The following is a 110393-nucleotide window of genomic DNA, read 5'->3' as shown; positions in this document are numbered from 1 at the left end:
ATCCCGACGACCTTGTCGTCGCGCAGCACCGGGAGCGAGCCGATCTTGTTCTCGGCGAGCAGCCTGATCGCGTCCCGGACCGGGGTGTCGCAGGTGACGCTCAGCACCTGGTGCTGCCTCCCCGCGATGATTGCGGCGATCGTCATGCTCGGCCTCCTCGTTCTTTTCTACGCCGACTCAAGCCTTGATGATCACATGCGCCAACGCCAAATGGAAGCATGCCCAAACATGATCCCACTCCGGCAGGGCTGGAGCGAAGCGCCCAGGCCTGGGCGCGCTACAAGGCGCTGATGAGCTGGATGATCGCGGCCGCCGTGATCGCGGTCGTGCTCGCGCTGCTTTATCTGCAGCTCACCGGCGCCTTCCTCAGCGTCCATATGGTCGTCGCGACGATCGCCGGCGTCTTCTTCACCGTGCTGCTCGGCACGGCCTTGATGGGCCTTGCCTATTTCAGCAGCCATAGCGGCCATGACGAAGCCGCCCAGAGCCACGAGGACGAGCATGACCTTCGGTAAGGACGAACCGATCCTGCGGGTCGTCCCGCGTCCCGGCGACATCAACGCCAACGGCCATATCTTCGGCGGCTGGGTGCTGAGCCAAATGGACATCGCCGCCGGCATCGTCGCCTCGCACCGCGCCCAGGGGCCCGTCGCGACGGTGGCGATCGACGCGATGGAGTTCATCGAGCCGATCCTGCTCCACGACATCATCTCGGTCTTCGCCAGGATCGAGCGGACCGGTCGCACTTCGATCAGCATCCGCATCGAGGTGATCGCGACCCGCGACCGCGGCAGCAAGGAGGTGAAGGTGACGGAGGCGTTGTTCACCTTCGTCGCGCTCGACGAGGAGCATCGGCCGCGAGCGCTGCCGACAGTCTAACATCTCTCGGCTATTGCGGCGTGAGCGCGTAGCGCAGCGTCGTGCTTCCATTCGCCGGCACCGTCACCGCCCAAAGCGGGCGACCGTCGCGCCGGGCGAAGCTTCCCTCAGGCGTCACGCGGCCCCCTCCGGTCTCGAATTCGGCCTCGTAGCGAACCGGATAATTGTGCGGGTTGCGGACGGTGAGCTGCCAATCGGTCGCCCCGCGGCTCTCCGGCGTCAGGTTGACCAGCTCGGCGGTGACGGCGGAGGCGGTGCCGATCTCGATCTCGACATCCTCACCGACGCTGTTGTCGCGCATAGAGCCCTGGCCGATCAGCACCGGCCGCTCGCGTCCCTTGCCGAACAGGACGACCCGCCCGGCCGGGAGCGGCAGGCCGAGACCCTCCTCCTTGCGATTACGCGTGGTCAGCACCCGCATCAACGGCTGTGCCGAGCCGCCGGCATAGACGCGCTGTCGGTAGAGGCTCTGGACCTTGACTCCTTCGCGCTCCAGCAAGGCGACCTGCTTCTGGCTCTTGGCGGCGACCGTGACTGGCTCCGGGATCCGGTAGAGCTTCAGATCTCCGAGCTCCTCCTGCTGTGCCATCATCGCGGGAGCCGGAGGCGGCGGCGGGGGTGGCGGCGCAGGCGCGAAATTCTCGACATTGTAGGCGACAACCCGCGAGCCGGTGACGATGATGTCCTCGGCATTCACGACCTCCAGCGGGATGTCGCTGGTCGTGCCGGTTGGCCAGCATTCGAGCCGCAGCGGCTCGGCGCGTGGGCGCATCGCCGGGCCCGAGCTGCGGTTGAGGCGCCCGGCGACGGCATTGGTGCTGGCGTCGCGGAAGCCGGTCTCGTCCGCATTGGCGAGAGTGAGCCAGGCGAACAGGTCGAGCCGCTTGCCGTCGGCGGAGAGCTCGCCGACATAATTGGCCTGCCAGTCGAAACCGCTCGCGAGATAGGAAAGGGTGACGGTCGCCTCGGTCGCCCGCTCGCTTCGCACCCGCACCGACAAAGTCGGCCTGGCGGAGAGGCCAGGCGGAACGCGGTCGTAGGTCACGGTCTCGGCCAAACCGGTGCAGCGCAGCGCCTCGACGCCCGCCTCCGTCTCCAGCACCACGCCGCCCTGCGCGCTGGAGCGCACCACCGCCTCCACCTCGCGCACCTCGCCGGTGGCCCGCGACGTGCGGCGGAGGTGCACGCGCTTGCCGAGGGACGCGTCGATCAGGCTCCCGGGCGAGAGCAGGTAGGCATCCTGGTTCTTCTCGACCACGCCCCCGGGCAGGCCGGTGACGATCGCGCTCTCCGGGAGGATGCCGCCGGCGACGCCTTCGAAGCGTATGTCCGCCTCGCCGGCAGGAATGGATACGCGGCGCGTCTCGGTGATCAAGGCGAACCCGTTCAGCCAATTGAGGTTCATCGGCTCGCTCGCCGGGCGCTGCGGCGCTCGGTAGACGGTGACGCCGACCTGCTGGGGGGCTGGCGAGGTGGCGATGGTCTGGGCTGCGGCGGGCGCGCTAAATGCGAGTGCCAGCGCCCCCAACCCCGTTCGGGCTGAGCTTGTCGAAGCCCTGCCCTTCTTCCTACGCCGGAAGAATGTAGGACAGCCCTTCGACAGGCTCAGGGCGAACGGATGGAGGGGCATGGGGCCTTACCTCAGCCGCTTAGAACCGCGTGTCGAAGGTGGCGGTGACGGTGGCCTCGCCGTTGGCCGGGACGGTGACGCGCCACAAAGCCTCGTCCGCCGAGCGGCGCGTGCTCGTCTGGCTTTCCTGGGTGATCCGGGTGTCGCCCCACAAGCCGCTCTGGATGAGGTCGACCGTGACGGCGCGCGGGCTGGCGTTGGTGAGCGTGTAGCGCATCGTCGTGCGCCAGCGGCTGGAGTTCACGCGCTCCCGCTGCTCCATCACCGGCTGGACCTTCACGTCGAACGCCTCGCCCGTGGCGATGGCGATGTCCGAGCCCATCGGCGTGTGCCCGATCTGGTTCTCGCCGACGAACTGGGCGTTGCCGCGCGCGTCCTTCATGTAGACGCGGACCGTGCCTGCGGGCAGCGCGTCGCCCAGTCCCGCATTCCGCGAACTCGAGAATTGCAGCACGCTGGACGCGCTCGTCGCCTGGTCCTGGGTCTGCAGCCAGCCATTGCGGAACACGAAGGCGCGGCGCGCGGTCGCGCCGGTGACGTCGAGGAAGCTGACCTGCTTGGTCTGATGGTTGGCGATCGTGGTCCGCTCCTTGAGCGGATAGAGGTAGAAGTCGCCGAGGCTCTCGCGTCCCGGCGTCTCGGTGCCCGGACGATTTCCGGGAGGCGGCGGCGGAGGCGGGGGAGGCGGATAGCCCATGCGCGCCCGGCGCGGATCGTAATAATTCTGCGGCTGCTGGGCGACATTGCCAGCGACGAGCAAGGTGTCGGCATTGTCAAAGGTCGTGCCGGTCTGGTTGGTGAGCGTCACCCAGCCCTGGACGTCGATCACGCCCTTCTGCTCGTCGAACAAGGCGACGTAATCGGCTTTCCATCCCATGCCGCCGGTCAGGTAGCTCAAGGTCACCGGCCGCGTGCCGCCGCGGCTGCTCTCCAGCGTCACCGACAGCGTCGGCCGGGCACGCAGATTCTCCGGCACCTTGTCGAAGATCACCCGCACCGGCAGCCCGTCATCGCGCAGCACCTCGATCCGGTTGCCGATCTGGAGGACGACCCCGCCATTCACCGCCAGCACGCGCGCCCGCTCGCGCTCCTCGGCGCCGGTGGCGGGGTTGGTGCGCACCAGGGTGATCTCCTCGCCGACAGCTTTCTCCATCAGCTTCTGCGGCGAGAGCAGGTCGAAGTCGAAATTCTGCTCGACGATCGACACGTCCGACGCGCCGAGCGTCACCGTCTCCGGTTGGATCTGGCCGGACACGTTCGGAAACTCCTGCCGCGACCTGCCGGAGGGTAGGTTCAGCTGCCGCGTGTCCTGCACCAGCGCGAGATTCTCGTTGTAGATGGTGACGGCGAGATTGCCCGGCCCGGCTTGGGCAAGGGCGGCGGCAGGCAGGGCGAAGGCGCTAAGCAGCAGGACGTGACGCATGACGGCTCCTCACAGATGAGCGGGAGCATGTTACATTGTCACAACATGAGTCAACGGTCGGCGGAAAACGCGCCGCCACTGTGGCTTAGCAGGCACAGTCCAACCTCCCCTCCCGCATTTGCGGGAGGGGATCGAGGGGTGGGGCTCGCGCGCATGCGCGAGCTTCTGGGCCGGAAAGAGCCCACCCCCGGCCCCTCCCCAAACTCCGGGAGGGGAGAAGGCTTCGCGCAAAGAAAAAGGCGGCGATCCCTTCGAACCGCCGCCTCCTTGAACTCGATGCTTTGCCTCAGGCCGCGGGTGCGATCTCGGCATCGCCTTCCGGGCGCGGACGGCGGGCGCGGCGGCGCGGGGCCTTGGCAGCCTCGACCACGTCTGGAGCGATCGCCGGCGGCAGCACGTCGAGCGAAATACGCTCCTCCGCCTGCTCTTCCCGCGGCTCGTCATTCCGATCGCGGCGGGGACGCCGGCGGCTCTGGGTCTGCTCGGCGCCGTTGCGCTCGAACCGGTCGCCTTCCGGACGTTCGGCACGTTCCACGCGCTCGGCCCGTTCGGGGCGCTGCTCGCGATATTCGCGCTGCGGGCGATCCTCCCGCTGCGGTCGCTCGTTCCGGTCCTCGTCGCCATCGGCGGCCAAATTGTCGTCCTGGTCCTCGTCCTCATCCGACATATAGTCGTCGCGGCGCGGGCGCTGCTCTTCGAAGCGGGAGCGGTTCTCGTTCAAGACGCGGAAATAATGGTCCGCGAACTGGAGATAATATTCGGTCTGCACGCGATCGCCGGAAAGCTGGGAATCCCGCGCCAGCGCCTTGTATTTCTCATGCAGCTGGGCGGCATTGCCGCGCGAGCGGTTGTCCTGCCTGTTGCCCGGGTTCGGCGCATTGTTCGGCGAGCGGGGGCCGCCGCCACGACCGCGCCGGCGGCCGTTCTGTCGGTTGTTGATCAAACGTAGGTCCTCACAGGTGGTCTATTATCAAGCCACTCCATCGACCGGGCCCGTCCCGGCCTTATGTAGCACGACCTCCGGCAGGCGGCCGCATTGCGGCTCCCGCCTCCTCACGCCAGGACCGTCAAAGACGTCTAAGCAATCGGGGGTCGGCGACGGTTGGCCTCACGCTTCCATGGCTGTGCTAGGCCCCGTCCCTGACGACTATGTAACTATTCCGGGGGAGAAATCCAAGCGGAAAACGCGCTGAACTGGATCAAGCGGAGACGATCAGGCAGCGGGGGTGTCCGGCGAGGTCCCGGCGGGTGCGGACGGCGAGATTCCGGCCCAGGAACAGCGCCGTCACTGCCGCCTCCTGCATCGCTCCGATCTCGATGCAGGCGATGCCGCCCGGGGCGAGCAGGCGCGGAATCTCGGGCGCGAGGCGGCGATAATCGTCGAGCCCGTCCGCGCCGGCGAACAGGGCCTCGTGCGGCTCCCACTCCGACACGTCGCGCGGCAGCTCGGCACCTGTCTCGACGTAAGGCGGGTTGCAAAGGATCAGATCGAAGCGCCGGTCCAGCCCTTCAGCCCAGTCGCCCAGCCGAAACTCGGCTCGCCCGCCGACGCCAAGCCGCTCCGCATTGCGCCGAGCCATCGCCAGCGCCTCTTCGGACCGATCAACCCCTAGCCCCCTCGCCCGGGGCCACTGGTCGAGCGCCGCGAGCAGGAGCGATCCCGGCCCGGTGCCGAGATCGAGGATCGTCGCAGGCCCCGCCTCGCCGAACCGCTCCACTGCCGCCTCCAGCAGCGTCTCGCTGTCCGGCCGCGGGATGAGCGCGCCCGGGCCGACCTCCACCTCGATCGTCCAGAAGGCGCGGCGGCCGGTGATGTAGGCGACGGGCTCGCCGGCCTTACGGCGCTCTACCAGCACGTCGAAGGCGGCAGGCGCCGCATCGTCGAGCCGGGACAGCAGCATCGCCTCACGCTCGGTGCCCAGCGCATGTGACATGAGCAATTCGGCATCGAGCCGCGGCGTGTCGCTGTGCGGCGCAATACGGTGTGTGGCGCCGGCAAGAGCCTCTCGAACCCTCATCTCCCCTCCCGGCTTTCGTGGAGGGGCCGGGGGTGGGACGAGCCGAAGGCGAGTTTCTTTCTGACACCGCCAAAGAACCGAGCAGCTGAGCTGCTCGGCCCACCTCCTTCCCCCTCCCGGAAAACCGGGAGGGGGTTAGGCTTCATCCAGGCTCGCCAGGCGGTCGGCTTCATCCTCGGCGATGAGGGCGCCGATCAGCTCGTCGAGCTGGCCCTGCAGGATTTCCGGCAGCCGGTGCAGCGTCAGGTTGATCCGGTGATCGGTCACCCGCCCCTGCGGGAAATTGTAGGTGCGGATACGCTCGGAGCGGTCGCCGGAGCCGACCATCGATTTGCGCGCGCCGGCGCGCTCGCTCGCCAGCCGCTCCCGCTCAGCCTCGTAAAGGCGCGTGCGGAGCACCCGGAGCGCCTTGGCCTTGTTCTTGTGCTGCGACTTCTCGTCCTGCTGGATGACGACGAGGCCGGTCGGCAGGTGGGTGATCCGCACCGCGCTGTCGGTGGTGTTGACCGATTGCCCGCCCGGTCCCGACGAGCGATAGACGTCGATCCGCAGATCCTTGGCTTCGTCGATCTGCACGTCGACATCCTCGGCCTCCGGCAGCACCGCGACGGTCGCCGCCGAGGTGTGGATGCGCCCGCCGCTCTCCGTCGCCGGCACGCGCTGAACGCGGTGGACGCCGCTCTCGAACTTGAGCCGCGCAAACACGCCCTGGCCGGTTACGGAGGCGACCACCTCCTTGTAGCCGCCGACGTCGGACGCGCTCGCCGAGATGAGCTCGACCCGCCAGCCCTGCGTCTCGGCGTACCGCTGATACATTCGAAACAGGTCGCCGGCGAACAGAGCCGCCTCGTCGCCACCGGTGCCGGCGCGGATCTCGAGCATCGCCGCGCGCTCGTCGGCGGCATCCTTCGGCAGCAGCTTCAAAGCCAGCGCCCGCTCCGCCTCGGGCAGGCGCCCGCGGATATCCTCGGCCTCCTCGGCAGCAAGCTCGCGAATATCGGTTTCCGCCTCGCGATCCTCGATCATGCCATTCAGCACCTCGAGCTCCGCGCGCAACCGCCGCACTTCCCGCGCCGCCGCCGCGACCGGCTCGATCTCCGCATAATCGCGTGACAGCTTCACGAACGCGTCGGGCGCGAGGTTCGGCGCCGACATGGCGTTCTGAATCTCGTCCTTCCGCGCCTCGATGGCGGCTATGCGTTCGGCCGAGATCGAGGTCATGCCTCGATCTCTCTGCCAGCAAAACCCCGAGGCGAACTATTATGATTGGGCGCGCCATCCCGCTGGAAGAGCGCATGAGCAACAGCTAGCGAAACAGTCTCATAGAGCCTCTCGACTGTCATTCGCTGCTGCTCGCCAGTGACAAGGTTCTTAAGAGACACTTCGCCACTCGCGAGCTCGTCTTCCCCAAAAATGATTCCCAATACCGCGCCAGCGGCGTTCGCACGCTGCATGCGTTTCTTGAGGTTGCCCTTATAGGCAACTTCTACTGAGTTGCCGGACCTGCGAAGCTGGGCGACGATCCCAGGTGCGACAGCCTCAGCCTTTTCGCCCAGCGGGATTACAGCCAGTTCCTGACCCAGGCGGTGGGACGCGCTTACTAGCATCGCCAGCCGCTCGATGCCGGCCGCCCAGCCCACGGCGGGCGTGTGGGCACCGCCGAGGGCCTCGATGAGGCCGTCATAGCGGCCGCCGGCGAGGACGGTGCCTTGGGCGCCAAGGCGATCGGTGACGAACTCGAAGGCGGTGTGGCGGTAATAATCTAGGCCTCGCACCAAGCGCGCGTTGCGGGTCCATTGAACGCCGGCGGCGTCCAGCCCGGCGGTGACGGCGGCGAAGAAGTCTGCGGCGGCGGGGCTCAAGAAGGCGTCAATCGAAGGCGCGGTGTCGGCGGCGGGGCGGTCGCGCGGGTCCTTGCTGTCGAGGATACGCAGCGGGTTCTTTTCGAGGCGGGCGAGGCTGTCCTCGGACAGGTCGGCGCGGTGGGCTTCGAAATGCTCGATCAAGGCGGTTCGCCAAGCGTCGCGCGTCTCGGCATCACCCAGCGTGTTGAGCTGGAGCGTCACGCCCTCGGCGATGCCGAGTTCGTGGAGGAGCTGATCGGCGAGAGTCAGCAACTCGACGTCGGCGAGCGGCGAGTCCGAGCCGATGATCTCGGCGTCGAGCTGGTGGAACTGGCGGAAGCGGCCCTTTTGCGGGCGCTCGTAGCGGAAGACGGGGCCGTGGGTCGCGACCTTGATCGGCGCGTGCTGCTGCCAGCCTTCGCTCAGGTACGCGCGGCAGATGCCGGCGGTGAATTCGGGACGCAGCGTCAGACTGTCGCCGCCGCGGTCGGGGAAGGTGTACATCTCCTTGGAGACGATGTCGGTGGTCTCGCCGATCGAGCGGGCGAACACTTGCGTGTCCTCGAACACCGGCACCTCGATCCGCTGGAAGGCATAGAGGCGGCGCACGCGGTCGAACGTCTCGACGACGCGCTGGAAGCGGTCGGCCTCCTCGCCCCAGATGTCCTGGGTGCCCCTGATCCTCTGCGGTCCCTTCGCCATAGGGCGCGGGCCTTAGCATTTTTGGCTCGCCTGGGAAGCGCGTCGCCTCTAAGGGCCGCGCCCATCATGAACATCGATCTTATTCCCGTCGGCGACGATCCGCCGAACAGCGTCAACGTGATCATCGAAGTGCCGGTCGGCGGCGAGCCCGTGAAATACGAGTTCGACAAGAAATCGGGCGCGATCTGGGTCGACCGCATCCTCCACACGCCGATGCGCTACCCGACCAATTACGGCTTCATCCCGCACACCTTGTCGCCGGACGGCGACCCGCTCGACGTGATGGTGGTTGCGCGCTCCCCCTTCATCCCCGGCTGCGTGGTGCGGGTGCGGCCGATCGCGGTGCTGCTGCTGGAGGATGAAGCGGGCGGCGACGAGAAGGTGCTGGCGGTGCCGGTCGACACCACCTTCCCTTATTACCAGAATGTCGAGGAGGCCGACGACCTGCCGCAGATCGTCAAGCAGCAGATCGAGCATTTCTTCACCCACTATAAGGATCTGGAGCCGGAAAAGTGGGTGCGGGTCGGCACCTGGCTCGGCCGCGAGGAAGCCTGCCGGGTGATTGCCGAAAGCATCGAACGGGCCAAAGCGGCAAAGGCCGCCTGAGCGCGGGCGTCACGGCGGCGCAACGCACTGGACGATCAAGAAACATTCCTCCATCCGGCTGTCGCAGAACAGTTTCGGAGAGTCGCCTTGCGTCACGCCCTCCTGACCGCGCTCGCGGTCGCGCTTTCGTTCCCCGCACTCGCCCAAGTCCAGGACAGCCGGCCGCAGCCGCTTCCCAGGCCCGAACCTATCCCGGCGCCGCGGGACATCGCCTATCCGGGCACAGTGACGATCGACGTCGACGCGCGCGACACCGCCCGCGCCATCTTTCGCGTTCGCCAGACCGTCCCTGTCGCAGGACCGGGACCGCTGACCCTGCTCTATCCCGAATGGCTGCCCGGCAATCACGCGCCGCGCGGGCCGATCTCCTCGATCGCGGGGCTCAAGGTCACCGGCAACGGCCGCCCGATTGCCTGGATGCGCGATCCAGCCGACGTCTACGCCTTCCATATCGATGTGCCGGCAGGGGTGCGCGAAGTGCAGGTCGAGTTCCAGCACCTATCGCCGACCGAACCGAACCAAGGCCGCATCGTCATGACGCCCGACATGCTGAACGTGCAGTGGGAGAAGATGTCGCTCTATCCCGCCGGCTATTTCACGCGGAACATCCCGATCCAGGCGAGCATCACCCTGCCCGCCGGCTGGCAGGCGGCCACGTCGCTGGACGTGGCGAGCCGCCGCGGCGACCGCATCGCCTACAAGCCGGTCTCGTACGAGACGCTGGTGGACTCGCCGATGTTTGCCGGCCGCTATTATCGGAAGGAGAAGCTGGCGGAGGACGTGAACCTCAACATCTTCGCCGATCGGCCCGCGGATCTCGCCGCCACGCCCGAGCAGCTCGCCGCCCACCGCCGCCTGGTCGAGCAGATCAAGAAGCTCTACGGCGCCACCCATTACGACGAGTACGAGTTCCTGCTCGCGCTCACCGACACACTCGGCGGCATCGGGCTGGAGCATCTCCGCTCCTCGGAAAACAGCCACCCGCGCACTTACTTTACCGAGTGGGATAAAGGCTCGGCCGGGCGCGACCTACTGGCCCACGAGTTCAACCATAGCTGGGACGGCAAATATCGCCGCGGCGCCGACAGCTGGCAACCGACTTACCAGACGCCGATCGGCAACAGCCTGCTCTGGGTGTACGAGGGCCAGACGCAATTCTGGGGCAACATCCTCTCCGCCCGTTCCGGGATGATGCCAAAGGAGGACGTGCTCGGCGAACTCGCCCGCAACGCGGCTTATTACGACACCCAGCCAGGGCGGAGCTGGCGCCCGCTGATCGACACCACGCTGGACCCGATCGTCGGCGCCCGCCGGCCCAAGGCGTTCCCGAGCTACCATCGCGGCGAGGATTATTATGGCGAGGGGATGCTGATCTGGCTCGACGTCGACAGCATCATCCGCGAGCGCACTCGGGGCGAGCGCTCGATCGACGACTTCGCCCGCGCCTTCTTCGGCGTCAATCCGGGCGACCAGGGCATCAATCCCTATACGTTCGAGGATGTGGTGCGGACGCTGAACGCGATCACGCCCTTCGACTGGGCCAGCTATCTCGGCACGCGCGTCAACCAGACCGGCAAGCCGCCGCTCGACTGGATCCAGCGGGGCGGCTACCGGCTGGTCTACCGCGAGACGCCGACCGCTTATTTCACCTCGCGCGAAAAGGACCGAGAGGTCTTCGACCTCACCTACACGCTCGGCATCACGATCGGGAAAGACGGTGACATCACCGGCGTCGCCTGGGATTCGCCGCTTTTCAACGAAGGCGTCACCTCGGGCACCCGCATCGTCGCCATCAACGGCCGCGCTTATTCCAACGACGATCTGAAGGGCGCCATCACCGCGGCCAAGGGCGGCAAGACTCCGATCCAGCTGCTGGTGAAGAAGGGTGACCTCTACCGCACGATCGCGGTGCCTTATTATCAGGGCCTGCGCTATCCCGTCCTGGAGAAGGTCGGCACCGGCCCCTCCACTCTCGACGCCTTGCTCGCCCCGCTGTGAGGATGACACAGATGCTCCGCACTACCCTGCTCGCCACCACCATCCTCCTCGCCGGTTGCCAGACGGCGGCGCCCCAGGTCGCGCCGGTCGCCATCGGTCCGGCAGCGCCGCCGCCGGTCACCGCGAGTGCGGAGGAACGGACGCGTTACGCGCTCGAGCGGATCGACGCGATCAACCCGCTGACCCGCGCCGTGATCGCAGTCGAGCCGACGGCGCTCGATGAAGCGCGGGCGATGGACCGTAACCGAATGGCGCGGGGGCCGCTGTTCGGCATGCCGATCCTGGTCAAGGACAATATCGAGACGCGAGGCCCCCTCCCCACCACCGCCGGCAGCCTTGCGCTCAAGGAGAACGTCACCGGCCGCGACGCGCCGTTGGTGGCGCGGCTGCGGCAGGCGGGCGCGGTGATCGTCGGCAAGACCAACCTCAGCGAGTGGGCGAATATCCGCTCGAGCGACTCCATCTCCGGCTGGAGCGCGGTCGGCGGGCAGACGCGCAACGCCCATGCGCTCGATCGCAACGCCTGCGGCTCCTCGACCGGCAGCGGCGTCGCCGTGGCGGCCGGCATGGCCCCGGCGGCGATCGGTACCGAGACGGACGGCTCGGTCACCTGCCCGGCGGCGGTGAGCGGCATCGTCGGCTTCAAGCCGACCGTCGGCCTCGTCAGCCGCACCCACATCGTGCCGATCAGCCACAGCCAGGACACGCCGGGACCGATGACCCGCAACGTTCGGGACGCTGCGATGGTGCTGACCGCAATGGCCGGCACCGACCCGGCCGATCCCGCGACGCGCGACGCGGACGCCCGCAAGAGCGACTATGCGGCGACGCTTTCCGACAATTCCCTGCGCGGCAAGCGGATCGGGGTGATGCGCTTCGCAACCGGCTTCGGCACCGACCCAGCCTTCGAGGAGGCGCTGCGGACGCTGATGAACGAGGGTGCGATCCTGGTCGAGATCAAGGAGTTCAAGGAGCGCGGCGAGATCGGCCGCAATGAATTCCAGGTGCTGCTGACCGAGCTGAAGGCCGACCTCAACGCCTATCTCGCGACCACGCCGCCGACCGTCCGCACCCGCACGCTGACCGACCTCATCGCCTTCAACAAGGAGAATGCCGCGGTCGAGATGCCGCTCTTCGGCCAGGACATTTTCGAGCAGGCCGAGGCCACCAAGGGTCTGCAGGACACCGACTATATCGCGGCGCGGGCGCTGTCGCGGCAGCTCGCGGGGCCGAGCGGCATCGACAAGATGCTGAAGGACAACAATGTCGTCGCGCTGGTCGGTCCCACCACCTCGGCGGGATGGAAGATCGATTCGGTGCTCGGCGATCAATATCCCGGCGGGGGCGCCGGCGGGCTCGCGGCGGTGGCCGGCTATCCGCACCTCACGGTGCCGATGGGCGCCGTGCGCGGCATGCCGGTGGGCCTCAGCTTCATCGGTCCGAAATGGGCGGACGCACTGATCCTCTCGCTCGGCTTCGATTATGAGCAGGCGTCCCAGAAGCGGCTCGAGCCGCGCTTCCTGCCGTCGATCGAAGGCACGGAGGAAGTGCGCCGCGCCTTCCGGCCCCAGCCCAGATGAGCACCCGCGCGGCCTGGATCCTCTGCCTTGCGGCCGGGCTGATCGTGGTCGCGCTCACCGTCATCATCGGCGGTGTCGAAGGGGTCCGCGCGTGCGACGGCGTGAAGAGCCCCGCGCCGATGATCCGCTTCGAGTGGGTGCGCAACGTCGACGAAGTTGAAGCGCTGTTCGGCGCGGAGCCCTGCCGTTCGACACTCGCGTCGGCGTTCGACGAGGTCAACCGCCTCGACATGTGGGGCTACATTCCGGCCTTCACACTGTTCCAGCTGCTCGCGGCCTGGGCGCTGAGCGGGTCGGGCCGGCGGCTGGCCGCAGCCGCCGCGCTCGCCGCGATCGTGGCGGCCATATGCGACCAGGCGGAAGACCAGATCCTGTTCGCAATCACCGCGTCCCTCCCCGGCGAGCAGGGGCAGATCGACATGCTCTTCTGGCTCGTGCGCGCAAAGTTCGCGCTGCTCGCCGCAGCCGCCGCTTGCCTCGGCATCCTGCTCGCGCGCAGACGGGATGCGACGCGCTGGCACGGCATGGCGATGATCGCCGCCGCGGCCGTCGCATTGGCCGGCCTCATCGATCCGCGCCTGCTGGCGCCCGGCATCGGCATCGCCTGGGCAGCCCTGATCTTCGCGGCGGCGCTCCAGGTGGTCCTTGTCAGGCCTTCTTCCGCGGCCTCTTCTTCGCCGCGGACCTGAGCCCAGCCTCGAGCGCGAGGCCGGCCCAGCGCTGCATCGCCTCGGCATCGTCATAGACGTCGAGTGGGCCGCGCCGATAGTTCATCGTTTCGGTGCGGCCGTCCTTGCCGGTGAAGGTGAAGCGCTCGCAGCGCTCCGCGTCCCAGATGGGATCGCTCTCGGCGTCCGACTTGAACCAGATATGCTCCTCGTCGACGACCGCGAAGATGGTGCCGTCGATGTAGAGCGTCGCCGCGCCCATCATCTTGCGCATCGTCACCTGGCCGAGCGGCTCCAGCGCTTCCCTCGCCCAGGCGACAAGTCCCTCGTCGAACGCCATCAGTGCAGCAGCTTCAGGCCGGCGATACAGGCGACGATGCCGAAGATGAGCGCGATGCGCAGCGCCCCCGCCGATTCCTGGAAAAAGAAGATCCCGACCAGCACCGTGCCGACCGCGCCGATGCCGCCCCAGACTGCATAGGCCGTGCCCATCGGGATCGTCCTCGCGGCCACTTCGAGCAGCCCCATGCTGAACGTCACCGAGGCCAGGAAGGCCAGCGTCCACGGTACGTTTCGGAAGCCCTCGACGAAGCGGAGGCAGGTGGTGAAGCCGACTTCGAAAAAGCCGCCGAGGATGAGCAGGAACCAGGCCATCTAAAGCCCCGTCTCCGCATCCACGACCGGCACCGGCCTGCGGCTCGCGGCGATCAGGCAGGCGGCGACGATCATCGCCGCGCCGACCAGCGTCAGCGGCAGCACGCGCTCGCCGAAGAAGAGGAAGCCGAGGATCGCGGCCCAGATGAAGCTCGTATACTCGACCGGCGCCAGATGCTGCGCCTCGGCCCGCGCATAGGCCCAGGCCAGCAGCATCAGCGAGACGAAGGCGAGCAGGGCGGCGGCGAGGATTCCCGGGATGTGCTCCGCGGCCGGGATCTCGCCCCAGACCGGCGCCACCGCCATGAAGCAGAGCGTCATGATCAGGCTCATGAAGAAGGCGACCTCCATCGGCCCGGCGAGCTGCGCCTGCCGCCGCATCAGGATGATGTTGTAGGCGTAGATCGCCGCCGAACAAAGGATCGCGATCGAGCCCCGAAAGGCGTCGGGTCCCAGATCCGCCCGCGCCTGCCCGGAGAAGATCACGACCACGCCGGCAAAGCCGAGCAGGGAGGCGAGGATCGCCCGCCGCTCGATCTTCTCCTTGAGGATGATTGCGGCGAGGTAGAGCGCGATCAAAGGCGCGACGAAGGCCAATGCGATCGCCTGCGCCATCGGCACGCGTGCGAGGCCCCAGAAGAACAGGATCGCCATGAAGGCGGAGAGGATGCCGCGGGTGAGGTGCACCTTCATCACCTCGCGCGCCGGCCAGCGGCTCCGCCGCCCGAAGAAGAAGGCCGCCCCGAGCAGCGCCCCCGCCATCGTCCGCCAAAGCAAGGCATTGTACGCGCCGATGCCGAGCGAAAGCCCCTTCATCACCGCGTCCATGACCGAAAAGGCAGCAATGCCGAGGGTAGCGACGCCGAACGCGACCGCGGTGCTTGTCAGGGGCTCCTTCGAAAGCATTACGCGGCCGATAGACGGCCCCACCGCCAGCGTCACCCTCAGCGAAGGATCATCGTGTCGCCGCTCATGCTCACCGACTCGAGCTTGGAGAGGTAGCTCTGCCCGAGCAGCGATATCTCCAGGCCCTCGACGACCGCGCCGTCGACGGCAGCGACTTCCTTGCCGTCGATCTCGACGCTGCTGAGGATGATCCGAGCGCCGCGAACTGCACCCGACGCGCCGGTGCCGATCGGCTCAAACTCGTCCCGCGAAAATTCGACGCCGATCCGCTCGGCATCCTCAGTCGTCAGCGCGACCGTGCTTGCGCCGGTATCGACCAGCATCAGCACCGGCTCGCCGGAGACGATTACTTCGGTGTAGAAATGGCCATTGCCCTCTCGTTCAAGGCGCGTCTCTTCAGGTTCCTCGGCAGGCGTGGCGACAGGCTCTGGCCCGCTGTTCGCCGGCTCCTTGTCGGGCAAGCTGACGACGACGGCGCCGAGCACAAGAAGAGGGATGAGCCACTTCAGCATGGCGGCGCATCATAATGGTCCGCGCCTTCGAGATGGTTAAGTCATTCGCGGCGATCAGACGGCTGAGGGCGCTCAACCTCGTCAATGATAACCAGACGCCGCACTTCCAGCTCGTCGATGCGCAGCTTGCGAATATGCGCCTTGCCGACGCGGAGCCGGGCGATCGCGACGGCACCGATCGCAATCGCTCCGACCGCCATAGCTCCCAACGTGAAAGCCCCCAGCGCGAGCGCACCGGTTGCAGAGGCGCCGGTCGCCGCGGCTCCCGTCGCGACCGCCTTCTGCTTCAGTAGCTGCGGCTTCGCGGAGACATTCGAGTGGAGCAGCATGGCATGCTCATGCTGCCCGGTGCTCCGCACGTCACTCTGCCGCATCGAAGATGGGCGAATCGATCTGCGCGGCCTCGATCTCGGCAGCCTTGGCCTCGACGAGCTTGACGATGTGGTCGACCATCTCCTCGTCGCGGACATGATGGTCGGTGACGCCGCTCAGATAGACCATGTGCTTGCCCTGGCCGCCGCCGGTGATGCCGATGTCGGTCTCGCGGGCCTCGCCGGGACCATTGACGACACAGCCCAGCACCGACAGCGACAGCGGGGTGCGGATGTGGCTGAGCCTTTCCTCCAGCGTCTGGACGGTGCGGATCACGTCGAAGCCCTGCCGGGCGCAACTCGGGCAGGAGACGACGCGGACGCCGCGGTTGCGGATGCCGAGGCTCTTCAGGATCTCGAAGCCGACCCGCACCTCCTCCTCGGGCTCCGCCGAGAGCGACACGCGGATGGTGTCGCCGATGCCGAACCAGAGCAGGGAGCCGATGCCGATCGCCGACTTGACGGTGCCGCCGCGCAGGCCTCCCGCCTCGGTGATGCCGAGATGGAGCGGGCAATCGACCGCCTCGGCGAGCTGCTGGTAGGCGGCGACGGCCAGGAACACGTCCGACGCCTTCACCGCGACCTTATATTCGCGGAAATCATGCTCCTCGAGCAGACGGATATGATCGAGCGCGCTCTCGACCAGCGCCTCCGGGCACGGCTCGCCATATTTCTCGAGCAGGTCCTTCTCAAGGCTGCCGGCATTGACGCCGATCCGGATCGCGCAGCCGTTCGCCTTGGCGGCGTTCACGACCTCGCGCACCCGCTCGGCCGAGCCGATATTGCCCGGATTGATGCGCAGGCACGCCGCGCCAGCGTCCGCAGCCTCCAGCGCACGCTTATAGTGGAAGTGGATGTCCGCGACGATCGGCACCCGCGCCGCCCGCACGATTTGCCTCAGCGCGGCGGTGCTCTCCACGTCCGGACAGGAGACCCGGATGATGTCCGCGCCCGCTTCCTCGCAGCGGCGGATCTGGTCGATCGTCGCCCTTGCGTCCGCGGTGACGGTATTGGTCATCGTCTGCACGGTGACGGGCGCGTCGCCGCCGACCGGCACGTTGCCGACCATGATCTGGCGGGAAGGACGGCGCGCGATGTCGCGCCACGGGCGGATGGACATGGCCGCGATATAGACGCTTGAGGTTACAAGTGAAAGGAGCCGGCTAGCAGCAGCCGCCCGAAGCCGGCGCCGCGGCACCGCTCCCCTGCGCGTACGGAATGGTCGTGCCGCAGCCGGGAAACACGCCGTAGTGGCGGCTGAAGTCTCCGAAGAATTCGAAATGAGGAGCGAAGCGCGTTTCGGCCAGCATCTTCCAGCTGTTGCCGCACACCGCGAACATCCGCCCCGCCTCGATGGCGTGATGCCCGTCCAGGTCGAAGACCCGCTCCGATGCCCGGACCGTGCCGCGGTAGCGGACCGCCTGCCCATAATCCTCGCATTGCGGCTCCAGCCCGTCGAGCTTGAACAGCCGGTAGGTCGCCGAGAAAAAGGCGATCCCGTCCAGCTTCGCCGCCACTTCCGGATCGCCGATCGCGATCGGCCGGTCGGAGACGAGCCGCGGATCGGCGAAGCCCGCCTGCCTGGCGATGCGATCGAAGTCGCCCCAGTAGAGCGCTCCGGCGAGGCATTCGCCGTGAAGCACCGGATCCGCCAGCAGCGCCTGCGGCACGCGCCGATCGGCATAGATGTCGGAGAAATAGAGCTCGCCGCCGGGCTTCAGCAGCCGGTGCGCGGCCTGGAACACGGCCGGCTTGTCCGCCACGAGGTTGATCACGCAGTTGGACACGATCACGTCGAACGAACCCTCGGGAAGCCCGAGATCGTCGAGCCGCTCGATATCGCCTTCGACGAACCGGACATTTGACTGCGCATAGCCGAAGCGATCGCGGTGCCAGTCGAGGTGACGGTTCGCGACCGCCAGCTGCTCCGGCGTCGCATCGACCCCGGTGACGCTGCCCTTCTCGCCGACCAGCTGGGCGAGCAGATAGACATCCTGCCCTGCCCCCGATCCGAGGTCGAGAATGTCGGCGCCTTCGATCGCCTGCGGCACCACGAGACCGCAGCCATAATAGCGGGCCTTCACCTCCTCATGCACGTTGGCGAGTGCCGCGCTTATGCCCGGCGAAGGCGCTTCGACCGTGCAGCAGGCATCGGTGCGCAGGTCTGACGATCCGGTCAGGACTTGGCCATAATAGCTGCGGCTGTTCTCGACGTTCATCGGACCCTCCAACACTCTATTGTTCGAAGCAGCGCGTCATACCGGCGCATTCGGGAAAAGCAGGCTCGCCACCGCCGATCCGGCGAGCGCGCCGGCGATCTGCGCAGCGACGAAGCCGGGAACGTCGGCCGGGGTGATGCCGGCGAAACTGTCGCTGAGCGCACGCGCCACGGTGATCGCGGGATTGGCGAAGCTGGTCGAGGACGTGAACCAATAAGCCGCGACGATATAGAGAGCGACGGCGGGGGCGACCCAATCGGGGCGATGGCGCACCGTGCCGATGATCGTCAGGATCAAGCCGAACGTGGCGACGAACTCGCCCGCCCACTGCCCCATGCCGGTGCGCGGTTTCAGCGACAGCTGGAGGATCGGCATGTCGAACATCAGGTGCGCCGCCCACACGCCCGCCGCGCCGGCGGCAAGCTGCGCAAGAACGTAAGGAAGCAGGTCGCGCCAGGGCAGGTCGCGCCGAACCGCGGCGACGAGGCTGACCGCCGGGTTCATGTTCGCACCCGAGACCGGCGCCAGCATGGAAATGAGCACGAACAGGATCGCGCCGGTGGCGATCGTATTGGCCAACAGCGCGACGCCGTCATTCCCGCCGGACAGGCGCTCGGCCATGATTCCCGAGCCGACCACCGCTGCGAAAAGGAAGAAGGAGCCGATGGCTTCCGCTGTGATCCGCCGAGGCAGGCTGGGGTCCACGCGCGCCGCTCCCTATCGCTGGAAGGGCGGCGCTACACAGGTTCCGCCGCTCCGGCAATCCAGGCGCCCGTCCGTCGCGCACGCTGTTTCCCATCGCGAGCCGGCATCTGCTAAGAGGAAAGGGTCGAATCCGCAGGAGATCAACGATGCTCAAGCGCCTCCTTATCGCCGCTCTGATTGCCGCCGTGCCCGCCACCGTGCTCGCCCATCCCCCGCCCCTGCCCGCGCGCCTGATGGCCGCTGCATCGCTGACCTTGTGGCTGTTCGTGGCGACCGCCGGCCGCATGATCGCTTACTCCTGATCCTCCCGGGGAGGACGCCCGCGCTTCCTCTGCTCGGGCGGCGCCACCTTCACCCCGCGGCGCTGCAGCGCTTCCCGCAGCAGGCACTCGATCTCCGCATTGACGCTCCGCAAATCGGCCGCCGCTGCGCGTTCGAGCGCGTCCCAGAGGGACGGCTCGATGCGCAGCGGGAAGGCCTTCTTGGGGGTGGGCGGCTTCACGGATCGGCTATTGGTAGAGCGTGCCCGTGTTGACCACCGGCTGGGTGTCGCGCTCCGAGCAGAGGACGACCATCAGGTTGGAGACCATCGCCGCCTTGCGCTCGTCGTCGAGCTCGACGACCTGCTTCTCCGACAGCATCTGCAGTGCGGTCTCGACCATCGTGACGGCGCCCGTCACCAGCTTCTGGCGGGCAGCGATCACCGCCTCGGCCTGCTGGCGGCGGAGCATCGCCTGGGCGATCTCCTGAGCGTAGGCGAGGTGGGTAAGGCGGCATTCGTCGATGGTGATGCCGGCGACGGCGACGCGGTCCTGCAGCTCGCCCTTCAGCTCCTCGTTGACGATGTCAGCATTGCCGCGAAGCGTCGTCTCCTGATGCTCGATGTCGTCATAGGGGTAGCGGGCGCCGATCGCGCGCACCGCGCTCTCGATCTGGACGAACACGAACTTGGTATAGTCGTCGACGTCGTAGAGCGCCTGCGCCGTGTCGGTGACGCGCCAGACGACGTTCGATGCGATCTCGATCGGGTTGCCGCGCAGGTCGTTCACCTTCAGCCGCTCCGAAGTAACGTTGTGGACGCGGGTCGAGATCTTCGTGCGCGTCAGCCATGGCCAGCGCCACCTGAGTCCGGCCGTGCGATCCGTCCCGCGATAGTCGCCGAACAGAAGGATCGCCGCCGCCTGGTTGGGCTGCAGGAAATAAAAGCCTGCTCCGATGAACAGCGAGACGATGCCGCCGATCGCCAGCGAAGCGATCGCCAGCGGCGGAGAATCCTGTGTGGCCGCGAGCGCCACCGCTCCGCCGGTGGCTGCGATTGCGAGCAGCAGCAGGACCAGCAGCAAATAGCCGCTATAGGTATGCGCCGGCCGCTCACGCGACAGGCTGAGGTTGCTGAGATCGCCGCCCGGATTGCTCTTCACTGCCATGTCTTCCTCCCTAATAATGATATCATAATTATATGCGCTAATGCAGGTCAAGCGGAATCGGCGGAGCGCTGGCGGGAGAGCGGCGTTGAAGCTATGCGCCGCTTGTTCCTCTCTCTTTCCGGAGCCGCCATGACAGACGACAATCCCCGCGACTGGAAGCTTGTCATCCATGGCGGCGCGGGGGTGATCGAGCGCAACCGCATGACGCCGGAGCTCGACCGCAAGCACCGCGCGGGGCTCGAGGCGGCGCTAGAGGCCGGCGCGACCATCCTAGCGGCGGGCGGCAGCGCGCTCGATGCAGTCGAGGCTGCGGCACGGGCGCTCGAGGACAATCCTTTGTTCAACGCCGGCCGCGGCTCCGTCCTCACCTTCGACGCGACGACCGAGCTCGACGCGGCGATCATGGACGGCCGCAAGCGTGATGCGGGTGCGGTGACTGGCGTCAGCAACACCCGCAACCCGATCAGCCTCGCCCGCGCGGTGATGGATAGAAGCCCTCACGTCTTCCTCGGCGGCAAGGGCGCCGACCGCTTTGCCGTCGAGCAGGGGCTGGAGCAGGCGCCTCCCGGCTATTTCGACATTCCGGAGCGGCGCCGCCAGCTCGAGGAGCTCAAGGCGAACGACGCCGACTGGTTCGACGTCGACATGAAATACGGCACGATCGGCGCGGTGGCGCTGGACATGCACGGCCATGTCGCAGCGGCGACCTCCACGGGAGGCATCACCGGCAAGCGCTGGGGCCGGATCGGCGATTCGCCTTTGATCGGCGCCGGCACCTGGGCCGATGACCGCAGCTGCGCCGTCTCGGCAACGGGCTCGGGCGAATATTTCATCCGCACCGCGGTGGCGCATGAGATCGCCGCCCGGATGCGGTATCTAGGCGAAACCGCTCAGGAAGCGGCGGACAAGGTGATGGCCGAGGTGGGCGAGCTCGGGGGCAACGGCGGCGTGATCGTCGTCTCGGCCGAAGGCGAAGCCGTCTACTCGTTCAACTCGGAAGGCATGTATCGCGGCACCGCCAGCCCAAGCGGCCGCTCGGTGGCAATCTACGGCGACGAGTGAGGCGGGCGACCAACTAAACTAACCTCTCTCCCTTGATGGGAGAGGATACGTAGCCTTGGCGACGCAGGAGCCTAGGCGGAGTTGGAGAGGGTGACGCCGTCTGAGACTATTCTCAACCGCTGTCACCCTCACCCAGCTTCGCCTAAGCTCGCCAGAAGTGGCTCGCTAAGGCTCCGCAACCCTCTCCCATCCAAGGGAGAGGGGCTCTTATGTTATTGCGGAATTACCGTCACCGCGCGCCGGTTCTGGGCCCACGCGCTTTCGTTGGAGCCTTCCGCGACCGGCCGCTCCTTGCCCCAGCTGATCACCGTCATCCGCGCCGACGAGACGCCGCGCGCGGCGAGGTAATTCTTGGCGGCGTTGGCGCGGCGGTCGCCGAGCGCGAGATTATATTCGCGGGTGCCGCGCTCGTCGGCATGGCCCTCGATGGTGACGCGGACGTTCGGATAGCGCGCCAGCCACTGCGCCTGGCCGTCGAGGATCGACCGGTCCTCGCCGTCCAGCGAATAGCTGTCGAGCTCGAACAGCACCCGGTCGGCCGGCACGGAGCGCAGGAAATCCTCGCGGCTGCCGGGAAGGCCTGCCTGGCCGACGCTGCCGGTCGGGTCGCCGACGCCGGCGCCGGTGTCGGCACCTGTCTCGCCACCATCCGCGCCGATCGGCGGCGGCGGCAGCTCAGCCGGCTTCTTCTTGGCGCAGCCGGCGACCGCGATCGCGGCGGCGAGCGCCGCCAGCTTCCAGGCATTGTTGGTCATCGTGTCATTCCTCCTAAAGCTACGGCTACGATCAATTCAGCAAGGGCGACCAGGACGGGTCGGAGCCGTCCAGCGGCGTCGCGATCCGGCGGCGGTTCTGGCCGGTCAGGTCCACCGACCAGAGCTCGGTCCGGCCGGAGCCCTGGGCGGTCCTGAAATAGTTGATGACGCGGCCGTTCGGCGCCCAGCTCGGCCCCTCGTCCTGCCAGGCGTCGGTCAGGATGCGCTCGCCGCCGCCGCCGGGGCTCATCACGCCGATGCGGAAACCGCCGCCGCCCATCTTGGTATAGGCGATGAGGTCGCCGCGCGGGCTCCACACCGGCGTCGCATAGGTGCCGCCGCCGAAGCTGATCCGTCGCGGGTTGGAGCCGTCCGCATCCATCACATAGAGCTGCTGCGATCCTCCGCGGTCGCTCTCGAACACGATCTGCCGCCCGTCCGGCGAATAGCTGCCGCCGGTATCGATGCCGGGCGCATTGGTCAGCCGCTGCGGCGACCCGCCCGAAGCCGGCACGCGGTAGATGTCGGTATTGCCGTTCACCGCCATCGAGAAGACGACATGGCGGCTGTCCGGCGAGAAGCGCGCCGCGAAGGTCATGTTGGGCTGGCTGACGAGCAGCCGCTGCCGCCCGGCCGCCATGTCGTAGAGATAGACCTGCGGCCGATCGCCGTCATAGCTCATATAGACGAGCCACTTCTGGTCGGGCGAGAAGCGCGGCGTCAGCGCGGTCGACTGGCCGTTGGTGAGGAAGCGATGATTGGCGCCGTCCTGGTCCATGATCGCGATGCGCTTGGTGCGCCGGCCTTTGGGACCGCTCTCGGCGACATAGACGACGCGGCTGTCGAAATATCCGCTCTCGCCGGTCAGCCGCGCATAGACCGCGTCCGCGCATTTATGCGCCGCCCTGCGCCAGAAGGCCGGCTGCACCACGAAGCCCTGCCGCGTCAGCTCGGTCCGGGCGGCGACGTCGTAGAGATAGCAGCCGACCGTCACGGTCCCGTTGCCGTTCGCCTGAACGAAGCCCTGCACCAGCGCCTGCGCGCCCGAATAGTTGGAGAAGACGGGCGCCGTTACCTGCGGATAGGCGACCGGCGCGATGCCGCGCGGCCCCTGCGGCGTGAACAGGCCGGAGACGCGCAAGTCATTGGCGACGATCTCGGCGACCTGCACGCCCATCTGCTCGGTGTTGAGCCCCTGAGCCACCGGCGCCACCGCCGGCGTCGGCATGACCGGCACCGCGATCGGCATCGGGGCTGAAATGCCGCCGACGATGTCGACCTCTAGCGGCTCTCCCGCCTCCTGGGCGAGGACGGGACCGCTGGTCAGAACCCCGGCAAGGGCGAAAAATCCAAGCTTCACGACGCGCACAATCAGTCCCCCACTCAACCCGGCAGTTTGTAGTTCATGTTGAAGTTGCTCCAGCCACCCTTGGAGGTCTGGTAGAGTTCGTCCGGCAGGTCGCGCAAAGGCGCGCAGCCGGTGAAGGCGGCGATCGCGAGATCGGTGACCCGCTTCTCGTAGCGGCCGTTCGAATCGTTCACGCCGGAGGTCGACACCACCCGCGGCCGGGCGGCGAGCGAGCCGTCGCGGTTGAGCCGTAGGTTGATTTTGACCTCGATCTCGTTGGCGCCGGGACCGGGATTCACCTGCCGGTCGGCGCAGGGCTGGACCTGCCGCTTGATGGCGGCGACGATGCCCGACATCGCGATCGCGCTCATCACGGCGCCGCTGGGCTGCTGCGCCTTCGCCGCGGGGGCGTCCCCGCCGAGGCCCTTCAGAAAGTCCTTGCCGAGGCGGGATCCGCGCGCCTGCTCCGCCTTGCCGCTGCCGCTGGCTGCCTTTGCCGGCTGCGGCTTGGCGGGCGCGGCTTTCGGCTGAGCCTTGGCCGCCGCCTTGGGCGGCGCCGGCTTGGCGGACGCGGGCTTGGGCGCTGCCTTGATCGGCTCGGGCTTCGGCTTGGGGGCGGGCTTCGGCTCAGGCTTTGCCTCGATCGGCTTCGGCGCTGGCGGCGTCGGCAGAGGCGGAGCCGGCACAGGTTCGATGACGGGTGCCGGGGCGGGCTCGTCGGGCGGCCCGAGCTCGGGCGCCACGGTCGCGGCAGGCGGCTCGACGACCGGCTGGGGCGACGCGCTGACGAGCGCCACCTCGTCGACGATCGACACCTCCATCGGGTCGCTCATGATCGGCGGCTGCTTGGCCGTGGCGAAGCCGAGCGTCAGGGCCGCGAGCAGGGCGCCATGCCCCGCCAGCGCGACGCCGAAACCCTTTGCCTCCGCCCGGTCCATCAGCCCTCCGGACCTTGTGTGCTGACCAGCGCGACCTTGCGGAGACCGGCATTGTTGATCTCGCCCATCACCGCCATCACCCGGCCGTAATCGAGCCCGCGATCCGCGCGCAGGAAGATGCGCGGCCCGCCGTCCTCACGCGAGGAGGCGGCGATCTGCGCCAGCCGCATGCCGAGCTGGTCGGGAGCGACCGGCGTCTCATCGATGAAGATCGTGCCGCCAGGGTCGAGCGAGATCTGGACCGGCTTCGCATCCTGATCGAGCGCACCGGCCTTGCTGTCGGGCAGGTCCACCGGCACGCCAGCCACCAGCAGCGGCGCCGTCACCATGAAGATGATCAGCAGCACCAGCATCACGTCGACCATCGGCGTGACGTTGATTTCCGCCATCGGCGATCGGCGCCCGCGGCGATTGCCGCCCAGCATCGGCCCCATCGCCATCAGCCTTCGAACTCCAGCTCGCGGCTGAGCGTGCCGTGGAAGCCGTCGGCGAAGCGGGTGAGCTTCGCCTCCATGCGGTTGATGCCGTAGCTCATACGATTGTAGGCGATCACCGCAGGGATCGCGGCGAACAGGCCGAGGGCGGTCGCGAACAGCGCCTCGGCAATGCCCGGCGCCACGACGGCGAGGCTGGTGCTGTTCGAGCCGGCAATGTCGCTGAAGCTGCGCATGATGCCCCAGACGGTTCCGAACAGGCCGACGAACGGTGCCACCGAGCCCACGGTCGCAAGGATGTTCAGCCGCTCGGCGAGCCGGTCGGTCTCGGCCGTCACGGCGCTGTGCATCTGCATCATCAGCCGCGAGCGCGTGCCTTCCTTGTCGACGCTCTTGCCGGCGGTCGAGCGCCGCCATTCGGTGAGGCCGGCCGCGAAGACCTTCGCCGCCGGCAGATCCTCCTGCCCGCGCGTCTCGTAGAAGCCGTCGATATCGTCGGCCTTCCAGAATTCCTTCTCGAATCGCTCATTCTCGCGCGCGGCGCGGCGGATGCGGGCGGCGTGGGCAAAGATGATCGCCCAGGTCCAGATGCTCGCCAGGACGAGCCCCACCATCACCGCTTTGACGACGATATCGGCCTGCATGAACAAGGCGATCGGAGACATCATCTCCGCCGCCCCCGCAGCCGCTCCCGAAACGCTCACTCGACCTCCTCTTTCAACCGCTCGAACCGTTCGACCCACTCGCGCGGCTGGCGCCTGGGACGGCCTTCCCGCGTGAGGAAGGCGGCCGTCACAGTTGCTTCCGTGATGACTTCATCCCCGCGCATGACTCGCTGCTGAATGACGCAGGACGCCGCCCGCACTTCGCGCACATTGCTGACCACGACGAGGGCGTCGTCCAGCTTCGCCGGGCGGCGATATCTGATGTGCGCCTCGGCGACCGCATAGACGCCGTCGCCCTGCTCCAGCGCGGCCCGCTGATCGACGCCGATCGCCCGCAGCATGTCCGACCGCGCGCGCTCCATGAAGCGGAGATAATTCGCATAATAGACGATGCCGGCCGTGTCGGTGTCCTCGAAATAGACGCGCAGGGCGAAGCGATGCGTCTTCCCAAGGAAGGCGCCCTCATATGGCTGGTCGGCATTGTCCCCACTCACGCGCGGACGTTAACCATCGGAGATTCGCGACGGAAGGAGGTTCGGCTGAGGCGAGTGAAAATCGCCCCGAGGCGAGTCGAGACGATGTTGACGCATCAGCGAGCTTGACTTGTATGTAACTCAAAGGTTACAAGTCACCCATAGGTTACAATGCTGGGGATCTGAGGATGGCGAGTTCAAATGATCATGCGGAGGCCGAGCGGCTGGGCAGGAAGCGGGCGCAGATGTGGCCGCTGATCGGGGTCATCTTCCTCACCCAGCAGGCGACCTTCTTCTCGACGCCAGAGCGGGCGGACCTGATCCGACGGGTGGACATCGTTAAGACCTCGGCCTGGCTTGTTCTCACGCTCGTGCTGATCGCCGCGCTCTGGACCGGCGGCTTCTGGTTCAAGCGGCGTGAAGTGCGGGCGCTGCTCGACGACGAGGTGACGAGGGCCCATCGCGGGAGCGCGCTTTCCCTCGGCTTTCTCCTCGCTATGCTCACCTGCGTGGCGCTCTATGTCTTGGCGATGATCGAGCCGATCGGCACCAAGCTGGCGCTGCACCTGATCCTCTCGGTGGGCATCATGGTCGCCCTGCTCCGCTTCGGGCTGCTCGAAAGGCGTGCCTATCGCGATGGCTGAAGGCCTGACGAACTCGATCAAGGCGGCGCGGGAGGCGAGGGGCTGGACACAGGCCGATCTCGCCGAGCGCGTCGGCGTGACCCGCAAGACCGTAAACACAGTGGAGAACAACGTGTTCGTGCCGTCGACCATCGTCGCGCTGAAGATCGCCCGCGCGTTCGGAGTTTCAGTCGAAGAACTGTTCGCTTTGGCCGACGAGACCTAGCCGGCGTCGAACAGCCCGTCCTGCGCCGATTTGGGCGGCGTGATGCCGAGGTGCGTCCAGGCCTTGCCGTTGAGGCAGCGGCCACGCGCGGTGCGGGCGACGAGGCCGAGCTGGATGAGGAAGGGCTCGATCACTTCCTCGATCGTATCGCGCGGCTCCGAGAGGCCGGCGGCAAGCGTCTCCACGCCCACCGGGCCGCCCTTGTAGATGTCGGCGATCATGTGGAGGTAGCGCCGGTCCATCGCGTCGAGGCCGAGATGATCGACCTCCATCCGCGTCAGCGCCGCGTCGGCTACTTTAGCGTCGACCTGCTCGTCCCCACCCGAATGCGCGAAATCGCGCACCCGCCGCAGCAGCCGCCCCGCAATGCGCGGCGTCCCGCGCGAGCGCCGCGCGATCTCCGTCGCGCCGTCACCGGTCAGGCCTAGGCCGAGCAGACCCGCCGCCCGCCGCACCACCTTCTCCAGTTCCTCGACCGTGTAGAAATTGAGCCGCACCGGAATACCGAACCGGTCCCTCAGCGGCGTCGTCAGCAATCCCTGCCGCGTCGTCGCCCCGACCAGGGTGAATTTCGGCAGATCGATCCGCACCGACCGCGCCGACGGCCCCTCGCCGATCATCAGGTCGAGCGCCCGATCCTCCATCGCCGGATACAGCACCTCCTCGACCGCCGGTGCGAGGCGGTGGATCTCGTCTATGAACAGGACGTCGCCATCCTCGAGATTGGTGAGCAGCGCGGCGAGATCGCCCGACTTGGCGATCACCGGGCCTGAAGTGGCCCGGAACCCCACCCCCAGCTCCCGCGCGATGATCTGCGCCAGCGTCGTCTTCCCCAGCCCCGGCGGCCCGAAGAACAGCACGTGATCGAGCGCATCTCCCCGCGCCTTGGCGGCAGTGATGAACACCCGCAAATTCTCCCGCGCCGCCCGCTGCCCGACGAACTCGTCGAGCGTCTTCGGGCGCAAAGCGGCGTCGAGATCCTCGGGCCTGCGGTCGCCGGTGATTATGCGCTCGGCATCACTCATCTCGCCGCCAGCTTGAGGGCCAGACGGACCAGCGCGTCAAGACCGGCATCTGGTCCGACCTGCGCTTCCGCCTTGGCGACGGCTGCAGAGGCCTCGGCGGGGCGGAAGCCGAGATTCTGCAGCGCCGAAACCGCATCAGCGCTGTGGCTGCCGGCCGGAGCCGGCGCCGCCGCGCCGCCGCTACCGAGCACGACACCGCCCGCCTTGTCCTTAAGCTCGGTAACGATGCGAAGGGCGAGCTTGGGGCCGACCCCCTGTGCGCGGGCAACCATCGTCTTGTCGCCGCTGGCGATGGCCTTGTGGAGTTCGTCGCCGGAAAGAGCGGAGAGAATGCCGAGCGCGACGCGGGCGCCGACGCCCTGGACCGACGTCAGCAGCCGAAACCAGTCGCGCTCCTCGGCCGAGCCGAAGCCGACGAGGCGTATCGAATCCTCCGCGACCAGCATCTCGGTATGGAGCACGACCTCCTCCCCGATCACGCCGAGCGCCGACAGGGTGCGCGTCGAGGCGCCGACCAGATAGCCCACACCCTGAACGTCGATCACAGCATGATCTGCGCCGAAGCTGTCCAGCAGACCCCTGAGCTTCGCGATCACGCCGCGCGCCCCCGAAAGGCGCGGGCGCTGGCGAGGTGATGGGCATGGGTAATCGCCACCGCCAGCGCGTCCGCCGCGTCGGCGCCGGCGATCTTCGCGTTCGGGAGCAGGCGCTGCACCATGGCGTGGACCTGCGCCTTCTCGGCACCGCCGGTCCCCACCACTGCCTTCTTGACCAGGGTCGGCGCATATTCGCCGACCTCGATGCCACGCTGCGCCGCGGCGAGCAGCACCACGCCCCGCGCCTGGCCGAGCTTCAGCGTCGATTGCGGGTTCTCGTTGACGAACACCTCCTCGACCGCAGCGGCGGCGGGGGTGTGCTCGGTCAGAACCGAGAGCAGCCGCTGGTGCAATTCCACCAGCCGCGCCGGCAGCTCCGCCTTGGCGTTGGTCCGGATCTGGCCGTTGGCGACGTAGCTCAGCCGATTTCCCTCGGCCGCGATGACGCCCCAGCCGGTGCAGCCGAGGCCCGGATCAAGGCCGAGCAGGATCAGCCGAGCTTCTCCATGACCGCGTCGGACACTTCGTAATTGCCCCACACGGTCTGGACGTCATCGTCTTCCTCGAGCGTGTCGACCAGCTTGATCAGCTTTTCCGCATCGTCCTCGCCGACTTCCACCGGCGTCTGCGGGCGCCAGGCAAGCGTGGCGCTCTCGGCCTCGCCCAGACTGGACTCCAGCGCCTTGGCGACGCCGTGCAGGTCCTCCTGCGCAGTCCAGATCTGGTGCCCGTCCTCGTCGGACTCGACATCCTCGGCGCCGGCCTCGATCGCCGCCTCGAAGATCGTGTCCGCGTCCCCTGCCGAAGCCGGATAGGTGATCAGGCCCAGCCGCGCGAAGCCGTGGCTCACCGATCCGCTGGCGCCGAGATTGCCGCCATTCTTCGAGAAGGCGGTGCGGACATTGGTCGCCGTGCGGTTGCGGTTGTCGGTGAGCGCCTCGACGATCAGCGAGACGCCGCCGGGTCCGAAGCCCTCATAGCGCACATCCTCGTAATTCTCGCCCTCGCCGGCCGAGCTCTTGTCGATCGCCCGCTGGATATTGTCCTTCGGCATCGACTGCGCCTTGGCGGCGAGCACCGCGGCGCGCAGCCGCGGGTTCATGTCCGGATCGGGCGTGCCCATCTTGGCCGCGACGGTGATCTCGCGGCTCAATTTGGAAAACATCGCCGAGCGCTTCTTATCCTGCGCGCCCTTGCGGTGCATGATGTTCTTGAACTTGGAATGGCCGGCCATCGCCGCGTCGTCGCTTTCGCTATTGTCGTTGCCGATTGGTCTAGCCGGGCGTCACGCCCGCATCAACCGAGGCCCAGCGCTGCCTTATAGGTCTCGAGCAGCGCCTCGGCCTCCTCGCGGACGTGCTTCTCCATCTTCCGGAGGCGCACGATCGAGCGCATCGTCTTGGTGTCGTAGCCGCGCGCCTTAGCCTCGCCGTAGACGTCCTTGACGTCGTCCGCGATCGCCTTCTTCTCTTCCTCCAAGCGCTCGATACGCTCGATCAGCAATCGCAGCTCGTCCGCCGCGATCGACCCCTCCGCCATGTGTTAACCCTCTTCGAATCCCGTGAGCGGCCTCGTCTAGGGGTCGCTCCGGCGCCGCTCAAGCGGCACCGTGAAGTGCGCGGGTTGAACTGCCGCCGATAGTGGTTATTCGGCCACTCAGCCCCTCACGGAGAGACCATGCCGACCTCGTTCGTCCCCCGCACCCGCAAGGTCCGCATCCTCGCAACATTGGGGCCGGCCAGTAACAGCCCCGACATCATCCGCCAGCTGATCGAGGCAGGCGCCGACGCCTTCCGGATCAACATGAGCCACGGCAGCCATGCCGATCATGCCGCCCGGATCGACATGATCCGCGCGCTGGAGAAGGAGCTCGAGCGGCCGACCACGATCCTCGCGGACCTCCAGGGCCCGAAGCTGCGCGTCGGCCGCTTTGCCGGCGACAAGGCCGTACTGGAGAAGGGCCAGAGCTTCTTCCTCGATCGCGACGAAGCGCCCGGCGACGCCACCCGCGTCAACCTGCCGCACCGCGAAATCTTCGAGGCGGTGAGCAACGGCACCCGGCTGCTGGTCGACGACGGCAAGCTGGTGCTGCGGGTCATCGACGCTCATCCCGACCGGCTCGAAACGCAGGTCGAGGTTGCCGGGACCATCTCCAACAACAAGGGCCTCAACGTGCCCGACGCGGTGCTGCCGCTCGCCGCGCTGACCGAGAAGGACCGCCAGGATCTTTCCTTCGCGCTCGACCAGCATGTCGACTGGGTTGCCCTCAGCTTCGTCCAGCGGCCCGAGGACGTCGCCGAAGCGCGGCGCCTGATTGCCGGCCGCGCGTCCCTGCTCGCCAAGATCGAGAAGCCTGCGGCCATCGACAGGCTCGACGGCATCCTTGAGCTCGCCGACGCGGTGATGGTCGCGCGCGGCGATCTCGGCGTCGAGATGCTGCCGGAAGAAGTCCCGCCCCTGCAGAAGCGGATCGTCGAGGCGGCCCGGCGCATGGGCCGCCCCGTGGTCGTGGCGACGCAGATGCTCGAATCGATGATCACTTCGCCCTCGCCGACCCGCGCCGAAGTTTCGGACGTGGCCACCGCGGTCTATGACGGCGCCGACGCGATCATGCTCTCGGCGGAGAGCGCGTCGGGCCAGTGGCCGGTCGAGGCGGTGGCGATGATGAACCGCATCGCGACCAGCGTCGAATCGGACCCCTCCCATTATGCCCGCGTCCATTTCACCGAGACGCCGGCCGATCCCACCACCAACGACGCCATCGCCGAAGCCGCCGCCAACATCGTGCAGACGGTAAGTGCGGCGGCGATCGTCTGCTTCACCTTCTCCGGCTCGACCGCCCGCCGCGTCTCGCGCGAGCGGCCGACTGTGCCCTTGCTCGTGCTGACGCCCTCGCCCAAGACCGCGCGCCGCCTCGGCCTGCTCTGGGGTGCCCATGCGGTGCGCACCCGGGACGTGTCGAGCTTCGAGGAGATGATCGGCAAGGCCAAGCGCATGGCGCTCCGCCACGGGCTGGCGAAGGCGGGCGAGCGCATCATCATCACCGCCGGCGTCCCATTCGGCACCCCGGGCTCCACCAACGTGGTCCACGTCGCCCGCCTGGTCGGCGACGAGCTCGACAAACACGGCAAGAACGGCGCCTAGCTCCCTCTCTCCGGGGGGGAGAGGGCTACTGGTGCATAAGGCGCGGTACCAGCTCCAGCAGTTCCCGGGCGAGGAAGCCGACCCGCCCGACCTTCGCCGCAAGCGTTCGGCCCGCCTCGCCGTGCAGGTAGACGCCCCACAACACCGCCGTCAGCGGATCGGCCCCACGCGCCGCAAGGCCGCCGACGATACCCGCCAGCGTGTCGCCCGAACCCGATGTCGCGAGACCCACGCCACCGCCCTGGAAGCGAAACGCGCGGCCGTCGGGCGCGACGATGTGACTGTATTCGCCCTTGCACAGGGTGACGGTGCCGTAGGTCTCCGCCGCACGCCGCGCCGCGCTCAGCGGATCTGAGGACACCTCCTTGCGATCGCAGCCGAGCAGGCGCGCCATTTCGCCGACATGGGGAAGCAGGATCGACGGTCCGGACCAGCGCTTCAATGCGCCCGCGCGCTCGGAGAGGCTGCCGAGCACGGCTGCGTCCAGGATCAGCGGCACCTCGAGGCCGCTGCCGAGCAGCCGGTCGAGCAGGCTTTCCAATGGGGCGCCATGCTGAAGCCCGCAGCCGAGCAGCACGGCCTGCGCGGCGCCGGCCCATTCGAGCAGCCGGTCGACCTCGCTTTCCGCGATGCACCCCTCCTCCGTCTCCGCCAGTCCGATCACGCGCGATTCCGGCACCGCCACGCCAATCTGGCAGGCGATGCTCGCCGCCGTGGCGATCTGGAGCTTGCCCGCGCCTGCCCGCAACGCCGCCACACCGGCAAGCAAGGCGGCCCCGGGCAGTTCGCGGCTGCCGCCGACGACGAGCAGCCGCCCCCGCTCCTCCTTGTCGCCATCGTCGGGATGGTGCGGCAGCGGGAAATGCTTCAGCAGCTCACGGTCCAGCGTCTCGGGCGCGCTCATCGTGCGGCCACCATCGCGTCCGGCTCGGACGTGATCGGGGCATGCTCCTCGATCAGCGGCGCGGCGAGATTGTATCTGACCAGCTTCGGTTCGCAGCCCAGCGCATCGTCCGGCTCGAACTCATATTCGCAGACGCCGCAATTGAGCACCGCCCCCTCCCTGTCGATCGCGAGGATCCCCGCCTCGTCCATCTCCTCGAGGATGTAGCGCAGGCACAGCACCACCACCTGGTGACAGACGATGAGCACGCGCTTGTCGGCATGATGCAGGCTGACGGTATCGAGCGCGCCGCGGAGCCGCAGGATCACGTCGGCCCAGCTCTCGCCTCCGGGCGGGCGGTGGTAGAATTTACCCAACAGCGCCCGATGCTCCGCCTGCTCGGGATACTTCTCGCGGATGCCGCCGGTGGTCAGCCGGTCGAAGATGCCGAACTCGCGCTCGCGCAGCCGCTCGTCGACGATCGGCGGCTTGGCCCAGCCGGTGACGCCGCCCGCTTCGCAGATCGCCTGCGCCGTCTGCCGCGCGCGGACATAAGGCGAGGAGAGCAGGACCTCCGGCCGCTCGTCCTCCGGCAGCGCCGCGAACCAATGGCCGACGGCGCGGGCCTGCTGGTGTCCGAGGTCGCTCAGCGGCACGTCCATGTCGCGCAGAGGGATGTCGATCACCGCTTGGCCCGCCGCGTCGGCAAGATCGCGCGCGACATTGCCCGCGCTCTGCCCGTGGCGAACGATCCAGAGCCGGGAAGGCCATCTTTGTCTCATGGGCGAAACAAAGCCTGAGAGGCGGATGGGTTGCCTCATCGCCTCCCCTCCCTTTCAAGGGAGGGGATCAAGGGGTGGGTGAGCGGGAGCGCGGCTCGATGCCGCGTTCCTGCTATCGACGCCGGAGGGCTCGCTGCGCTCGCACCCACCCCCAACCCCTCCCTTGAAAGGGAGGGGAGTTGGTCAGAGCAGCCCCTCGGCCTCCAGCCGCCGGCGGAGGTCTTCGGCGTCCGTGAACAGATGCGCATGCATCCCCACCGCCTGCGCGCCCTCCACGTTGATGATGCGATCATCGATGAACAAAGCCTCGGCCGGCTTCAGCCCGAAGCGGTCGAGCGCCAGATAATAGATGGCCGGATCAGGCTTCAGCAGCTTCTCCTCGCCGGACACGACGATGTCGCGGAAGCGGCGGAAGAAGACATCCTCCTTCGCGCGAAAAGGCGCCCAGAAATCGGCGGAGAAGTTGGTGATGGCGAAGAGCGGCACGCCCTTCGCGTCCAGCTTCTCGACGATCTCGTGCACGCCCGGCACCGGGTCGCTGATCGTCTCGCCGAAGCGATTGCCCCAGGCCGAGATCAGGTGCGCATAGTCCGGGAATTTCTCGGAAAGCTCAGCCTCGGCCTCGGCGAAGGGACGGCCGCCGTCCAGCGTGTCGTGCCAGCTCCAGAGGTCGACATCCTCGATGAACCGCGTCCGCGCCTCATCGTCCGCAATCTGCCTGACGAGGAAGCTGTCCGGATCCCAGCCGTACAGCACGTTGCCGACGTCGAAGACGACGCCTTTGATACCGCTCATCGAAGGAAGCCCATCAAAGTCCCGCTTTGATGGGGAGGTCTCAGCCCTGGCGCGCCTTGAAGCGGCGGTTGGTCTTGTTGATGACGTAGGTGCGGCCCCGGCGACGGATCACGCGGCAGTCGCGATGGCGCGACTTGAGGGACTTCAAGGAGTTGCGGATCTTCATGGCCGAACGACCGTCCTGTTCTTGCGATTCAAATGGCTGGAAAATGAAGGCCCCCACCTAGTGCGGCGGGCGCATCCAGTCAAGTTCGGCTGCTGCTATTCCGCCACATAGCGCCAGGGATCGTTGACCGAGTCCCTGCGCCAGACGGTCGTATAAGGAATTTGTGCAGGCTGCCCCTCCGGCACCGGGCCGTTCAGCCGAAGGAAGCCCCAGGTGATCCCGAAATCCCCGCTCGAGGCGACGAGCACGTCGTCCGGAGCCCAGGTGACCGGGCTGGTCGGCTCGTCCCCGAAGCCGGCGCCGATCGCCTCCGCGCCGACCACGAACTCGCTGCCCTGCCCCTGGTTGATCGCGTCCGCCCGGCCATATTTCTTGAACGCCGGCCCGATGCCGATCTTCTGGGCCTCGTCGGAGAAGGACCGCTCCGCCTGATCGAGGCTGGACTTGTATCGGGCGATCGCCGCCGCATCGCCTTTCGGCGCCACGAGCCGCGGCGGCAGCGAGGGCGGCAGCAGCTTGGCCGGCGCACTTCCATCGGGGCGCGCCCCGCGCTTGTACGAAGCGACGCGCCAGCCTTCGGGCTTCTTCACCCAATAAGAGACGTATTTGGCGTGGCGCGGCGGCTTACCGTCAGCGGTGATGGTCATATAGCCGGCCGTGAAGCCATGCTGCCCATCGGCCGAAATGCCGCCGCGGATCGGCGTCCATTCGGCCTTGGCGCCCCCATTGGCCGGGTTCGCGCGAAGGCCTTCGATAGCCTCCGCCTTGTTGCGGGAGAATTTGCCCGGCGGCATCCCCATCGAAACATCGTCCGCGAACATGGCGGAGATGCCGGTCACGAGGTCGGTCTTCGAACTGGCGGCAGCGAAGGCGCGGTCGGCGGCCAGGAGCTCCTCGACGACCGCTTGCGGGCTGCCCTGCGCCTGCGCCGCCGGCGCCGCCGCTCCTGCGGGCGCGCCTGCAACGATCATCGCACAGCTGATACCGATCGCCCTGAATGCATGCTTCACGCGCACCTCCCCATATGTCGATCGCCCGCTAGGCAGCCCGGCTGTCGGGCTCCAACGGGTTTCGACCAACAGCCGCCAAGGCGCTACGAACCTGCACCCCGCTCCGCCAGCTTGCGCTCCCAGGCAAGGGCGTCCTGGACGATCGTGTCGAGATCGTCGCGCTTGGGACGCCAGGGCAAGGTCGCGAGGATCTTGCCGTTGTCCGCGACCAGAGCGTCAGGATCACCCGCGCGGCGCGGCTCCATGCGGCGATCGATCTTCAGGTTGGTGACGCGGTCGACGCTGTCGAGCACCTCCAGCACCGAGAAGCCGCGGCTGTAGCCGCAGTTCATGACGTGGCTGGTCTCCGGGTCCTTGATCAGCTTCTCGAGCGCGTCGACATGGGCGGCGGCGAGATCGCTGACGTGGATATAGTCGCGAATGCCGGTGCCGTCGGGGGTGCTGTAATCGGTGCCGTAGACAGAGACATGGCTACGCTTGCCGATCGCCGCCTCGACCGCGACCTTGATGAGGTGCGTCGCGCCCGCCGTCGACTGACCGGAGCGGCCCTGCGGGTCGGCGCCGGCGACGTTGAAGTAACGCAGCGCGCAATAATTGAGCGGATGGGCGGCAGCGACGTCGGCGAGCATCCGCTCGGTCATCAGCTTCGACCAGCCATAGGGATTGATCGGCTGGGTGCGCTGGTCCTCGCGGATCGGGACTTGGTCAGGGATGCCGTAGGTCGCGGCGGTCGAGGAGAAGATGAAGTGGCGCACGCCGCCCTTCACCGCGCTCTCGATCAGCGAGCGGCTCTTCACCGTATTGTTCTCATAATATTTGAGCGGGTTCTCGACCGACTCCGGCACCACGATCGATCCGGCGAAGTGGATGATCGCCTTGATATTATGCTCCTCGATCAGCCGCGCGACCAGCGCCTGGTCGGCGATGTCGCCCTCGGCGAAGACGGCCGCCTCCGGCACCGCCCAGCGGAAGCCAGTGACGAGATTGTCGATCACCACCACCGGCCAGCCGGCATCGGTGAGGGCCAGCACCGCGTGGCTGCCGATATAGCCGGCGCCGCCGGTCACCAGCACGGCCGGCTTCTTGGTCGTCGTCATTAGAGGTGTCCCGCCTTTCTGAAGCTAAAATGCGTGCGGATCGTTCCAGACCCTATATGAAGCTGCCGCTAAGCCGAGAGGGACTGGAATGAAAAGATTTTTCTCCGCCACCTGTGCCATCGCCCTCTCCGCCGCGCTGGCGGGATGCGCCACCAGCAACCGCGGCGGCATCGTCGCCGCGCCCGAAGTCACCCGTTTCCATCTCGGCCAGCAGATCGCGCGCGGGCAGATCGCGGTCGAGCCCTTCGACGCGGCCGATGGCAACAGCATCGAGTTCCGCAGCTATGCCGACGCGGTCGCGCGCCAGCTCTCGGCGCTCGGCTGGACGGTGGTGAATACGGTCGGCCAGTCCGAGCAGGTCGCATTGGTCGACGTCCAGCAGGGCTCGCGCGAGATGCTGCGCAGCCGTTCTCCGGTCAGCATCGGCATCGGCGGCGGCACCGGCGGCTGGGGCAGCGGCATCGGCGGCGGCGTCAGCTTCGGCCTCGGCGGCGGCGGATCGCGCGAGCTGGTCGGCACCATGCTGGAAGTGCGCATCAAGCGCCGCTCCGACGGGACCGTCTTCTGGGAAGGCCGCGCCACCATGGAAGCCCGCGCCGGCAGCCCGGAGGCGGAGCGGACGGTGGCGGTGGAGCGGCTGGCCGGCGCGCTGTTTCAGGACTTCCCCGGAGAGTCGGGCCGCACTATCAGCGCGCGATGACACTTTCCATTTCGTCCGCCTTCGACGGCGGCAACATTCGCCTGGTCTCGATCGAGGATAACCGCGTCGAGCTTGAAATCGTCAAGGACAACCGCTCCCACTTCTACCAATGGTTCTACTTCCGCCTAACCGGCGGCGCCGGCCGGCCGGTCGAGCTGCGCATCGTCAATTGCGCCGAATCCGCCTATCCGCACGGCTGGCCGGGTTATCGCGCCTGCATGAGCCACGACCGGGAATATTGGGAGCGGGTCGACACCTCCTATGAGGGCGGTATCCTGACGATCCGCACGACGCCCGCTTCGAACAGCGTCTGGTTCGCCTATTTCGCGCCCTATACGATGGAGCGGCACGACGATTTCATCGCGTCCGTGATCTCGCATCCGGCGGTCCAGTATCGCTCGCTCGGCCAGACGCTCGACGGGCAGGAGCTCGACTATCTGAAGATCGGCGACGGCCCTTTCCAGGTCTGGCTCTACGCGCGCCAGCATCCCGGCGAGACCATGGCCGAATGGTGGATGGAAGGCGCGCTCGAGAAATTGCTCGACGACGCCGATCCGGTCACCCGGCGCCTGCGCGAGAAGGCGACTTTCCACGTCGTCCCCAATATGAACCCGGACGGTTCGCGCCGCGGCCACCTGCGCACCAACGCCGCCGGCATCAACCTCAACCGCGAGTGGCACGACCCCTCGCCGCAGCGCAGCCCGGAAGTGCTCTACGTGCTCGGCGAGATGGACAAGACCGGCGTCGATTTCGCGATGGACGTTCATGGCGACGAGGCGATCGCCGCCAACTTCCTCGCCGGCTTCGAGGGCATCCCCTCCTGGACCGAGGCGCAGGGCAATTTGTTCAACCGCTTCAGCGAGGCGCTGGTGCGGATCTCGCCCGATTTCCAGACCGACAAGGGCTATGAGATCCCCGCCCCCGGCCAGGCGAACCTGTCCATGTCCACCGCCCAGCTCGCCGAGCGCTTCGGCGCCGTCTCGATGACGCTGGAGATGCCGTTCAAGGACAATGACGACCTGCCGGACGCGGCGGAAGGCTGGTCCCCGGACCGCAGCCGCCTCCTCGCCCGCTCCTGCCTCGACGCGCTCCACGCGATCATCGACGAACTGCCCGCGCGCCGCTGATGCCCCGCCTCGTCCTGATCCGCCACGGCCAATCGGCCTGGAACCTCGAGAACCGCTTCACCGGCTGGTGGGACGTGGGCCTCACGCCCCAGGGCGAGAAGGAAGCATGGGAGGCGGGCGAGTTGATGCGGGAGCGCGGGCTCGACTTCGACCTCTGCTTCACCAGCTTCCAGACCCGGGCGATCAAAACGCTCCACATCGCGCTGGAGGCGATGGGCCGGCTCTGGCTGGCCGAGGAGAAGGACTGGCGCCTCAACGAGCGTCACTATGGCGGTCTCACGGGCCTCGACAAGGCCGAGACGGCGGCCAAGCATGGCGCCGACCAGGTGCATCTGTGGCGCCGCAGCTTCGACATCCCGCCGCCTTTGCCGGAGGAAGGAAGCCCGTGGGACCTCGCCAAGGACGTTCGCTACAAGGGCGTGCCGATCCCGCAGACCGAGAGCCTCAAGGACACGATCGCGCGCGTGCTGCCTTATTGGGAGGAGCGCATCGCCCCCGCCCTCCGGCAGGGCCAGCGCGTGCTCATCTCAGCCCACGGCAACTCGCTCCGCGCCTTGGTGAAGCACCTCTCGGCCATACCCGACGACGAGATTACCGGTCTCGAGATCCCGACCGGCCAGCCGATCGTCTACGAATTGGACGAGAGCCTGAACGAGATCGAGCGTTACTATCTGAAGGACCGCTGACCTCAGCCACTCCCTCTCCCTTGGATGGGAGAGGGTTGCGCAGCCTTGGCGAGCCTCTTGGCGAGCTTAGGCGAAGCTGGGTGAGGGTGGCAGCGTCACCGGATTTGCCGCGGACGGTGTCACCCTCACCAACTCCGCCTAGGCTCCTTGGTCGCCAAGGCTACGTATCCTCTCCCATCAGAGGGAGAGGGGAAAGCAAGGAGGACGATTCAGCCGTCCGTTTTCGCCAGCTGCACGTTACGATCGGCGCGCTGCAGCACGTCGTCCACCGTATCGCCCGGCAGGATCGTAGCGGTGCCGATCGACGCCTCGATCCGCACCTCAGAGCTGCCAAGGTCGAGCGGGTTGTCGGCCACGCAGCGGGCGATGCGCTCGCCGGTGTCGATCGCGCTGTCATGGTCGAGATGGTCGAGGATCAGGGCGAATTCGTCGCCGCCGATCCGCGCCGCGACGTCGGTCGAGCGGATCAGCCCCTGGAGCAGTCGCGCAACGTGGATCAGCGCAGCGTCCCCTGCGAAATGGCCGTGCGCGTCGTTGATCGCCTTCAGATTGTCGAGATCCAAGTAGAGCACCGCCGCGGGCGTGCCGTGCCGGGTGGCATAGGCGGTCACCCGCTCCAGCTCCCGCAGGAAGCGGCGGCGGTTCGGCAGCGGCGTCAGCGTGTCGCTGTCGGCGAGCTGCTCGAGCTCGAAGATCCGCGCCCGCATCTCGGACAGAGACGCGCGAAGCAGCGAGTTGCGGTCGGCAAGCTCCGACATCGCCGCACGCGCACGCGCGGTTAACTCCTCGTCGGCAAGGTCGGCAATGATGCTGTGATCGTCGGCCACGTTCGCTTTATTCCCGGCTGAAGGTTCGCGAACGGCTCTACCGCCTTTCGGTTAACAGATGGCCAAGGGGCCGGGAGGTGCGTACGGGCATTTGCCAGTTGCCGGGGCGCCGCCTAAGAGGCTGTGCTTCGCCGGGGCAAAGGTGGGCAATGGCAGAGCAAAAGCCGCTCGTCGGCATCATCATGGGCAGCCAGTCCGACTGGGAGACGATGCGCCACGCGGCCGACATGCTCGCGGCGCTGGGCGTGCCGCATGAGACGCGGATCGTCTCGGCTCATCGCACGCCCGACCGGCTCTACGATTATGCGAAGGGCGCGGCAGATCGGGGCCTGAAGGCAATCATCGCCGGTGCCGGCGGGGCTGCCCACCTGCCCGGCATGGCAGCGTCGATGACCCGGCTGCCCGTGCTCGGCGTGCCCGTGGAAACCAAGGCGCTGCGCGGCCTCGACAGCCTCTACTCCATCGTCCAGATGCCTGCCGGCGTGCCCGTAGGCACGCTCGCGATCGGCAAGGCGGGCGCGGCCAATGCCGGCCTGCTCGCGGCGGCGATGCTGGCGACGACGGACGACGCGCTCGCCGCGCGCCTCGACGCTTGGCGGCAGGCCCAGACCGACGGCATCGCCGAAACGCCGGAATGACAATCGTCGAGCCGGGCTCCACGATCGGCATCGTCGGCGGCGGCCAGCTCGGTCGCATGCTGGCGCTGGCGGCAGCCCAGCTCGGCTACAAATGCCATATCTACGCGCCGGAAGAGGCGCCTCCGGCTGCCGAGGTGTCGGCCCTGTTCACGCGCGGCGCCTATGACGACGAAGAGGCGCTCGCTCGCTTCGGGGCAGGCGTCGCCGTCGCCACCTACGAGTTCGAGAATATCGCCGCTAGGCCGCTCGACGCGCTGGCGGCGGAAACCCCGCTCTACCCTCCGCGGCGGGCCCTCGAGATTGCGCAAGACCGCCTGTCGGAAAAGGAGTTTGTCGCCGGCCTCGGCGGCCGGCCTGCTCCATTTGCGCCGGTATCGAGCTTGGAGGAGCTGAAGACGGCCCTCGGCAACATCGGCAGCCCTGCCATCCTGAAGAGCCGCCGGTTCGGCTATGACGGCAAGGGCCAGGCACGCATCCACGCCTCCGGCGAGGCGGAAGCCGCCTGGTCGTCGATGCGGGGAGCGCCTTCGATCCTGGAAGGCTTCATCCGCTTCGACGCTGAGTTTTCGATCCTGCTCTGCCGGTCGCCGTCGGGCGAGACCTTGTTCTGGGACGCCCCCCGCAATACCCATGTGAACGGCATTCTGGACCTGTCCGAGGCGCCCGCTCCGTCGGAGCTGGAGGCGGCGATCGGTGAAGCGAGGTCGCTGGCGCTCAAGGTCGCAGACGCACTCGATTATGTCGGTGTGCTGACGCTCGAATTCTTCGCCGGGCCGGATGGCGCGGTGTTCAACGAGATGGCGCCGCGCGTCCACAATAGCGGCCATTGGACGATCGAGGGATCACTCTCGTCCCAGTTCGAGAACCACATTCGCGCCCTCTGCGGCCTCCCGCTCGGCGCCACCGAAATGGTCGTGCCGCGGGTGCGCATGAAGAATCTGATCGGCGAGGACGTCGCGAGCTGGCGCGAGATCATGGCCGACAAGACCGCTCACGTGCACCTCTACGGCAAGGGCGAAGCCCGCCCCGGCCGCAAGATGGGCCACGTCACTTGGCTGGGCTGAGCTCCCCTCCCGGCAAGGGAGGAGAGATCAATCATTGCCCCGTGACGGGCGCTCCCGGCACCGCGTCCGGGCTCGCCTCCCGCACCTCGACCGGCAACCCGAGCTTCGCCAGCTGCGGCTGGACCTTGGCTGCCTCGCCGACCACCACCCAGACGAAATTCTTAGGATCGATCGCCTTGCGGGCGGCGGCGTTCAGCCGTTCCTGCGTCTGCGCCTGATAGATGTCGGCCAGCATCTCGTAATAATTGTCGGGGCGTCCGTAGAGGACGTTGGTCTGGATGCCGTTCAGCACCGCCGACGAGGTCTCGAAGCTGCCCGGAAGGCTGCGGACATTGTTCCTGACCGTGCGGGCCAGCTCTTCCTCGGTCACGCCCTTGCTGCCGAGGAAGTCGCGCACGTTGGTCATCAAAGCGGCGAGTGAATCCCCGGTCCGGTCGGCCTGGACGGGCGCGGAGATCAGGTAGGGCACGAGCTCGACGCCGCGCTGCACCCAGCCCCTGACGCCGTAGGACCAGCCCTTGGTCTCACGAAGGTCCATGTTGATGCGCGACAGGAAGTTGCCGCCGAGGATGTCGTTGGCGGAGATGATGTCGACGAGGTCGTCGCGGCCCTTGAAGGGCGTCACCAGCCCGCCAAGGATCACCGATTGCGGCGAGCCGGGGCGGTCGATCAGCACCACCCGCTGGCGGGCGGCCGGTATCGTCGCGGTGAAGCTCTTCATGCCCTTGGCCGCGGCCGGCGGCGCCCAGTGGCCGAAGCGGGCCTCCAGCATCGGCAGCAGCTGGTCGAGCGGCACGTCCGCGACCGCAAAGATCTCCAGATTGTCGGGCCGGATCCAGCGTTCCTTGAAAGCGATCAGGTCGCCCCGCTCCAGCTTCGTCACCGCCGCCGCGTCGCCGGCGCCGGCAGTCGCATAGGGATGGCTCTCGCCATAGAGCAAAGCCGGCAGCGCGCGGTTGGCGATGCCGTAGGGGTCCTTCAGCTCCTGGGCGATGGCGGTGAGTTGCTGCGCCTTGACGCGCTCCACTTCCGCCGGGGCGAAGGCCGCGTTCATGACCACGTCCGCCAGCAGGTCGAGCGACGGCGCGAGGTTCGGCGTCAGCGCGGAGAGGTTGACGTTGGTGCGGTCGATCGTGGCGCTGGCGCTGATCTTGGCGCCGAGCCGCTCCTGCTCTTCGGCAATCTCGACCGAGCTCAGCCGCGTCGTGCCCTCGTCGAGCAGGCCGAGCACCAGCGCCTGCGTGCCGCGCGCGTCGACCGGATCGGCGGCGTTGCCGGCATCGAACGACAACGCGATCCGCGCCGTCGGCGTCGCCGTTCGCTGCGCGTAATGGACCTTGACGCCGTTGGAGAGCGTCGCGTGCTGGACGTCCGGGAAATCGAGCTCGCCAAGCTGCCCGACCTCCGGCATCTGGCGCGCGAACTTGGTCGGCGTCTTGGCGTTGGCCGCAGGCTTGGCGGGCGCCGCGGCGGCGACCGCCTTCGCTTCCTCGTAAGCCTCGCGTTCGCCCGGCGCGAGCGTGAGCTTGAGCGCGGGCCTGTTCAGCCATTGCTGCAGTGCCTGCCGCACCTGCGCGGGCGAGGTCTGGGCGTAGAGCTCCAGCGACTTCTTGTAGAAGAGCGGATCACCGGCGTAGACCTGTCCCTCGGCCAGCGCGACGGCCTTGCCGCCGAAGCCGCCGACCTGCTCCAGACCCATGATCCGCTGCGACACCTCGATCGTGGAGGCGCGGGTCAGCTCCTCGGGCTTCGGCCCCTCCGCTACGAACTGCGCCACCAGCTCGTCGAGCCGCCGCTCGACCAGCGCGGGATCGACGCCCGGCTTCACCGTCGCGCTGACGGTGAACAGGCCGACGCGCTGGAGCGGGATCAGGCCCGCGCTCACCGAGACTGCGATCTTCTCGTCGCGCACCAGTACGTTGTCGAGCCGGGAGCTCGACAGACCGCCGAGCACCCAACCGCCGAGGTCAAGCGCGACCAGTTGCTCGTCGAGCAGGCCCGGCACCGGCCAGTAGCGCGACACTGTCGTCGCCGCGACGCGGTCGTGCATCACGACCTCCTTGGGCGCGCTCAAGGTCGGCACGGCGGCCTGCGCCGGCTCGTTCACCGGCCCGCGCTTGATTGCGCCGAAATACTTCTCGACGAGAGGCCTGGCGCTGGCCGGGTCGATGTCGCCGGCGAGCACCAGCACGGCATTGTTGGGTCCGTAATTGTCGCGGAACCACTGCTTCACGTCGGCGAGGCTCGCCGCATCCAGGTCCGCCATCGATCCGATCGTCGAGTGGCGATAGGGATGCCCCTCCGGGAAGATCTCCTCCAGCACGCGGTACCAGACGAGGCCGCCCGGGCGGTTGTCGCCCTGGCGCTTCTCGTTCTGGACGACGCCGCGCTGGTTATCGAGCTTCTCCTGCGTGACCGCACCGAGCAGATAGCCCATGCGGTCGGACTCGAGGAACAAGGCCCGTTCCAGCGCCGCCGTCGGCACCGTCTGGAAATAGTTGGTCCGATCGAAGCTGGTCGTGCCGTTATAGTCAGTCGCGCCGATCTGCTGCAGCGGCTCGAAGAAGTCGCCCGGCGAATTTTCCGAGCCGTTGAACATCAGATGCTCGAACAGATGGGCGAAGCCGGTCTTGCCCTTGGGCTCGTCCTTCGACCCGACATTGTACCAGACCGACACCGCCACCACCGGCGCCTTGCGGTCCTCGTGGACCAGCACGGTGAGGCCGTTCTCGAGGGTGAAGCTCTGAAACGGGATGTCGACGCGGCTGACCAGCTCGGGAACGGGCGCCGCGGGGGCGATTCCCGGCTCGGCCGGAGCGGCGGCGGGTGTGGTCGGGGCTTCGGCGTTTGTGGTGGAGGTCGCGCAGGCCGGCAGGATCAAAGCGGTGCCGAGCAGGAGCGGGAGCAAGGTGCGACGCATCAAGAAACTATCCTCTTCATCCCTGTGCGCGCAAAATAGAGACTAAGGCCCGGGGTGCAACAATTTGGTCCCGGAAAAAGTCCTTGAAAATCAAGGCCTGTGGGATCGGCGTGCATGCGCGCGGAGGTCCGCAGGCTCGAAATGGACCGGTTTCAGCCGGTGCCGGACGAACAGGGGCGCTTGGTCGGCATAATGGGGCGACTCCGGCCGGTCGCTCGCCCCGAACGGCATGATCGAGCGGGACCGCACCTTCCCCGCCTGGTCCCACGACACGAACATGATGAAGCTGTCGCCGTGCCGCACCTTCGCCCGTCCGTCCTCCTCGATGTCCCAGAGCGGCGCCGCGCGCAGCACGTCCGGCCCGCCGTCCATCGGCAGGTCGACCTTGCCCCGACGCAGGCGGAGCAGGCTTCCCAGCGGCGGGTCGAGCCGGCCGAAATGGGTGCGCAGATGCGCGGCGGCTGCCTCCAGCTCCTCCTTCGCATCGGGCGGAGGCAGGCGCCGGTAATGCTGGCGATTGGCAGGGCGAGTGACCAGCAGGGCAAGCGCATCGGCCGACCCGCGCCCGTCCAGCGTCCAGTCCCAGGTGGCGAGCAGGGCCTGCGCCTCCCGCAGCTCGCCAGCGCCGCGAAGGTCAAGCGCCGCAATCGCCTGCATCCAGTCCGTCAGATAGGAGCGGCGGCTGAAGCCGGTGTCATATTTGATAACCTCCAGCTCGGCCTCGCTGATCGAGCGGTCCGCCTCCATCAGCTCGATCGAGCGGATGCCGCGATTGGTGGAGTCGGTCTCGATGCCCATTCGCGCCGGAAAGGCGGCGGGATCGAGCTCCGACCCAGGTCCCGCGGCCAGGAACGGCGTGTTGTTGGCATTGATGATGTAGCCGCTCGCCGGATTGACGATCCGCGGCACCCGCGCGAACGGCAGCGACCGCGTCCACAAGGCTGCCGACCTGTCGCCCGGCAGCACCTTGCCCCAGTCGAAGCCCGGCCGCCGATCGGGAAAGATCGCATTGTAGAAGAAGGCGATGTTCCCAGCCGCATCGGCATAGAGGAAGTTAGTGGCCGGCACGCCCTGGATCGCCATGGCGCGCTGCCACTCGCCAAAATCGCGTGCCTTGGTGAGCCGGTAATATTGCTCGATCATCCTGAGCTGATCGGCGCCCGCATAGCGGATCGCGAACGCGCCCCTTTCGTTGATCAGCACCGGCCCGTGCACCGACCGGTAGAGCGTCCGCGGCACCGGCACCACGATCGGTCCCATCCGCACCTTCAGCACCACGCGCTTGCGTTCCAGCGGCCGCCACTGCCCGTCGAACAGGTAGTTCTCGCCGCTCTCGTCGAGGGTGAGCTTGTAAACGTCGATCAGGTCGGGCCGGTTGACCGTGTTGGTCCAGCCGAGCGTGCGATTATGCCCCATCAGCGGGAAGGGCGAGCCCGGGAACAGGGCGCCGGCAAAGTCCCAGCCCTCGCGGCTGTGCACCACCGCCTCGTACCAGGCGACGCCGCCGCTCCACGGCTGGTGCGCGTTGGAGACGAGCCGCGTCGCCCCGTCCGCCGACCGCGACGGCGCCACCAGGAAAGCGTTGGAGCCCTTCTCGATCTCGTCCGGACCGGCGGGCGTCACATTGGGCGCATCCGGGATCGTTCCGGCGCGCTCGGGTCGCAAATCCTCGTCGCGGGCAAGCGCGCCAATCACCGTGTCTAGGCCGAAGAAAAACGGGGAGCGCAGCACGAACCCGGCCGCCACGTCCCTGCCGTCGGCGGGAAACAGCCCGCTGAGCCGCGCCTCGCCGGGATGCTTCTCGACATAGCGGTTGAGCCCCGCCGCATAGGCTTCGAGCAGCGCCCGCACATCCGCCGGCTGGCGGTCATAAGCCCGATCGACCGTCTTCCGCACGTCGAGCAGTGCCGCCGCGAAGTCCGTCGCCGCACCGTCGGCGCCATTGAGCGCGCCGAGGCGGCTGCGGGTCATCGCCAGCACCTCCTCCAGCGTCTCGAAATCGTCTTCGGCATGGGCGTAGGCGAGGCCGTAGGCGACGTCCGCGTCCGTCGCCCCGAAGATGTGGGGCACGCCGAACTCGTCCCGAACGATCGTGACGTCGTAGGTCCGCCGTCCGGGCACGTCCCGCCGTTCCGCCCAGAACGGCTCCCAGAACGCAAGCCCCGCCAACACGAGCAGGAGCAGGACCAGCAGGCCCAGGCCAATGCGCTTCGCTCTCCGCCCGATCACCCGCCCCATGGCGGCAGTTGGTGACACGATCCCGTCCGGCTGTCACCCGGGATGACGGAGCGGGGAATCTGCGCTAGCCCTCCTGCACCCTCAGCTCCGGGAGCTCGCATGCGCTTTCTCGCCGCCTTCTCTCTTCTCGCTCTCTCCCTCCCCGTCGCCGGCTCCGCCCAGCAGCAGGAGGCGGTGCCCGTCTTCGCGCCCGAGGCGTTCCGCGCCCATGTCGACTTCCTCGCCGACGACCTGCTCGAAGGCCGCGACACCGGCACCCGCGGCTACGACATCGCCGCCAATTACGTCGCCACCCGCTTCCAGGCGCTTGGCCTAAAGCCCGGCGCCAACGGCAGCTGGTATCAGCAGGTCCCCTTCCTCGTCGGCCGCCTCTCCGACCAGGCGCCGACGGTGACGATCGGCGGCCGCAGCTTCGCCAACGGCCAGGACGTGCTCGTCTACCCGACGACGGCCGAAGCCACCCAGAGCGTCGAGGCCCCGGTCGTGTTCGTCGGCTACGGGCTCGACATGCCCGCCCAAGGCTTCGACGATTATCGCAGCCTGGACGTGCGCGGAAAGATTGTCGCCGTGCTGACCGGCTATCCCAACGGCACCGCCAGCGAGATGGGCGCCCACCTCAATGCCGAAAAGGCGCGCATGGCGGAAAAGCGCGGCGCCGTCGGCATGGTCACGATCCTGACCAAGCAGGCCTCGGGCATGATTCCCTGGTCGCGCCGGACTGCGGGCCTGCGGGAGCCGTCGATGAGCTGGGTTCGCCCCGATGGACGCGCCTTTCAGCGCGCGCCGGGCATCCGTGCCGCCGCGACGCTCGGCGATGCCGCCGCCGAGGCCCTCTTCGCCGGCTCCGGCCGCTCCCTCTCCGCCGTTCTAACAGAGGCCGAGCGCGCCGGCGGCAAGCCCCGCGGCTTTGCGCTGAAGCCGACGCTTCGGATCGAACGCCAGAGCGACATCAGCCGCATCACCAGCCCCAACGTCCTTGCCGTCCTCCCGGGCTCGGACCCCGCGCTCGCCAACGAATATGTCGTGCTGATGGCCCATCTCGACCATGAGGGCGTCAACCCCGCTGCCGAGGGCGACAAGATCTACAATGGCGCGATGGACAATGCCGCTGGCACCGCGACCCTGATCGAGGTCGCCAAGGCCATGGCCGCCTCCCCGAACCGGCCAAAGCGCTCGATCCTGTTCGCGGCCGTCACCGCCGAGGAGAAGGGCCTGCTCGGCTCCGAATATCTCGCGCAGAACCCGGTTGTCGGCAGCGGCAAGGTGGTCGGCGTCGTCAATCTCGATATGCCGGTCCTGCTCTATGACTTTACCGACCTGATCGCCTTCGGCTCCGACCATTCGACGCTCGGCGAGACTATCGCCCGCGCCGGCGCACAGATGAACATCGCCCTCTCCGCCGATCCGATGCCGGAGCAGGGCATCTTCACCCGCTCCGACCATTATCGCTTCGTCCAGGCGGGCGTGCCTTCGGTGATGCTGATGACCGGCTTCGCCAATGGCGGCGAGAAGATCTGGAAGGACTTCTTCGCCCAATATTATCACAAGCCCACCGACGAGCCCGACCTCCCCTTCAACTGGGACGCCGCCGCCAAGTTCGCCCGCATCAACTACCTGATCGCCCGCGAAATCGCCGACGCGCCGGAAGCTCCGCGCTGGTACGGCAACAGCTTCTTCGGCCAAGCCGTCGGCGGCGATCAACTCAAGGCGACGCGCTCAGCGCCCTAATTCCCCCTCCCGTTTTAGGGAGGGGATCAAGGGGTGGGTGGCGACTGAAGCGGCTCAATGCCGCTGAAGGTGCATCCGAGCGGGCATCAAGCCCGCCCGGCTGCCACCCACCCCCAGCCCCTCCCTTGGGGAAGGGAGAGTTGGGCGGGTGCGAAGCGGACCTTTCCTACAGTGGCCGCCAGCGGCTACCCTGCGACCATGCCGTCGCTCTCTCCCTGTCTCGGTATCGTCCAAAGCAATGGCTGGGCCAAGCTGACACAGGGTGGATGGCATGTGTCAGTTGTGTAAGCTTTACCCTGTCGGTGCGCCTCGGGCGCCGATCGACTCGGCCCGGCAAACTATCCCGTGCTCACCGTCTTGTGTTGCCGATGTGCAACACTACATGCCTCCTCGAAGGAGAGACAAGGGCGTATGAACCTCGAGAAATTCACCGATCGCGCACGTGGGTTCCTGCAGTCCGCGCAGACCGTCGCGGTGCGCATGAACCACCAGCGCATCCAGCCGATCCACCTCTTGAAGGCGCTGCTGGAGGACGAGCAGGGCATGGCCGCCGGCCTGATCGCCCGCGCCGGCGGCAGCGCCGAGGCGGCGCGCCGCGAGACCGACGAGGCGCTCGCCAAGGTCCCGGTCGTAAGCGGCAGCGGCGCCACCCAGGCGCCCGGCCTCGACGGCGAGACCCTGCGCGTGCTCGACCAGGCCGAGCAGGTCGCCCAGAAGGCCGGTGATTCCTACGTCACCGTCGAGCGGATGCTGCTCGCCCTGACGCTGGCAACCACCACCAGCGCCGGCAAGGCGCTCGCCGATGCCGGCCTCAAGCCGGACGCGCTGAACGCGGCGATCAACCAGCTTCGCGGCGGCCGCACCGCCGACACCCAGTCGGCCGAGGACCGCTACGACGCCCTCAAGAAGTTCGCCCGCGACCTCACCGAGGCCGCGCGCGCCGGCAAGCTCGACCCGGTCATCGGCCGCGACGAGGAGATCCGTCGTACCGTCCAGGTCCTCGCCCGCCGCACCAAGAACAACCCCGTCCTGATCGGCGAGCCCGGCGTCGGCAAGACCGCGATCGCCGAAGGTCTGGCGCTCCGCATCGCCAATGGCGACGTGCCCGACGGCATCAAGGACAAACGCGTGATGGCGCTCGACATGGGCGCGCTGATCGCCGGCGCGAAATATCGCGGCGAGTTCGAGGAGCGGCTGAAGGGCGTGCTCGACGAGGTCCGCCAGGCCGAGGGCGACATCATCCTCTTCATCGACGAGATGCACACGCTGATCGGCGCCGGCAAATCGGAAGGCGCGATGGACGCGTCCAACCTGCTGAAGCCGGCGCTGGCCCGCGGCGAGCTCCACTGCATCGGCGCCACCACGCTCGACGAATATCGCAAGCATGTCGAGAAGGACCCGGCTCTCCAGCGGCGCTTCCAGCCCCTCTTCGTCGGCGAGCCGACGGTCGAGGACACGATCTCGATCCTCCGCGGCCTCAAGGAAAAATACGAGCTGCACCACGGCGTGCGCATCACCGACGGCGCGCTCGTCTCGGCGGCGACGCTCAGCAATCGCTACATCACTGATCGCTTCCTCCCCGACAAGGCGATCGACCTGATGGACGAGGCCGCCTCGCGCCTGCGCATGGAGGTGGAGTCGAAGCCTGAGGAGATCGAGAATCTCGACCGGCGCATCATCCAGCTCAAGATCGAGCGTGAGGCGCTGAAGAAGGAGACGGACCGCGCTTCAAAGGATCGGCTGGCGACGCTGGAGGAGGACCTCGCCAACCTCGAGCAGCAGTCGACCGAACTCACCACGCGCTGGCAGGGCGAGAAGGAGAAGATCGCGGCCGAGTCCAAGATCAAGGAGCAACTCGACACCGCTCGGCTCGAGCTGGAGCAGGCGCAGCGCGGCGGCGATCTCGCCAAGGCCGGCGAGCTCCAATACGGACGTATCCCGCAGCTGGAGCGCGACCTGGCCGAAGCTCAGGCGACCAGCGCCACCGCAATGCTGCGCGAGGAAGTCACCGCCGAGGACATTGCCGGCGTCGTCGCGCGCTGGACCGGCATTCCGATGGAGCGGATGCTGGCCGGCGAGCGCGAGAAATTGCTGCAGATGGAGCAGGTGATCGGCAAGCGCGTGATCGGCCAGCAGGCTGCCGTCGCCGCCGTCAGCCGTGCCATCCGCCGCGCGCGGGCCGGCCTGCAGGACCCGAACCGGCCGATGGGCTCGTTCCTGTTCCTCGGCCCCACCGGCGTCGGCAAGACCGAGCTGACCAAGTCACTGGCCGAGTTCCTGTTCGACGACGCCAACGCGATGGTCCGCATCGACATGTCGGAATTCATGGAGAAGCACAGCGTCGCCCGCCTGATCGGCGCGCCGCCGGGCTATGTCGGCTATGAGGAAGGCGGCGTTCTCACCGAAGCGGTGCGGCGCCGTCCCTACCAGGTGGTCCTGTTCGACGAGGTCGAGAAGGCGCATGGCGACGTCTTCAACATCCTCCTCCAGGTGCTGGACGACGGCCGCCTCACCGACGGCCAGGGCCGCACAGTCGACTTCACCAACACGATCATCATCCTGACCTCGAACCTTGGCAGCCAGTATCTGACCAGCCTGACCGACGACGAGGATGTGGAGAAGGTCGAGCCGCAGGTGATGGAGGTGGTGCGCGGGCATTTCCGGCCGGAATTCCTCAACCGCCTCGACGAGATCATCCTGTTCCACCGCCTCGGCCAGGAGCATATGGGCCCGATCGTCGACATCCAGGTCGCCCGCGTCGGCAAGCTTCTCGCCGACCGCAAGATCACGCTCGATCTCTCGGAAGGCGCCCGCAACTGGCTCGGCCGCGTCGGCTACGATCCCGTCTACGGCGCGAGGCCCTTGAAGCGCGCAGTTCAGAAATATCTCCAGGACCCGCTCGCCGACGCGATCCTCCGCGGCGACATCCCCGACGGCTCCATCGTTCGCGTGGGCGAAGGCGAAGGCGCGCTAACGCTCGACACGTCGGAGCCGGCGCCGCGCGAGGAAGCCGCTTGAGCTTCAGCCTCGATCCACATCTGGACGTCGAGCGGCTCCGCCAAGCCTATGCGCGCGACCGGCGGGTGCGGATCGCGCCTTTTCTTGCCGGCGACGGCGCCGCCCGGCTGCAGGCGCATCTGGCGGAGCGGGAGGATTGGCGGCTGGTCCTCAACGCCGGCGACAAGGTCTATGAGATGGACCACGCCGGACAGGCCGCGCTCAGCGAGGCCCAGCGCGCCGAGCTGGACCAAAAGGTCACTGCCGCCGCCGCCCGTCATTTCCAGTTTCGCTTCGAGAGCATCCGGGTATCGGACGATGCGGTGGAGCGGCGGAACCGCGCCTCGCTGCTCGACAATTTCGCCCTCTTCATGTCGAGCGGCGAGGTGGTCGACGTCCTGCGCCGCATCACCGGCGCCGCCGACGTCACTTTTCTCGACGCCCAGGCGACCCGCTTCGGCGCCGGCCATTTCCTCACCGCCCATGACGACGACGTCGAGGGCAAGAACCGGCGCGTGGCCTATGTGCTCGGCCTGACCGGCGAATGGCGCCCGGATTGGGGCGGCTTGCTGCTCTTTCACGATGCCGAAGGGGACATCGATCGCGGGCTTGCCCCGCGCTTCAACGCGCTCAGCATCTTTGGCCTGCCGATGCAGCACAGCGTCAGCTACGTCACCCCGTCCGCGCCGCATCCGCGCGTCTCGATCACCGGCTGGCTGCGCACGGGTCTTGACGGCGCATCGCCCGCTTCCGCAGACGCGGCATCACGATGAACGAGGAAATCCCCCTTTTCGAGGTCAACCCCGAACTCGACCGCCGCGCGCTTGCCGAACGCTTCGCCATCGACCGCCGCATCCAGATCCGCGACGTCCTTACCGAACGCACCGCGCGCGAGATCCACAAGATCCTGTCGCGCCACACCCCCTGGGGCATCTCTTGGCAGGCGGGGAGTGCCAAGCCGGAGCATGTCCGACGCCATCTTGTCGCGCAGAAGACGCCGCAGCAGCTCGCCGACATGAGCAACCGGCTCAAGTCCGCCATGCAGGGCCCGGACTATGCCTTCATCTACCAGGCCTACCCGATCCTGGATGCGCATCTGGAGCGATGGGACCCTGGCCATCCGCTCGAACTGCTGCTCGAGCATATCAACGACGAACCGTTCATGGAGCTGGTGCGCGAGGTGACCAGCATCCCGGAGCTGCGCAAGGCAGACGCTCAGGCGACCCTGTTCGGCCCCGGCAATTTCCTCACCCAGCACAATGACAGCCACATGGCCGAGGGCTGGCGGATCGCCTACGTCCTCAATTTCACGACCGGCGACTGGCGCCCCGACTGGGGCGGCTATCTGCTCTTCTACGACGAGGATGGCGACGTGATCGCCGGCTTCAAGCCTCGCTTCAACGCCCTCAACATGTTCGCTGTCCCCCAGCGTCACTCCGTCGCCTATGTGCCGCCGTTCAGCCCGGTCGGCCGTTACGCCATCACCGGCTGGTTCCGCGACCGCTAGCGCGGCGGCGCCACGTCGAACGCGACGGTCAGCCGCTCGCCTGCCTCGAACGACACCGTCCCGTGCCACATGGTCGATGGGAACAGCACCAGGCGCCCCGGCTTCGGTTCGACGAGGCGGAACGGCTCGAGCGCGATGCCCAGCTCCTCCTGCGGCTGGCCGAGCGACAGCCAACCCGCCGGCGGCGCGCCTCGCTCCGCTTCGTCAGGCAGCGCCACATAAAGCGCCGAGCTCAGCCAGCCGCCCGGGTGAAGGTGATTGGCGTGATGCCCCTCCCCCTTGAGCCGCACCGACCATGAGCCGGAAAAGCGAACGGGCCGGTCCCGCCGCGGCGCCAGCGTCGGGTGCCTCGGATCAGGCGGCGGCAATTGGCGCAAATGCCGCTCCACCGCCTCGACCACCGCGGCACGAAGCTGGCGGATTTCCGGATCGACCCGGGTGAACAACTGCCCGTCCGTCTGCGTCCCGCCCCGCACCGATTGCTCGAGCGGCTGGCAGGTCGCTACATGCAGCATGCGCAGCAGCGCAGCCAATGACTCTATCGAGCCGAGCCGCTCGCCCAGATCGTAGATGCCGACCAGCCGCTCATCGCCTTCCAGCCACTGCCACCGCGCATCGCCGGTGAACCGCCAGGCGATCGAGAGATAGGGCCAGAAGGCATTGGCGAACGGCCCCTGGATCCAGCCTTCCGCTAGCCTTGCAGCCTCCTTCGGCCTGCCGCTGCGCAGCAGGTGCCGCACCTTGTAGACCGCCAAAGTATGATCGTTGAGCGGGCCGAGCGCGTCGAAAAAGGCAGCGGCCCTGTCGGGACGTCCGAGATCGTCGAAGCATGCCGCCTCATAGGCGTCAAAGATGAGGTGCGGCCCGGCCGCCGCCCGCCCCCGCGCGATAACCTCCAGCGCCGCTTCGTAGCGCCCGGCATGGGTGTCAGCCGCTATATATTCCCGCCACAGCGAGAGATCTCGAGGCGCGGCCTTCAATGCCTCGTCGAACGAGGCGGTGAAGCCGGCCTGGTCGCCGGTCATCCAGCGCAGCTTCGACAATGCCGAGTGGCCGAAGGCCCAGGCCGGCGTTCGCCTCAATCGCTCGCTCAGCAGCTCGACGGCCGCCTCGGGCCGCCCCTCCGCCAGCTCCGCCGAGGCGCGGCCGAGCACGACGGCTTCGTCATCCGGAGCGAGCGCCTGCGCCTGCGCGAACAGCCCCGCCGCGGGGCGCCCGCCTTCGAGATGCGCACGCGCCCGCCCATGCGCGATCTTTGCGTCGCGCGGGGCCAGCGCCGCCCCCCGGTCGAAGGCGGCGATCGCAGGTGCCAGATCGTCGCGCGAGCGGTGGAGAAGGCCGAGCACCTGCCAGAGCTGCGGCTCACGCGGATGGTGGCTAAGCGCTCCCTCGATGACCGTGATCCCGGATAGCTCATCCAGCGCGTCGAGCGCCTTCAGGCCGATCGCGAGAGCCGCCTCAGGATTGGTGACGGGCGGGGGCTGCCGAAGGATCGACGATCCGACGAAACCGCGCCGTTCCTCAGCCATTTCGAGCCGAGGCCGCAGCTTCGTCGAGGCTCCCGTAACCGAGCTTCACCGCCCACGGCTCGAGGATCGGCAGCACCGGCGCCATCTGCTTGCGATAGCGCTCCCAGCGTCCGCGGGCCCGGGCATAGATCTTCTCCGTCACCTGCGAATAGCTCGGGGTGCGGATGTAATCGCGGTCGGCTGCGGTCTTGCGATAGTCGAGAATCGCGTCGTCCCAGGCGAGGCCGAGGAATTCGATCAGCGGCCGCACCTCGCTCTCCAGATCGGCGACCATCGCCTCGTAGCGCAAGGTGTGGACCCGGAGCGGGAACACCTCCCGGCATTGCTCCCAATAGGAAAGCACGCGGTCGTAGAGCAAGGCCGCATTCTGCAGGGTCAGGAAGCTTGCCATGGCCTGGTTGATCTTGAAGTTCTGCATGAAACAGCTCAGCACAACGTCGCACGGATGCCGCTGCGCGAAGATGAACTTCGCGTCTGGAAAGATGCGGTGGGCAAGCGGCGCACGCAGGATGTTGAGCGGCAGCTTGTCGATCACGAGCTTGCCGGGAGGTGTTGGCGAGATCGCCTCAAGCTCCTCGAAATAGCGCTTCCGCAAAGCGTCGACATCTGTCTGGCGCGTCTCCGCCAGCGGCTCGATCCCGCCGAGCTGGTCCCGGACGCGGCCCAGCACGGGCTCCTCCTCCAGCACATGCGTCGCAGGGTGGCTCATCAGGATCGTGTCGAGCAGAGTCGTGCCCGAGCGCGGGAAGCCGACCAAAAACACGGGCGAGGGCGGTACGGGATCGACCTCGACCACCGGCCAGCTGTCATACCAGGCGTTCGTCGTGATCTCCCTCAGTCCGTCGACGAAGCGCCAATGCTCGGTGCCGTCGAAGCCGATCGCGGAGGGATCGCGCGCGGTCGCTCGGTTCATTTCCTCGAAGGCGGAAAAGGCCGTCTCGGGATCGTCGAGCCGGTCGGCGAGCTGTCCGATCAGATGCCCCCGCAAAACGGGATCGATCACCTTGGTCGACGTTCGGCCAGCGAGTCCGAGCGCCTCCTCCAGCTCTCCTTGGCGGCGGAGCAGCAGCGCCCGCAGGAAGTCGATTTCGTCTCCAGCGACCATGTTCGCCTGGGCCTGCTCCAGCAGATCTTCGAGCTTGTCGATGCTGTTGGCCTGTTCCAGCAGGATGCCGAGGTTGAGATAGGCGTCGGCATGGCGCGGGTCGACGTGCAGGGCGACCCGATAGCCTTCCTCGGCGCGGCCGAACTCGCCCATGCTGGCGAAGGTCAGGCCGAGCGCGACGTAGGTCGCCGGGTTGCGCTGGTCGAGGCGGGCGGCGGCGGCGAGCACCGGCAGCGCCTCCTGGTTCCGCCCGACGCGGTTGAGCGCGCGGCCAAGCTCGAGATGATACGAAGCGTCCCCGGGAGTGAGCCCGACCGCGACCTTGAACGCGGCGACGCTGTCTTCGTTGCGTTCGGCGGCGGCGAGCGCACGGCCGAGATTCAGATGGATGATGGCTTCGCCGGGCCTAAGGCCTCGCGCGCGCCCCAACGCCTCAATCGCTCCCTCGGCATCGCCCGCTTCGAGGAGCGTGGTGCCGAGATTGTTCCAGGCCTGGAAGTCGTTCGGCGCCGCCTGTACCACACGCCGATAGGCTTGAGCACCTTCCGCCGGTCTCGACTGAGCCTTCAGGATGTCGCCCTGCAGGCGCCAGGCGTCGGCCGGCACCTCGCCCTTCCACTGACCGTGCGCGCTGACCTTCGCCGCCTCATCCAGCCTGCCAAGGTCAAGCAGCGCCTTCGCGAGGTTCAGCCGAGCGCCGGCATTGGCTGGCTCGCTGCGCAGCGCCCGCTTCAGATAATCGGCACCGCGATCGGGGTCGCCGCTCTGGCAGCAGATCACGCCCAGAAACTGGAGCGCCGCCGCGCTGTCGGGCTGCGCGGCCAGCGCGGCCTCCGCTTCGGATCGGGCATGGCGGAGGTCGCCGCGATTGAACGATGCCGCGGCCCGCTTCAACAACTCCTGTACTGCCACCTACGCCCCTTCCGATGCTGCGCACCTTAGGGCGCAGGTACAAGTGATCAGCAGCCGGCGCCCTGGCAGTCGTTGGCGACGATCGGCTTGTCGATCATCTCCTTGGCATCGCGCTTGTTCTGCGCGCTGATCTGCTCCCACTCGGAGCGCGTGCGGCACATCTTCGACGGAAAGCGGGTGCCGGTCTTCGCCTTGTTCTTGCACACGACCTTTCCCTCGGCAGCCTTCTCGCTGGCGGCCGAGGCCGGAGTTCCGGCGAGCAAAGGCAGCGCGACCATGGCGGCGATAACGAGACGCATCTGAATCTCCTTCCTACGCATGAATTCTAGCGGACGGCGGCAAGTCTGGAAAGGCTCGCACCCAGCCGCAAGTTTTTCTCGACAAACGACCTGCGGCATCGCGCCCGTTCAGCAGGATGTCGGCGCGATCCCCGCAGACGGGACGCCGAAGGTGGCGCCCGTGCACTCCCTGTTCTGCACCGGCCGGTCGATCATCTCGCTGGCCTCTCGCCGGTGCTGCAAGGTGATCTGTTCCCACTGCGCGCGGGTCCGGCACATCTTGGCTGGAAAGCGGGTGCCGGTCCGCGCCTTGTCTTTGCAAACCAGCTTGTCGGCATGGACAGCCGCGCCCGTCGCTGCCGGAGCCGGCTGCCCTGCGGCGAACCAGGCAAGAGCGAGAAGTGAGGTGAGGAACAGGCGCATCGAGGCCTCCAGCTGCGACCCCCGACAATCTAGCAAAGTCCGGAGCGACGGAGAAGATGCCGCCTTCAGCCCTGCACCGTTCCCGTTGCCCGCACGAAATCCAGATAGCTTCCGGCGAACACCTGGCGGCCTACATGCGCCACCGGGCTCGACACGTCCGCCCAGATCTCGCCGCCGCAGGCGCGCCAGCGGCTGCAGAAGGAGAAGTCCTCCGACTGCGGGACACCGTCCGGACCCGGAGAGGGGTTGAAGAAGCCAAAATTGTACCGGAAGCGCGGCGGCGGAAACTCCTGGGTATGGAAACCGGTCCCCTCCAGTTCCGGCAAGCGGCTCATCATCGTTTCCAGCGCCGGCCGGCGGATCAGGAGGACGCCGGTGCCGACGTTCAGCGCCCGGGCGAAGCCGTCCTGGACCTCCGCTCTCCCTTCGGCATCCCGGTCGAGCTCGCCGACGAAGTCCATCGCCTGGTAGAGGATGCGCTCGAGACCTGCCGCCGTTTGCGTGCGGTCGACCCGGCCCCAGTCAAAGCGACGCCTGGGGTAGATGCATCCGGTCACCAAGGCGTCGCAGCTGATCATGCGCTCCAGCGCCTGACCCGAAATCCCCTGGTCTGAATCCAGCATCAGCAGGACGTCAGCGGTGCTGCCGAGGAAGTCGGCGACGATGACGTTACGCAACGTACTGATGACGGCGCCGCTGTGGAACCGGGTTTCGAAGCCCTGGCCGCGCCCGAGCTGGACACGCTGCGCCTGTAGCAGGGTCTCGGCCGTCGTTGAATCCACCGTGCCACTGTGGGTAGGAACCGCGATCATCAAAGCATCGGGCACAGCAAACTCCTGGCTGGGAAGACGAGTTTAGCCTCTCGGCAACGCAAAGAAAAAGGGGCGGACCCACGGGCCCGCCCCTCCTTTCGAAAGCTCGATCAGATGGCTCAGTACCTGAGGCGGCCCGAGACGTAGAAGCGCCGTCCGATCACGTCATAGAGCGAAGGATCGGTGCCCGACTGCACGTTCGGCGCATATTGCGGCGGCAGCTTGTCGAACACGTTGTTGACGCCCACCCGGAAGGTCATGTTCTCGATGTTCGCCTCGACCGCTGCATCGAAGTAGAACACCTCGTCCGGTCCGCTGAAATCGGTCTCGCCCGGATACTGGAGCTCCGCTCGGTTGCGCATCGAGTCGATGTAGCGGATGCGGGTCGAGAGCGTGATCGGGTTTAGGTTCCACGCGAGGTTGAGGGTGCCCTTCCACTCCGGATGGCTGGCGCCGCCGCCCGCCGACAGGCCTTGGCCGAAATAGCCAGCCGTTCCCGTATAATCGATCGTGACGCCCGGCAGCTCCTGTTCCTTGAAGTCGATCAAGTAGCTGACCAGCAGGTTGGCCGTCAGCGCCGACCGCTCGCCCGCCCATTCCGTCGGGAGACGGTAGCCGAGCTGGAAGTCAATGCCCGAGGTCTTCAGGAAGCCGCGGTTGATGGCGATGAAGTTGGAGTTCTCATCGCCGCCGATCTCTGGCCCTGCCCCAAGCGCAGAGATGTTCGGATTGCGGTTGATGCCCGCGCAGTAAATGTTGTCGGGATCCAGGTTCGGGTTCAGGTTGCCGAGATAGTTATGGCAGGCCGCGATGAAGAGGTTCGGATCCGGAATACGGATCAGGTCCCTCACCTTGATGTTGTAATAATCGAGCGACCCGGTGAAGCCCATTGCCTGGAAGACGGCACCGACCGTGAAGGTGTCCGCTTTTTCAGGCTGGAGGTTCACATTGGGGGCGCCGCCAAGCGGGGCCTGGGAGCCCGGAAGGGCGACGAAGGCGTCGACGGCCGCCGCCGGAATGCCCTGCGGACCGGCGTTGATGCACAGGTTCCTACCTGCGGCGCCGGTGCTCGTCCTGAAGAACGTTCCGACCGAGCAGGGGTCGAAGATCTGCGGGAAAGAGCCGCCGCCTGCAAACAGCTCGCCGAAGTTCGGCGCACGAACCGCCCGCTGATAGCTGCCACGGAACCGCACCTCGTCGATCGGGGCGTAGGATACCTCGACCTTATAGGCGTCCGAAGTAACCGAATCGGCGTCGATACCGTTCACCAGGTCGGCATTGTCGCTCTTCGAGCTGCGATATCCGAGGGTAACCTCGAGCGACTCAGCCCAAGGCTGATCGCGCAGGATCGGCAGTAGCAACTCGGCGAAATAGTCGGTGAACTCGTTAGTGCCCTCGATCGGCAACTGCGTGTTGAAGCCGGCGATCGGTCCGAACAGCGCGCCCGGATCGAAGGAGAAGCGGAAGTCCCGCTTCTCGGCGCCGACCACTGCAGAAATCGTGCCGCCCGGAAGCTCGCCGAGATCGGCCTGAACGAAGCCCTGAGTGATCTTTTGCGAGAACTTCGTGCTGGTGCGACCCACCTCGTCAACGAAGTCTACGCAGTCCTGAGAGATGGGCTGGATGCCGAACGGATTGAAGCCGCCGTCGCAGAGGCTGACGCCACCGTCGGCCGCCTCGAGCAGACGCTGCACCTGCTGCACGTTGACGTTGCCGCGCGCTTCCTGGTCGATCGTCGTGCGGCCGCGCGAGTGATAGATTTCGTAGCGGAGCCAATCGGCAATGCGGCCGCGGGAGCCGATCAGACCCTGAATGACTTCATTGTCGAAGGCCTGCTCGCGAAGGCCAGTGCCGAGGAAGCGGTAGGCGAGGTTGATCGGCTCGGTCGCGCCCGACCCGGTCAGGTTGGCGATGTCGCCGGTGCGGCTGGCAAGCAGCGGACGCAGATCGGCTGGAATGAACGGGTTGCTCAGCGGGATGACGAAGCCGGTAACGAAGGTGCTGGCTCCGCCCGGCGAGACCAGCGGGGAAGTGGCGAACGACTGGTTCGGGACGTTGGCCGGGTTGTAGATGCGCACGCCGACGGGCGTCGGCGCGAGCGCAGTGGAGGCGGAATATTCGGTATAACCGGCCTGTGTGAAGATATCGAACGCTTCGCTGATCTCGAAATTGCCGCGCATGAAGGCGGATTTGCGCTTCAGCGGCAGGACCAGCAGGTTGATGGAGTCGAAGTTGTAGGAATAGAAATCCGGGAAGTAATTGAGGTTCGGGTTCGCGCCTGTCGTGCTGAGCGGATAACGGAAGTTGGCGACGTCCCTCGCATTGTTGAAGGCGCCGCCGGCAAACAGCGTGCCATCAGAGTTGAAGTGCACCTGACTGAGCGCCGAGCCCGGAGCCTGAGCAGCGGGGACGCCATAGCTGGCAAACAACGCGTTCAGCGCCGCCTGAGAGAATGGATTTCCACCCTCGAGATAGCGGCCGGTAGGCGGCGTCGGCGTGGTGGAGGTCGCCTGTGCCGCGAAGTCGCGCTGAGCTTTGATCAGCGCCTGGCGATTGGCATAATCGAACGCGATCGCGACGTTGCCGCGGCCGTCGGCCACGTTGGCGCCGATGAGTCCGCTGAGGCGATATTCGCGCGCATCGGTTTCAGGCAACGTGTTCGAGTAGCTGGCGCTAAGCTCCAGGCCTTCGAAATCATCCTTGAGGATGAAGTTGACCACACCCGCGACGGCGTCTGCACCGTAGGCGGCACCGGCGCCGCCGGTCACCACCTCGATGCGCTCGATCAGACCCTGCGGTATGGTGTTGATGTCGACGATCTGGGTCGAGCTCGAGGGCATCGGGCGGCGACCGTCGATCAGGACGAGGTTCCGGTTGGCGCCGAGGCCACGAAGATCGATGTTGGACTGGCCGTTATTGCCCGGGTTGTTCGAGCTGGTCGTGCCGGCCGGGTTCACCTGCGGCAGGGTGTTGAGGAAGGTGTCGAGGGTGATGTCGGCATTCTCGACCGCCTCTTCGCCGGTCGAAACCTGGATCGGGCTGTTGGAGGTGAGGTTCGGACGCGCAATACGCGAGCCGGTGACCACGATTTCACCCTGCTGGGTTTCCGTTGCGCTATCGTCGATGGCCTGGTTCGGCTCGTCGCCGAGAACCGGCTCCTGGACCTGCTCGGGCTGGACCGGCGGCCCCTGATTGGCGTCCTGCTGCGCCCAGGCGGGCGAGGCGATCGCACCCGCGCTTACGAGCAGCGTGGTCGCGAGAAGCTGACGACGAAAGCGTGCAGTCATTGTATCTGTTCCCCTTGTCGCGGACCCGCGTCCGCTTAGTGCTTCGACCGACCCATCATCCCCGCAGGTCCGCCAAATCGCCGATCAGTTACGGGAGAGAAACCGATTTCGGCAATAGTAAACCAGCGCCGGGTTACTTGCGGCGACTTTGGTGTAACTTTTTTGACACACAGCGGACAGGGGTGGCGCTCAGTCGCCCATCGCCCCCGCCAGCGGCTGCGGATCGATCCGCGCGTCGCGCCACTTCATGCTCCAGTGGAGGTGCGGGCCGGTCGCCCTGCCGGTCGCGCCGACGGTGCCGATCAGCTGGCCCTGGCGCACCTGCTGTCCCTCCTTCACTGCCTGCGTCGCAAGATGGAGAAAGGCGCTGTTGAGGCCCATGCCGTGGTCGATGATGAGGAGGTTGCCTTCCAGGCTGAAGGCGGGCGGTCCGGCGAGCACGACCACGCCGTCGGCGGGTGCGACGACGGGTGTGCCCGCGCCAGGCGCCACGTCGACGCCGCTGTGGAAGGAGGCCGGCTCGCCGCGATAGATGCGTTGCGATCCGAACACACCGCTGATCCGGCCCTTGCTTGGCCAGACGAAGCGCTGGCGCCAGCCGTCGCTGTTCGAATTCACCGCCCGCGCGGCCGCTATCCGCGCCAGTTCGCGCTCGCGGAGGCGGAGATATTCCTCGGTCGGTCCACCCGGACGCCGGGCGATGTTGATGTGCTGGGTGCGCCAGGTGCGCGGCCGCACATCCAGCTGCCGCGTCAGGGCAGTCCCGCCCGCAAGATTGGCTACCAAAGTCGATGTGGTGCCGTGATCCCGGTCGAAGCCGATTACGAAGCGGCCGCCGGGCGCGACCGCCACCGGCTTGCCGTCGAGGGTCAGACTAACGGTTTCGGCGGGGACGGTGCCCTGAACGAGGCCGCCCTGCACCAGGGCGCCCTCCAGCACGATGTCCGCCTGCTGCTGCGCGGGAGCGACGGCCGCCAGGCTCACCACCAGAGCCGCGGCCCAGAGGCGGTGCCTCAAGCGCTTTTCTCCGCCCGCACGGAGGCTTCGACATTGGCATAGGCTTCCTGGCGCGCCACGCTCCAGTAGCGCAGCTCGTCCAGCGGTATGCGCGCCCCCGTCACCGCGCAGACGACATGGTCGCCGGGGCTCAGCACCCGGAAGGTCCCGGCCATATAATGGAGCCGCGCAGCGCGGCCCTTGTTCGACATCAACATAATTGTCCTCAGAGCAGCTTGGGCTGCTCGCTCTTGCCGCCGGAATAGGGACGGCGGCGGGCCGGCTCAACCCCGTCGGCGGCGGAGACGTCGAGCCTGCCGTCGGCGAAGACCAGCCGCAGCCGCCCGGCCGCCCGCGCTGCGGCGGCGGAAATCAGGGTCTTGCCCTCACGATCCTCGACGCGGGCATAGCCGCGCTCGAGCGGTTTGTCGGGATGGGCCTGGGCCGCGATCCGCCACAAGGCGTCGAGGCTCCGGCGGCCGTCCTCCACCCGGCGGAGCACCTGCCGCGGATCGAGCCGCACCGCCGCCAGCCGCTCCCGCCCACGCCGCAGCGCTGCGCCCAGCAACGGCGGCCGCAGCGCGCCGGCAGCATGGCCAAGATCGGCGCGCGCGTGGCTGAGCCGGCCGCCAAGCGCGCGCGGGAGGCGCTCCCCCATCTCGTCCAGCCGCTGCCGCTGCGGTGCGAGCAGCGCGTCTCGCGCAGGAAAGCGGCGCAGGCTGTTCTCCAGCTGCTCGCCCCCGCGCTCCTGCGCACGCATCGCGCAGCGCGCGATGCGCAGCCCCGTCTCCCGCAACTGGCCGAGCAGTTCGCTCCGCACCGGCACCGCCATCTCGGCGGCCGCCGTCGGTGTCGGCGCGCGCAAGTCGGCGGCGAAATCGCACAGCGACGTGTCGGTTTCGTGCCCGACCGCCGAGATGATCGGGATCGAGCAGCCGGCGACGGCGCGCACGACCTCCTCCTCGTTGAAGGCCCACAGATCCTCGATCGAGCCGCCGCCGCGGGCGACGATCACGAGATTCGGCTTCTCCGCCATCGCATCGAAGCCGCGCACGGCTGCTGCCACCTGCGCCGCCGCGCCCTCGCCCTGCACTGCAACGGGCCAGACGATCACATGGGTCGGGCAACGATCGGCAAGGCGATGAAGGATGTCCCGGATCACCGCCCCGGTCGGCGACGTGACGACGCCGATCGTGCGCGGCAGGAACGGCAGCTTCTTCTTCCGCTCGGCATCGAACAGCCCCTCCGCGGCGAGCGCACGCCGGCGCTTGTCGAGCAGCGCCATCAGCGCCCCCTGCCCGGCCAGCTCCAGCCGGTCGACGACGATCTGGTATTTGGAGCGGCCCGGATAGGTGGTGAGCTTGCCGGTCGCGACCACCTCGATGCCATCCTCGGGCCGGAAGCGCAGCATCTGCGCGCAACCTTTCCAGATCACCGCATCGATGCACGCCCGCTCGTCCTTCAGCGTGAAATAGCAATGGCCGGAGGCGTGGCGCTTGAAGCCCGAAATCTCGCCCCGCACCCGGACATGGCCGAACCGGTCCTCGACCGTCCGCTTCAGCGCCATCGACAGTTCGGAGACGCTCTGCGCGGATGCGTTGTCGCCCGGCGCCTCGGTCGCTAACAGCCCGGCATCGTCGGAAGGGAAAGCGTTCATGAATGTCCTGCTGATCGGATCGGGCGGACGCGAACATGCGCTCGCCTGGAAGCTCGCGCAATCGCCGAGGCTTACCAGGCTGTTCGCAGCGCCCGGAAATCCCGGCATAGCCGAGCATGCCGAGCTGGTCGATGTCGATCCCGCCGATCACCGCGCCGTCGTCGATTTCTGCCACGCAAACACAGTCGCCTTGGTCGTGATCGGCCCGGAGGGACCGCTCGTGGACGGCCTTCCGGACGCGCTCAGGACGATGGGCATCGGCGTCTTCGGCCCAAATCGGATTCCGGCGCAGCTCGAGGGCTCCAAGGGCTTCACCAAGGATCTTTGCGCGAGAGTCGGCATTCCCACCGCTCGCTACCTGCGCGCCTTCGACAAGGACGCCGCGCTTGCCGCCCTGGGCGACTTCAGCCTGCCGCTCGTGATCAAGGCGGACGGCCTGGCCGCCGGCAAGGGCGTGATCATCGCGGAGACGCGGGAGGAGGCCGAGCAGGCGATCGGCGACATCTTCGGGGGAGGCTTCGGGTCCGCCGGCTCGTCGGTGGTGATCGAGGAATTCCTGCAAGGTGAGGAAGCCAGCTTCTTCGCCCTCACCGACGGCGAGACCGTCCTCCCTTTCGGCTCCGCGCAGGATCACAAGCGGGTCGGCGAGGGCGACACCGGCCTCAATACCGGCGGCATGGGCGCCTACAGCCCCGCCTCGATCCTGACGCCGGAGCTCGAGGAGCAGGTGATGGCGGAAATCGTCCGCCCCACCGTCCGCGCCCTCGCCGATCAGGGCAGTCCTTATTCCGGCATCCTCTATGCGGGCCTGATGCTGACCGCAGAGGGGCCGAAGCTGATCGAATATAATGCCCGCTTCGGCGATCCCGAATGCCAGGTGCTGATGATGCGCCTCGACACCGACCTGCTCGATCTGATGCTGGCAACCGCTCGCGGCAGACTGGCGCGCACCGAGCCGCCGCATTTCTCCGAAGACGTGGCACTGACGGTGGTGATGGCGGCCAAGGGCTATCCCGGAACGCCTCAGAACGGCGCCCGCATCACCGGCCTCGACCTGGCAGCCGCGGCAGGCGCCCGGATTTTCCAGGCTGGCACCGCGGACATCGAGGGGGAGCTGGTCGCGAGCGGCGGCCGCGTCCTCACCGTGACAGCGCGCGGCACCGGCATCGCGGCCGCGCGCGCAGCCGCCTATGCGGGTGTCGACGCGATCCACTTCCCCACCGGCTTCTACCGCCGCGACATCGGCTGGCGGGAGTTGCAGCGCGGCCGCTGAAGCCGCTTGCCGCGTCGTCCCAAATGTAATATTATCCCGATGGTAGAGAAGGAGAGCACCTGATGCGCATTCACCTCCTTGTGCTGCTTACCCTCGCCGCCGCCTGCTCGAAGGACGAACAGGCTGCTCCTCCGCAACATTCGCCGGCGCTTCGCGTCATGGATGTCGAGGCCTCGGCCGATATCGCCATGGAGCCGCCGCCCGGCATAGCCGCCTACATGCCGCCCCCCGAGAACCGGGAGCGCTACGCCAATCTCGAGCCCAATCCGGTCAAGCGAGTCGCCGAGGAGCCGGTCAGCACCTTCTCGGTCGACGTCGATACGGCGAGCTACGCCAATGTCCGCCGCTTCCTGAACCAGGGCCAGCTTCCCCCTTCCGACGCCGTCCGCGTCGAGGAGATGCTGAACTATTTCCGCTACGCCTACGCGCCGCCCGCCGACCGCAGCCGCCCATTCTCGGTCACGACCGACGTCGCGCTGACGCCGTGGAACCCGAACACGCGCCTGCTGCGGATCGGCATCAAGGGCTATGACGTGCCGCACCGCGGGCGTCCGCCCGCCAATCTCGTCTTCCTGGTCGACACGTCGGGATCGATGGACGAGCCGGACAAGCTGCCGCTGGTGAAGACCGCGCTCTCGCTCCTCGCCGGCCGCCTCGGCCCGCAGGATCGGGTCTCGATCGTCGCCTATGCCGGCGCGGCCGGCCTGGTGCTGGAGCCGACCAACAGCCCCTCGAGGATCAAGGCGGCGCTTGTGAACTTCCAGGCGGGCGGCTCGACCGCGGGCGGCGAGGGCATCCAGCTCGCTTACGCCACCGCCCGCGCCAACAAGATCGAAGGCGGCATCAATCGCGTGATCCTCGCCACCGACGGCGACTTCAACGTCGGCATCTCCGACACCGAGCAATTGAAGGATCTCGTCCGCAATAATCGCGACGACGGCATCACCCTGACGACGCTCGGCTTCGGCCAGGGCAATTACAATGATGCAATGATGGAAGCGATCGCCGACCACGGCAACGGCAACTATTCCTACATAGACAGCGCCATGGAAGCGCAGAAGGTGCTGGACGAGGAGCTCTCCTCCACCCTCTTCACCATCGCCAAGGACGTGAAGATCCAGGTCGAGTTCAACCCGGCCCTCGTCTCCGAATATCGCCTGATCGGCTACGAGAACCGCATTCTCAAGGAAGAGGAGTTCGATGACGACGCGGTCGATGCGGGCGATATCGGCGCCGGCCACACCGTCACTGCCCTCTACGAGATCGTGCCCGCCGGCGCGAAGGGCTGGCTCCCGGAACGGCGCTACGGCGCCAACAAGCCGGCGGCGAAGCCCGGCCCAGCCGGCGAGTTCGCCTTCGTGAAGCTGCGCTACAAGCTGCCGAACGGCGAGCGCTCGATGCTGCTCCAGCAGCCGCTGCCCACCTCCCTGCTCGCCTCCGCCCGCGCTCCGGCGAACGACATGGCGTTTGCCGCCGCGGTCGCCGCCTTCGGCCAGAAGCTGAAGGGGGACAGCCGGATCGGCCCCTTCGGCTGGAACGATATCCGGAAGCTCGCCGGCAGCCAGCAAGGCTATTGGCGGCAGGAGTTCGGCAAGCTGGTCGAGCTCGCCGCCTCCCAGCGCGCCACGCCGGACCGGCCGGCACCCTGAAGTTAGGCCGGCAGGTAGGCGTCACGCTTGCCTGCCAGCCCCTATGTGGTAGCAGTTGAGGTGAAATAGGGAGGCTGTCGATGAAGCGGTTCCTGCTCGCCCTTTCGATTCTGATGCTGGCCTCTTGTGCCGGACAGCAAACGGAACCGGTTTCGGCGGATTATTCGGCACCGCCGCCTCCTCCCCCACCTCCACCTCCACCTCCACCTCCACCTCCACCGCCGCCGCCACCGCCGCCCCCACCGCCCGGTGTGCAGGGTCAGGTCGCCGTGACCGGCAACCGGATCGCCCGGGGCTTCGCGTTGACGCGCCCGAGTCCAACGATCGTGGTCGGCAGCCCTCAGGATCGCGAGCGCTATGCGGACGTCCCGCCCAATCCGATCAGGCGGGTTGCCGAGGCGCCGGTCAGCACCTTCTCGGTCGACGTCGACACCGGCAGCTATTCCAACGTCCGCCGCTTCCTCGCCCAAGGCCAGATGCCCCCGAGCGACGCGGTGAGGGTGGAGGAGATGCTCAACTACTTCCGCTACGATTATCCGCTCCCGCGCGACCGCAACCGCCCCTTCTCCGTCACCACCGACGTGACGACGACGCCGTGGAACCCGGAGACGCGGCTGCTGCGCATCGGCATCCGCGGCTACGATCTGCCGCGAAGCGAGCGGCCCAGCGCCAACCTGGTGTTCCTCGTCGACACCTCAGGTTCGATGAACCAGCAGGACAAGCTGCCGCTGGTGAAGAGCGCCCTGTCGCTGCTCGCGGACCGCATCGGCCCGCGCGACCGCGTCTCGATCGTCGCTTATGCAGGCTCCGCCGGACTCGTGCTGGAGCCGACCGGTGACCCTGCCAGGATCAAGGCGGCGCTGGCGCAGCTTCAGTCCGGCGGCTCGACCGCGGGCGGACAGGGCATCGAGCTCGCCTACGCCACCGCTCGCGCACACAAGCTTATCGAGGGCATCAATCGCGTGCTGCTCGCCACCGACGGCGACTTCAATGTCGGCATCGCCGATACGGAGAGGCTCAAGGACCTCGTCCGCCGCAACCGCGACGACGGCATCACGCTGACCACCCTCGGCTTCGGCCAGGGCAATTACAACGAAGCGATGATGGAGCAGATCGCCGACGTCGGAAACGGCAACTACGCCTACATCGACAGCGCCATGGAAGCGCAGAAGGTGCTCGACGAGGAGCTCTCCTCCACCCTCTTCACGATCGCCAAGGACGTGAAGATTCAGGTCGAGTTCAATCCCGCCTTCGTCTCCGAATACCGCCTCATCGGCTACGAGAACCGGATGCTGAAGGAGGAGGATTTCGCCAATGACGCGGTCGATGCTGGCGACATCGGCGCCGGGCACACGGTAACGGCACTATACGAAATCGTGCCGGTGGGAGCAAAAGGCTGGCTGTCCGACCGCCGCTACGCCGCCAATCGTGCGGCGGCGAAAGCTGGAGGCAACGAGCTCGCTTTCCTCAAGCTGCGCTACAAGCTCCCGAACGGCGACACCTCGCGGCTGATCGAGGAGCCTCTCCCGGCCTCCCTCGTCCGCTCCGCGGAGCCGCCGCGCGGCGACATGGCGTTCGCCGCAGCGGTGGCGGCGTTCGGCCAGAAGCTGAAAGGCGACGAAAGAATCGGCCGCTTCACCTGGGGCGAGGTCAAGCGCCTCGCGGGGAGCCCCAGCGGCTATTGGCGCGAGGAGTTCACCAGGCTGGTCGATCTCGCCGCCGCGCAATCTCCGACCACGACCGCCTCGGCGCGCTGAGGCGGTCTTAGGCGAGCGCTCTCCAGACCCCGTAGCCGCTGGTGAGGGTGAGGACGATGCCAACCATCATCAGCAGCGGCCGCGCCGGCACGCGCTTGGCCATATAGGCGCCGATCGGCGCCGCCAGTACGCCGCCGATCAGGAGGCCGAGCGTTGCCTTGGTGAACGCCTCGACGCCGAGGGCGGCGATGAAGGTCGCCGAAATGGTGACGGTGAGGAAGAACTCGGCCGCGCTGACGGTGCCGATCACCTTGCGTGGCGAAGCGCCCTGGATGAGCAGGTTGCTGGTCACGACCGGCCCCCAGCCGCCGCCGCCGGCCGCATCGAGGAAGCCGCCGACGAGGCCGATCGGGGCGATGACGCGCGGATCGCGCTCGTGCGGCGGGTGGCCGGAGGCGCGCCAGATCAGGAACAGGCCGATCAGCGACAAATAGGTGAGCACCACCGGTCGCGCGACGTCGGCATGGATCTCGGTCAGCACATAGGCGCCGATCACGCCGCCGATCACGCCGGGTATGACGAGCCGGGCGAACAATCTGACGTCGATGTTGCGATGAAGCGCGTGGCTGATGCCGGACACGGCGGTGGTGAAGCTCTCCACCGTATGCACCCCGGCCGACGCTGCGGCCGGCGGCACGCCCATGCTGAGCAGAAGGGTGCTGGAGATGACCCCGAACGCCATGCCGAGCGCGCCGTCGACCAGCTGCGCGGCAAAGCCGATCAGCAGGAAGGGGAGAAGATCGGCGAAGCTGAAGTCCATGTCCGCGGCTCTCCTACCGAGTGGCGGAGGGCGAAACCAGAGCCGCCGCCGCCGCGCCTGTTCCCCGACTCGCTGGACAGGTGCATAGCTTGGCGTAAAGGGAGGCTTGGGAGAGCGTAACCTATGACGCCTGCGGTGAAGTTCCTGATCGGCCTGGCGGCGGTCGTGGCGATGGGCTGGATCCACCACGGCCCGCTCGGCAATGGCGAGGCGCTCCTGCGCAAGATCGAGACCGAAGCCCAGACGGCCGTCGCCCGGACCGAAGTGCCGGTCGAGGTGCGGATGCAGCGCGATCCGATGGCCCGCGTCGCGATTCTCTCCGGCCAGGCCGACGAGTTCCAGCGCGAGGGCCAGGGCAGCCTCAAGGGCGTCAACGACCTGGTTCGCGAGACCGAGGGTGTCGCCGACATGCGCTGGTCCGACGCGCCCGCCCCGGCAGTGGAGACCCGATGATGCCGCTGCTCGTCGAAACCCTCATTCCCATCGTCGCCGCCTATCTTCTGGGCGTCGGCATCTCCTGGTTCTTCTTCGGTCGGCCGAAGCGGGACAGCTATCTGTAAAAGCGTGACTTCCGAGGACCTGCCTTCGTCATGATGACCGTCGTCGACGCCAATCTTCTTCCCATCATCATCGCCCTCCTCGTGGGCCTCGTGATCGGCTGGTGGATGTTCCGCCGCCCGCGCGCCGGCAGCGATATCCGCATCGATGTCGACAACACCGCCCGTCCCCATCTCGACACCCCGCGCGAGCCGCCGCCCGTCACCAAGGCGCGCGCGGCCGATCCGCCGCGCAGCCGGCCGATCCGCGACGGCATCGACACCCATGAACGCCGCGGCGTCGCCGATCAGGGCGCGGCCGCCGCGACCGACGTCGCCGGTCAGCTGCTCGGCGTCCGCGCCCATTCGGAGCTGCCGGGCGCCGCGAGCGGCCCGCCCGACAATCTCCAGATGCTCAAGGGAGTGGGCCCCAAGCTCGCCCAGAAGCTGAACGAGAACGGCATCATCCGCTTCGACCAGCTCGCCGGCCTCAGCGCCACCGAGGTGTCGATGCTCGACGACCGGCTCGGCGCCTTCCGCGGCCGGCTCTCGCGGGACCGCGTGGTCGAGCAGGCCAGCTACCTCGCCCGCGGCGACACCGACGGCTTCGAGGCTCGCTTCGGGAAACTCGGCGGCGCCTGAGAACTGAGCCGATTGCTCAGTCCCGCCGCCGCTCCGGGCTGGCGAGCAGCTTGTCGATCTTGTGGCCGTCCATGTCGACGATCTCCCAGCGCCAGCCGCCGAAGGCGAAGGTCTCGCCGACCACCGGCAGGTGCTTGAGCACCGCAAGAGCGAGCCCCGCCGCAGTCGCATAATCGCGGTCCTCGGGCAGGGTGATGCAGAGCGTGTCGGCGAGCGTGTCGGCGGCGAGCCAGCCGGAGATCAGCCAGCTCCCGTCCTCGCGCTCGACCAGCGGCGGATCGCTGTCCCCATTCTGGTCCGATGCGAACACCCCGGCCAGAGCCTGCAGCAGGTCGTTCGGCGTCAGCAGCCCGTCGAAATGGCCATATTCGTCATGGACGAAGGCCATCGGCACCTCGGCCGCGCGCAGCACCGCCAGCGCGTCCATCGCATCCATCTGATCCGGCACGATCGGCGCTTCCTTGACCAGCTCGCGCAGGTTGAGCGGCCGCCCCTCGATCTGAGCGACGACGATGTCGCGAAGCTGGACCACGCCGACCAGCTTATCGACAGAGCCTTCCGCCACCGGCAGGCGGCTGTGCGGCGTCTCGAGCAGCCGCTCCCGGATCGCCTCCGGATCTGCGTCGACGTCGATCCAGTCGACGTCGGTACGCGGCGTCATGACTTCACGCGTCGGCCGGTCGGCGAGGCGGACGACGCCGGAGATGATCGCCCGCTCATTCTCCTCGATGACGCCGGCATGATGCGCCTCCGCGACCACCAGGTGAAGCTCCTCCGCCGTCACCCGATTTTCCGATTCCCGCTGCAGCCCGAGCAGCCGGAAGATCAGCGCGCTGGTGCGGTCGAGCAGCCAGACGAGCGGCGCCGTGACCTTGGCGAGGACCAGCATGACCGGCGCCATCACCACCGCGATCGGCTCGGCGGCGCGCAACGCGAACTGCTTGGGCACCAGCTCGCCGATGATCAGCGAGGCGTAGGTGGTGAGCGCGATCACCACGCCGAAGCCGACCGAGCGCGCCGTGTCCGGCTCGAGGCCGAGCAGGGCCAGCCGCTCCCCCACCGGGCCGCCCAGGCTCGCGCCCGAATAGGCGCCGGCAAGAATGCCGATGAGGGTGATCCCGATCTGCACTGTCGAGAGGAAGCGGCCGGGATCGGCGGCAAGGTCCAGCGCCGTCTGCGCGCCCTTGCGCCCGTTCTTTACCAGCCCCTTCAGCCGCGCCTCGCGCGCCGAGACGATCGCCAGCTCCGACATCGCGAACACGCCGTTGAGCGCGATCAGCACGAGAATGATCGCGACGTCGAACCACGGAAACGGGCTGGGAGGAGGGGGAGGCGGCATGGGCTGCGGCTGATCGTGTAGCCGCTCTTCCTGGGCTTGGACAATATGGAGGCTGCATATGGGTCCGCCCGGCCATGGAACAAGCATTCGCGAACGGCGGTTAAGTCCGCAGTCCAAATGACCCGATCAACGGGAAAGGAATCCTATGTTCTTCAGTAAGCGTATCCTTGCGGGTGCCGCCGCCGCGGCTCTCCTCACCACCACCGCCTGCGTCACCAATCCGGAGACGGGCGAGCGCGAGTTCCAGACCCGCACCGCCATCGGCGCCGGCGTCGGCGCCGTCGCGGGATACTTCCTGGGCGATCTGGTCGGCGGCCGCCGCGACCGCACCGAGCGGATCGTCGGCGCCGGCATCGGCACCATCGCGGGCGCCGCGGCCGGCCAGTATATGGACCGGCAGGAGCGGGAGCTTCGCCAGCGCACGGCGGGCAGCGGCGTCGTCATCGAGCGCGACGGCGACGAATTGCTGCTGACCGTGCCGGCCGGAATCACCTTCCCGATCAACAGCTATCAGATCCAGCCGCAATTTTATGCCACGCTCGATCAGGTGTCGCAGACCCTCGCCGCCTATCCGCAGACGCTCGTCGACGTCTACGGCCACACCGACCCGAGCGGCGGCGACCGCATCAACATCCCGCTATCGCAGAACCGTGCCCAGTCGGTCGCCGATTATCTGTCGCAGCGCGGGGTGAACCCGGCCCGCATCGCGACCCAGGGCTTCGGCTCGTCGCGTCCGATCGCCGAGAACGGCACCGAAACCGGCCGCGCCCAGAATCGCCGCGTCGAAATCCGCATCGTCCCCGCGACCGAAGCGGGCTGATCAAACGACTGGCCAATGAAGAGGGGCGTCGGATCTTCCGGCGCCCTTTTCGTCAGGTGCGACGCTGCTGGAAGAATTCCCGGAGCAGCGCAGCAGCCTCGCTTTCGCCGATCCCGCCATAGATTTGCGGCGCGTGATGGCACGTGGGCTGCGAGAAGAGACGCGGCCCGTGCAGCACCGCGCCGCCCTTGGGATCCGCAGCCGCGAAATAAAGGCGCTCGATCCGCGCTAGCGCGATCGCCCCGGCGCACATCGCACAGGGCTCCAGCGTTACCCAGAGGTCGCAGCCGTCCAGCCGGGAGCTGCCGATCGCCCGCGCCGCTTCGCGCAGCGCCATTATCTCGGCATGGGCGGTGGGATCGTGGCCGCTGCGCATCGCATTGGCGGTGGCGGCGAGCACCTCCCCGTTCCGCATCACGACGGCACCGACCGGAACCTCGCCCGCGGCAGCGGCGGCACGGGCGCGGTCGAGCGCGATCCGCATCGGATCGGGAAGCGGGAAGGTCATGAGCACGAATTAGCGGCGCAGCCGGGCTCCGGCTACGCCGCAAGAAAAGCAGGAGATGCCGCGGCAGCGATCCAAACATCGCCGCCGCGGCCCATGGCGATTATTCCTCGCCGTTGTCCTTGACGCCGACCGCCGGCACGTCGACCGTTTCGGTCTCGGTCTCAATCTTCGGCACCTCGATGTTGGTCTCGGTGGTGCCAACCACGACTTCCTTCGAATCGACGTCGACTTCCGGCAGGGCGCCGCCCTCGGCGCTCACGTCGACGTCCGGAAGCGCGCCTTCCTTGACGTCCGCGCTCCAGAAGCCGGTCGCGAACAGGATGATGGCAATGACGACGATCACCGCCAGGATGCCGAGAAGCTTACGTGACATATGTTCCTCCACTGAAGAGCCTGAGCGGCTTGTCGGCACCCCAACGCAGGTTATCGGATTCGGTTGCACCCCCGCAACGAACTCTTCCGTTCTCCTCCTGCGGCGGCTCGCCAAGAGCGGTTGACGAAAGCCGCCCTTCGCTCTATCTGGCCGCACTTTCAGGGGCCTCGTGGCCCCCGCATAGCATCTCAGAGGACATTATGTCGCGCATTTGCGAGCTGACCGGCAAGGGCCGGCAGGTGGGCCACAACGTTTCCCACGCCAACAACAAGACCAAGCGCACCTTCCTGCCGAATCTGCAGAACGTGACCTTGATCTCGGACTCCCTCGGCCGCGGCATCAGCCTTCGCGTGTCGATGAGCGGCCTCCGCTCGGTCGAGCATGTCGGCGGCCTCGACAACTGGCTCGCCAAGACCTCGGACGAGAAGCTCAGCCTCAAGGCCCGCCGCCTGAAGCGCGAGATCGCCAAGAAGGGCGCCGAGCAGGCTGCCGCCTAACTCCGTCACCCTGGGTAGAGCGGGTTTCAGGACGAAGAAAATCACTCCAGCGCGAACTTCATCAGAAGGGTGCGCTGGAACCCCATGAAATTATCGTCCGACGCGATCCAGACGATCGTGCGGCCATCTTCCTCGCCTATGCTCAGCGCTTCGTAATTGTCGGTCGTCACCGGCGGCTCGAAATGCGCGAGTTCGCGCCCGCTCAGCACCGCCCTTTCCCCGAGCTCCGGCTTCTCCGCCACCGTCAGCTTGACCTGGATGCCGTCCAGGATCGAGATGCGACGATTGAGGAACAGCAGCCGGCCATCCGACAGCTCCGCCGCGTCGGTGATCCGAAAACCCTCCGGCGCACGATAGCCGAGCCGAACCACCTTCGTCCCCTTCTCCGCGGGATCGCCCGCGAACAGCAACGCCTCGGTCGCGCCGTCCGGCAGGCGTTTGCCTTCCGACAGGATCAGGAAGCGGCCGTCGCGCAGCCGCACCATCGCCTCGCTGCCCGAATTGAGCGGCCATTTGCGCATCTCCGCCGGATAGGCCGCGGCCTCGCGCCGCCAGCCGCCGCGCGCATAGCGGATCACCGCATTCTCGCGCTCGAACGCCACCCAGAAGCGGTCGCCGTGCACCGCCATCGCCTCGCTGTCGCGCGCCTTCTTGCGCTGGCCGGTCATCTCCGGGAGGTCCCTCATCCGGATCGCAATGCGGCCGGGCCGCGTCGGCAGGTCGAAATGCGACGTGATGCCGCCGTCGCTGAGCGCAAACACCCGCCGCCCCGCGACATGAATGGCGGAGATCCCGCCGAAATAAGGATGGTTGCTCCTCAGCGACCAGCCTTCGATGAACGTCAGCGCGCCCAGCCGCCTGTTTCCCTGCGCCTCCTCGCGGAGCGGCACCCGCTCCACCCAGAGCAGCGGATCGCCCGGAATGTCGGCGTAATTGGTCAGGCTCTTCGGCGCGAACGTCGCCAGCAGCGGCAGGGCGAGGAGGAGCAGGAAGCTACGCATCTCTGCACCTCCTAGCGGTCGAGGAACCGCCGCTACACCCTTAAAATCGATGAACAATCGCTGACGGGGACATTCAGGACCGGCTCAAGCGAATCAGGTCATAAGGGCTCAATCGACGACGGCCGGCGCATGCCTTCCCCGGCGCCGCCGACCGGAGACAAAGGAGTTTGTGCCATGCTTAAGAAGATCACCCTTTCGGCCGCTGCCGCTGCCGCCGCTCTGACCGCGCTGCCGGCCGCTGCCCAGGCGCAGGGTTATTATCGCGACGGCTATCGCAACGGTTATTATTCGCAGAGCTATCGCGGCGACCGCTACGCTCGCGGCGACCGTTATTACGGCCGCAACAGCTACAACCGGAACAGCTACCGCCGCTGCAGCGGCACCACCGGCACGATCGTCGGCGGTGCGGGCGGCGCCTTGCTCGGCCGTGAGATTGCCGGCCGCGGCAACCGCACCACCGGCACCGTGCTCGGCGGCGTGGTCGGCGCCCTGCTCGGCCGCGAAGTCGGCAAGAGCAGCTGCCGCCGCTAAGCCAGAAAGCTTCGGGTGCGGCTGAGGCCGCGCCCTCACGGGACCCCTCGAGTCGCGTAACGAGGGCGGGGCCCGGTGCGAGAGATCGCGCCGGGCCCTAACCTCGTCCGGCCCGCCGCACTGGCCCCATGTGGCGCTTGGCCTTCCTTAACGGCTCCGCTAAGAAGCCCGTCATGCACAAGTATTCGCGTTCCCTTGCCGCGTTCCTGATCGTGGCCGCCCTCGCTCCTCTTACCGCCTGCGCGGGCCTCGGCGGCGGCGGCAATCGCAGCCGCGCCGACACCCAATATGTCGCGAGCGACGTCAACACGCTCTACAATGCGGCCAAGCAGAAGCTGGACGCGCGCCAGTATAATGTCGCGGCAGCCCTGTTCGACGAGGTCGAGCGCCAGCATCCCTATTCGGTGTGGGCGCGCCGTGCGCAGCTGATGAGCGCGTTCAGCTATTATCTCGCCAAGGATCACCAGAAGTCGGTCGACAGCGCCCGCCGCTTCCTCGCCATCCACCCGGGCAACAAGGACGCGCCCTACGCGACCTATCTCGTCGCGCTCAATTATTACGAGCAGATCGAGGACGTGAACCGCGATCAGTCGATCACCAAGCAGGCGCTCGACGCGCTCGGCGAGGTGGTGCGGCGCTATCCGAACACCGACTATGCCTCCGATTCGCGTCTCAAGGTCGACCTCGTCCGCGATCACCTCGCCGGCAAGGAGATGGAGATCGGCCGCTTCTACCAGCGCCGCAACGAGTGGCTCGCCTCGGTCGTCCGTTTCCGCAACGTGGTCGATGAATATCAGACGACCACCCACACGCCGGAAGCGCTGATGCGCCTCACCGAATCCTATCTGGCGCTCGGCATTCCGGAGGAAGCACGCAAGTCCGCGGCCGTGCTCGGCGCGAACTATCCCGGCACCAAATGGTACCAGCGCGCCTACGAGCTGGTCCAGCGCCACGCGCCGACGCAAACGGCCGCCGCCACCTCGAGCTGATCCATGTGTCTCGTCATCCCGGCGAAGGCTGGGATCTCAGGACGAGAAGTCACAGCTAGTCCCGCTGAGACCCCGGCGTTCGCCGGTGTGACGTGCTGATGGGCACGTCATGCTGACCGCCCTCTCCATCCGCGATGTCGTCCTCATCGAGACGCTCGACCTCGAGTTCGGGGCGGGCCTGGGCGTGCTGACTGGCGAAACCGGTGCCGGCAAGTCGATCCTGCTTGATGCCCTCGGGCTCGCGCTCGGCGCCCGCGCCGACAGCGGCCTCGTCCGCAGCGGCCAGCCGCAGGCGGTCGTCACCGTCACCTTCGAAATCCCGTCCGGTCACGCCGCCTGGTCGCTGCTCGACGAGAACGGCCTTGCCGGCGAGCCGGGCGAGCCGCTCGTCATCCGCCGCATCGTCAAGGCGGACGGCGGCAGCCGCGCCCTCGTCAACGACCAGTCCGCCTCGGCCGGACTGCTGCGCGAGCTCGGCGCCACCCTGGTGGAGATACACGGTCAGCATGACGATCGCGGCCTCCTCAACCCGCGCGGCCACCGCGCCCTCCTCGACACCTATGGCGGCCTCGACACCGGCCCCGTCTCCCGCGCCTGGCAGGCGGTCCAAAAAGCCAGAGCGGCGCTCGCGTCCGCTCGGGCCGAACAGGACGCCGCCGAGCGCGACCGCGAGTGGCTGGAACATGCCGTGGCCGAGCTCCACGCGCTCGCCCCCCAGCCGGGCGAGGAGGAAAGCCTCGCCACCCTCCGCGCCTCTATGCAGACCGGCCAGCGCCTCAGCGGCGAGCTTGCCACCATCGGCGAGCAGCTCGAAGGGTCCGACGGCGCCCTCGCCCTCCTCCGCCAGGCCGCGCGCCGCCTCGACCGCATCGCGTCCGAGCACGAGCTGCTCGGCCAGGCCTTAGGCGCGATCGACCGCGCCGTGATCGAAGCCGCCGAGGCCGAGGACAAGCTCGCCCGCGCGGTCGAGCAGCTCGCATTCGAGCCCGCCCGGCTCGAGGAGGCCGAAGCGCGCCTGTTCGAGATCCGCGCCGCCGCCCGCAAGCACCGCGTCGCGCCCGACGATCTCGCCGCATTGTCGGAAGAGCTGTCCGCCCGCCTCGACGCGCTCCAGTCCGGCGGCGGCCGCATCTCCGCCCTCGAAGCCGATCTCGCCTCGGCATCGGCAGCCTACGCATCCGCCGCCAACGCTCTCACGGCCCAGCGCGAAACGGCAGCGGCGCGCCTCGATCAGGCCGTCGCGGCGGAGCTGCGCCCGCTCAAGCTCGACGCCGCCCGCTTCCGCACCATGGTGACGCGGCTGGAGGAAGGCGCCGAATCCGGCCGCGACCGCGTCGAGTTCGAGATCTCGACCAATCCCGGCGCGCCCTTCGCCCCGCTCGCGAAGATCGCCAGCGGCGGCGAGCTCTCCCGCTTCATCCTCGCCCTCAAGGTCGCGCTGGCCCAGCAGGGCGGCGCCACCACCATGATCTTCGACGAGATCGACCGCGGCGTCGGCGGCGCCGTCGCCAGCGCGATCGGCGAGCGCCTCCACCGCCTCGCCGAAAGCGCGCAGCTTCTCGTCGTCACCCACAGCCCCCAGGTCGCCGCCCGCGGCAAGAGCCACCTGCTCATCGAGAAGAGCCACGCCGGCACCGTCACCCGCACCAGCGTCCAAGCGCTCGACGAGGGCAGGCGTCGCGAGGAAATCGCCCGCATGCTCTCCGGCGCGCAGGTGACTGACGAGGCGCGGGCGCAGGCGAGCCGGTTGCTCGAAGCCGCCTGACCCTTCTATGCACCCGGCCATGAGCGGGAGCCCGACCGACACCGAAGCCGCCGACGAGCTGGAGCGCCTGGCCGCAGAGATCGCCCGCCACAATCGGCTCTACCACAGCGAGGACGCGCCGGAGATTTCCGACGCGGATTATGACGCGCTTGTGCGGCGCAATGCCGAGCTGGAGGCGCAATTCCCGCATCTGGTGCGCGAGGACAGCCCTTCACGGCAGGTCGGCGCGGCGCCGGCGGCCCACCTTGCCAAGGTGCGGCACAAGCTGCCGATGCTCAGCCTCGAAAACGCCTTCTCGGATGGCGAGGTCGCCGAGTTCCTCGGCCGTGTGCGGCGCTTCCTGAGCCTTCCAGTCGACGAGGAAGTCGCGCTCACGGCAGAACCGAAGATCGACGGCCTCTCCTGTTCGCTCCGCTACGAAAATGGCGCGCTGGTCCTCGCGGCCACCCGCGGCGATGGCACGACCGGGGAGGACGTGACGCCGAACGCCCGCACCATCGCGGACATTCCCCACCGGCTCGCGGGCGCGCCGGACGTGTTCGAGATTCGCGGCGAGGTCTACATGTCGAAGGCAGATTTCGCCGCCCTCAACGCCCGCCTCCGCGCCGAAGCCGAGGATCCCGACAAGGCGCGCCAGTTCGCCAACCCGCGCAACGCGGCAGCCGGCTCGCTCCGCCAGAAGGACCCGGCGGTCACCGCCTCGCGGCCGCTCCGCTTCTACGCCCATGGCTGGGGCGAGGTCTCCGCCCTCCCCGCCCGCACCCAGTTCGAGGTCATGCAGGCGATCGCATCCTGGGGCGTCCCGATCGCGCAGGACCTCGGCCGCTTCACCGACGCCGAAGCTCTCCTCGCCCATTATCGCATGATCGAGGCCAAGCGCGCCGACCTCGCCTTCGACATCGACGGTGTCGTCTACAAGGTCGACCGCCTCGACTGGCAGGAGCGCTTGGGCTTCGTCTCCCGCGCCCCGCGCTGGGCGCTCGCCCACAAATTCCCGGCCGAGAAAGCGGAAACCCTGCTGGAGGCGATCGACATCCAGGTCGGCCGCACCGGCAAGCTCACCCCGGTAGCTCGGCTCACTCCTGTCAGCGTCGGCGGCGTCACCGTCACCAACGCGACCCTCCACAACAAGGACGAGATCGAACGCCTCGGCGTCCGCCCCGGCGACCGCGTCCGCATCCAGCGCGCCGGCGACGTCATCCCCCAGGTGCTGGAGAACCTGACCCCCGACGCCGACCTGCCGCCCTACCTCTTCCCCGACACCTGCCCCCAATGCGGCTCCGAAGCCGTGCGCGAGGAGGGGGAGGTCGACGTGCGCTGCACCGGCGGCCTCATCTGCCCCGCCCAGCGCGTCGAGCGCCTGCGCCATTTCGTCTCCCGCCACGCCCTCGACATCGAAGGCCTCGGCATCACCCATATCGAGAGCTTCTTCCGCGACGGCCTGCTCCAGTCGCCCGCCGACATCTTCCGCCTCAGCAAGGAAGAGCTGCTGAAGCGCGAGCGCTGGGCCGAGATCAGCGCCGCCAACCTGATCGCCGCGATCGATGCCAAGCGCCGCCCGCCGCTCGACCGCTTCCTCTTCGCGCTCGGCATCCGCCATGTCGGCGAAGTCACCGCCCGCGACCTTGCCCGCCGCTTCCGCAGCTGGGTCAACCTCCAGGCGATGATCGATCAGTCGCTGAAGGTCCGGCAGGAGATGCAGCCCGCTTTAGGCGAGGAGGAGCGCAAGTTCCTCCAGCGCCGCGACAAGGGGGTGGTAGCCGCGATCGAGACCCCCGGCATCGGGCCCGAAGTCGCCAACGCCATCCTCGACTTCTTCGAGGAGCCGCACAATCGCGAGGTGCTCGCCGACCTGTTCACCGCGGGCGTCGAACCCGAGGATGTCATCTGGGAGACGAGGGAGTCGCCGGTCAGCGGCAAGACCCTCGTCTTCACCGGCAGCCTCGAAACCCTCTCCCGCGACGAAGCCAAGGCCCAGGCCGAGGCATTGGGGGCCAAGGTGGCCGGCTCCGTCTCGGCCAAGACCGACCTGGTAATCGCCGGCCCCGGCGCCGGCTCGAAGCTCAAGAAAGCGGCAGAGCTCGGCATCGAGGTCATCGACGAAGCGGGCTGGAACAGTCTCGTCGCCGCGGCGCAATGAGGCCCTAGCGCCAGCCGAGCGCCTTGCGCTTGCGCATCGCCAGGGTCGGCCAGTCGCCGCGCGGGATGGTGAAGCTCAGCATCAGCCCCTGGCGCCGATAGGCGGCGGCGACGCTGTCGGCCTGGCTGTCGAGCAGGCCGGCCAGGATCAGGCGCCCACCCGCCTCCAGTGCCGCCGCGATCGACGGCGCGAGGTCGATCAGCGGACCCGCCAGGATATTGGCGATGATGAGATCGTACGGCGCTCGCGCCTTGAGGCGGCCGTGCTCCAGCCCCGGCGCCACGACGAGCTCCAGCTGCCCGCGCGCGCGGCCGAGGCGGATGCCGTTGATCGCCGCATTCTCCTCGGCGACCTCGATCGAGACCGGATCGATGTCGGAAGCCGCCGCCTTGGCAGCCGGCCACAGCTTCAGTGCGGCGAAGGCGAGCAAACCAGTGCCGGTGCCGAGGTCGAGGATGTTGCCGAAGCTCAGCCCCTCCCCCTTCATCCGCTCCAGCGCGAGCAGGCAGCCGGTGGTGGTCTCATGCTGCCCGGTGCCGAACGCGCGGCCCGCGTCGATCTCGATCGGCATCGCATCCGCGGGAACATGCTCGCGATGGGCGGGCGTATGGACGAAGAAGTGGCCGGTGCGGATCGGCTCCAGCCCCTCCTGACTCAGCGTCACCCAGTCCTGCTCCTCGACCGCCTCGATCACCGGCTCGGCCCCGGCGGCGCTCGGCACGAGCGATCTCAGCAACGCGATGAAGGCAGCGTCCGGCTCCCGTTCGACATAGGCATCGAGCCGCCATGCATCCGGGGCGTCGGAATCGGGTTCGCTCGTCATCAGCACCGGCGGCGGATCGAGCCCGACAAGCTCGCTGATGTCGCCGGCAATCGCCTCCGCTTCCCCCTTGGTGCAGGGGAGGCTGATCTTCCAGCTAGCGGACAAAACTGGCCCCGTTGACGTCGATCACCGCCCCCGTCGCCGATGGCGGCGCGTCGACCGCAAGCCAGCGCACCGTCTCCGCCACCTCGTCTGCCGAGGCGACGCGGCCCAGGGGAATGTCGGCGAGCAGCTTGGCGCCGCCGCGGCTCTCCAGATAATCCTCCGCCATGCCGGTCATGGTGAAGCCCGGGCAGACCGCAAAGGCGAGGATGTTCTCGCGGGCATATCCGCGCGCAATCGACTTCGTCATGCCGATCATGCCCGCCTTGGACGCGGCATAATGCCAGTGCTGGGGCGAGTCGCCGCGATAGGCGGCGCGGCTCGCAACATTGACGATCCGGCCGCCACCCTTTTCGCGGAAATGGAGCACCGCCAGCCGGCACAGCTCCGCCGACGCGGTGAGGTTGACCTGCATCGTCCGCTCCCAGGCCGCGACCCAGGCCTCATCCGCCTGCTCGATCGGCGCCGCCTCGAAGATGCCGGCATTGTTGACGAGCACGTCGACGCTCCCGTCGAGCCTCCCCATCGCCTCCCACCAAAGCGCCCGCGCCGCCTCAGGATCGGAGAGGTCGGCCGCCACCGCCCCCTCTCCCCCGCGCGTCGAGTGGCCGACCACATTGTGCGCAGCCAGGGCCGAGAGGATCGACTTGCCGATGCCCCGGCTGGTGCCGGTGACGAGGATGTTCAGCTTTTCCATGCCGAGCCCGATAGGCACCGGCACGGGTGAGGTCTAGGCCGCGAAGTTGCTGACGAATTCGCTCGTGGTTGAGCGGAAGCGGGCGAGCTGGCCGCTGACGCGCTCGAAGCCGCTTTCCACCTGGTCGATCTCGCTCGCCACCTTGTCGGTGTCGGCGCGGATCGCCGCGATCGTGGAAGACATCGAATCTGCCGCCAACGCGGTCTCGTCGACGGCAGCCGTGATCATCGTCACCGTCTGCGCCTGGGTCTCCATGGCGCGGCGAATGCGATCGGCCGAGCTCTGCACGTCCTCGACCGTCTGCCGGATCGAGCCGTTGGCATCGACGGTCTGCTTCGTCGCCTGCTGGATGGCCGTGATCTTGCCGGTGATATCGTCCGTCGCCCGCGCCGTCTGGGCGGCGAGCGACTTCACTTCCTGCGCCACGACCGCGAAGCCGCGGCCCGCATCGCCGGCGCGGGCGGCCTCGATCGTGGCGTTGAGGGCCAGCAGGTTGGTCTGGCCGGCAATGTCGCGGATCAGGCTCAGAATCGATTCGATCGCCTCGACGTGGCCGGAAAGGGCGTGGCTGACCTTGACCGCGTCCGCGGCCTGGCTGCCGGCGCGGGTGGCGACTTCGGCGGCGACCTCGACTTCGCTCCTCGCGTCCTCGATCGCGCGGATTAGGCCGGCAGCGGTCTGCGCCGCCTCGCGCATGGCGACCGCCGATTGCTCGGCAGCCGCGGCGACCTCGGAGGTCTTGCCGAGCATGCCGCGCGCCGCGCCGGAGGTGGAGACGGTGCGCTCCCTCAGGCTCTGAGATTCCAACGCGGTGGCAGCGACGAGCGAGGCGACAGTCTGCTCGAACCGCTCGCTCTCGCGCCCGCGCGCCTCGGCAGCCTCGTTCGCCTCAAGGAGGGCGACCTGCGCCAGGATGATGTCGCTCTCGTAAGCCGAGAGCCGGTGGATGATGAGGTCGGCAGAGCCGAGCTTGTCCGCATCGTCGGCGAAATGCTCGCGCAGTTTCTCGCTGATCGCGGCGGCGACGCGCGCGCGCCGCTCCATCACCGACGGTACCGAGCGCTTGCTGGTGTAGATCTCGATACCGAAGGCGGCGACGTTCTCGATCCACTTGGCGTCAACCGGTCGCGTGAAGCGCTCACGCATCTGCGCCGCGGCATCGTCGCCGGCATCGGTGCGCACTGCCCAGTCGATTGCCTCGCCGGCCTCCCGCCACAGCCAGGCAAGGTCGCGCTCAAAGGCGCCATCGGGATTATAGGCGGCAAGACGGGCCTCGATCTGGCCCCCGGTCAGCTTCTGCAACTTGGTACCGTCCTCGTTCACGTGAAATTCGGCGGCCATGTCGATGTCCCCCTGCCCTTGGGCGCGAGGATACACGCCCGCCGGTAAAGCAAAGCTTAGGCCGCGTAGCTCCTCAGGAAGCGGCTGGTCGCGTCCTTGAACCGGGCGAGCTGCTCGTCCACCTGGCCGAAGTCGCGCTCCACCTCGTCGATCTCGCTCGCCACCCGGTCTGTGTCGGCGCGGATCGAGGCGATCGTCGAGGACATCGAATCGGCGGCCAATGCGGTCTCGTCGACCGCGGCGGTGATCATCGTCACCGTCTGCGCCTGCGTCTCCATCGCCTGGCGGATGCGGTCGGCCGAAAGCTGCACTTCCTCCACCGTCATCAGGATCGCGCTGTTCGCATCGACAGTGTGGTGCGTCGCCTGCTGGATAGCGGTTATCTTAGCCGTAATGTCATCGGTCGCCCGCGCCGTCTGGCTGGCGAGCGACTTCACCTCCTGCGCCACCACCGCGAAGCCGCGCCCGGCATCGCCGGCCCGCGCCGCCTCGATCGTCGCATTGAGCGCGAGCAGATTCGTCTGCCCCGCAATCTCCCGGATCAGCGACAGGATCGATTCGATCGCCTCGACATGGCCGCTGAGCGCCTGGCTGACCTTGACCGCCTCGGAGGCCTGGCCGCCGGCGCGGGTCGCGACGTCGGCCGCGGTCTCCACTTCGTTCCTGGCATCCTCGATCGCGCGGATGAGGCCCGCTGCGGTCTGCGCCGCCTCGCGCATCGCCACCGCGGACTGCTCGGCCGCCGCGGCGACTTCCGAAGTCTTGCCGAGCATTCCTCGCGTCGCCGCCGATGCGTCGCAGGCCTGCGCCCGCAATTTCTGGCTCTCCGCCGCGGTGCGCTCGACGACGCCCAGCATCTCCTTGTTGAACTCATTCCCCCGCGACTGCCGCCGCTCCCGCTCGTCGCGCTGGCGCAGGCGATCGAAATGCGAGGCGAACACGTCCATCTCGAGGATGGTGACCTGCGTCACCGCCTTGATCATGCGGGCGAGCTTTGCGGGCTCGTCCGACAGCCGGTCGACCAGGATCTCGTGCATCGCCTCGCCCTGGCCGGCGATGCCTGAGAAGATGCTCGTCATCGAGATCTTGGCGCTGAACGCCATCGATACATATTCGCCCGCCGTCTCGACCCAGGCCTCACTGGCGGGATCGGTGAGCATCCGCTTCAGGAAGGGGAAGATCCGACGCGTCAGGCTCTCGAGCTTGGCCTCGTCCACCCGGGTGTTGACCTCCGGCGAGCGGAGGTAGCGGATCCAGAAGGACCGGGCGACGCGATGCACGTCGTCCTCGATGATGCTCCACAGCTCGCGCGCATTCTCGACGAGATCGCCTTTACCATCGAACATCGCGAAACGCTGCGCGTTCATCACCGGCCCCATCAGCTCGTCCGCGCCTGCCATCGGTCCTGCCACTTCCCCAATCGGTGTCGCTGCCAGTTAGGGAGCCAGTGGTTAAGATGGCGTTAGTCATGCCTTCGGGGTGAGCGCACAAAGTGTGCGCTTAGGTCTCGAAATGAAACTGAAACTTCCTATATCGGGATCGGCTCACCGTCCCCCATGTGGTGAGCTGGCCCCGCCCGGATCTCCTCCCTGGATACCGAGCGGGGTCCTCCCAATCTCCAGAGCCTGACGAGAGCAGGCATTTCGCCCGTGGCTCCCGCTGTGATACTGCGACAGAGCAGCGAGCTAGCCTTCGTCGAGACCGTCACCTCCTTCCTCTCGCATTAGCACACCGCTCCTCGCCCACCCTTGCAACCTGCCGTCCAAGGCCTAAAAGCGGTCCCGGGTCCCCGCGAAGCATGATCTTGGGGATCCCTCTAAGGGGGACACAGAACATGCACCGCAATCCCTCGCGCCCGATGTCGCCGCATCTGACGATCTGGAAATGGGGCCCGCACATGCTGGTCTCGATCCTGCACCGCGTCACCGGCGGCGGCCTCGCCACGGTCGGCATCCTCGCCCTCGTCTGGTGGCTGGCGGCGGCCGCGACCAGCGAGGAATATTACGATTATTTCCTAGGTCATGCGACGAGCTGGTACGGCGTCGTCATCGGCATCGGCCTCACCTGGGCGCTGTTCCAGCACACGCTTTCCGGCGTCCGCCATTTCGTCATGGACATGGGCGCCGGCTACGAGTTGTCGACCAACAAATTCTGGGCGACGATGACGGTCGTCGGCGCGGCGGTGCTGACGGTGCTGCTGTGGCTCTACATTCTGGGGGTGCGCGCATGAAACAGGGAAGTGCGATCGGCCGCGTCCGCGGCCTCGGCTCGGCCAAGTCGGGCGCGCATCACTGGTGGCTGGAGCGGCTGACCTCCGTCTCCACCCTGATCCTGTTCATCTGGCTGCTGGTCGCGCTGCTGCGGCTGCCGCGGCTCGATTACGACATGGTGACGCAGTGGCTGGCCTCGCCCTTGGCGGCGGTGCCAATGCTGCTCCTGATCGTCTCGACCTTCTGGCACGCCAAGCTCGGCATGCAGGTGATCGTCGAGGATTATGTGCATGAGGAGGGCATGAAGCTCTTCACCATCACGATCACCAACTTCATCGCGATCGCGCTTGGGGCGCTCGCCTTCTTCTCGGTCCTGAAGATTGCCTTCACCGGGGGGGACAACTGATGGCCGAAGCCTATAAGATCATCGACCATATCTATGACGTGGTCGTCGTCGGCGCCGGCGGCGCGGGCCTCCGGGCGACCATGGGTTCGGCGCAGGGCGGCCTCAAGACCGCCTGCATCACCAAAGTGTTCCCGACCCGCAGCCACACCGTCGCCGCGCAGGGCGGCATCTCGGCCAGCCTCGGCAACATGAGCCCTGACCATTGGACGTGGCACATGTACGACACCGTCAAGGGCTCCGACTGGCTCGGCGACCAGGACGCGATCGAATATCTGGTGCGCGAGGCGCCCGCGGCTGTCTACGAGTTGGAACATGCCGGCGTGCCGTTCAGCCGCACCGCCGAGGGCAAGATCTACCAGCGCCCGTTCGGCGGCATGATGCAGAATATGGGTGAGGGACCGCCGGCCCAGCGCACCTGCGCCGCCGCCGACCGCACCGGCCACGCGATGCTGCACGCGCTCTACCAGCAGAGCCTGAAATACGACGCGGACTTCTTCATCGAATATTTCGCGATCGATCTGATCATGGAGAATGGCGTCTGCCGGGGCGTGATCGCTCTGTGCATGGACGATGGTTCGATCCACCGCTTCCGCGCCCAGGCCGTGGTGCTCGCGACCGGCGGCTACGGCCGGGCATATTTCACCGCCACCTCCGCCCATACCTGCACCGGCGACGGCGGCGCGATGGTGCTGCGGGCGGGGCTTCCCCTGCAGGATTGCGAGTTCGTCCAGTTCCACCCGACCGGCATCTACGGCGCCGGGGTCCTCATCACCGAGGGCGCGCGCGGCGAGGGCGGCTACCTCACCAACAGCGAGGGCGAGCGCTTCATGGAGCGCTACGCCCCCTCCGCCAAGGACCTGGCGTCGCGCGACGTCGTGTCACGTTCGATGGCGATCGAGATCCGCGAAGGCCGCGGCGTCGGTCCGCACAAGGATCATATCTACCTCCACCTCGATCATATCGATCCGAAGGTGCTGGCCGAGCGACTGCCCGGCATCACCGAGTCCGGCAAGGTGTTCGCGGGTGTGGACCTGACGCGCCAGCCGCTGCCGGTTACGCCGACCGTGCACTACAATATGGGCGGCATCCCGACCAACTTCCACGGCGAGGTAGTGACGCTGAAGGACGGCAATCCGGACAGTGTCGTGCCGGGTCTGTTCGCAGTCGGCGAGGCGGCCTGCGTGTCGGTGCACGGCGCCAACCGCCTCGGCTCCAACAGCCTGATCGACCTCGTCGTGTTCGGCCGCGCCACCGGCCTCCGCCTCTCGGAAACCCTCAAGGCGGGCGCTGCCCAGGCGCCTTTGCCCAAGGACGGCTCGGACCTTTCGCTCGGCCGGCTCGACCACTTCCGCAATGCGTCGGGCGGTTCGCCGACGGCGCAGATCCGGACCGACATGCAGCGCGTAATGCAGGCGCATTGCGCCGTGTTCCGCAACGACGAGCTGCTGCGCGAGGGCGTCGACAAGCTCGCCGCCGTCTACCAGCGGATGAACGACATCCACGTCACCGACCGCAGCCTGATCTGGAACAGCGACCTCATCGAGACGCTGGAGCTCGACAACCTCATCGCCCAGGCGAGCGTCACCATCGCCGGCGCCGTCAACCGCCAGGAAAGCCGCGGCGCCCACGCGCACGAGGACTATCCGGACCGCGACGACGCCAACTGGATGAAGCACACCTGCGCCTGGTTCGACGGCTGGGGCGGCAAGGGCGGCACGGTGCGGATCGATTACCGCCCGGTCCACGAATACACGCTCACCGACGAGATCGCCTACATCAAGCCCAAGGCGCGGGTTTACTGAGCCAGCCGCTCGTCGAACGCTTGCGCGCGTTCGCAGTCGAGCGGTTGGAGAGGTTGCTGCTTCGATCCACCTTCGCCTCGCAATGAAAGGCGGGTGAAGCGACGATGCTGACGATCCTTCTGGCCGCGGCGGCGGCCACCCAGCCGGTGCAAGTTGCGCCCGGGATCACGCTGATCGAAGGCCAGGTCACCGCCCACAAGGGTCCGGACGGGAACAGCATCTTCATCGAGGCGCCGGAGGGCCTGATCCTGGTCGATACCGGGCGGCATCCGGAGCATCGCGACCGGCTGCTCGCTTTCGCGCGGGAGCGGAAGCGGCCGATCGCGGCGATCGTCAACACCCACTGGCATCTGGACCATGCGACCGGCAATGGCGACATCCGCGCCGCGCACCCGAAGGCGGAGATCTACGCGACCCCGGCCGTGGAGGGGGCGCTGAAGACCTTCCTGCGCGACAGCCGCGAACGGACCGAGGCGGGGCTCGCCGCTGGCCAGATCCCGCCGGAGCGCCAGGCCGAGGTCCGGCGCTTCTTGGCGGTGATGGCAGACCCGGCACCGCTGCGCCCGGACCACCCGTTCGCCACGTCAAGCACCGTCACGATCGCCGGCAAGGCGCTGCACCTGAACGTCGCGCCGTTCGCCGCCACCGAGGCCGATCTCTGGATCTATGATCCGGCGACCAAGGTCGCGATCGTCGGCGATCTGGTGGTCGATGTCGTGCCGTTCATGGATACCGCCTGCCCCGAAGGGTGGCGCACGGCACTGGATGCCATCGCAGCGACGCCTTTCGTCACGCTGGTTCCCGGCCACGGCAAGCCGATGACCCGCGTCCAGTTCCAGACCTGGCGAACGGCCTACGACAATCTGCTCGACTGCGCCGCCGGCAGCCAAAGTAGCGATGCCTGCGCGATGGGTTGGCGGCGGGACGCGGCGGAGTTCGTCGCCGGCGAGGACCCCGGACGCATCGAAGCAATGACCAAATATTATCTCGAGATGCGCCTCAGGGCGAAGCCGGAGGAACGCGAGCGTTACTGCCGGCCGCTGGGCTGAGCCGCGACCGCTCGCAAGGCATCCGCGACCCTGGCCATGTCCCTCTCGAAGGCCCGCGCCAGCGCCGCATCGTCCAGCGCGGCGCGTTCGGCCAGCTGCCACATGGTGAGGCCGATGCGCAGCGTCGCCCCCCAGCGGCCGTCGTCGAGCTTCACGCATTTGACCGGCTGCCCGAGCCGGATACCGTGGCCAAGCAGTTGCTTGTGCCAGCTTTGCGCGTCCTCGAAGCTCCAGGCGCCGCCGCCGAGGCCCGACAAATCGAGTGTCGAAAGGGTGCGCATCTCGATCGGGTGGCTGTCGGCCTCGAACTTGTCCCCTGGCGGATAAGGCGCGACCCGCCGGGCGCCGAGCGTCTCCACGATCTCGCGGCGGACGGCAGCATGAAAGGCGAGGATGACTCGCGTGACCTGTTCCAGCGACAGCTTCTGGAACCGCTCCAGCTCGAAAATGGAAGCCTCGAGGCGCAGCAGCAGGCCGAGATTGGCGCTGTCGGGAAGCTGCTCGGCGCCGGGCCACGCATTCGGCCATTCGGCGCGGCGGAAGATGGTCGCGAAGCCCACCGGCAGCGGCTGAGCACCCTCAGCCAGCCCGCGTGGCACCAGCGCGAACCCGCTGAACGGCGGCCCGCCCATGAACTTGGAGCCGGTCACGAAGACGATCGCACCGCGTTGCAGATAGTCCGAGATCGCCGCCGACGTGATCCGCGCCTGGCACGCATCGACCACGAACGTCGCTTCATGCGCCGCCTGCAGCCGATCGATGTCGCCTATCGTCGGCAGGATCAGCCCGGTCTTGGAGCCGTGGACGACATGCACCAGCGGATGCCGCTCGGCCGCCTGCGCGTTGCCGATCGCCTCCTCGATCGCCTCGCTGATCTCCGACGAGCGGCGGCCGTAGCCGGCAGCATCGCGGACCGGGATGTCGATCAACTCGACATGGGTCTCCCCCAGGCCGGGCACCGGCACGCCCGGCTGTGTCGCCATCACAACGGCGGTGCTTTCGGCAAAATACTGGCCGTAGGCGGAGTAGATGCAGCCGCTCCCCACCTCGTCGGCGCCGAGCAGGATGTTGTGCGTGCCCGCCGCCGCCTTGCCGCCGGTGCAGGCGAGCGCGACATATTCGAGGTCGGTGCCCGAAGGCGCGAACACCACCGCCACGTCGTCCGGGATGGCGTAGGCGCCGCGGATGCGGCCGCGCAGCGCCTCCAGCGCCCCCGCATAGCCTTGCGCGGACAGCTCGCCTTCGGCCGCGATCTCCCGCAGCCGCGCTTCGACATGGGCGAAGGCCGCCGGCGAAATGTCGTTGGCGGTCGAGGAGGCGTAGGCGAGCACGTCGCTCGGCCGAGGCGCGGAGAAGTATTTGTTGAGCCCGGTCTCCGGGTTCAGCACGATACGGGCATCGCCGCCCGTCGTCATGAGGAGAGTCGCGGGCGCGTCGGTGGGTTCAGCCATATTGCGGCCCCACTTGGCCGTATAGCGTGGCCGGATTATGGCCGCGCCCGAGGGGCGGCGCGCGTCGTTCCGCCAAGCTGAAGGGCATCAAGTGCAACCCCAGGTCACCCCGCTCACCATTCCGGAGGAGGCGAAAAGCCGCCTCCGCATCATGTTCATCGCCAAGCATGCGAGATGGGAGGGTGGGCTGCACCCGGAGGACGGCAATCATGCCCTCTATCATGTCGAGGTGCGCGAGATCCTCAAGGGCCTCGGGCTCAACCTCGTCCTGGAGAACCGTTACGAGGCCTTGTTCGACAAGCCCGACGTCGATTTCGTCTTCCCGCTCCTCAACCGCGGCGGCTTCCTCAACAGCGAGATGCTGCTGCCCCTACTCTGTAAGCGCCACGGCATCCCCTTCCTCGGCGCCAGCCCGATCCTGCGCGGCCTCGGCGACGACAAGCATCTGACCAAAATGGCGTGCGCCGCCCGCGGCATCCCGACCGCACCCTGGGCGATCTATCGCCGCGGCGCGCCGGTCGAACAGTCGCGCTGCCCGGCCGGCGAGCGGCTGGTGATCAAGCCCAACGCCTCCTCCGCCTCGTGGGGCGTGCAGGACGCGCGCGATTGGGGCGGGGTCGAAGCCGCGATCCGCAGCATCCACAGCGAGGGCCACGATGCGATCGTCGAGCCGTTCCTCAACGGCAGCGACGTCGAGGTGCCGGTCATCACCATCGACGGCGAACCCACCATCATGCCGATGCTGATGTTCGAGCAGGCCGATCCGTCGCACCTGCGCACCTATTACGAGAAGCGCGACCTCGTCGAACGCGCTCACAAATATCAGCTCGTGCCGTTCGGGTCGGACGATCCGCTCTACGCCACCATCCACGCCCAGACCCGCGAGATGCTGAAGGAATTCCAGCCCTTCGACTATGGCCGCTACGAGTTCCGCGTCGACCGCGACACCGGCACCGTCAATTTCCTCGAGGTCAATCTCAACGCCAATCTCTGGTCGGAAAAAGTCTATGGCCGCTCCGCCGCGCTGGCCGGTCTCACTCAGTCGCAGCTGATCGAGACGATCCTCTGCGAGAGCCTCCGCCGTCACGGGCTCCTCGACCATTGAGCAGCGCCGCGCTTCCAGCTATCCGGGCGTAGCGAAGGGGGACTTGCCATGGCCGAATTCACGCTTCCCAAGAACAGCAAGATCACCGGCAAGGGCCGCACCCACAAGGCTGCGAACGGCGGCGGGCGGATCAGGAAGTTCAAGATCTACCGCTACGATCCCGACAGCGGCGAGAATCCCCGCTACGATACGTTCGAGCTGAACCTCGACGAGACCGGGCCGATGGTGCTCGACGCGCTCATCAAGATGAAGAGCGAGGCCGACCCCAGCCTCACCTTCCGCCGCTCCTGCCGCGAGGGCATTTGCGGCTCCTGCTCGATGAACATCAACGGCCGCAACGGTCTCGCCTGCACGACCGCGATCGAGGATTATAAGGGCGAGATCCGCATTACGCCGCTGCCGCACATGGACGTGATCAAGGACCTGGTGCCGGACTTCACCCACTTCTTCGCGCAATATGCGTCGATCGAGCCGTGGCTGAAGACGGTGACGCCGGATCCGTCCGGCAAGGAGCGCCTGCAGTCGCCGGAGGACCGCGCCAAGCTCGACGGCCTCTACGAGTGCATCCTGTGCGCCTGCTGCTCCTCCTCCTGCCCAAGCTACTGGTGGAACAGCGACCGCTTCCTCGGTCCCGCCATCCTGCTCCAGGCTTATCGCTGGCTCGCCGACAGCCGCGACGAGATGACCGGCGAGCGCCTCGACGAGCTCGAGGACCCATTCCGCCTCTACCGCTGCCACACCATCATGAACTGCGCGAACGTCTGCCCCAAGGGCCTCAACCCGGCCAAGGCGATCGCGGAAACCAAGAAGATGCTCGTCGAGCGAGCGGTTTGACCCCAAGAAAGGTTTGTATGCGTAAGTTTCTGTCCGGGCTTCTGGTCGTTGCGGCTTTGACCGCACTGCCGGCTTGCAACATGGTTCGCGGCGCGGGCGAGGACCTGCAGTCTGCCGCCGACACGGTCGACCGGGAGACCTGATCTCTTCTAAGCAGAGGCCGAGCTTGCATCCCCTGATTCGACACCAGCCCGATCCCGACCATCCCGGCTGGTTAACCTGGGACGTCACCGGACCGGAGCGTTACAACAGCACGATCGGCAAGCTCCTCGTCCGGGCGGAAGGGCCGGGTCGCGGGCGGTGCCGGATCTTCCCGGACACGCTGCAGACCAACCTCGGCAACGTCGTCCATGGCGGGGCGATCCTGACCTTCATCGACATGGCCCTGTTCGCCGGCGGCACGCTTGCCGGACTCGACATCTCGCATTCGGTCACGCTGGACCTCTCTGCCCAGTTCCTCGCACCCGGCCAGCCTGGGCGGCCGCTCGACTGCTCGGTCGAGTTGCTGCGCGAGACCAAGCGGCTCGCCTTCATGCGTGGCCTCGTCGAGCAGGAGGAGACCATCGTCGCCGCCTGGTCGGGCACGCTCCGGAAGGGCGGAGAGCGGCGGTGACCGCCGTTTCCGACCGCTATCAGGCGCTGGTCGCGGCGGGCGAGCTCAACCCAGACGAGGATCAGAAGCGTGCCGTTGCCGTGCTGGACAGGCTGGCCCGCGATCTCGTCAGGTCGGGCAAGGCGGGTTTCTGGTCGCGGCTCACCGGACAGGCGGCGCGGACGCCGCCCGGCGTCTACATGTGGGGCGGCGTCGGCCGTGGCAAATCGATGCTGATGGACCTGGCCTTCGAGTGCATCGACGTGGCGCCGAAACGCCGGGTCCACTTTCACGAATTCATGCTGGAGGTGCACCAGCGGCTCCGCGTGGAGCGGCAGGGCCAGACCGGCGACCCGATCCCGCCAGTCGCCCAAGCCATCGCCGCCGAGGCGAAACTGCTCGCCTTCGACGAGATGGTGATCAACAACAGCGCCGACGCGATGATCCTCTCGCGGCTCTTCTCGCAGATCCTTGCCGCCGGCGTGACGGTGGTCACGACCTCGAATCGCCCGCCGCGCGACCTCTACAAGGACGGGCTCAACCGCGAGCTGTTCCTGCCCTTCATCGACCTGATCGAGAAGGAGCTGGATGTGGTGCCGCTGAACGGTCCGACCGACTATCGGCTCGAGCGGCTTGGCGGGATGCCAACCTGGTATGTGCCGAACGGGCCGGAGGCGACGCGGGCGCTGAGCGACGCCTTCTTCCGCCTGACCGACTTTTCCGTCGAGGACCGCGCTAAGGTTCCGACCGAGGAGCTCCAGGTTCAGGGCGGCCGCACCCTGCACGTCCCCAAGAGCCTGAAGGGCGTCGCCGTCTTCTCCTTCAAGCGCCTGTGCGGCGAAGCGCGTGGTGCGCCCGATTACCTCGCGATCGCCCGGCGTTACCACACGGTCATCCTGGTCGGCATCCCCAAGCTCGGACCCGAGAATCGCAACGAGGCGGCGCGCTTCGTGACCCTCGTCGACGCGCTCTACGAGCATAAGGTGAAGCTGCTCGCCTCCGCCGACGCCCAGCCGTCGGAGCTCTACACGCAGGGCACCGGCGCCTTCGAGTTCGAGCGCACGGTCAGCCGGCTCGAAGAGATGCGCAGCGCCGACTATCTTGCCGAGGGGCACGGCGCGGCATAGCCTCCTTTTTCCGAAGGGGGACCCGCCATGCACCTGAGAAGCCTATTGCTCGCCGCTGCCGTTCTCGCCGCGCCCGCAGCAGCGCAGACCGACGCCCGCCGCGCCGCCGAGCGCGCCTTGTTCGAGAAGGTGGTCGAGATCCCGACGGTCGAGGGCCGCGGCCAGATGCCGAAGCTCACCGCCCTGCTCACGTCCGAGTTCCGCAAGGCCGGGATCACCAACGTCGTCGTCAAGGACCATGACAACACGCAGACCCTGATCGCCCGCTGGCCCGCCGCGCGGCCGTCGGGAAAGAAGCCGATCCTGCTGATGGCGCATATGGACGTGGTCGACGCCAAGCCTGCTGACTGGAAGCACGACCCGTTCACCTTCCGCGAGGAGGACGGCTACTACCTGGGGCGCGGGGCGGTCGACAACAAAGCCGCGCTGACCGGCATCGTGCTCGCCCTGCAGAATCTCCGGCAGGCCGGCTTCCAGCCGACGCGCGACATCATCGTCCTCTTCACGGGTGACGAGGAGACGGCGGCCAACGGCGCGCGCCGCGCGGCGACCGAATGGCGCGCGCTCATCGACTCGGAATATGCCCTCAACGGCGACGCTGGCGGCGGCGCCCTCTTCGAGGACGGGCGGGTCGACTCCTGGGTGCTGCAGCTCGCCGAGAAGACCTATGCGGACTACAAGCTGACCGCGATCAACCGCGGCGGCCACAGCTCGCAGCCGCGCCCCGACAACGCCATCTACCAGCTGGCAGGGGCGCTGAAGGCGCTCGAGGAATATCGCTTCAAGCCGATGCTCAACGACGCCAGCCGCGGCCTGTTCGATCACATCGCCAGGACCGACACGGGCATGTACGGGGAGCTCGTCCGCACCTGGCTCAAGGACCCGAACGATCAGGTCGCCGGCGACATGCTGGAGGTGATGGAGCCGGGCTACACCCGCACGCGCTGCGTCGCGACCCAGCTCTCCGGCGGCCATGCGCCGAATGCGCTGCCGCAGCGGGCGGAGGCCAACGTCAATTGCCGCATCTTCCCGGGCGTGAAGCCCGAAGAGGTTCGCGCGGAGCTTCAGGCGATCGCCGGACAGGATGTGAAGGTCGAGCTAGTCGGCTCGCCCACCGCCTCGGCTCCGAGCCCGCTGCGACAGGACATCGTCGACGCCTATCGCGCGGCGATCGGCGTCAAGTTCAGGGACGCGCCGATCCTCCCCTGGATGTCGGCCGGCGCCACAGACGGCAATTATATCCGCGCCGCCGGCATCCCCGTCTACGGCGTGGGCGGCCTCTGGGGCTATCTTGCCCAGCCTTCCGGGGCGCACGGCCTCAATGAGCGGGTCCTCGCCGACGGCTTCCATGGCCAGGTGCCGATCTGGGAAGACCTGCTCCGCCGGCTCGCCGGCTAGACGAGCGCGCGGGCGAGGCTCTGGCCGCGCCCGGTCAGCCCGTAGAGAGGCAAAGGCGGGAACCGGTCCTCGAGCCGGCGCTCGACCAGCCTCACCTCGAGCATCTGCTTCAGCGTCATCGAAAGCGCGCGCGGGGTAATCGGCCGCAGCTCCGCCTGTAGCGTCGAGAAGCGCTTCCAGCTTCGATCGAGGTCGATCAGCAAAGGAAGCGACCAGCGGCCGAGCGCATCGGGTTCCAGCTGCAACCGGCCGCGCTGCTCCATCACCCGCTCGCACCATGCGGCAATCGGCCGCCCGGCCTCCGTCAGCAGATATTCGGGGCGCAGCGGGTGGCCGTGCCCGGGATTGCGGCAGAGCCAGCCTTCTTTCTCCAGCGCGTCGATCTGGCGGCTGAGCATGCTCCGCGAGACGCCGAGCTGTCGCACCAGCACGCCGAAGCGGGCGCCGCCCTCGCGGCTCATGAACGCGAGCAGCGGGATCGCCCAGCGTCCTGAGGAGAGACGGCGAATGTCGTCGCGCGGGATCATGTCTTTACTTAGCCGCCGCAGCAGATTTATAGAAGCTATAAAAATAGAACCAAACGGAGGAACGGCTATGGCGATAGTTTATGATGGCGGGCTGACCTGCTCGATGGGCGTCATTGATTTGACGCGATCGCTCGACTGGTATCAGCGCGTGCTCGGCTTCACTTTGCTCTACCAGCAGGAGGATATCGCCTGGTGCGAGCTCAGCACCGGCGTCGCGCGGGTCAATGTCGGCCTCTCCGAGCGGCGCGAGGCGGGCGGCTCCGGCGGCGCGACTCTCACCTTCGGCGTCACCGACCTCAACGCGGCCAAGGCCGCGCTCGACGCCGAGGACGTCCGCCAGGACGGCGACATCGTCGAGATCCCCGGCCTCGTCCGCCTGCTCACCTTCTTCGATCCCGACGACAATGCCCTGATGTTCTACGAAGAGCCGAAGGGCGGTGCGGCATGAGGACTGGCCTGGCCCCCTAACCCGCCCCTCTCCCGGCGGGAGAGGGCTTGGGAGTCCACCCAATCTGCTTCTTCCGGTTGCCCCGCCCGCGCGGCGGGTCTAAGCGGGCGCCATTCCGAACGGCTGCTCTCCGCAGCCTGGTCCCGCTTGGCAAATCTCAAAGAGGTGGGGGTCACATGGCTCGCAAGAAAATCGCGCTCATCGGTGCAGGCAATATCGGCGGCACGCTCGCCCATCTCGCGGCGATCCGCGAACTCGGCGACATCGTCCTCTTCGACGTCGTTGAAGGCGTGCCGCAGGGCAAGGCGCTCGACCTCAGCCAGTGCGGTCCGATCGAGGGCTTCGACGCCAGGATCACCGGCTCGAACGACTATGCCGACATCGCCGGCGCCGACGTGATCATCGTCACCGCCGGCGTCGCCCGCAAGCCCGGCATGAGCCGCGACGACCTGCTCGGCATCAACCTCAAGGTGATGAAGGCGGTCGGCGAAGGCATCAAGAACAACGCTCCCGACGCTTTCGTCATCTGCATCACCAACCCGCTCGATGCGATGGTGTGGGCGCTGCGCGAATTTTCCGGCCTGCCGCATGAGCGCGTGGTCGGCATGGCCGGCGTGCTCGACAGCGCGCGCTTCAGCCACTTCCTCGCCGAGGAGTTCAAGGTCTCGGTGCGCGACGTGAACAGTTTCGTGCTCGGCGGCCATGGCGACACGATGGTGCCGGTGGTCCAATATTCGACGGTCGCCGGGATCCCCGTGCCCGACCTCATCAAGCAGGGCCGCTCGACCCAGGAGCGCATCGACGCGATCGTCAAGCGTACCCGCGGCGGCGGCGGCGAGATCGTCGGCCTCCTGAAGACCGGATCGGCTTTCTACGCTCCGGCGACGAGCGGCATCGCGATGGCCGAATCCCATCTCAAGGACCAGAAGCGCCTGCTGCCCTGCGCCGCCTATGTCGAAGGCAAATACGGCCTCGACGGCCTCTATGTCGGCGTGCCGGTGATCATCGGCGCGGGCGGCGTCGAGCAGATCGTCGAGATCGAGCTGGACGACGAAGCCAAGGCCAACCTGCAGGTCTCAGTCGACGCCGTGAAGGAGCTGCTCGATGCGTGCAAGGGAATCGACGAGAGCCTCGCATAAGGAAAATAGCGTCACCCCGGCGAACGCCGGGGTCTCAGGCCGGAAAGGGTTCTGAGCTTTTCACCCGACGAGACCCGGGCTTGCCGCCGGGGTGACGAAGAAGGATAGAAATGAGTATTCTCGTTAATTCGAACACCAAGGTCATCACCCAGGGCATGACGGGTGAGACCGGCACTTTCCACACGCAGCAGGCGCTCGCCTACGGTACCAAGATGGTCGGCGGCGTGACGCCCGGAAAGGGCGGCACCGAGCATATCGGGCTGCCGGTGTTCAACACCGTCGCCGAGGCGGTCGAGAAGACCGGCGCCGATGCCAGCGTCGTCTATGTGCCGCCGCCCTTCGCCGCAGACTCGATCCTTGAGGCGATTGATGCCGAGGTGCCGCTGATCGTCTGCATCACCGAAGGCATTCCGGTGCTGGACATGGTGCGGGTGAAGCGGGCGCTCAGCGGCTCCAAGTCGCGCCTCATCGGGCCGAACTGCCCGGGCGTGCTGACGCCGAACGAGTGCAAGATCGGCATCATGCCGGGCAACATCTTCAAGAAGGGCTCCGTCGGCGTGGTCAGCCGTTCCGGCACGCTCACCTATGAGGCGGTGTTCCAGACCTCCAATGCCGGCCTCGGTCAGACCACTGCGGTCGGCATCGGCGGCGATCCGGTCAACGGCACCAATTTCATCGACGTGCTCGAATTGTTCATGGCCGACGAGGCCACCCAGTCGATCATCATGATCGGCGAGATCGGCGGCTCGGCCGAAGAGGATGCGGCGCAGTTCATCGCCGACGAGGCGAAGCGCGGGCGCAAGAAGCCGATGGTCGGCTTCATTGCCGGCCTGACCGCCCCTCCGGGCCGCCGCATGGGCCATGCCGGCGCGATCGTCTCCGGCGGCAAGGGCGGCGCCGAGGACAAGATCGCGGCGATGGAAGCGGCTGGAATTAAGGTGTCGCCGAGCCCATCTGAGCTGGGCAGCACCCTCGCACAGCTTTTGAAAGGCTGAACAGGGAAAGACGAAAGCATCGGCGCGTTGGTTGTGACGGCGCGCGACGAGTAAGGCAGACGCAAAGTGGACAGCTTCGGCGACATCGAACGGGAGCAGGGCCCAAGCTGGGCTCGCGACAACTGGCCGCTGAGCGACCTCGACGAGCTCAATGCGGGGCTCGACCCGACCCGCATGACGATCGAGAAGGTCGCCGCCAAGGCCAAGGAAGCCGCCGTCGCGAGCGGCCGGTCCGAGGCCGAGATCCAGCAGGCGGCGCAGGATTCCATCCGCGCGATGATGCTGATCCGCACCTATCGCGTGCGCGGCCATCTCGCCGCCGATCTCGACCCACTCGGCCTCGTCAAGCGCGAGCTGCCGGCCGATCTCACCCCGGAATTCCACGGCTTCACCGGCGCTGCGCTTGATCGCGAAGTCTATCTCGGCGGCACCATGGGCTTCGAGACCGCGACCGTGCGCGAGCTCGTAGAGTGCCTGCGCCGCAATTACTGCGGCAAGATCGGCCTCGAATATATGCACATCAACGACCTGGAGGAGCGCCGCTTCCTCCAGGAGCGGATGGAGGGCAAGGACGCCGCGATCAGCTTCACGCCCGAGGGCAAGATCGCGATCCTCTCCAAGGTGATCGAAGGCGAGGAGTGGGAGAAGTTCCTCGCCCGCAAATATGTCGGCACCAAGCGCTTCGGCCTGGACGGCGGCGAATCGATGATCCCGGCGCTCGAAAGCGTCATCAAATATGGCGGCCAGTACGGCGTGCGCGAGATCGTGCTGGGGATGGCCCATCGCGGCCGCCTCAACGTGCTGTCGAACGTGATGGGCAAGCCCTATCGCGTCATCTTCAGCGAGTTCGCCGGCGGCTCCGCCAACCCGGAGGATGTCGGCGGCTCCGGCGACGTCAAATATCATCTCGGCACCTCGTCGGACCGCACCTTCGACGACATTAGCGTCCACCTCTCGCTGGTCCCTAATCCGAGCCACCTCGAGGCGGTCGATCCGGTCGTGCTCGGCAAGGTGCGCGCCCAGCAGGTCCAGCGCGGCGACGTCGAGGGCGACGAGGTGCTGCCGGTGCTGCTCCACGGCGACGCAGCCTTTGCGGGCCAGGGGATCGTCGCCGAATGCTTCGGTTTCTCCGGCCTGCCCGGCTACGGCACCGGCGGCTGCCTGCACTTCGTCATCAACAACCAGGTCGGCTTCACCACTTCGCCGCAATTTGCGCGGTCGTCGCCCTACCCGTCGGACGTCGCCAAGATCGTCCAGGCCCCGATCCTGCACGTCAACGGCGACGATCCGGAGGCGGTCACCTTCGCCTGCAAGCTGGCGATCGAATACCGGCAAAAGTTCAACCGCGACATCGTCATCGACATGTGGTGCTACCGCCGCTTCGGCCACAATGAGGGCGACGAGCCGAGCTTCACCCAGCCGCTCATGTACGCGAAGATCCGCCAGCATCCGCCGGTCAGCAGGCTCTACGGCGCGCGGCTCGTCGAAGAGGGCGTGATCGACCAGGCCGGCATCGACCGCCTCGTCGACCAGTTCACCAAATTGCTCGAAGGCGAGTTCGAGGCGGCCAAGTCATACCTCCCGAACAAGGCCGACTGGTTCGAGGGTCGCTGGGCGGGCCTGGGCCGGCCGGACACGCCCGAAACGGAACGCCGCAACGTAGCGACCTCGGTGGACGAAGCGCAGCTCAAGGCGATCGGCGAGACGCTGACCACGGTTCCGGCCGATCTCGAGCCGCACAAGACCCTGCTGCGCATCCTCGAGGCCAAGCGCGAGATGTTCGCCAGCGGCCAGGGCTTCGACTGGGCGACGGCGGAAGCGCTCGCCTTCGGCACGCTCGTCGCCGACGGCTATGGCGTCCGCCTCTCCGGCCAGGACAGCGGCCGCGGCACGTTCAGCCACCGCCACGCCGTCTGGGTCGACCAGAAGGACGGCCACAAATATATCCCGCTCACCACGGTGAAGGGCGGCCGTTTCGAGGTGCGCGACAGCCCGCTCTCCGAGTTCGGCGTGCTCGGCTTCGAATATGGCTATGCGATCGCCGACCCGCGCACCCTGGTGCTCTGGGAGGCGCAGTTCGGCGACTTCGTCAACGGCGCGCAGGTGATGATCGACCAGTTCATCGCCGCCGGCGAGGCCAAGTGGCTGCGCGCCAGCGGCCTCGTGATGCTGCTCCCCCACGGCTACGAGGGCCAGGGTCCGGAGCACAGCTCGGCGCGGCCGGAGCGCTTCCTGCAGCTTTGCGCCGAGGACAATATCCAGGTCGCCAATTGCACCACGCCGGCCAATTACTTCCACATCCTGAGGCGCCAGATGCTGCGGGACTTCCGCAAGCCGCTGATCATGATGACGCCCAAGTCGCTGCTCCGGCACAAGCTCGCCGTCTCCAGCGCCGAGGAGTTCACCGGCGACAGCCATTTCAAACGCATCCTCTCCGATCCCGCCGCACCGCGCGACGAGGATGTGAAGCGGCTCGTCCTCTGCTCGGGCAAGGTCGCCTATGATCTCCTCCAGGCACGCGACGCGGCCAAGGACAGCTCGACGTCGATCGTCCGCATCGAACAGCTCTACCCCTTCCCCTCCGAGCCTTTGGTGGTGCGCCTGAAGCGCATGACCAATCTCGAAGAGGTGGTCTGGGCGCAGGAGGAGCCGAAGAACCAGGGCTACTGGACCTTCGTCGAGCCCTTCGTCGAGCAATGCCTGGTCCAGGCTGGCGTGCGGCCGCAGCGGCCCCTCTATGCCGGGCGGCCGTCATCGGCCTCGCCGGCGACGGGTCTTGCCAAACGGCATGCGTCCGAACAGGCCTCACTCATCGAGCAGGCGCTCGGCCATGCCGCCCAGGCGGCACCGCAGCGCAAGGCGAGCTAAAGGAAAGACATGGCAACCGACGTTCTGGTCCCGACGCTGGGGGAATCGATCACCGAGGCGACGCTTGGCCAATGGATCAAGAAGCCCGGCGAGCCGGTGAAGGTCGACGAGCCGATCGCCAGCCTCGAAACCGACAAGGTGGCAGTGGAAGTGCCCTCGCCGGTCGCGGGGACGATGGGCGACTATGTGGTCCAGGAAGGTGACACGGTCGCCGTGGGCGCTCTTATTGCCCGGATCAACGAAGGTGTGTCCGCGCCGGCGCCCGCGAACGGTACCAAGGCCGAAGCGCCCGCGCCGAACCTGGCGCATGCGGTCAATCCCGGCGGGCCCGGCGAGAACCCGACGCTCGCCGAGGATGCGCACGCACCCATGCCAGGCCAGGGCCACGACAGCAGCAGCGACATGGGCCTGACCCTCTCGCCCGCGGTGCGCCGCGTGGTGCTGGAGCACGGCCTCGACCCCTCCAAGATCAAGGGCACCGGCAAGGACGGCCGCCTGACCAAGGACGACGTCCTCGCCGCCGCCAAGGCGCAGGGCCAGGCAGCGCCCGTTCCGGCCGCGCCGTCAACTGCCGCCCAAGCCCCGGCTCCGGCTCCCACCGCGGCGCCCCTCACGGGCGAGCGACGCGAGGAGCGGGTGCGGATGACCCGCATCCGTCAGACGATCGCCAAGCGATTGAAGGATGCGCAGAACACGGCCGCCCTGCTGACGACGTTCAACGACGTCGACATGACAGAAGTGATCGCCGCGCGGGCCAAGTATAAGGACCTGTTCGAGAAGAAGCACGGCATCCGCCTGGGCTTCATGGGCTTCTTCGTGAAGGCCGCGGCGCTGGCCGCGCGCGACGTGCCGTCGGTCAACGCCTATATTGAGGGCGACGAGATCGTCTATCACGACTATCTCGACGTCTCGGTCGCGGTGAGCGCCCCCAACGGCCTCGTCGTCCCGATCATCCGCAACGCCGACACGCTGAGCTTCGCCGAGATCGAGAAGACGATCGCCGACTTCGGCAAGCGCGCCAAGGACGGCACCCTCAAGATGGAGGAGATGCAGGGCGGCACCTTCACCATCTCCAACGGCGGCGTGTTCGGCTCGCTGCTCTCCACGCCGATCATCAACCCGCCGCAATCGGCCGTGCTCGGCATGCACCGCATCGAGGAGCGGCCGGTCGTCAAGGACGGCCAGATCGTCGCCCGCCCGATGATGTATCTCGCTCTCTCCTACGACCACCGCCTGGTCGACGGCCGCGAGGCGGTCACCTTCCTGGTGCGCATGAAGGAAGCGATCGAGGACCCGACGCGGCTTCTGATCGACCTGTGAGTCCCCGCCCGGGGCACGAAGGAACAATGGAATGGCAGACACTGACTTTGACGTGATCGTGATCGGCTCCGGCCCCGGCGGCTATGTGGCCGCGATCCGGGCGGCGCAGCTCGGCCTCAAGACCGCATGCGTCGAGAGCCGCGAGACGCTCGGCGGCACCTGCCTCAACGTCGGCTGCATCCCGTCCAAGGCGCTGCTGCACGCGTCCGAGCTTTTCGCCGAGGCGAGCGAAGGCGCGCTGGCCAAGTTCGGCGTCAAGGTGGGCCAGGTCGAGCTCGACCTCGACACGATGCACGCCGAGAAGGCCAAGGCGGTCAAGGAGCTGACCGGCGGCATCGCCTTCCTGTTCAAGAAGAACAAGGTCGAATGGCTGAAGGGCCACGCCGCCTTCACCGGCAAGAACAGCATCGATGTCGCCGGCAAGAGCTACACCGCGAAGAACATCGTCATCGCCACCGGCTCCTCGGTCACGCCCTTGCCCGGTGTCCAGATCGACAACGAAGCGGTGATTGATTCCACGGGCGCGCTCGCTCTTCCGAAAGTTCCAGGTCACTTGGTCGTGATCGGCGGCGGCGTGATCGGCCTGGAGCTCGGCTCCGTCTGGCGGCGCCTCGGCGCCAAGGTCACCGTGGTCGAATATCTCGACGAGATCCTGCCCGGCATGGACGCCGAGGTCCGCAAGGAAGCGCGCAAGATCTTCAAGAAGCAGGGCTTCGACATCCGCACCTCGACCAAGGTCACCAAGGCGACGCGTAACGGCGCGGGTGTGACCGTCACCCTCGAGCCCGCCGCCGGCGGCGCTGCAGAGACGCTCGAGGCGGACGTGGTGCTGGTCTCGATCGGCCGCCGCCCCAACACCGAAGGCCTCGCGCTCGAAGAAGCCGGCGTGCAGGTCAACAATCGCGGCGTGATCGAGGTCGATCACAGCTTCGCCACAAAGGTGCCCGGCATCTGGGCGATCGGCGACGTGACCCCCGGCCCGATGCTCGCCCACAAAGCGGAGGACGAGGGCATCGCCGTCGCCGAGAATATCGCCGGCCAGACCGGCATCGTGAACCACGAGGTCATCCCCTCGGTCGTCTACACCCATCCCGAGATCGCCTCGGTCGGCAGGACCCAGGACGAGCTTGAGGCGGCCGGCGTCGCGGTCAAGGTCGGCAAGTTCCCCTTCATCGGCAACAGCCGCGCCAAGACCAACCGCGACACCGACGGCTTCGTCAAGGTGATCGCCGACGCGAAGACGGATCGCGTGCTCGGCGTCCACATCATCTCCAGCCTCGCCGGCACGATGATCGCCCAGGCCGCCCAGGCGATGGAGTTCGGCGCCACGTCGGAGGACATCGCCTACACCTGCCACGCCCATCCGACCCATTCGGAAGCGATCAAGGAAGCGGCAATGGCGGTGACGGGCCTCCCCATCCACATCTGACGCGCGGCGTCGCCCCATTCGGGGCCAAGGAGGGCGCGTGAGAATTCGCGAGACGCTGAGGCGCTGGCATGTCTGGCTCGGCTGGATCGTCGCCCTGCCTTTGCTCCTTTGGACCGCCACCGGCCTGTTCATGGCGACCTTCCCGATCGAGCGCGTCCGCGGCGAGCATCTGATCGGCGACGCGCCGACGCTGACCCTCGAGGCCCCGCCAATCGTCCCCACAGTCGGCGCCCGCCCCCTCGCCTCAATTAGCCTGGAGCCGCGGCCGGGCGGCGCGCGCTGGATCGTCCGCTACAAGGATGGGGGCGCCCGCCTCGCCGATCCAGCCACGGGCCGGCTGCTCCCGCCGCTCTCCGCGGCCGACGCCCGTGCCATTGTAGAGGCGCGCTACACCGGCGCCGCCAGGATCGCCGCCGTGGAACGCACCTCGGCAGATGCGCCCCCGATCGAGCTCAGGCGCAACGTCCCGGCTTGGCGGGTGGTCTATGACGACGGCGCCCGCTTCTACGTCCATGCCGAGACCGGCGAGATCCTCGCCCGCCGCACCGCCCTCTGGCGCGTCTACGATTTCATGTGGGGCCTCCACATCCTCGACCTCGGGGGCCGCGAGGACACGGACAATGTCTGGCTGTTCGGCTTCGCGCTGATCAGCCTCGCATCCGTCCTGATGGCGATCGTCCTGCTGCCGATGACGCTGCGGCGCCGCCGCTCAAGCCCGAGGAGCTGACCGATGGGCTCGCTCGTCGAATGGTTCGACCTCGCCGGCGTCGCGGTCTTCGCCGCGTCCGGCGCGCTGCTCGCCGCGGCCAAGCGCCAGACCCTCGTCACCTTCATCTTCTTCGCCGTGGTGACCGGCGTCGGCGGCGGCACCTTGCGCGATCTGCTGATCGGCGCGCCGGTCTTCTGGATCGAGGACAATGCCACCCTGCTCATCTGCCTCACCGCCGCCTTGCTGGTCTGGCTGCTGCCGGCGAGGCTGTGGAAGGGTCGCGCCCTGCTCTGGTTCGACGCCGTCGGCCTCGCCGCCTACGCGACCTATGGTGCCGCCAAGGGCCTCGCCTTCGGAGTCGCGCCCATCCCGGCGATCGGCATGGGCGTGCTCACCGCCTGCGCCGGCGGCATCATCCGCGACGTCCTGGCCGGCGAGCCCAGCATCCTGCTGCGCGCCGAGCTCTACGTGACCGCCGCCGCCCTCTCTGCGGCTCTGGTGGTGGGCCTGCTTCTGCTCGGCCTGCCGATCCTGATCGCAGGAGCGGTCGCAGCCCTGTCGGGCTTTCTCCTCCGCGCCGGCGCCATCCGCTACGGCTGGAAGATCCCCTCCTACAGCCGCTAAACGATTGCAGCTTGACTTGATTGAATGATCAATCAAGTATGGAGACATGGCGGCGCGGGACACCAGGGGCAAGATCATCGAAGCGGCGATGGAGCTGTTCTGGCTCAAGGGATACGGCTCGACCTCGATCGCCGACATCCTCAGCCGCAGCCAGGTCAACAGCGGCAGCCTCTACCATTATTTTCCCGGCAAGCAGGACGTGCTGGTGGCGGTGCTGGAGGCCTATCGCGACGGCATCGGCCCGATGCTGCTGGAGCCGGCCTGGGCCGGCGTCGACGATCCGATCGAACGCATCTTTGCCCTGCTCGCCAAATACCGCCAGCTGATCGTTGACACCGACTGCGAATATGGCTGCCCGATCGGCAGCCTCGCGCTGGAGCTGCACGAAGCCGATCCGATCGTCCGCCAGCGCATGGCGGAGAATTTCACCAATTGGGCCGCCGCGATCCGCACCTGCCTCGAACAGGCGCCGGAGCGACTGCCGGCCGATGCCGACCTGCAGGGGATCGCCGAGTTCGTGCTGACCGCGATGGAGGGTGGCGTGATGCAGGCCCGCACCTATCGCGACGTCGCCTATTTCGATCGCATCATATCGCAGCTGCGCGCCTATTTCGACGCGCTTGCCGCCCGTGCACGCGTTCCACAGCCTGAAGGGGAGGTCCTGTGATGCTGACGATGATGATCGCGCTCGCCGCCGCGGCGGATGCACCGCAAGTGAGACAGGGCCTCGAGCCGCTCGGCTTCCTCGTCGGCCATTGCTGGCGCGGCGAGTTCAAGGGCGGCGAGCAGGACACGCACTGCTTCGACGCCGTCTATGACGGGCAGCATATCCGCGACCGCCACGAGGTGACCGGAGGCAAGGGCGTCTACAAGGGCGAGACCATTTACTCCTTCGACGGCAAGGCGGCGACCTACACTTACTGGAACAGCCAGGGCGGCGTCAGCCGCGGCACCATGCGGCCGGAAGCAGACCGGCTGAATTTCGGCGACGAGAGCTACACCAGCCCGAACGGCCGCCGCATCTCCCTATCCACTCATTGGCGCCGCGTCGGCGACGATGCCTATGAGGCGGTGACCGTCTCTCCCGAGCTGCCGACGATGAACCGCACGGTGCGCTACGAGCGCGTGAAGGACGCCATCGCCGTCACCAAGTCCCGCGGCATCGACGGGAGCCATTCGCTCACCCACGAGACGATTGTCGAGGCGCCTGTGGCCGATGTCTGGGCCGCCATCTCCAGCGTCGAGGGGTGGAAGAGCTGGGCCGTGCCGGTCGCCTGGGCGACCGAGCCGAACCTGATCGAGACCAGCTACGATCCCGCTGCCAAACCGGGCGACAAGAGCACGATCCGCCAGCGCCTGCTCGCGCAGGTGCCCGGCCGCATGCTCGTGTTCAGCAGCGTCAAGGCGCCCGACGGCTTCCCCCATTTTGACACCTTCGCAAAGGTGACGAGCATCTTCGAGCTGGAGCCGGTCGACGCCCGCCGCACCCGCGTCCGCCTCACCGGCAGCGGCTATGCCGACAGTGATGCGGGGCGCCAGCTGCTCGGCTTCTTCGAGCAGGGCAACAAGGTTTCGCTCGACCAGCTCCGCACCCGCTTCGTCAGCGGCCCGATCAACTGGGCCAGGATGCGCACCGCCGCGAAGAAGGGGAACTGACCATGCCCGAAGTCAGTCTGCTTGCGGTCCTGCTCTGCGGCATCGCCTCGATGGTCCTCGGCGCCCTCTGGTATTCGCCCTTGCTCTTCGGACGGCGCTGGCAGACCGAGACCGGCCTCTCCGACGCGGAACTCGGCAAGGGAAACATGCCGCTCATCTACGGCCTCGCCTTCCTGTCGAGCATGATCGCCGCGTATGTGTTCGGCATGTTCCTCGGCCCGGAAATGGGCGTCGGGCCAGCGACCGGCGCCGGAGCCGCCGCAGGCCTGTTCTGGATCGCCGCCGCCTTCGGCATCTCCTATCTGTTCGAGCGCCGTAGCTTCGTCCACTGGGCGATCAATGGCGGCTACCACGCCATCCAGTTCACCCTCTTCGGCCTCATCCACGGGCTGCTTTAGGCTTAGCCCCCCTCTCCGAGCGGGGAGAGGGCCAAGCTCAGCGGATGCCCACGTCCGCAAAGGGTAACGGCTCCCGTGGCGGGTTCGTCTCCGGCCCGAGCGCACGCTGCCAAAGACCGACATCGTGCCAGCGACCCATCTTGTAGCCGACCTGCCGGTAGGCGCCGGCCTGGACGAAGCCCAAGCTCTCATGCAGCCGCACGCTCGCTGCATTCGGCAGCGTGATCGCTCCGATTGCCTGCGCGAAGCCCTGCGCCTCCAGCGTCCGGATCAGCGCCTCGTAGAGCGCCTTGCCGATGCCGCGCCCATGCGCCGCCGCCGCGAGATAGACTGACGTCTCTACCGCATAGCGATAGGCCGGCCGTGCGCGGAAGGCGCTCGCATAGGCATAGCCTAGCACCTCCTCCCCCTCCGCCAGCAGCCAGGGATAGAGTTCGCCGCCCGCCTCGATCCGCTCCCGCATCAGGTCGGCGCCGGGCGGCTCGGTCTCGAAGGAGACGGCGCTGCCCTCGACGTACGGCGCGTAGATGGCCGCGACCGCGGCCGCATCGGCCGGCGACGCGCGGCGCAGCCTCACCGTCCGATCAGGCTCGCGAGCCAAGTGCCGAGCGATACCCGCTCGCTTCGCCTGAGCGCCGTCCGCGTTGCCGGGCATTCGAGGCAGCGCGCCTGGATCGCCGGGCCGGCGAGGATCTGCCCCGCATCGGCGAGCGCCCGCGCCAGCAGCTGCTGCGGCTCAGCCGCCATCCGGCTGAAGGCGTCGGGCGAAGCCTGCTCGCCCTCCTCCATCGTGCGGAACAGCTGGTCGAACCAGCTCGGCTCCTTCTCCAGCCAGACCGCCTCCGCCTCATTGGGATCGAGCTTTGCCCGCCGCGCCGCTTCGGCGATCGCGTCGTCGAGCGAGCCGAAGCCGTCGACCAGCCCGAGCTGCCGGGCGGTGCCGCCGTCCCAGACCCGCCCCTGCGCGATCTGGTCGACCCGCGCGACCGGCATCTTGCGGGATTCGGACACCAGGGCGAGGAAGCGGCGATAGGTGCTCTCGACGCCGCTCTGGATCAGCTGGTCCGCCACCGGCGACGGGCCTTGCAGCAAGTCCGGCTCGCCCGACAGCGGCGTCGTCTTGATGCCGTCGACGCCGAGGCCAAGCTTGGCGAGCGCGCCCTCGAAGCTTGGCAGGATGCCGAACACGCCGATCGACCCGGTAATCGTTTCGGGCTCGGCGAGGATGCGGTCGCCCGCGGTCGCGATCCAGTAGCCGCCGCTCGCCGCCACCGATCCCATCGAAACCACCACCGGCAGCCCCCGCGCCTTCGCGTTGAGCACCGCCTGGCGGATCCGCTCGGACGCGAGCGTCGACCCGCCGGGCGAGTCGACCCGCACCACCAGGGCCTTGAGGTTCTTCTCCCTGAGGCCCTTCTCGATATGCTGCGCGATCGTCTCGCCGCCGGCGGTGCCCGGGCCCGCCTGGCCGTCGACGATATTGCCCGCCACCGTCACCACGCCGATCTCGCCGCCGGCATCGCTCGCCGGATAGGCGGCGATCCACTGGTCGAGCTGGATCCCCTTGAAGCTGCCGGGCACCTTCTCGTCCTCGGCGCCGACGATCTCGGCGAGGCGCTTGCCGAAGGCGGTGCGGTCGCCGAGCCGGTCGACGAGGCCCGCCGCCAGCGCCGCCTGCGCCATGTCGCCGCGAGAGGCTGCGATGCGCTCGGTTGGCGATGTCGCATAGGCGGCAACCTGCGCCTTCGGCCGCGCCCGCCGGACCTCGTCCTGCCAGGTTTCCCAGAGCGCCCCCGCCAGCGCCTCGTTCGCCGCCCTGGCCTCCGGCGACATGTCCTCACGGATGAACGGTTCGACCGCCGCCTTGTAGGTGCCGGCGCGGTAGACGTTGGCGGTCACGCCGATCTTGTCGAGCAGGCCCTTGTAATAAAGGTTCGAGCCGCCCGGGCCGGCGATCAGCACCGCGCCGAGCGGATTGAGCCACACTTCGCTGGCATGGGCGGCGAGCAGATAGCCGTCGTCGCTATAGCCGGTCGCATAGGCGATGACCGGCTTCTTCGCCCGCCGGACCCGGTCGAGCGCCTCGCTGACATCCGAGAGCGCGGCCTGGCCGCCGCCGAGGAAGGCGTCCAGGTCGAGCGCCACCGCCTTCACGCGGCCGTCGGTCGCGGCCCTGTCGAGCGCGTGGACGAGGTCGCGCAGCCGATGCTCCCGCGTCAGCGCGGAGCCGCCGCTCAGCACGTCGAGCGGGTCGGCCTCCACCGGCTGCTCCACGACGGTGCCGCCAATGGCCATGACCAGCGCGCCTTCGTCGGCGCTGCCGATCGTCGGCCGGGCGGACAAGGCGGCATAGAGCAGGCCGAAGAAGAGCAGCATGAACAGCAGCACCAGGCCGTCCTTGATGCCCACCAGGAGCCGCCAAACCTTGCCCACAAACCGCATGAGTTCTCGTCCTTTTCCTGGGCTGGCCGCTACCGGACCGGGGCACGAGTGTAAATGGAAGCGCCCGCCGCGACAGGCCTTGCGAGGCCTTGACCTCAGATGAACATGGCCTACATGCGGGGCTGCTGGCACTCCCCGCGGGTGAGTGCCAACAATGGTTCAACCTCGCGATCGGTTCCTCCGGCCAAGATGGCTCGGCGGCCGCTTGCAACAGTCAGAAAGGAACGCGCATGAATTTTCGTCCGCTTCATGATCGGGTGCTCGTGCGCCGCGTCGAGGCCGAAGAGAAGACGGCCGGTGGCATCATCATCCCCGACACCGCCAAGGAAAAGCCGCAGGAAGGCGAAGTCGTCTCCGTCGGCACCGGCGCTCGCAACGAATCCGGCGAGGTTCACCCGCTCGAGGTGAAGGCCGGCGACAAGGTGCTGTTCGGCAAGTGGTCGGGCACCGAGGTTCGCGTCAACGGCGAGGACCTGCTGATCATGAAGGAAAGCGACATCCTCGGGATCGTCGGCTGAATTCCGCGCACACTCTAGAATAAGGAAGCAAACAACATGGCAGCGAAAGACGTACGCTTTTCGCGTGACGCCCGTGAGCGGATCCTCCGCGGCGTCGACACCCTCGCCGATGCGGTGAAGGTGACCCTCGGTCCCAAGGGCCGCAACGTCGTCCTCGACAAGAGCTTCGGCGCGCCGCGCATCACCAAGGACGGCGTCACCGTCGCCA

112 protein-coding genes and 1 pseudogene (1 of these 113 running past the window's edge) are annotated in these 110393 nt (G+C 67.5%); 54 read left to right on the top strand and 59 right to left on the bottom strand.

The features are described 5' to 3' along the window. A protein-coding gene (locus tag AC5JBD_RS12340) for a CBS domain-containing protein (protein WP_495722114.1) crosses the window boundary here: on the bottom strand, positions 1 to 146 show its start. Its footprint begins 283 nt before the window's first position; the window shows 146 of its 429 coding nt (coding positions 1–146); it begins with the start codon at positions 144 to 146; its stop codon lies off the left edge, out of view. Positions 147 to 218: 72 nt separating this feature from the next. Here AC5JBD_RS12340 and AC5JBD_RS12335 point away from each other — a divergent pair, with 72 nt between their 5' ends. Both AC5JBD_RS12335 and AC5JBD_RS12330 read left to right on the top strand, forming a co-directional pair. After that, complete coding sequence (locus tag AC5JBD_RS12335; RefSeq protein ID WP_495722113.1) at positions 219 to 515, top strand: hypothetical protein; 297 nt, start codon at positions 219 to 221, stop codon at positions 513 to 515. Beyond that, positions 502 to 879, top strand: coding sequence for an acyl-CoA thioesterase (locus AC5JBD_RS12330; protein WP_495722112.1), 378 nt, complete (start codon positions 502 to 504; stop codon positions 877 to 879). The genes AC5JBD_RS12335 and AC5JBD_RS12330 overlap by 14 nt, the downstream gene beginning before the upstream one ends. A 10-nt stretch (positions 880 to 889) precedes the next feature. Here AC5JBD_RS12330 and AC5JBD_RS12325 read toward each other — a convergent pair whose 3' ends face one another. The 6 genes from AC5JBD_RS12325 to hisS all read right to left on the bottom strand — a co-directional run bounded on the left by AC5JBD_RS12325 (position 890) and on the right by hisS (position 8496). Beyond that, entirely contained in the window at positions 890 to 2407 is a 1518-nt protein-coding gene (locus tag AC5JBD_RS12325) for a DUF4139 domain-containing protein (protein ID WP_495722111.1), read from the bottom strand. A 121-nt stretch (positions 2408 to 2528) separates the two neighbouring features. Next, positions 2529 to 3932 carry a DUF4139 domain-containing protein gene (locus AC5JBD_RS12320; RefSeq protein WP_495722110.1) on the bottom strand — a complete coding sequence of 468 codons (1404 nt, stop codon included), beginning with the start codon at positions 3930 to 3932 and terminating at the stop codon, positions 2529 to 2531. Between the two features lie 286 nt (positions 3933 to 4218). Continuing rightward, positions 4219 to 4875 (bottom strand): DUF4167 domain-containing protein, encoded by a 657-nt coding sequence (locus tag AC5JBD_RS12315; RefSeq protein WP_495722109.1) that lies wholly within the window; start codon positions 4873 to 4875, stop codon positions 4219 to 4221. A gap of 256 nt (positions 4876 to 5131) precedes the next feature. After that, positions 5132 to 5950: a peptide chain release factor N(5)-glutamine methyltransferase gene (prmC, locus tag AC5JBD_RS12310; protein ID WP_495722108.1), complete on the bottom strand. Its 819-nt coding sequence runs from the start codon at positions 5948 to 5950 to the stop codon at positions 5132 to 5134. 135 nt (positions 5951 to 6085) lie between these two features. Then, entirely contained in the window at positions 6086 to 7171 is a 1086-nt protein-coding gene (gene prfA / locus AC5JBD_RS12305; protein ID WP_495722107.1) for a peptide chain release factor 1, read from the bottom strand. Next, positions 7168 to 8496, bottom strand: a complete 1329-nt coding sequence (gene hisS / locus AC5JBD_RS12300) for a histidine--tRNA ligase (RefSeq protein ID WP_495722106.1) — start codon at positions 8494 to 8496, stop codon at positions 7168 to 7170. The genes prfA and hisS overlap by 4 nt, the downstream gene beginning before the upstream one ends. A 66-nt stretch (positions 8497 to 8562) precedes the next feature. Here hisS and ppa point away from each other — a divergent pair, with 66 nt between their 5' ends. From ppa to AC5JBD_RS12280, 4 genes are all read left to right on the top strand, one after another. After that, positions 8563 to 9102, top strand: coding sequence for an inorganic diphosphatase (gene ppa, locus AC5JBD_RS12295; protein ID WP_495722105.1), 540 nt, complete (start codon positions 8563 to 8565; stop codon positions 9100 to 9102). Positions 9103 to 9189: 87 nt separating this feature from the next. Continuing rightward, entirely contained in the window at positions 9190 to 11100 is a 1911-nt protein-coding gene (locus AC5JBD_RS12290; protein ID WP_495722104.1) for a M61 family metallopeptidase, read from the top strand. Positions 11101 to 11111: 11 nt separating this feature from the next. Next, positions 11112 to 12680, top strand: a complete 1569-nt coding sequence (locus tag AC5JBD_RS12285) for an amidase (RefSeq protein WP_495722103.1) — start codon at positions 11112 to 11114, stop codon at positions 12678 to 12680. Next, complete coding sequence (locus AC5JBD_RS12280; RefSeq protein ID WP_495722102.1) at positions 12677 to 13369, top strand: hypothetical protein; 693 nt, start codon at positions 12677 to 12679, stop codon at positions 13367 to 13369. The genes AC5JBD_RS12285 and AC5JBD_RS12280 overlap by 4 nt, the downstream gene beginning before the upstream one ends. On the opposite strand, the gene AC5JBD_RS12275 is transcribed toward AC5JBD_RS12280, so the two are convergent. The 8 genes from AC5JBD_RS12275 to AC5JBD_RS12240 are packed head-to-tail and all read right to left on the bottom strand — an operon-like array spanning position 13329 to position 18715. Continuing rightward, positions 13329 to 13688: a TfoX/Sxy family protein gene (locus tag AC5JBD_RS12275; RefSeq protein WP_495722101.1), complete on the bottom strand. Its 360-nt coding sequence runs from the start codon at positions 13686 to 13688 to the stop codon at positions 13329 to 13331. The two genes, AC5JBD_RS12280 and AC5JBD_RS12275, sit on opposite strands and share 41 nt — an antisense overlap. Next, on the bottom strand, positions 13688 to 14002 hold the full coding sequence (locus tag AC5JBD_RS12270) for a DMT family transporter (RefSeq protein WP_495722100.1): 315 nt from the start codon (positions 14000 to 14002) through the stop codon (positions 13688 to 13690). The genes AC5JBD_RS12275 and AC5JBD_RS12270 overlap by 1 nt, the downstream gene beginning before the upstream one ends. After that, entirely contained in the window at positions 14003 to 14908 is a 906-nt protein-coding gene (locus AC5JBD_RS12265) for a DMT family transporter (RefSeq protein WP_495722099.1), read from the bottom strand. Positions 14909 to 14946: 38 nt separating this feature from the next. Next, positions 14947 to 15420 carry a retropepsin-like aspartic protease family protein gene (locus tag AC5JBD_RS12260; RefSeq protein ID WP_495722098.1) on the bottom strand — a complete coding sequence of 158 codons (474 nt, stop codon included), beginning with the start codon at positions 15418 to 15420 and terminating at the stop codon, positions 14947 to 14949. Positions 15421 to 15461: 41 nt separating this feature from the next. Continuing rightward, entirely contained in the window at positions 15462 to 15749 is a 288-nt protein-coding gene (locus AC5JBD_RS12255; RefSeq protein WP_495722097.1) for a hypothetical protein, read from the bottom strand. A 31-nt stretch (positions 15750 to 15780) separates the two neighbouring features. Further along, on the bottom strand, positions 15781 to 16911 hold the full coding sequence (gene ispG, locus AC5JBD_RS12250; RefSeq protein WP_495722096.1) for a flavodoxin-dependent (E)-4-hydroxy-3-methylbut-2-enyl-diphosphate synthase: 1131 nt from the start codon (positions 16909 to 16911) through the stop codon (positions 15781 to 15783). Positions 16912 to 16954: 43 nt separating this feature from the next. After that, on the bottom strand, positions 16955 to 18010 hold the full coding sequence (locus tag AC5JBD_RS12245) for a methyltransferase domain-containing protein (protein ID WP_495722095.1): 1056 nt from the start codon (positions 18008 to 18010) through the stop codon (positions 16955 to 16957). A gap of 36 nt (positions 18011 to 18046) precedes the next feature. Beyond that, positions 18047 to 18715 carry an aquaporin gene (locus AC5JBD_RS12240; protein WP_495722094.1) on the bottom strand — a complete coding sequence of 223 codons (669 nt, stop codon included), beginning with the start codon at positions 18713 to 18715 and terminating at the stop codon, positions 18047 to 18049. Positions 18716 to 18861: 146 nt separating this feature from the next. On the opposite strand from AC5JBD_RS12240, the gene AC5JBD_RS12235 reads away from it, so the two are divergent. Next, positions 18862 to 19017, top strand: a complete 156-nt coding sequence (locus AC5JBD_RS12235; RefSeq protein WP_495722093.1) for a hypothetical protein — start codon at positions 18862 to 18864, stop codon at positions 19015 to 19017. Here the strand turns inward: AC5JBD_RS12235 and AC5JBD_RS12230 are convergent. Both AC5JBD_RS12230 and AC5JBD_RS12225 read right to left on the bottom strand, forming a co-directional pair. Further along, positions 19008 to 19217, bottom strand: coding sequence for a type II toxin-antitoxin system antitoxin (locus AC5JBD_RS12230; RefSeq protein ID WP_495722092.1), 210 nt, complete (start codon positions 19215 to 19217; stop codon positions 19008 to 19010). The two genes, AC5JBD_RS12235 and AC5JBD_RS12230, sit on opposite strands and share 10 nt — an antisense overlap. Positions 19218 to 19224: 7 nt before the next feature. After that, positions 19225 to 20142, bottom strand: a complete 918-nt coding sequence (locus tag AC5JBD_RS12225) for an SPFH domain-containing protein (RefSeq protein ID WP_495722091.1) — start codon at positions 20140 to 20142, stop codon at positions 19225 to 19227. 129 nt (positions 20143 to 20271) lie between these two features. Between AC5JBD_RS12225 and AC5JBD_RS12220 the strand changes: the two genes are divergently transcribed. Next, positions 20272 to 21204 (top strand): isoaspartyl peptidase/L-asparaginase family protein, encoded by a 933-nt coding sequence (locus AC5JBD_RS12220; RefSeq protein ID WP_495722090.1) that lies wholly within the window; start codon positions 20272 to 20274, stop codon positions 21202 to 21204. A 212-nt stretch (positions 21205 to 21416) separates the two neighbouring features. On the opposite strand, the gene pal is transcribed toward AC5JBD_RS12220, so the two are convergent. The 6 genes from pal to ybgC are packed head-to-tail and all read right to left on the bottom strand — an operon-like array spanning position 21417 to position 25838. Further along, a complete protein-coding gene (gene pal, locus AC5JBD_RS12215) occupies positions 21417 to 21959 on the bottom strand; it encodes a peptidoglycan-associated lipoprotein Pal (protein WP_495722089.1) in 543 nt (180 codons plus the stop codon). Positions 21960 to 21990: 31 nt separating this feature from the next. Continuing rightward, positions 21991 to 23319, bottom strand: a complete 1329-nt coding sequence (gene tolB, locus AC5JBD_RS12210; RefSeq protein ID WP_495722088.1) for a Tol-Pal system beta propeller repeat protein TolB — start codon at positions 23317 to 23319, stop codon at positions 21991 to 21993. A gap of 23 nt (positions 23320 to 23342) precedes the next feature. Next, positions 23343 to 24245, bottom strand: coding sequence for a cell envelope integrity protein TolA (gene tolA, locus AC5JBD_RS12205; RefSeq protein ID WP_495722087.1), 903 nt, complete (start codon positions 24243 to 24245; stop codon positions 23343 to 23345). Continuing rightward, complete coding sequence (locus AC5JBD_RS12200) at positions 24245 to 24685, bottom strand: ExbD/TolR family protein (protein WP_495722086.1); 441 nt, start codon at positions 24683 to 24685, stop codon at positions 24245 to 24247. The genes tolA and AC5JBD_RS12200 overlap by 1 nt, the downstream gene beginning before the upstream one ends. Further along, positions 24685 to 25347, bottom strand: coding sequence for a protein TolQ (gene tolQ / locus AC5JBD_RS12195; RefSeq protein ID WP_495722121.1), 663 nt, complete (start codon positions 25345 to 25347; stop codon positions 24685 to 24687). Before tolQ ends, AC5JBD_RS12200 begins: the two co-directional genes overlap by 1 nt. Positions 25348 to 25379: 32 nt before the next feature. Further along, entirely contained in the window at positions 25380 to 25838 is a 459-nt protein-coding gene (gene ybgC, locus AC5JBD_RS12190) for a tol-pal system-associated acyl-CoA thioesterase (protein WP_495722085.1), read from the bottom strand. Between the two features lie 167 nt (positions 25839 to 26005). Here ybgC and AC5JBD_RS12185 point away from each other — a divergent pair, with 167 nt between their 5' ends. After that, positions 26006 to 26461, top strand: a complete 456-nt coding sequence (locus AC5JBD_RS12185; RefSeq protein ID WP_495722084.1) for a hypothetical protein — start codon at positions 26006 to 26008, stop codon at positions 26459 to 26461. Then, complete coding sequence (locus AC5JBD_RS12180; protein WP_495722083.1) at positions 26454 to 26666, top strand: helix-turn-helix transcriptional regulator; 213 nt, start codon at positions 26454 to 26456, stop codon at positions 26664 to 26666. Before AC5JBD_RS12185 ends, AC5JBD_RS12180 begins: the two co-directional genes overlap by 8 nt. Here AC5JBD_RS12180 and ruvB read toward each other — a convergent pair. The 5 genes from ruvB to AC5JBD_RS12155 form a co-directional block, all read right to left on the bottom strand. After that, on the bottom strand, positions 26663 to 27691 hold the full coding sequence (gene ruvB / locus AC5JBD_RS12175) for a Holliday junction branch migration DNA helicase RuvB (RefSeq protein WP_495722082.1): 1029 nt from the start codon (positions 27689 to 27691) through the stop codon (positions 26663 to 26665). The two genes, AC5JBD_RS12180 and ruvB, sit on opposite strands and share 4 nt — an antisense overlap. Continuing rightward, complete coding sequence (gene ruvA, locus AC5JBD_RS12170; protein ID WP_495722081.1) at positions 27688 to 28287, bottom strand: Holliday junction branch migration protein RuvA; 600 nt, start codon at positions 28285 to 28287, stop codon at positions 27688 to 27690. Before ruvA ends, ruvB begins: the two co-directional genes overlap by 4 nt. After that, positions 28284 to 28781: a crossover junction endodeoxyribonuclease RuvC gene (gene ruvC, locus AC5JBD_RS12165; RefSeq protein WP_495722120.1), complete on the bottom strand. Its 498-nt coding sequence runs from the start codon at positions 28779 to 28781 to the stop codon at positions 28284 to 28286. The genes ruvA and ruvC overlap by 4 nt, the downstream gene beginning before the upstream one ends. Next, complete coding sequence (locus AC5JBD_RS12160; protein ID WP_495722080.1) at positions 28778 to 29521, bottom strand: YebC/PmpR family DNA-binding transcriptional regulator; 744 nt, start codon at positions 29519 to 29521, stop codon at positions 28778 to 28780. Before AC5JBD_RS12160 ends, ruvC begins: the two co-directional genes overlap by 4 nt. A gap of 62 nt (positions 29522 to 29583) precedes the next feature. Next, positions 29584 to 29826, bottom strand: coding sequence for a DUF2312 domain-containing protein (locus AC5JBD_RS12155; RefSeq protein ID WP_495722079.1), 243 nt, complete (start codon positions 29824 to 29826; stop codon positions 29584 to 29586). A 138-nt stretch (positions 29827 to 29964) separates the two neighbouring features. Here AC5JBD_RS12155 and pyk point away from each other — a divergent pair, with 138 nt between their 5' ends. Then, positions 29965 to 31431, top strand: coding sequence for a pyruvate kinase (gene pyk, locus AC5JBD_RS12150; protein WP_495722078.1), 1467 nt, complete (start codon positions 29965 to 29967; stop codon positions 31429 to 31431). Positions 31432 to 31456: 25 nt separating this feature from the next. On the opposite strand, the gene AC5JBD_RS12145 is transcribed toward pyk, so the two are convergent. The 6 genes from AC5JBD_RS12145 to galE form a co-directional block, all read right to left on the bottom strand. Continuing rightward, entirely contained in the window at positions 31457 to 32335 is an 879-nt protein-coding gene (locus tag AC5JBD_RS12145; RefSeq protein WP_495722077.1) for an NAD(P)H-hydrate dehydratase, read from the bottom strand. Continuing rightward, complete coding sequence (locus tag AC5JBD_RS12140) at positions 32332 to 33096, bottom strand: histidine phosphatase family protein (protein ID WP_495722076.1); 765 nt, start codon at positions 33094 to 33096, stop codon at positions 32332 to 32334. Before AC5JBD_RS12140 ends, AC5JBD_RS12145 begins: the two co-directional genes overlap by 4 nt. Before the next feature lie 183 nt (positions 33097 to 33279). Continuing rightward, positions 33280 to 33891, bottom strand: a complete 612-nt coding sequence (locus tag AC5JBD_RS12135) for an HAD family hydrolase (protein WP_495722075.1) — start codon at positions 33889 to 33891, stop codon at positions 33280 to 33282. 40 nt (positions 33892 to 33931) lie between these two features. After that, entirely contained in the window at positions 33932 to 34057 is a 126-nt protein-coding gene (gene ykgO, locus AC5JBD_RS12130) for a type B 50S ribosomal protein L36 (protein ID WP_006833921.1), read from the bottom strand. A 95-nt stretch (positions 34058 to 34152) separates the two neighbouring features. Beyond that, entirely contained in the window at positions 34153 to 35067 is a 915-nt protein-coding gene (locus AC5JBD_RS12125) for a DUF4440 domain-containing protein (protein ID WP_495722074.1), read from the bottom strand. A gap of 83 nt (positions 35068 to 35150) precedes the next feature. After that, on the bottom strand, positions 35151 to 36164 hold the full coding sequence (galE, locus tag AC5JBD_RS12120; protein WP_495722073.1) for a UDP-glucose 4-epimerase GalE: 1014 nt from the start codon (positions 36162 to 36164) through the stop codon (positions 35151 to 35153). Positions 36165 to 36252: 88 nt separating this feature from the next. Here galE and AC5JBD_RS12115 point away from each other — a divergent pair, with 88 nt between their 5' ends. Genes AC5JBD_RS12115 through gpmA form a run of 3 tightly spaced genes read left to right on the top strand, consistent with a single transcriptional unit; the run spans position 36253 to position 38677 of the window. Further along, on the top strand, positions 36253 to 36864 hold the full coding sequence (locus tag AC5JBD_RS12115) for a DUF4136 domain-containing protein (protein ID WP_495722072.1): 612 nt from the start codon (positions 36253 to 36255) through the stop codon (positions 36862 to 36864). Beyond that, positions 36861 to 37991, top strand: a complete 1131-nt coding sequence (locus AC5JBD_RS12110; RefSeq protein WP_495722071.1) for a M14 family metallopeptidase — start codon at positions 36861 to 36863, stop codon at positions 37989 to 37991. The genes AC5JBD_RS12115 and AC5JBD_RS12110 overlap by 4 nt, the downstream gene beginning before the upstream one ends. After that, complete coding sequence (gene gpmA / locus AC5JBD_RS12105) at positions 37991 to 38677, top strand: 2,3-diphosphoglycerate-dependent phosphoglycerate mutase (RefSeq protein WP_495722070.1); 687 nt, start codon at positions 37991 to 37993, stop codon at positions 38675 to 38677. The genes AC5JBD_RS12110 and gpmA overlap by 1 nt, the downstream gene beginning before the upstream one ends. Positions 38678 to 38886: 209 nt before the next feature. Here gpmA and AC5JBD_RS12100 read toward each other — a convergent pair whose 3' ends face one another. Continuing rightward, complete coding sequence (locus AC5JBD_RS12100; protein ID WP_495722069.1) at positions 38887 to 39504, bottom strand: GGDEF domain-containing protein; 618 nt, start codon at positions 39502 to 39504, stop codon at positions 38887 to 38889. 149 nt (positions 39505 to 39653) lie between these two features. Here AC5JBD_RS12100 and purE point away from each other — a divergent pair, with 149 nt between their 5' ends. Continuing rightward, positions 39654 to 40142, top strand: a complete 489-nt coding sequence (purE, locus tag AC5JBD_RS12095) for a 5-(carboxyamino)imidazole ribonucleotide mutase (RefSeq protein WP_495722068.1) — start codon at positions 39654 to 39656, stop codon at positions 40140 to 40142. Next, positions 40139 to 41206, top strand: a complete 1068-nt coding sequence (locus AC5JBD_RS12090; protein WP_495722067.1) for a 5-(carboxyamino)imidazole ribonucleotide synthase — start codon at positions 40139 to 40141, stop codon at positions 41204 to 41206. The genes purE and AC5JBD_RS12090 overlap by 4 nt, the downstream gene beginning before the upstream one ends. Positions 41207 to 41237: 31 nt before the next feature. On the opposite strand, the gene AC5JBD_RS12085 is transcribed toward AC5JBD_RS12090, so the two are convergent. Beyond that, positions 41238 to 44126 carry a M16 family metallopeptidase gene (locus tag AC5JBD_RS12085; RefSeq protein WP_495722066.1) on the bottom strand — a complete coding sequence of 963 codons (2889 nt, stop codon included), beginning with the start codon at positions 44124 to 44126 and terminating at the stop codon, positions 41238 to 41240. 90 nt (positions 44127 to 44216) lie between these two features. Next, the gene (locus AC5JBD_RS12080; RefSeq protein WP_495722119.1) at positions 44217 to 46364 is read right to left on the bottom strand and encodes an acylase; all 2148 of its coding nucleotides are present in this window, start codon (positions 46362 to 46364) and stop codon (positions 44217 to 44219) included. 99 nt (positions 46365 to 46463) lie between these two features. Here AC5JBD_RS12080 and AC5JBD_RS12075 point away from each other — a divergent pair, with 99 nt between their 5' ends. The 4 genes from AC5JBD_RS12075 to AC5JBD_RS12060 all read left to right on the top strand — a co-directional run bounded on the left by AC5JBD_RS12075 (position 46464) and on the right by AC5JBD_RS12060 (position 52596). Beyond that, positions 46464 to 48092 (top strand): M28 family metallopeptidase, encoded by a 1629-nt coding sequence (locus tag AC5JBD_RS12075; protein WP_495722065.1) that lies wholly within the window; start codon positions 46464 to 46466, stop codon positions 48090 to 48092. Between the two features lie 411 nt (positions 48093 to 48503). Then, on the top strand, positions 48504 to 51110 hold the full coding sequence (gene clpB / locus AC5JBD_RS12070) for an ATP-dependent chaperone ClpB (RefSeq protein WP_495722064.1): 2607 nt from the start codon (positions 48504 to 48506) through the stop codon (positions 51108 to 51110). Next, positions 51107 to 51862: a 2OG-Fe(II) oxygenase gene (locus AC5JBD_RS12065; RefSeq protein ID WP_495722063.1), complete on the top strand. Its 756-nt coding sequence runs from the start codon at positions 51107 to 51109 to the stop codon at positions 51860 to 51862. The genes clpB and AC5JBD_RS12065 overlap by 4 nt, the downstream gene beginning before the upstream one ends. Then, complete coding sequence (locus AC5JBD_RS12060; RefSeq protein ID WP_495722062.1) at positions 51859 to 52596, top strand: 2OG-Fe(II) oxygenase; 738 nt, start codon at positions 51859 to 51861, stop codon at positions 52594 to 52596. The genes AC5JBD_RS12065 and AC5JBD_RS12060 overlap by 4 nt, the downstream gene beginning before the upstream one ends. Here the strand turns inward: AC5JBD_RS12060 and AC5JBD_RS12055 are convergent. The 9 genes from AC5JBD_RS12055 to xseA all read right to left on the bottom strand — a co-directional run bounded on the left by AC5JBD_RS12055 (position 52593) and on the right by xseA (position 63595). Continuing rightward, the gene (locus AC5JBD_RS12055) at positions 52593 to 54125 is read right to left on the bottom strand and encodes a 2OG-Fe(II) oxygenase family protein (protein WP_495722061.1); all 1533 of its coding nucleotides are present in this window, start codon (positions 54123 to 54125) and stop codon (positions 52593 to 52595) included. The two genes, AC5JBD_RS12060 and AC5JBD_RS12055, sit on opposite strands and share 4 nt — an antisense overlap. After that, positions 54118 to 56142, bottom strand: a complete 2025-nt coding sequence (locus AC5JBD_RS12050; RefSeq protein ID WP_495722060.1) for a sulfotransferase — start codon at positions 56140 to 56142, stop codon at positions 54118 to 54120. Before AC5JBD_RS12050 ends, AC5JBD_RS12055 begins: the two co-directional genes overlap by 8 nt. A 47-nt stretch (positions 56143 to 56189) precedes the next feature. Beyond that, entirely contained in the window at positions 56190 to 56441 is a 252-nt protein-coding gene (locus AC5JBD_RS12045; RefSeq protein WP_495722059.1) for a hypothetical protein, read from the bottom strand. Positions 56442 to 56549: 108 nt separating this feature from the next. After that, on the bottom strand, positions 56550 to 56843 hold the full coding sequence (locus tag AC5JBD_RS12040) for a hypothetical protein (protein WP_495722058.1): 294 nt from the start codon (positions 56841 to 56843) through the stop codon (positions 56550 to 56552). A gap of 65 nt (positions 56844 to 56908) precedes the next feature. After that, positions 56909 to 57625 (bottom strand): hypothetical protein, encoded by a 717-nt coding sequence (locus AC5JBD_RS12035; RefSeq protein ID WP_495722057.1) that lies wholly within the window; start codon positions 57623 to 57625, stop codon positions 56909 to 56911. A 149-nt stretch (positions 57626 to 57774) separates the two neighbouring features. Further along, entirely contained in the window at positions 57775 to 60942 is a 3168-nt protein-coding gene (locus tag AC5JBD_RS12030; protein WP_495722056.1) for a TonB-dependent receptor domain-containing protein, read from the bottom strand. A gap of 189 nt (positions 60943 to 61131) precedes the next feature. After that, complete coding sequence (locus AC5JBD_RS12025) at positions 61132 to 61959, bottom strand: M23 family metallopeptidase (RefSeq protein WP_495722055.1); 828 nt, start codon at positions 61957 to 61959, stop codon at positions 61132 to 61134. After that, positions 61956 to 62156, bottom strand: a complete 201-nt coding sequence (locus tag AC5JBD_RS12020; RefSeq protein WP_495722054.1) for a DUF2093 domain-containing protein — start codon at positions 62154 to 62156, stop codon at positions 61956 to 61958. The genes AC5JBD_RS12025 and AC5JBD_RS12020 overlap by 4 nt, the downstream gene beginning before the upstream one ends. A gap of 8 nt (positions 62157 to 62164) precedes the next feature. Further along, the gene (gene xseA, locus AC5JBD_RS12015; protein WP_495722053.1) at positions 62165 to 63595 is read right to left on the bottom strand and encodes an exodeoxyribonuclease VII large subunit; all 1431 of its coding nucleotides are present in this window, start codon (positions 63593 to 63595) and stop codon (positions 62165 to 62167) included. Between xseA and purD the strand changes: the two genes are divergently transcribed. From purD to AC5JBD_RS12000, 3 genes are all read left to right on the top strand, one after another. After that, positions 63594 to 64868 (top strand): phosphoribosylamine--glycine ligase, encoded by a 1275-nt coding sequence (purD, locus tag AC5JBD_RS12010; protein ID WP_495722052.1) that lies wholly within the window; start codon positions 63594 to 63596, stop codon positions 64866 to 64868. The two genes, xseA and purD, sit on opposite strands and share 2 nt — an antisense overlap. A gap of 62 nt (positions 64869 to 64930) precedes the next feature. After that, positions 64931 to 66517 (top strand): vWA domain-containing protein, encoded by a 1587-nt coding sequence (locus AC5JBD_RS12005; protein ID WP_495722051.1) that lies wholly within the window; start codon positions 64931 to 64933, stop codon positions 66515 to 66517. A 251-nt stretch (positions 66518 to 66768) separates the two neighbouring features. Continuing rightward, the gene (locus tag AC5JBD_RS12000) at positions 66769 to 68274 is read left to right on the top strand and encodes a vWA domain-containing protein (RefSeq protein WP_495722050.1); all 1506 of its coding nucleotides are present in this window, start codon (positions 66769 to 66771) and stop codon (positions 68272 to 68274) included. Between the two features lie 7 nt (positions 68275 to 68281). On the opposite strand, the gene AC5JBD_RS11995 is transcribed toward AC5JBD_RS12000, so the two are convergent. Then, on the bottom strand, positions 68282 to 69034 hold the full coding sequence (locus AC5JBD_RS11995; protein ID WP_495722049.1) for a sulfite exporter TauE/SafE family protein: 753 nt from the start codon (positions 69032 to 69034) through the stop codon (positions 68282 to 68284). A gap of 123 nt (positions 69035 to 69157) precedes the next feature. Here AC5JBD_RS11995 and AC5JBD_RS11990 point away from each other — a divergent pair, with 123 nt between their 5' ends. Beyond that, the gene (locus tag AC5JBD_RS11990; protein WP_495722048.1) at positions 69158 to 69487 is read left to right on the top strand and encodes a hypothetical protein; all 330 of its coding nucleotides are present in this window, start codon (positions 69158 to 69160) and stop codon (positions 69485 to 69487) included. 137 nt (positions 69488 to 69624) lie between these two features. Continuing rightward, on the top strand, positions 69625 to 70212 hold the full coding sequence (locus AC5JBD_RS11985) for a helix-hairpin-helix domain-containing protein (protein WP_495722047.1): 588 nt from the start codon (positions 69625 to 69627) through the stop codon (positions 70210 to 70212). Between the two features lie 16 nt (positions 70213 to 70228). Here AC5JBD_RS11985 and AC5JBD_RS11980 read toward each other — a convergent pair whose 3' ends face one another. Continuing rightward, positions 70229 to 71551, bottom strand: a complete 1323-nt coding sequence (locus AC5JBD_RS11980; protein WP_495722046.1) for a hemolysin family protein — start codon at positions 71549 to 71551, stop codon at positions 70229 to 70231. A 145-nt stretch (positions 71552 to 71696) separates the two neighbouring features. Here AC5JBD_RS11980 and AC5JBD_RS11975 point away from each other — a divergent pair, with 145 nt between their 5' ends. Beyond that, positions 71697 to 72371, top strand: coding sequence for a YiaD family glycine zipper/OmpA-like lipoprotein (locus AC5JBD_RS11975; protein ID WP_495722045.1), 675 nt, complete (start codon positions 71697 to 71699; stop codon positions 72369 to 72371). Between the two features lie 52 nt (positions 72372 to 72423). Here the strand turns inward: AC5JBD_RS11975 and AC5JBD_RS11970 are convergent, their stop codons facing one another. Then, positions 72424 to 72879, bottom strand: a complete 456-nt coding sequence (locus AC5JBD_RS11970) for a nucleoside deaminase (RefSeq protein WP_495722118.1) — start codon at positions 72877 to 72879, stop codon at positions 72424 to 72426. 100 nt (positions 72880 to 72979) lie between these two features. After that, entirely contained in the window at positions 72980 to 73252 is a 273-nt protein-coding gene (locus AC5JBD_RS11965; RefSeq protein WP_495722044.1) for a hypothetical protein, read from the bottom strand. Between the two features lie 200 nt (positions 73253 to 73452). Here AC5JBD_RS11965 and rpmB point away from each other — a divergent pair, with 200 nt between their 5' ends. Further along, positions 73453 to 73749, top strand: coding sequence for a 50S ribosomal protein L28 (gene rpmB, locus AC5JBD_RS11960; protein WP_495722043.1), 297 nt, complete (start codon positions 73453 to 73455; stop codon positions 73747 to 73749). 41 nt (positions 73750 to 73790) lie between these two features. Here the strand turns inward: rpmB and AC5JBD_RS11955 are convergent, their stop codons facing one another. Further along, a complete protein-coding gene (locus AC5JBD_RS11955) occupies positions 73791 to 74750 on the bottom strand; it encodes an esterase-like activity of phytase family protein (RefSeq protein ID WP_495722042.1) in 960 nt (319 codons plus the stop codon). A 174-nt stretch (positions 74751 to 74924) separates the two neighbouring features. On the opposite strand from AC5JBD_RS11955, the gene AC5JBD_RS11950 reads away from it, so the two are divergent. The 4 genes from AC5JBD_RS11950 (at position 74925) to ligA (ending at position 80175) form a co-directional block, all read left to right on the top strand. Then, positions 74925 to 75281, top strand: coding sequence for a glycine zipper 2TM domain-containing protein (locus tag AC5JBD_RS11950; RefSeq protein WP_495722041.1), 357 nt, complete (start codon positions 74925 to 74927; stop codon positions 75279 to 75281). A gap of 173 nt (positions 75282 to 75454) precedes the next feature. Beyond that, entirely contained in the window at positions 75455 to 76270 is an 816-nt protein-coding gene (locus tag AC5JBD_RS11945; protein WP_495722040.1) for an outer membrane protein assembly factor BamD, read from the top strand. A gap of 109 nt (positions 76271 to 76379) precedes the next feature. After that, positions 76380 to 78035 carry a DNA repair protein RecN gene (gene recN / locus AC5JBD_RS11940; protein ID WP_495722039.1) on the top strand — a complete coding sequence of 552 codons (1656 nt, stop codon included), beginning with the start codon at positions 76380 to 76382 and terminating at the stop codon, positions 78033 to 78035. 19 nt (positions 78036 to 78054) lie between these two features. Next, positions 78055 to 80175 carry an NAD-dependent DNA ligase LigA gene (gene ligA / locus AC5JBD_RS11935; protein WP_495722038.1) on the top strand — a complete coding sequence of 707 codons (2121 nt, stop codon included), beginning with the start codon at positions 78055 to 78057 and terminating at the stop codon, positions 80173 to 80175. 4 nt (positions 80176 to 80179) lie between these two features. Here ligA and AC5JBD_RS11930 read toward each other — a convergent pair whose 3' ends face one another. From AC5JBD_RS11930 to AC5JBD_RS11915, 4 genes are read right to left on the bottom strand one after another with little or no spacing between them, the layout of a single operon-like run. Next, a complete protein-coding gene (locus tag AC5JBD_RS11930) occupies positions 80180 to 81103 on the bottom strand; it encodes a 50S ribosomal protein L11 methyltransferase (protein WP_495722037.1) in 924 nt (307 codons plus the stop codon). Next, entirely contained in the window at positions 81093 to 81797 is a 705-nt protein-coding gene (locus AC5JBD_RS11925) for an SDR family NAD(P)-dependent oxidoreductase (RefSeq protein WP_495722036.1), read from the bottom strand. The genes AC5JBD_RS11930 and AC5JBD_RS11925 overlap by 11 nt, the downstream gene beginning before the upstream one ends. A 33-nt stretch (positions 81798 to 81830) precedes the next feature. Further along, positions 81831 to 83138, bottom strand: a complete 1308-nt coding sequence (locus tag AC5JBD_RS11920; protein WP_495722035.1) for a methyl-accepting chemotaxis protein — start codon at positions 83136 to 83138, stop codon at positions 81831 to 81833. 56 nt (positions 83139 to 83194) lie between these two features. Then, complete coding sequence (locus AC5JBD_RS11915) at positions 83195 to 84538, bottom strand: methyl-accepting chemotaxis protein (RefSeq protein ID WP_495722034.1); 1344 nt, start codon at positions 84536 to 84538, stop codon at positions 83195 to 83197. A gap of 434 nt (positions 84539 to 84972) precedes the next feature. Here AC5JBD_RS11915 and sdhC point away from each other — a divergent pair, with 434 nt between their 5' ends. The 4 genes from sdhC to AC5JBD_RS11895 all read left to right on the top strand — a co-directional run bounded on the left by sdhC (position 84973) and on the right by AC5JBD_RS11895 (position 88605). Continuing rightward, positions 84973 to 85368, top strand: a complete 396-nt coding sequence (gene sdhC, locus AC5JBD_RS11910; protein ID WP_495722033.1) for a succinate dehydrogenase, cytochrome b556 subunit — start codon at positions 84973 to 84975, stop codon at positions 85366 to 85368. Beyond that, on the top strand, positions 85365 to 85754 hold the full coding sequence (gene sdhD, locus AC5JBD_RS11905; RefSeq protein ID WP_495722032.1) for a succinate dehydrogenase, hydrophobic membrane anchor protein: 390 nt from the start codon (positions 85365 to 85367) through the stop codon (positions 85752 to 85754). Before sdhC ends, sdhD begins: the two co-directional genes overlap by 4 nt. Further along, positions 85754 to 87556: a succinate dehydrogenase flavoprotein subunit gene (gene sdhA / locus AC5JBD_RS11900; RefSeq protein ID WP_495722031.1), complete on the top strand. Its 1803-nt coding sequence runs from the start codon at positions 85754 to 85756 to the stop codon at positions 87554 to 87556. The genes sdhD and sdhA overlap by 1 nt, the downstream gene beginning before the upstream one ends. Positions 87557 to 87660: 104 nt before the next feature. Beyond that, positions 87661 to 88605 (top strand): MBL fold metallo-hydrolase, encoded by a 945-nt coding sequence (locus AC5JBD_RS11895; protein WP_495722030.1) that lies wholly within the window; start codon positions 87661 to 87663, stop codon positions 88603 to 88605. On the opposite strand, the gene AC5JBD_RS11890 is transcribed toward AC5JBD_RS11895, so the two are convergent. Then, positions 88584 to 90056: a PLP-dependent aminotransferase family protein gene (locus AC5JBD_RS11890; RefSeq protein ID WP_495722029.1), complete on the bottom strand. Its 1473-nt coding sequence runs from the start codon at positions 90054 to 90056 to the stop codon at positions 88584 to 88586. The two genes, AC5JBD_RS11895 and AC5JBD_RS11890, sit on opposite strands and share 22 nt — an antisense overlap. A 37-nt stretch (positions 90057 to 90093) precedes the next feature. On the opposite strand from AC5JBD_RS11890, the gene AC5JBD_RS11885 reads away from it, so the two are divergent. From AC5JBD_RS11885 to AC5JBD_RS11860, 6 genes are read left to right on the top strand one after another with little or no spacing between them, the layout of a single operon-like run. After that, a complete protein-coding gene (locus tag AC5JBD_RS11885) occupies positions 90094 to 91161 on the top strand; it encodes a D-alanine--D-alanine ligase family protein (protein ID WP_495722028.1) in 1068 nt (355 codons plus the stop codon). A 48-nt stretch (positions 91162 to 91209) separates the two neighbouring features. Then, on the top strand, positions 91210 to 91995 hold the full coding sequence (locus tag AC5JBD_RS11880; protein ID WP_495722027.1) for a succinate dehydrogenase iron-sulfur subunit: 786 nt from the start codon (positions 91210 to 91212) through the stop codon (positions 91993 to 91995). A gap of 17 nt (positions 91996 to 92012) precedes the next feature. Further along, a complete protein-coding gene (locus AC5JBD_RS11875) occupies positions 92013 to 92138 on the top strand; it encodes a hypothetical protein (RefSeq protein ID WP_495722026.1) in 126 nt (41 codons plus the stop codon). A 23-nt stretch (positions 92139 to 92161) separates the two neighbouring features. After that, positions 92162 to 92608: a PaaI family thioesterase gene (locus AC5JBD_RS11870; RefSeq protein ID WP_495722025.1), complete on the top strand. Its 447-nt coding sequence runs from the start codon at positions 92162 to 92164 to the stop codon at positions 92606 to 92608. After that, entirely contained in the window at positions 92605 to 93714 is a 1110-nt protein-coding gene (zapE, locus tag AC5JBD_RS11865) for a cell division protein ZapE (RefSeq protein ID WP_495722024.1), read from the top strand. Before AC5JBD_RS11870 ends, zapE begins: the two co-directional genes overlap by 4 nt. 27 nt (positions 93715 to 93741) lie before the next feature. Beyond that, complete coding sequence (locus AC5JBD_RS11860; RefSeq protein WP_495722023.1) at positions 93742 to 95112, top strand: M20/M25/M40 family metallo-hydrolase; 1371 nt, start codon at positions 93742 to 93744, stop codon at positions 95110 to 95112. Here the strand turns inward: AC5JBD_RS11860 and AC5JBD_RS11855 are convergent. Further along, on the bottom strand, positions 95109 to 95639 hold the full coding sequence (locus tag AC5JBD_RS11855; protein WP_495722022.1) for a winged helix-turn-helix transcriptional regulator: 531 nt from the start codon (positions 95637 to 95639) through the stop codon (positions 95109 to 95111). The two genes, AC5JBD_RS11860 and AC5JBD_RS11855, sit on opposite strands and share 4 nt — an antisense overlap. A 67-nt stretch (positions 95640 to 95706) precedes the next feature. Here AC5JBD_RS11855 and AC5JBD_RS11850 point away from each other — a divergent pair, with 67 nt between their 5' ends. From AC5JBD_RS11850 to AC5JBD_RS11800, 11 genes are all read left to right on the top strand, one after another. Beyond that, entirely contained in the window at positions 95707 to 96087 is a 381-nt protein-coding gene (locus AC5JBD_RS11850) for a VOC family protein (RefSeq protein WP_495722021.1), read from the top strand. A 176-nt stretch (positions 96088 to 96263) separates the two neighbouring features. Further along, positions 96264 to 97226 carry a malate dehydrogenase gene (gene mdh / locus AC5JBD_RS11845; protein ID WP_495722020.1) on the top strand — a complete coding sequence of 321 codons (963 nt, stop codon included), beginning with the start codon at positions 96264 to 96266 and terminating at the stop codon, positions 97224 to 97226. 110 nt (positions 97227 to 97336) lie between these two features. Continuing rightward, the gene (gene sucD / locus AC5JBD_RS11840) at positions 97337 to 98221 is read left to right on the top strand and encodes a succinate--CoA ligase subunit alpha (protein ID WP_495722019.1); all 885 of its coding nucleotides are present in this window, start codon (positions 97337 to 97339) and stop codon (positions 98219 to 98221) included. A gap of 66 nt (positions 98222 to 98287) precedes the next feature. Then, entirely contained in the window at positions 98288 to 101089 is a 2802-nt protein-coding gene (locus tag AC5JBD_RS11835) for a 2-oxoglutarate dehydrogenase E1 component (protein WP_495722018.1), read from the top strand. 9 nt (positions 101090 to 101098) lie between these two features. Next, positions 101099 to 102409, top strand: a complete 1311-nt coding sequence (odhB, locus tag AC5JBD_RS11830; RefSeq protein ID WP_495722017.1) for a 2-oxoglutarate dehydrogenase complex dihydrolipoyllysine-residue succinyltransferase — start codon at positions 101099 to 101101, stop codon at positions 102407 to 102409. Between the two features lie 31 nt (positions 102410 to 102440). Next, the gene (lpdA, locus tag AC5JBD_RS11825; RefSeq protein WP_495722016.1) at positions 102441 to 103838 is read left to right on the top strand and encodes a dihydrolipoyl dehydrogenase; all 1398 of its coding nucleotides are present in this window, start codon (positions 102441 to 102443) and stop codon (positions 103836 to 103838) included. A gap of 37 nt (positions 103839 to 103875) precedes the next feature. Continuing rightward, complete coding sequence (locus AC5JBD_RS11820; RefSeq protein WP_495722015.1) at positions 103876 to 104565, top strand: PepSY domain-containing protein; 690 nt, start codon at positions 103876 to 103878, stop codon at positions 104563 to 104565. Positions 104566 to 104568: 3 nt separating this feature from the next. Further along, entirely contained in the window at positions 104569 to 105171 is a 603-nt protein-coding gene (locus AC5JBD_RS11815) for a trimeric intracellular cation channel family protein (RefSeq protein ID WP_495722014.1), read from the top strand. Positions 105172 to 105217: 46 nt separating this feature from the next. Beyond that, entirely contained in the window at positions 105218 to 105838 is a 621-nt protein-coding gene (locus AC5JBD_RS11810) for a TetR/AcrR family transcriptional regulator (RefSeq protein WP_495722013.1), read from the top strand. Beyond that, complete coding sequence (locus tag AC5JBD_RS11805; RefSeq protein WP_495722012.1) at positions 105838 to 106827, top strand: SRPBCC family protein; 990 nt, start codon at positions 105838 to 105840, stop codon at positions 106825 to 106827. The genes AC5JBD_RS11810 and AC5JBD_RS11805 overlap by 1 nt, the downstream gene beginning before the upstream one ends. Positions 106828 to 106829: 2 nt before the next feature. Continuing rightward, positions 106830 to 107225, top strand: a complete 396-nt coding sequence (locus AC5JBD_RS11800; protein WP_495722011.1) for a DUF1761 domain-containing protein — start codon at positions 106830 to 106832, stop codon at positions 107223 to 107225. Between the two features lie 37 nt (positions 107226 to 107262). Here the strand turns inward: AC5JBD_RS11800 and AC5JBD_RS11795 are convergent, their stop codons facing one another. Next, positions 107263 to 107802: an arsinothricin resistance N-acetyltransferase ArsN1 family B gene (locus tag AC5JBD_RS11795; RefSeq protein ID WP_495722010.1), complete on the bottom strand. Its 540-nt coding sequence runs from the start codon at positions 107800 to 107802 to the stop codon at positions 107263 to 107265. Beyond that, a complete protein-coding gene (sppA, locus tag AC5JBD_RS11790) occupies positions 107799 to 109667 on the bottom strand; it encodes a signal peptide peptidase SppA (protein ID WP_495722009.1) in 1869 nt (622 codons plus the stop codon). The genes AC5JBD_RS11795 and sppA overlap by 4 nt, the downstream gene beginning before the upstream one ends. A gap of 230 nt (positions 109668 to 109897) precedes the next feature. Between sppA and groES the strand changes: the two genes are divergently transcribed. Both groES and groEL read left to right on the top strand, forming a co-directional pair. Then, positions 109898 to 110185, top strand: a complete 288-nt coding sequence (gene groES / locus AC5JBD_RS11785; RefSeq protein ID WP_495722008.1) for a co-chaperone GroES — start codon at positions 109898 to 109900, stop codon at positions 110183 to 110185. Between the two features lie 36 nt (positions 110186 to 110221). Further along, positions 110222 to 110393: pseudogene (gene groEL / locus AC5JBD_RS11780) on the top strand (chaperonin GroEL); the annotation flags it as partial.

This window comes from Allosphingosinicella sp. (assembly GCF_059502505.1).
The sequence above is the reverse complement of the archived record's forward strand: the minus strand, read 5'-3'. Positions and strand labels throughout refer to the sequence as shown.

Excerpts from the sequence above, each read along its gene's own strand:
- AC5JBD_RS12335 (WP_495722113.1), top strand. The coding sequence starts at position 219 with ATGCCCAAACATGATCCCACTCCGGCAGGGCTGGAGCGAAGCGCCCAG.
- AC5JBD_RS12330 (WP_495722112.1), top strand. The coding sequence starts at position 502 with ATGACCTTCGGTAAGGACGAACCGATCCTGCGGGTCGTCCCGCGTCCC.
- AC5JBD_RS12320 (WP_495722110.1), bottom strand. The coding sequence starts at position 3,932 with ATGCGTCACGTCCTGCTGCTTAGCGCCTTCGCCCTGCCTGCCGCCGCC.
- prmC (WP_495722108.1), bottom strand. The coding sequence starts at position 5,950 with ATGAGGGTTCGAGAGGCTCTTGCCGGCGCCACACACCGTATTGCGCCG.
- prfA (WP_495722107.1), bottom strand. The coding sequence starts at position 7,171 with ATGACCTCGATCTCGGCCGAACGCATAGCCGCCATCGAGGCGCGGAAG.
- hisS (WP_495722106.1), bottom strand. The coding sequence starts at position 8,496 with ATGGCGAAGGGACCGCAGAGGATCAGGGGCACCCAGGACATCTGGGGC.
- ppa (WP_495722105.1), top strand. The coding sequence starts at position 8,563 with ATGAACATCGATCTTATTCCCGTCGGCGACGATCCGCCGAACAGCGTC.
- AC5JBD_RS12285 (WP_495722103.1), top strand. The coding sequence starts at position 11,112 with ATGCTCCGCACTACCCTGCTCGCCACCACCATCCTCCTCGCCGGTTGC.
- AC5JBD_RS12280 (WP_495722102.1), top strand. The coding sequence starts at position 12,677 with ATGAGCACCCGCGCGGCCTGGATCCTCTGCCTTGCGGCCGGGCTGATC.
- AC5JBD_RS12275 (WP_495722101.1), bottom strand. The coding sequence starts at position 13,688 with ATGGCGTTCGACGAGGGACTTGTCGCCTGGGCGAGGGAAGCGCTGGAG.
- AC5JBD_RS12270 (WP_495722100.1), bottom strand. The coding sequence starts at position 14,002 with ATGGCCTGGTTCCTGCTCATCCTCGGCGGCTTTTTCGAAGTCGGCTTC.
- AC5JBD_RS12265 (WP_495722099.1), bottom strand. The coding sequence starts at position 14,908 with ATGCTTTCGAAGGAGCCCCTGACAAGCACCGCGGTCGCGTTCGGCGTC.
- AC5JBD_RS12260 (WP_495722098.1), bottom strand. The coding sequence starts at position 15,420 with ATGCTGAAGTGGCTCATCCCTCTTCTTGTGCTCGGCGCCGTCGTCGTC.
- AC5JBD_RS12255 (WP_495722097.1), bottom strand. The coding sequence starts at position 15,749 with ATGCTGCTCCACTCGAATGTCTCCGCGAAGCCGCAGCTACTGAAGCAG.
- ispG (WP_495722096.1), bottom strand. The coding sequence starts at position 16,911 with ATGTCCATCCGCCCGTGGCGCGACATCGCGCGCCGTCCTTCCCGCCAG.
- AC5JBD_RS12245 (WP_495722095.1), bottom strand. The coding sequence starts at position 18,010 with ATGAACGTCGAGAACAGCCGCAGCTATTATGGCCAAGTCCTGACCGGA.
- AC5JBD_RS12235 (WP_495722093.1), top strand. The coding sequence starts at position 18,862 with ATGCTCAAGCGCCTCCTTATCGCCGCTCTGATTGCCGCCGTGCCCGCC.
- AC5JBD_RS12225 (WP_495722091.1), bottom strand. The coding sequence starts at position 20,142 with ATGGCAGTGAAGAGCAATCCGGGCGGCGATCTCAGCAACCTCAGCCTG.
- AC5JBD_RS12220 (WP_495722090.1), top strand. The coding sequence starts at position 20,272 with ATGACAGACGACAATCCCCGCGACTGGAAGCTTGTCATCCATGGCGGC.
- pal (WP_495722089.1), bottom strand. The coding sequence starts at position 21,959 with ATGACCAACAATGCCTGGAAGCTGGCGGCGCTCGCCGCCGCGATCGCG.
- tolA (WP_495722087.1), bottom strand. The coding sequence starts at position 24,245 with ATGGACCGGGCGGAGGCAAAGGGTTTCGGCGTCGCGCTGGCGGGGCAT.
- AC5JBD_RS12200 (WP_495722086.1), bottom strand. The coding sequence starts at position 24,685 with ATGGCGATGGGGCCGATGCTGGGCGGCAATCGCCGCGGGCGCCGATCG.
- tolQ (WP_495722121.1), bottom strand. The coding sequence starts at position 25,347 with ATGATGTCTCCGATCGCCTTGTTCATGCAGGCCGATATCGTCGTCAAA.
- AC5JBD_RS12185 (WP_495722084.1), top strand. The coding sequence starts at position 26,006 with ATGGCGAGTTCAAATGATCATGCGGAGGCCGAGCGGCTGGGCAGGAAG.
- AC5JBD_RS12180 (WP_495722083.1), top strand. The coding sequence starts at position 26,454 with ATGGCTGAAGGCCTGACGAACTCGATCAAGGCGGCGCGGGAGGCGAGG.
- ruvB (WP_495722082.1), bottom strand. The coding sequence starts at position 27,691 with ATGAGTGATGCCGAGCGCATAATCACCGGCGACCGCAGGCCCGAGGAT.
- AC5JBD_RS12160 (WP_495722080.1), bottom strand. The coding sequence starts at position 29,521 with ATGGCCGGCCATTCCAAGTTCAAGAACATCATGCACCGCAAGGGCGCG.
- AC5JBD_RS12155 (WP_495722079.1), bottom strand. The coding sequence starts at position 29,826 with ATGGCGGAGGGGTCGATCGCGGCGGACGAGCTGCGATTGCTGATCGAG.
- pyk (WP_495722078.1), top strand. The coding sequence starts at position 29,965 with ATGCCGACCTCGTTCGTCCCCCGCACCCGCAAGGTCCGCATCCTCGCA.
- AC5JBD_RS12145 (WP_495722077.1), bottom strand. The coding sequence starts at position 32,335 with ATGAGCGCGCCCGAGACGCTGGACCGTGAGCTGCTGAAGCATTTCCCG.
- AC5JBD_RS12140 (WP_495722076.1), bottom strand. The coding sequence starts at position 33,096 with ATGAGACAAAGATGGCCTTCCCGGCTCTGGATCGTTCGCCACGGGCAG.
- AC5JBD_RS12135 (WP_495722075.1), bottom strand. The coding sequence starts at position 33,891 with ATGAGCGGTATCAAAGGCGTCGTCTTCGACGTCGGCAACGTGCTGTAC.
- ykgO (WP_006833921.1), bottom strand. The coding sequence starts at position 34,057 with ATGAAGATCCGCAACTCCTTGAAGTCCCTCAAGTCGCGCCATCGCGAC.
- galE (WP_495722073.1), bottom strand. The coding sequence starts at position 36,164 with ATGACGACGACCAAGAAGCCGGCCGTGCTGGTGACCGGCGGCGCCGGC.
- AC5JBD_RS12115 (WP_495722072.1), top strand. The coding sequence starts at position 36,253 with ATGAAAAGATTTTTCTCCGCCACCTGTGCCATCGCCCTCTCCGCCGCG.
- AC5JBD_RS12110 (WP_495722071.1), top strand. The coding sequence starts at position 36,861 with ATGACACTTTCCATTTCGTCCGCCTTCGACGGCGGCAACATTCGCCTG.
- gpmA (WP_495722070.1), top strand. The coding sequence starts at position 37,991 with ATGCCCCGCCTCGTCCTGATCCGCCACGGCCAATCGGCCTGGAACCTC.
- purE (WP_495722068.1), top strand. The coding sequence starts at position 39,654 with ATGGCAGAGCAAAAGCCGCTCGTCGGCATCATCATGGGCAGCCAGTCC.
- AC5JBD_RS12090 (WP_495722067.1), top strand. The coding sequence starts at position 40,139 with ATGACAATCGTCGAGCCGGGCTCCACGATCGGCATCGTCGGCGGCGGC.
- AC5JBD_RS12085 (WP_495722066.1), bottom strand. The coding sequence starts at position 44,126 with ATGCGTCGCACCTTGCTCCCGCTCCTGCTCGGCACCGCTTTGATCCTG.
- AC5JBD_RS12080 (WP_495722119.1), bottom strand. The coding sequence starts at position 46,364 with ATGGGGCGGGTGATCGGGCGGAGAGCGAAGCGCATTGGCCTGGGCCTG.
- AC5JBD_RS12075 (WP_495722065.1), top strand. The coding sequence starts at position 46,464 with ATGCGCTTTCTCGCCGCCTTCTCTCTTCTCGCTCTCTCCCTCCCCGTC.
- clpB (WP_495722064.1), top strand. The coding sequence starts at position 48,504 with ATGAACCTCGAGAAATTCACCGATCGCGCACGTGGGTTCCTGCAGTCC.
- AC5JBD_RS12060 (WP_495722062.1), top strand. The coding sequence starts at position 51,859 with ATGAACGAGGAAATCCCCCTTTTCGAGGTCAACCCCGAACTCGACCGC.
- AC5JBD_RS12055 (WP_495722061.1), bottom strand. The coding sequence starts at position 54,125 with ATGGCTGAGGAACGGCGCGGTTTCGTCGGATCGTCGATCCTTCGGCAG.
- AC5JBD_RS12045 (WP_495722059.1), bottom strand. The coding sequence starts at position 56,441 with ATGCGTCTCGTTATCGCCGCCATGGTCGCGCTGCCTTTGCTCGCCGGA.
- AC5JBD_RS12040 (WP_495722058.1), bottom strand. The coding sequence starts at position 56,843 with ATGCGCCTGTTCCTCACCTCACTTCTCGCTCTTGCCTGGTTCGCCGCA.
- AC5JBD_RS12030 (WP_495722056.1), bottom strand. The coding sequence starts at position 60,942 with ATGACTGCACGCTTTCGTCGTCAGCTTCTCGCGACCACGCTGCTCGTA.
- AC5JBD_RS12020 (WP_495722054.1), bottom strand. The coding sequence starts at position 62,156 with ATGTTGATGTCGAACAAGGGCCGCGCTGCGCGGCTCCATTATATGGCC.
- purD (WP_495722052.1), top strand. The coding sequence starts at position 63,594 with ATGAATGTCCTGCTGATCGGATCGGGCGGACGCGAACATGCGCTCGCC.
- xseA (WP_495722053.1), bottom strand. The coding sequence starts at position 63,595 with ATGAACGCTTTCCCTTCCGACGATGCCGGGCTGTTAGCGACCGAGGCG.
- AC5JBD_RS12005 (WP_495722051.1), top strand. The coding sequence starts at position 64,931 with ATGCGCATTCACCTCCTTGTGCTGCTTACCCTCGCCGCCGCCTGCTCG.
- AC5JBD_RS11995 (WP_495722049.1), bottom strand. The coding sequence starts at position 69,034 with ATGGACTTCAGCTTCGCCGATCTTCTCCCCTTCCTGCTGATCGGCTTT.
- AC5JBD_RS11990 (WP_495722048.1), top strand. The coding sequence starts at position 69,158 with ATGACGCCTGCGGTGAAGTTCCTGATCGGCCTGGCGGCGGTCGTGGCG.
- AC5JBD_RS11985 (WP_495722047.1), top strand. The coding sequence starts at position 69,625 with ATGATGACCGTCGTCGACGCCAATCTTCTTCCCATCATCATCGCCCTC.
- AC5JBD_RS11980 (WP_495722046.1), bottom strand. The coding sequence starts at position 71,551 with ATGCCGCCTCCCCCTCCTCCCAGCCCGTTTCCGTGGTTCGACGTCGCG.
- AC5JBD_RS11975 (WP_495722045.1), top strand. The coding sequence starts at position 71,697 with ATGTTCTTCAGTAAGCGTATCCTTGCGGGTGCCGCCGCCGCGGCTCTC.
- AC5JBD_RS11970 (WP_495722118.1), bottom strand. The coding sequence starts at position 72,879 with ATGACCTTCCCGCTTCCCGATCCGATGCGGATCGCGCTCGACCGCGCC.
- AC5JBD_RS11965 (WP_495722044.1), bottom strand. The coding sequence starts at position 73,252 with ATGTCACGTAAGCTTCTCGGCATCCTGGCGGTGATCGTCGTCATTGCC.
- rpmB (WP_495722043.1), top strand. The coding sequence starts at position 73,453 with ATGTCGCGCATTTGCGAGCTGACCGGCAAGGGCCGGCAGGTGGGCCAC.
- AC5JBD_RS11955 (WP_495722042.1), bottom strand. The coding sequence starts at position 74,750 with ATGCGTAGCTTCCTGCTCCTCCTCGCCCTGCCGCTGCTGGCGACGTTC.
- AC5JBD_RS11950 (WP_495722041.1), top strand. The coding sequence starts at position 74,925 with ATGCTTAAGAAGATCACCCTTTCGGCCGCTGCCGCTGCCGCCGCTCTG.
- AC5JBD_RS11945 (WP_495722040.1), top strand. The coding sequence starts at position 75,455 with ATGCACAAGTATTCGCGTTCCCTTGCCGCGTTCCTGATCGTGGCCGCC.
- recN (WP_495722039.1), top strand. The coding sequence starts at position 76,380 with ATGCTGACCGCCCTCTCCATCCGCGATGTCGTCCTCATCGAGACGCTC.
- ligA (WP_495722038.1), top strand. The coding sequence starts at position 78,055 with ATGAGCGGGAGCCCGACCGACACCGAAGCCGCCGACGAGCTGGAGCGC.
- AC5JBD_RS11925 (WP_495722036.1), bottom strand. The coding sequence starts at position 81,797 with ATGGAAAAGCTGAACATCCTCGTCACCGGCACCAGCCGGGGCATCGGC.
- AC5JBD_RS11920 (WP_495722035.1), bottom strand. The coding sequence starts at position 83,138 with ATGGCCGCCGAATTTCACGTGAACGAGGACGGTACCAAGTTGCAGAAG.
- AC5JBD_RS11915 (WP_495722034.1), bottom strand. The coding sequence starts at position 84,538 with ATGGCAGGCGCGGACGAGCTGATGGGGCCGGTGATGAACGCGCAGCGT.
- sdhC (WP_495722033.1), top strand. The coding sequence starts at position 84,973 with ATGCACCGCAATCCCTCGCGCCCGATGTCGCCGCATCTGACGATCTGG.
- sdhD (WP_495722032.1), top strand. The coding sequence starts at position 85,365 with ATGAAACAGGGAAGTGCGATCGGCCGCGTCCGCGGCCTCGGCTCGGCC.
- sdhA (WP_495722031.1), top strand. The coding sequence starts at position 85,754 with ATGGCCGAAGCCTATAAGATCATCGACCATATCTATGACGTGGTCGTC.
- AC5JBD_RS11895 (WP_495722030.1), top strand. The coding sequence starts at position 87,661 with ATGCTGACGATCCTTCTGGCCGCGGCGGCGGCCACCCAGCCGGTGCAA.
- AC5JBD_RS11890 (WP_495722029.1), bottom strand. The coding sequence starts at position 90,056 with ATGGCTGAACCCACCGACGCGCCCGCGACTCTCCTCATGACGACGGGC.
- AC5JBD_RS11885 (WP_495722028.1), top strand. The coding sequence starts at position 90,094 with ATGGCCGCGCCCGAGGGGCGGCGCGCGTCGTTCCGCCAAGCTGAAGGG.
- AC5JBD_RS11880 (WP_495722027.1), top strand. The coding sequence starts at position 91,210 with ATGGCCGAATTCACGCTTCCCAAGAACAGCAAGATCACCGGCAAGGGC.
- AC5JBD_RS11875 (WP_495722026.1), top strand. The coding sequence starts at position 92,013 with ATGCGTAAGTTTCTGTCCGGGCTTCTGGTCGTTGCGGCTTTGACCGCA.
- AC5JBD_RS11860 (WP_495722023.1), top strand. The coding sequence starts at position 93,742 with ATGCACCTGAGAAGCCTATTGCTCGCCGCTGCCGTTCTCGCCGCGCCC.
- AC5JBD_RS11855 (WP_495722022.1), bottom strand. The coding sequence starts at position 95,639 with ATGATCCCGCGCGACGACATTCGCCGTCTCTCCTCAGGACGCTGGGCG.
- AC5JBD_RS11850 (WP_495722021.1), top strand. The coding sequence starts at position 95,707 with ATGGCGATAGTTTATGATGGCGGGCTGACCTGCTCGATGGGCGTCATT.
- mdh (WP_495722020.1), top strand. The coding sequence starts at position 96,264 with ATGGCTCGCAAGAAAATCGCGCTCATCGGTGCAGGCAATATCGGCGGC.
- sucD (WP_495722019.1), top strand. The coding sequence starts at position 97,337 with ATGAGTATTCTCGTTAATTCGAACACCAAGGTCATCACCCAGGGCATG.
- odhB (WP_495722017.1), top strand. The coding sequence starts at position 101,099 with ATGGCAACCGACGTTCTGGTCCCGACGCTGGGGGAATCGATCACCGAG.
- lpdA (WP_495722016.1), top strand. The coding sequence starts at position 102,441 with ATGGCAGACACTGACTTTGACGTGATCGTGATCGGCTCCGGCCCCGGC.
- AC5JBD_RS11815 (WP_495722014.1), top strand. The coding sequence starts at position 104,569 with ATGGGCTCGCTCGTCGAATGGTTCGACCTCGCCGGCGTCGCGGTCTTC.
- AC5JBD_RS11810 (WP_495722013.1), top strand. The coding sequence starts at position 105,218 with ATGGCGGCGCGGGACACCAGGGGCAAGATCATCGAAGCGGCGATGGAG.
- AC5JBD_RS11805 (WP_495722012.1), top strand. The coding sequence starts at position 105,838 with ATGCTGACGATGATGATCGCGCTCGCCGCCGCGGCGGATGCACCGCAA.
- AC5JBD_RS11800 (WP_495722011.1), top strand. The coding sequence starts at position 106,830 with ATGCCCGAAGTCAGTCTGCTTGCGGTCCTGCTCTGCGGCATCGCCTCG.
- sppA (WP_495722009.1), bottom strand. The coding sequence starts at position 109,667 with ATGCGGTTTGTGGGCAAGGTTTGGCGGCTCCTGGTGGGCATCAAGGAC.
- groES (WP_495722008.1), top strand. The coding sequence starts at position 109,898 with ATGAATTTTCGTCCGCTTCATGATCGGGTGCTCGTGCGCCGCGTCGAG.